The organism is Metabacillus crassostreae, assembly GCF_016908395.1.
GTDB classification, from domain to species: domain Bacteria; phylum Bacillota; class Bacilli; order Bacillales; family Bacillaceae; genus Metabacillus; species Metabacillus crassostreae.
Genome location: NZ_JAFBDU010000003.1, coordinates 1 through 115,343 on the forward strand (window position 1 = coordinate 1; position 115,343 = coordinate 115,343).

The 115,343-nt window shown below is 33.6% G+C and carries 122 protein-coding genes and 1 riboswitch (1 of these 123 running past the window's edge); of the genes, 8 read left to right on the forward strand and 114 right to left on the reverse strand.

Annotated elements, in window-relative coordinates; all coding sequences use genetic code 11:
- Positions 1-132: 132 nt before the first annotated feature.
- The 17 genes from JOC75_RS11610 to JOC75_RS11690 all read right to left on the reverse strand — a co-directional run bounded on the left by JOC75_RS11610 (position 133) and on the right by JOC75_RS11690 (position 16,369).
- Positions 133-657, reverse strand: a complete 525-nt coding sequence (locus JOC75_RS11610; protein WP_204954243.1) for a YpoC family protein — start codon at positions 655-657, stop codon at positions 133-135.
- Positions 647-1,312, reverse strand: a complete 666-nt coding sequence (gene nth, locus JOC75_RS11615) for an endonuclease III (protein WP_204954244.1) — start codon at positions 1,310-1,312, stop codon at positions 647-649. The genes JOC75_RS11610 and nth overlap by 11 nt, the downstream gene beginning before the upstream one ends.
- Positions 1,313-1,409: 97 nt before the next feature.
- On the reverse strand, positions 1,410-2,117 hold the full coding sequence (locus tag JOC75_RS11620) for a DnaD domain-containing protein (protein WP_204954245.1): 708 nt from the start codon (positions 2,115-2,117) through the stop codon (positions 1,410-1,412).
- Positions 2,118-2,392: 275 nt separating this feature from the next.
- Positions 2,393-3,685, reverse strand: coding sequence for an asparagine--tRNA ligase (asnS, locus tag JOC75_RS11625; protein WP_204954246.1), 1,293 nt, complete (start codon positions 3,683-3,685; stop codon positions 2,393-2,395).
- 154 nt (positions 3,686-3,839) lie between these two features.
- Complete coding sequence (locus tag JOC75_RS11630; protein ID WP_204954247.1) at positions 3,840-4,370, reverse strand: cell wall elongation regulator TseB-like domain-containing protein; 531 nt, start codon at positions 4,368-4,370, stop codon at positions 3,840-3,842.
- Between the two features lie 14 nt (positions 4,371-4,384).
- The gene (locus JOC75_RS11635) at positions 4,385-4,555 is read right to left on the reverse strand and encodes a YpmA family protein (protein WP_204954248.1); all 171 of its coding nucleotides are present in this window, start codon (positions 4,553-4,555) and stop codon (positions 4,385-4,387) included.
- A gap of 193 nt (positions 4,556-4,748) precedes the next feature.
- Positions 4,749-7,565 carry an ATP-dependent DNA helicase DinG gene (gene dinG, locus JOC75_RS11640; RefSeq protein ID WP_204954249.1) on the reverse strand — a complete coding sequence of 939 codons (2,817 nt, stop codon included), beginning with the start codon at positions 7,563-7,565 and terminating at the stop codon, positions 4,749-4,751.
- 462 nt (positions 7,566-8,027) lie between these two features.
- Positions 8,028-8,411 carry an aspartate 1-decarboxylase gene (gene panD / locus JOC75_RS11645; protein ID WP_146946117.1) on the reverse strand — a complete coding sequence of 128 codons (384 nt, stop codon included), beginning with the start codon at positions 8,409-8,411 and terminating at the stop codon, positions 8,028-8,030.
- A 94-nt stretch (positions 8,412-8,505) separates the two neighbouring features.
- A complete protein-coding gene (gene panC / locus JOC75_RS11650; protein ID WP_204954250.1) occupies positions 8,506-9,351 on the reverse strand; it encodes a pantoate--beta-alanine ligase in 846 nt (281 codons plus the stop codon).
- Positions 9,348-10,187, reverse strand: coding sequence for a 3-methyl-2-oxobutanoate hydroxymethyltransferase (gene panB, locus JOC75_RS11655; RefSeq protein ID WP_204954251.1), 840 nt, complete (start codon positions 10,185-10,187; stop codon positions 9,348-9,350). Before panB ends, panC begins: the two co-directional genes overlap by 4 nt.
- A 344-nt stretch (positions 10,188-10,531) precedes the next feature.
- Positions 10,532-11,512 (reverse strand): biotin--[acetyl-CoA-carboxylase] ligase, encoded by a 981-nt coding sequence (locus JOC75_RS11660; protein WP_204954252.1) that lies wholly within the window; start codon positions 11,510-11,512, stop codon positions 10,532-10,534.
- The gene (locus JOC75_RS11665; protein WP_204954253.1) at positions 11,482-12,699 is read right to left on the reverse strand and encodes a CCA tRNA nucleotidyltransferase; all 1,218 of its coding nucleotides are present in this window, start codon (positions 12,697-12,699) and stop codon (positions 11,482-11,484) included. The genes JOC75_RS11660 and JOC75_RS11665 overlap by 31 nt, the downstream gene beginning before the upstream one ends.
- A 12-nt stretch (positions 12,700-12,711) precedes the next feature.
- Positions 12,712-13,839: an N-acetyl-alpha-D-glucosaminyl L-malate synthase BshA gene (gene bshA, locus JOC75_RS11670; protein ID WP_204954254.1), complete on the reverse strand. Its 1,128-nt coding sequence runs from the start codon at positions 13,837-13,839 to the stop codon at positions 12,712-12,714.
- Positions 13,836-14,549, reverse strand: coding sequence for a bacillithiol biosynthesis deacetylase BshB1 (gene bshB1 / locus JOC75_RS11675; protein WP_204954255.1), 714 nt, complete (start codon positions 14,547-14,549; stop codon positions 13,836-13,838). The genes bshA and bshB1 overlap by 4 nt, the downstream gene beginning before the upstream one ends.
- Positions 14,550-14,646: 97 nt before the next feature.
- Positions 14,647-15,057 carry a methylglyoxal synthase gene (mgsA, locus tag JOC75_RS11680; protein ID WP_146946123.1) on the reverse strand — a complete coding sequence of 137 codons (411 nt, stop codon included), beginning with the start codon at positions 15,055-15,057 and terminating at the stop codon, positions 14,647-14,649.
- A gap of 15 nt (positions 15,058-15,072) precedes the next feature.
- The gene (dapB, locus tag JOC75_RS11685) at positions 15,073-15,870 is read right to left on the reverse strand and encodes a 4-hydroxy-tetrahydrodipicolinate reductase (RefSeq protein ID WP_204954256.1); all 798 of its coding nucleotides are present in this window, start codon (positions 15,868-15,870) and stop codon (positions 15,073-15,075) included.
- Positions 15,871-16,054: 184 nt separating this feature from the next.
- The gene (locus tag JOC75_RS11690; RefSeq protein WP_204954564.1) at positions 16,055-16,369 is read right to left on the reverse strand and encodes a nucleotide pyrophosphohydrolase; all 315 of its coding nucleotides are present in this window, start codon (positions 16,367-16,369) and stop codon (positions 16,055-16,057) included.
- A gap of 164 nt (positions 16,370-16,533) precedes the next feature.
- On the opposite strand from JOC75_RS11690, the gene JOC75_RS11695 reads away from it, so the two are divergent.
- Positions 16,534-17,406: a YitT family protein gene (locus JOC75_RS11695; protein WP_204954257.1), complete on the forward strand. Its 873-nt coding sequence runs from the start codon at positions 16,534-16,536 to the stop codon at positions 17,404-17,406.
- 92 nt (positions 17,407-17,498) lie between these two features.
- Here JOC75_RS11695 and ypjB read toward each other — a convergent pair whose 3' ends face one another.
- The 37 genes from ypjB to JOC75_RS11880 all read right to left on the reverse strand — a co-directional run bounded on the left by ypjB (position 17,499) and on the right by JOC75_RS11880 (position 53,254).
- Positions 17,499-18,296 carry a sporulation protein YpjB gene (gene ypjB / locus JOC75_RS11700; RefSeq protein WP_204954258.1) on the reverse strand — a complete coding sequence of 266 codons (798 nt, stop codon included), beginning with the start codon at positions 18,294-18,296 and terminating at the stop codon, positions 17,499-17,501.
- Between the two features lie 252 nt (positions 18,297-18,548).
- Positions 18,549-19,142, reverse strand: coding sequence for a lipoprotein heptaprenylglyceryl N-acetyltransferase LhaT (lhaT, locus tag JOC75_RS11705; RefSeq protein ID WP_204954259.1), 594 nt, complete (start codon positions 19,140-19,142; stop codon positions 18,549-18,551).
- Between the two features lie 269 nt (positions 19,143-19,411).
- Positions 19,412-20,179 (reverse strand): menaquinol-cytochrome c reductase cytochrome b/c subunit, encoded by a 768-nt coding sequence (locus JOC75_RS11710; RefSeq protein ID WP_204954260.1) that lies wholly within the window; start codon positions 20,177-20,179, stop codon positions 19,412-19,414.
- A gap of 72 nt (positions 20,180-20,251) precedes the next feature.
- Positions 20,252-20,926 carry a menaquinol-cytochrome c reductase cytochrome b subunit gene (gene qcrB, locus JOC75_RS11715; RefSeq protein ID WP_146946130.1) on the reverse strand — a complete coding sequence of 225 codons (675 nt, stop codon included), beginning with the start codon at positions 20,924-20,926 and terminating at the stop codon, positions 20,252-20,254.
- 4 nt (positions 20,927-20,930) lie between these two features.
- Positions 20,931-21,437 (reverse strand): Rieske (2Fe-2S) protein, encoded by a 507-nt coding sequence (locus JOC75_RS11720; RefSeq protein WP_146946131.1) that lies wholly within the window; start codon positions 21,435-21,437, stop codon positions 20,931-20,933.
- Positions 21,438-21,581: 144 nt separating this feature from the next.
- On the reverse strand, positions 21,582-22,034 hold the full coding sequence (locus JOC75_RS11725) for a YpiF family protein (RefSeq protein WP_204954261.1): 453 nt from the start codon (positions 22,032-22,034) through the stop codon (positions 21,582-21,584).
- 280 nt (positions 22,035-22,314) lie between these two features.
- The gene (locus JOC75_RS11730) at positions 22,315-22,860 is read right to left on the reverse strand and encodes a ReoY family proteolytic degradation factor (RefSeq protein ID WP_146946133.1); all 546 of its coding nucleotides are present in this window, start codon (positions 22,858-22,860) and stop codon (positions 22,315-22,317) included.
- Between the two features lie 78 nt (positions 22,861-22,938).
- Positions 22,939-24,207 (reverse strand): tetratricopeptide repeat protein, encoded by a 1,269-nt coding sequence (locus tag JOC75_RS11735; protein ID WP_239589437.1) that lies wholly within the window; start codon positions 24,205-24,207, stop codon positions 22,939-22,941.
- A gap of 200 nt (positions 24,208-24,407) precedes the next feature.
- Positions 24,408-25,325, reverse strand: a complete 918-nt coding sequence (locus JOC75_RS11740) for a hypothetical protein (protein ID WP_204954262.1) — start codon at positions 25,323-25,325, stop codon at positions 24,408-24,410.
- 374 nt (positions 25,326-25,699) lie between these two features.
- Positions 25,700-26,995, reverse strand: coding sequence for a 3-phosphoshikimate 1-carboxyvinyltransferase (aroA, locus tag JOC75_RS11745; RefSeq protein ID WP_204954263.1), 1,296 nt, complete (start codon positions 26,993-26,995; stop codon positions 25,700-25,702).
- A 90-nt stretch (positions 26,996-27,085) separates the two neighbouring features.
- Positions 27,086-28,192, reverse strand: coding sequence for a prephenate dehydrogenase (locus tag JOC75_RS11750; protein ID WP_204954264.1), 1,107 nt, complete (start codon positions 28,190-28,192; stop codon positions 27,086-27,088).
- 282 nt (positions 28,193-28,474) lie between these two features.
- Positions 28,475-29,557, reverse strand: a complete 1,083-nt coding sequence (hisC, locus tag JOC75_RS11755; protein ID WP_204954265.1) for a histidinol-phosphate transaminase — start codon at positions 29,555-29,557, stop codon at positions 28,475-28,477.
- A 266-nt stretch (positions 29,558-29,823) separates the two neighbouring features.
- The gene (trpA, locus tag JOC75_RS11760; RefSeq protein WP_204954266.1) at positions 29,824-30,615 is read right to left on the reverse strand and encodes a tryptophan synthase subunit alpha; all 792 of its coding nucleotides are present in this window, start codon (positions 30,613-30,615) and stop codon (positions 29,824-29,826) included.
- Positions 30,581-31,807, reverse strand: coding sequence for a tryptophan synthase subunit beta (trpB, locus tag JOC75_RS11765; protein ID WP_204954267.1), 1,227 nt, complete (start codon positions 31,805-31,807; stop codon positions 30,581-30,583). Before trpB ends, trpA begins: the two co-directional genes overlap by 35 nt.
- Entirely contained in the window at positions 31,788-32,447 is a 660-nt protein-coding gene (locus JOC75_RS11770; protein ID WP_204954268.1) for a phosphoribosylanthranilate isomerase, read from the reverse strand. The genes trpB and JOC75_RS11770 overlap by 20 nt, the downstream gene beginning before the upstream one ends.
- Positions 32,440-33,204, reverse strand: coding sequence for an indole-3-glycerol phosphate synthase TrpC (trpC, locus tag JOC75_RS11775; protein ID WP_204954269.1), 765 nt, complete (start codon positions 33,202-33,204; stop codon positions 32,440-32,442). The genes JOC75_RS11770 and trpC overlap by 8 nt, the downstream gene beginning before the upstream one ends.
- Positions 33,197-34,213 carry an anthranilate phosphoribosyltransferase gene (gene trpD, locus JOC75_RS11780; RefSeq protein ID WP_204954270.1) on the reverse strand — a complete coding sequence of 339 codons (1,017 nt, stop codon included), beginning with the start codon at positions 34,211-34,213 and terminating at the stop codon, positions 33,197-33,199. The genes trpC and trpD overlap by 8 nt, the downstream gene beginning before the upstream one ends.
- Complete coding sequence (trpE, locus tag JOC75_RS11785; RefSeq protein WP_239589438.1) at positions 34,185-35,726, reverse strand: anthranilate synthase component I; 1,542 nt, start codon at positions 35,724-35,726, stop codon at positions 34,185-34,187. Before trpE ends, trpD begins: the two co-directional genes overlap by 29 nt.
- Positions 35,727-36,119: 393 nt before the next feature.
- A complete protein-coding gene (gene aroH, locus JOC75_RS11790) occupies positions 36,120-36,482 on the reverse strand; it encodes a chorismate mutase (protein WP_204954271.1) in 363 nt (120 codons plus the stop codon).
- Positions 36,479-37,573: a 3-dehydroquinate synthase gene (gene aroB / locus JOC75_RS11795; RefSeq protein ID WP_204954272.1), complete on the reverse strand. Its 1,095-nt coding sequence runs from the start codon at positions 37,571-37,573 to the stop codon at positions 36,479-36,481. The genes aroH and aroB overlap by 4 nt, the downstream gene beginning before the upstream one ends.
- A complete protein-coding gene (aroC, locus tag JOC75_RS11800) occupies positions 37,574-38,746 on the reverse strand; it encodes a chorismate synthase (RefSeq protein WP_204954273.1) in 1,173 nt (390 codons plus the stop codon).
- Positions 38,747-38,823: 77 nt separating this feature from the next.
- Positions 38,824-39,600 carry a CheR family methyltransferase gene (locus JOC75_RS11805; protein WP_204954274.1) on the reverse strand — a complete coding sequence of 259 codons (777 nt, stop codon included), beginning with the start codon at positions 39,598-39,600 and terminating at the stop codon, positions 38,824-38,826.
- 253 nt (positions 39,601-39,853) lie between these two features.
- On the reverse strand, positions 39,854-40,300 hold the full coding sequence (ndk, locus tag JOC75_RS11810) for a nucleoside-diphosphate kinase (protein WP_204954275.1): 447 nt from the start codon (positions 40,298-40,300) through the stop codon (positions 39,854-39,856).
- A 108-nt stretch (positions 40,301-40,408) separates the two neighbouring features.
- Positions 40,409-41,371: a heptaprenyl diphosphate synthase component II gene (hepT, locus tag JOC75_RS11815; RefSeq protein ID WP_204954276.1), complete on the reverse strand. Its 963-nt coding sequence runs from the start codon at positions 41,369-41,371 to the stop codon at positions 40,409-40,411.
- Between the two features lie 292 nt (positions 41,372-41,663).
- Complete coding sequence (locus JOC75_RS11820; RefSeq protein ID WP_204954277.1) at positions 41,664-42,374, reverse strand: demethylmenaquinone methyltransferase; 711 nt, start codon at positions 42,372-42,374, stop codon at positions 41,664-41,666.
- A 5-nt stretch (positions 42,375-42,379) separates the two neighbouring features.
- Entirely contained in the window at positions 42,380-43,132 is a 753-nt protein-coding gene (locus JOC75_RS11825; protein WP_204954278.1) for a heptaprenyl diphosphate synthase component 1, read from the reverse strand.
- Positions 43,133-43,553: 421 nt separating this feature from the next.
- A complete protein-coding gene (gene mtrB, locus JOC75_RS11830) occupies positions 43,554-43,778 on the reverse strand; it encodes a trp RNA-binding attenuation protein MtrB (protein ID WP_204954279.1) in 225 nt (74 codons plus the stop codon).
- A gap of 92 nt (positions 43,779-43,870) precedes the next feature.
- Positions 43,871-44,437 carry a GTP cyclohydrolase I FolE gene (gene folE, locus JOC75_RS11835; RefSeq protein WP_204954280.1) on the reverse strand — a complete coding sequence of 189 codons (567 nt, stop codon included), beginning with the start codon at positions 44,435-44,437 and terminating at the stop codon, positions 43,871-43,873.
- 163 nt (positions 44,438-44,600) lie between these two features.
- The gene (gene hbs, locus JOC75_RS11840; protein WP_146946154.1) at positions 44,601-44,879 is read right to left on the reverse strand and encodes a non-specific DNA-binding protein Hbs; all 279 of its coding nucleotides are present in this window, start codon (positions 44,877-44,879) and stop codon (positions 44,601-44,603) included.
- A 518-nt stretch (positions 44,880-45,397) separates the two neighbouring features.
- Positions 45,398-46,876, reverse strand: coding sequence for a stage IV sporulation protein A (spoIVA, locus tag JOC75_RS11845; protein WP_204954281.1), 1,479 nt, complete (start codon positions 46,874-46,876; stop codon positions 45,398-45,400).
- A gap of 245 nt (positions 46,877-47,121) precedes the next feature.
- On the reverse strand, positions 47,122-47,841 hold the full coding sequence (locus tag JOC75_RS11850) for a hypothetical protein (RefSeq protein ID WP_204954282.1): 720 nt from the start codon (positions 47,839-47,841) through the stop codon (positions 47,122-47,124).
- Between the two features lie 25 nt (positions 47,842-47,866).
- Positions 47,867-48,067: a DUF2768 domain-containing protein gene (locus JOC75_RS11855; RefSeq protein WP_146946157.1), complete on the reverse strand. Its 201-nt coding sequence runs from the start codon at positions 48,065-48,067 to the stop codon at positions 47,867-47,869.
- 709 nt (positions 48,068-48,776) lie between these two features.
- Positions 48,777-49,808 carry an NAD(P)H-dependent glycerol-3-phosphate dehydrogenase gene (locus tag JOC75_RS11860; RefSeq protein ID WP_204954283.1) on the reverse strand — a complete coding sequence of 344 codons (1,032 nt, stop codon included), beginning with the start codon at positions 49,806-49,808 and terminating at the stop codon, positions 48,777-48,779.
- A 53-nt stretch (positions 49,809-49,861) separates the two neighbouring features.
- Positions 49,862-51,172 carry a ribosome biogenesis GTPase Der gene (gene der / locus JOC75_RS11865; protein WP_146946159.1) on the reverse strand — a complete coding sequence of 437 codons (1,311 nt, stop codon included), beginning with the start codon at positions 51,170-51,172 and terminating at the stop codon, positions 49,862-49,864.
- Positions 51,173-51,556: 384 nt separating this feature from the next.
- Positions 51,557-51,745 (reverse strand): capping complex subunit for YIEGIA, encoded by a 189-nt coding sequence (locus JOC75_RS11870; protein ID WP_146946160.1) that lies wholly within the window; start codon positions 51,743-51,745, stop codon positions 51,557-51,559.
- Positions 51,742-52,635, reverse strand: coding sequence for a YIEGIA family protein (locus tag JOC75_RS11875; protein WP_204954284.1), 894 nt, complete (start codon positions 52,633-52,635; stop codon positions 51,742-51,744). The genes JOC75_RS11870 and JOC75_RS11875 overlap by 4 nt, the downstream gene beginning before the upstream one ends.
- A gap of 1 nt (position 52,636) precedes the next feature.
- Positions 52,637-53,254, reverse strand: coding sequence for a YphA family membrane protein (locus JOC75_RS11880; protein ID WP_204954285.1), 618 nt, complete (start codon positions 53,252-53,254; stop codon positions 52,637-52,639).
- A 136-nt stretch (positions 53,255-53,390) separates the two neighbouring features.
- On the opposite strand from JOC75_RS11880, the gene JOC75_RS11885 reads away from it, so the two are divergent.
- Positions 53,391-53,525, forward strand: coding sequence for a YpzI family protein (locus tag JOC75_RS11885; RefSeq protein ID WP_204954286.1), 135 nt, complete (start codon positions 53,391-53,393; stop codon positions 53,523-53,525).
- A gap of 112 nt (positions 53,526-53,637) precedes the next feature.
- Here JOC75_RS11885 and fni read toward each other — a convergent pair whose 3' ends face one another.
- The 9 genes from fni to prsW all read right to left on the reverse strand — a co-directional run bounded on the left by fni (position 53,638) and on the right by prsW (position 62,383).
- On the reverse strand, positions 53,638-54,693 hold the full coding sequence (fni, locus tag JOC75_RS11890; protein WP_204954287.1) for a type 2 isopentenyl-diphosphate Delta-isomerase: 1,056 nt from the start codon (positions 54,691-54,693) through the stop codon (positions 53,638-53,640).
- Positions 54,694-54,703: 10 nt separating this feature from the next.
- On the reverse strand, positions 54,704-55,852 hold the full coding sequence (gene rpsA / locus JOC75_RS11895; protein WP_204954288.1) for a 30S ribosomal protein S1: 1,149 nt from the start codon (positions 55,850-55,852) through the stop codon (positions 54,704-54,706).
- 243 nt (positions 55,853-56,095) lie between these two features.
- The gene (locus tag JOC75_RS11900; RefSeq protein ID WP_204954289.1) at positions 56,096-56,671 is read right to left on the reverse strand and encodes a 1-acyl-sn-glycerol-3-phosphate acyltransferase; all 576 of its coding nucleotides are present in this window, start codon (positions 56,669-56,671) and stop codon (positions 56,096-56,098) included.
- Positions 56,672-56,675: 4 nt separating this feature from the next.
- On the reverse strand, positions 56,676-57,347 hold the full coding sequence (gene cmk, locus JOC75_RS11905; RefSeq protein ID WP_204954290.1) for a (d)CMP kinase: 672 nt from the start codon (positions 57,345-57,347) through the stop codon (positions 56,676-56,678).
- 267 nt (positions 57,348-57,614) lie between these two features.
- Positions 57,615-57,797 carry a YpfB family protein gene (locus tag JOC75_RS11910; protein ID WP_146946168.1) on the reverse strand — a complete coding sequence of 61 codons (183 nt, stop codon included), beginning with the start codon at positions 57,795-57,797 and terminating at the stop codon, positions 57,615-57,617.
- Positions 57,798-57,849: 52 nt separating this feature from the next.
- Complete coding sequence (locus JOC75_RS11915) at positions 57,850-58,509, reverse strand: flagellar brake domain-containing protein (RefSeq protein ID WP_204954291.1); 660 nt, start codon at positions 58,507-58,509, stop codon at positions 57,850-57,852.
- Positions 58,510-58,895: 386 nt separating this feature from the next.
- A complete protein-coding gene (gene ypeB / locus JOC75_RS11920; RefSeq protein ID WP_204954292.1) occupies positions 58,896-60,242 on the reverse strand; it encodes a germination protein YpeB in 1,347 nt (448 codons plus the stop codon).
- 15 nt (positions 60,243-60,257) lie between these two features.
- Positions 60,258-61,487, reverse strand: a complete 1,230-nt coding sequence (sleB, locus tag JOC75_RS11925; RefSeq protein ID WP_204954293.1) for a spore cortex-lytic enzyme — start codon at positions 61,485-61,487, stop codon at positions 60,258-60,260.
- A 233-nt stretch (positions 61,488-61,720) separates the two neighbouring features.
- On the reverse strand, positions 61,721-62,383 hold the full coding sequence (prsW, locus tag JOC75_RS11930) for a glutamic-type intramembrane protease PrsW (protein WP_204954294.1): 663 nt from the start codon (positions 62,381-62,383) through the stop codon (positions 61,721-61,723).
- Between the two features lie 204 nt (positions 62,384-62,587).
- Between prsW and JOC75_RS11935 the strand changes: the two genes are divergently transcribed.
- Positions 62,588-63,559, forward strand: a complete 972-nt coding sequence (locus JOC75_RS11935; protein WP_204954295.1) for an asparaginase — start codon at positions 62,588-62,590, stop codon at positions 63,557-63,559.
- Positions 63,560-63,667: 108 nt separating this feature from the next.
- On the opposite strand, the gene JOC75_RS11940 is transcribed toward JOC75_RS11935, so the two are convergent.
- The 10 genes from JOC75_RS11940 to JOC75_RS11985 all read right to left on the reverse strand — a co-directional run bounded on the left by JOC75_RS11940 (position 63,668) and on the right by JOC75_RS11985 (position 73,851).
- The gene (locus tag JOC75_RS11940; protein ID WP_204954296.1) at positions 63,668-64,630 is read right to left on the reverse strand and encodes a YpdA family putative bacillithiol disulfide reductase; all 963 of its coding nucleotides are present in this window, start codon (positions 64,628-64,630) and stop codon (positions 63,668-63,670) included.
- 252 nt (positions 64,631-64,882) lie between these two features.
- Entirely contained in the window at positions 64,883-66,154 is a 1,272-nt protein-coding gene (locus tag JOC75_RS11945; protein ID WP_204954297.1) for a Glu/Leu/Phe/Val family dehydrogenase, read from the reverse strand.
- A gap of 431 nt (positions 66,155-66,585) precedes the next feature.
- Entirely contained in the window at positions 66,586-67,170 is a 585-nt protein-coding gene (locus JOC75_RS11950) for a genetic competence negative regulator (protein ID WP_204954298.1), read from the reverse strand.
- Between the two features lie 123 nt (positions 67,171-67,293).
- Positions 67,294-68,217: a MerR family transcriptional regulator gene (locus tag JOC75_RS11955; RefSeq protein WP_204954299.1), complete on the reverse strand. Its 924-nt coding sequence runs from the start codon at positions 68,215-68,217 to the stop codon at positions 67,294-67,296.
- Positions 68,218-68,342: 125 nt separating this feature from the next.
- Positions 68,343-69,110 (reverse strand): metallophosphoesterase, encoded by a 768-nt coding sequence (locus tag JOC75_RS11960; protein WP_204954567.1) that lies wholly within the window; start codon positions 69,108-69,110, stop codon positions 68,343-68,345.
- Positions 69,111-69,402: 292 nt separating this feature from the next.
- On the reverse strand, positions 69,403-69,870 hold the full coding sequence (locus tag JOC75_RS11965; protein WP_204954300.1) for a DUF2663 family protein: 468 nt from the start codon (positions 69,868-69,870) through the stop codon (positions 69,403-69,405).
- A gap of 141 nt (positions 69,871-70,011) precedes the next feature.
- Positions 70,012-70,716 carry a LysM peptidoglycan-binding domain-containing protein gene (locus JOC75_RS11970; RefSeq protein WP_204954301.1) on the reverse strand — a complete coding sequence of 235 codons (705 nt, stop codon included), beginning with the start codon at positions 70,714-70,716 and terminating at the stop codon, positions 70,012-70,014.
- Complete coding sequence (locus JOC75_RS11975; protein ID WP_204954302.1) at positions 70,706-71,302, reverse strand: CPBP family intramembrane glutamic endopeptidase; 597 nt, start codon at positions 71,300-71,302, stop codon at positions 70,706-70,708. The genes JOC75_RS11970 and JOC75_RS11975 overlap by 11 nt, the downstream gene beginning before the upstream one ends.
- A gap of 3 nt (positions 71,303-71,305) precedes the next feature.
- A complete protein-coding gene (locus tag JOC75_RS11980; protein WP_204954303.1) occupies positions 71,306-72,793 on the reverse strand; it encodes a RecQ family ATP-dependent DNA helicase in 1,488 nt (495 codons plus the stop codon).
- Complete coding sequence (locus tag JOC75_RS11985; RefSeq protein WP_204954304.1) at positions 72,790-73,851, reverse strand: YpbB family protein; 1,062 nt, start codon at positions 73,849-73,851, stop codon at positions 72,790-72,792. The genes JOC75_RS11980 and JOC75_RS11985 overlap by 4 nt, the downstream gene beginning before the upstream one ends.
- 420 nt (positions 73,852-74,271) lie before the next feature.
- Between JOC75_RS11985 and JOC75_RS11990 the strand changes: the two genes are divergently transcribed.
- On the forward strand, positions 74,272-74,520 hold the full coding sequence (locus JOC75_RS11990) for a ferredoxin (RefSeq protein ID WP_146946181.1): 249 nt from the start codon (positions 74,272-74,274) through the stop codon (positions 74,518-74,520).
- Between the two features lie 316 nt (positions 74,521-74,836).
- Here the strand turns inward: JOC75_RS11990 and JOC75_RS24265 are convergent, their stop codons facing one another.
- The 16 genes from JOC75_RS24265 to JOC75_RS12070 all read right to left on the reverse strand — a co-directional run bounded on the left by JOC75_RS24265 (position 74,837) and on the right by JOC75_RS12070 (position 90,911).
- Positions 74,837-75,754: a peptidoglycan DD-metalloendopeptidase family protein gene (locus JOC75_RS24265; protein ID WP_204954305.1), complete on the reverse strand. Its 918-nt coding sequence runs from the start codon at positions 75,752-75,754 to the stop codon at positions 74,837-74,839.
- Positions 75,755-76,053: 299 nt separating this feature from the next.
- Positions 76,054-77,241, reverse strand: a complete 1,188-nt coding sequence (locus JOC75_RS12000) for a hypothetical protein (protein WP_204954306.1) — start codon at positions 77,239-77,241, stop codon at positions 76,054-76,056.
- The gene (sigX, locus tag JOC75_RS12005) at positions 77,219-77,770 is read right to left on the reverse strand and encodes an RNA polymerase sigma factor SigX (protein ID WP_204954307.1); all 552 of its coding nucleotides are present in this window, start codon (positions 77,768-77,770) and stop codon (positions 77,219-77,221) included. The genes JOC75_RS12000 and sigX overlap by 23 nt, the downstream gene beginning before the upstream one ends.
- Before the next feature lie 602 nt (positions 77,771-78,372).
- Positions 78,373-78,876, reverse strand: coding sequence for a GNAT family N-acetyltransferase (locus JOC75_RS12010; RefSeq protein WP_204954308.1), 504 nt, complete (start codon positions 78,874-78,876; stop codon positions 78,373-78,375).
- On the reverse strand, positions 78,873-79,460 hold the full coding sequence (locus tag JOC75_RS12015) for a cob(I)yrinic acid a,c-diamide adenosyltransferase (protein WP_204954309.1): 588 nt from the start codon (positions 79,458-79,460) through the stop codon (positions 78,873-78,875). The genes JOC75_RS12010 and JOC75_RS12015 overlap by 4 nt, the downstream gene beginning before the upstream one ends.
- Before the next feature lie 185 nt (positions 79,461-79,645).
- Positions 79,646-81,442, reverse strand: a complete 1,797-nt coding sequence (locus JOC75_RS12020; protein ID WP_239589441.1) for an ATP-binding protein — start codon at positions 81,440-81,442, stop codon at positions 79,646-79,648.
- The gene (locus JOC75_RS12025; protein ID WP_204954310.1) at positions 81,439-82,161 is read right to left on the reverse strand and encodes a response regulator transcription factor; all 723 of its coding nucleotides are present in this window, start codon (positions 82,159-82,161) and stop codon (positions 81,439-81,441) included. Before JOC75_RS12025 ends, JOC75_RS12020 begins: the two co-directional genes overlap by 4 nt.
- A 373-nt stretch (positions 82,162-82,534) precedes the next feature.
- Entirely contained in the window at positions 82,535-83,710 is a 1,176-nt protein-coding gene (gene ccsB, locus JOC75_RS12030; protein WP_204954311.1) for a c-type cytochrome biogenesis protein CcsB, read from the reverse strand.
- Between the two features lie 20 nt (positions 83,711-83,730).
- Positions 83,731-85,353, reverse strand: a complete 1,623-nt coding sequence (gene resB / locus JOC75_RS12035) for a cytochrome c biogenesis protein ResB (protein WP_204954312.1) — start codon at positions 85,351-85,353, stop codon at positions 83,731-83,733.
- Between the two features lie 17 nt (positions 85,354-85,370).
- The gene (resA, locus tag JOC75_RS12040) at positions 85,371-85,892 is read right to left on the reverse strand and encodes a thiol-disulfide oxidoreductase ResA (protein WP_204954313.1); all 522 of its coding nucleotides are present in this window, start codon (positions 85,890-85,892) and stop codon (positions 85,371-85,373) included.
- A 93-nt stretch (positions 85,893-85,985) separates the two neighbouring features.
- Positions 85,986-86,720, reverse strand: coding sequence for a 23S rRNA pseudouridine(2605) synthase RluB (gene rluB, locus JOC75_RS12045; RefSeq protein ID WP_146946192.1), 735 nt, complete (start codon positions 86,718-86,720; stop codon positions 85,986-85,988).
- A 398-nt stretch (positions 86,721-87,118) separates the two neighbouring features.
- Positions 87,119-87,649, reverse strand: coding sequence for a spore maturation protein (locus JOC75_RS12050; protein WP_204954314.1), 531 nt, complete (start codon positions 87,647-87,649; stop codon positions 87,119-87,121).
- A gap of 6 nt (positions 87,650-87,655) precedes the next feature.
- Positions 87,656-88,243 carry a nucleoside recognition domain-containing protein gene (locus JOC75_RS12055; protein WP_146946194.1) on the reverse strand — a complete coding sequence of 196 codons (588 nt, stop codon included), beginning with the start codon at positions 88,241-88,243 and terminating at the stop codon, positions 87,656-87,658.
- 1 nt (position 88,244) lies between these two features.
- Complete coding sequence (locus tag JOC75_RS12060) at positions 88,245-89,387, reverse strand: D-alanyl-D-alanine carboxypeptidase family protein (protein WP_204954315.1); 1,143 nt, start codon at positions 89,385-89,387, stop codon at positions 88,245-88,247.
- Between the two features lie 179 nt (positions 89,388-89,566).
- Entirely contained in the window at positions 89,567-90,163 is a 597-nt protein-coding gene (gene scpB / locus JOC75_RS12065) for an SMC-Scp complex subunit ScpB (protein WP_204954316.1), read from the reverse strand.
- Positions 90,164-90,167: 4 nt separating this feature from the next.
- Complete coding sequence (locus tag JOC75_RS12070) at positions 90,168-90,911, reverse strand: segregation/condensation protein A (RefSeq protein ID WP_204954317.1); 744 nt, start codon at positions 90,909-90,911, stop codon at positions 90,168-90,170.
- A 389-nt stretch (positions 90,912-91,300) separates the two neighbouring features.
- Between JOC75_RS12070 and JOC75_RS12075 the strand changes: the two genes are divergently transcribed.
- Positions 91,301-91,396 carry a YjcZ family sporulation protein gene (locus JOC75_RS12075; RefSeq protein ID WP_146946198.1) on the forward strand — a complete coding sequence of 32 codons (96 nt, stop codon included), beginning with the start codon at positions 91,301-91,303 and terminating at the stop codon, positions 91,394-91,396.
- Between the two features lie 176 nt (positions 91,397-91,572).
- Positions 91,573-92,091: a DUF309 domain-containing protein gene (locus JOC75_RS12080; RefSeq protein WP_204954318.1), complete on the forward strand. Its 519-nt coding sequence runs from the start codon at positions 91,573-91,575 to the stop codon at positions 92,089-92,091.
- 70 nt (positions 92,092-92,161) lie between these two features.
- On the opposite strand, the gene JOC75_RS12085 is transcribed toward JOC75_RS12080, so the two are convergent.
- The 5 genes from JOC75_RS12085 to JOC75_RS12105 form a co-directional block, all read right to left on the reverse strand.
- Entirely contained in the window at positions 92,162-92,530 is a 369-nt protein-coding gene (locus tag JOC75_RS12085) for a GNAT family N-acetyltransferase (protein WP_204954319.1), read from the reverse strand.
- A 258-nt stretch (positions 92,531-92,788) separates the two neighbouring features.
- Positions 92,789-93,253: a 6,7-dimethyl-8-ribityllumazine synthase gene (ribH, locus tag JOC75_RS12090; protein WP_204954320.1), complete on the reverse strand. Its 465-nt coding sequence runs from the start codon at positions 93,251-93,253 to the stop codon at positions 92,789-92,791.
- 122 nt (positions 93,254-93,375) lie between these two features.
- Positions 93,376-94,569, reverse strand: a complete 1,194-nt coding sequence (locus JOC75_RS12095) for a bifunctional 3,4-dihydroxy-2-butanone-4-phosphate synthase/GTP cyclohydrolase II (protein WP_204954321.1) — start codon at positions 94,567-94,569, stop codon at positions 93,376-93,378.
- A 36-nt stretch (positions 94,570-94,605) separates the two neighbouring features.
- The gene (gene ribE, locus JOC75_RS12100; protein WP_204954322.1) at positions 94,606-95,253 is read right to left on the reverse strand and encodes a riboflavin synthase; all 648 of its coding nucleotides are present in this window, start codon (positions 95,251-95,253) and stop codon (positions 94,606-94,608) included.
- A 380-nt stretch (positions 95,254-95,633) separates the two neighbouring features.
- Positions 95,634-95,785: riboswitch (FMN riboswitch) on the reverse strand.
- Between the two features lie 211 nt (positions 95,786-95,996).
- Positions 95,997-96,431 carry a peptidylprolyl isomerase gene (locus JOC75_RS12105; RefSeq protein WP_204954323.1) on the reverse strand — a complete coding sequence of 145 codons (435 nt, stop codon included), beginning with the start codon at positions 96,429-96,431 and terminating at the stop codon, positions 95,997-95,999.
- A 228-nt stretch (positions 96,432-96,659) separates the two neighbouring features.
- Between JOC75_RS12105 and JOC75_RS12110 the strand changes: the two genes are divergently transcribed.
- A complete protein-coding gene (locus tag JOC75_RS12110) occupies positions 96,660-97,547 on the forward strand; it encodes a DUF1002 domain-containing protein (protein ID WP_204954324.1) in 888 nt (295 codons plus the stop codon).
- A gap of 142 nt (positions 97,548-97,689) precedes the next feature.
- Here the strand turns inward: JOC75_RS12110 and lysA are convergent, their stop codons facing one another.
- From lysA to spoIIM, 20 genes are all read right to left on the reverse strand, one after another.
- Complete coding sequence (lysA, locus tag JOC75_RS12115) at positions 97,690-99,012, reverse strand: diaminopimelate decarboxylase (RefSeq protein ID WP_204954325.1); 1,323 nt, start codon at positions 99,010-99,012, stop codon at positions 97,690-97,692.
- 354 nt (positions 99,013-99,366) lie between these two features.
- On the reverse strand, positions 99,367-100,836 hold the full coding sequence (locus JOC75_RS12120; protein WP_204954326.1) for a spore germination protein: 1,470 nt from the start codon (positions 100,834-100,836) through the stop codon (positions 99,367-99,369).
- On the reverse strand, positions 100,820-101,398 hold the full coding sequence (gene spoVAEA / locus JOC75_RS12125; RefSeq protein WP_204954327.1) for a stage V sporulation protein SpoVABEA: 579 nt from the start codon (positions 101,396-101,398) through the stop codon (positions 100,820-100,822). The genes JOC75_RS12120 and spoVAEA overlap by 17 nt, the downstream gene beginning before the upstream one ends.
- An 8-nt stretch (positions 101,399-101,406) precedes the next feature.
- Positions 101,407-101,757: a stage V sporulation protein AE gene (spoVAE, locus tag JOC75_RS12130; protein ID WP_146946208.1), complete on the reverse strand. Its 351-nt coding sequence runs from the start codon at positions 101,755-101,757 to the stop codon at positions 101,407-101,409.
- Positions 101,757-102,779, reverse strand: coding sequence for a stage V sporulation protein AD (spoVAD, locus tag JOC75_RS12135; RefSeq protein WP_204954328.1), 1,023 nt, complete (start codon positions 102,777-102,779; stop codon positions 101,757-101,759). The genes spoVAE and spoVAD overlap by 1 nt, the downstream gene beginning before the upstream one ends.
- Positions 102,780-102,794: 15 nt before the next feature.
- On the reverse strand, positions 102,795-103,235 hold the full coding sequence (gene spoVAC / locus JOC75_RS12140) for a stage V sporulation protein AC (protein WP_420828034.1): 441 nt from the start codon (positions 103,233-103,235) through the stop codon (positions 102,795-102,797).
- 28 nt (positions 103,236-103,263) lie between these two features.
- A complete protein-coding gene (locus JOC75_RS12145) occupies positions 103,264-103,689 on the reverse strand; it encodes a stage V sporulation protein AB (protein ID WP_204954569.1) in 426 nt (141 codons plus the stop codon).
- Positions 103,673-104,299 (reverse strand): stage V sporulation protein AA, encoded by a 627-nt coding sequence (locus JOC75_RS12150; protein WP_146946212.1) that lies wholly within the window; start codon positions 104,297-104,299, stop codon positions 103,673-103,675. Before JOC75_RS12150 ends, JOC75_RS12145 begins: the two co-directional genes overlap by 17 nt.
- A gap of 211 nt (positions 104,300-104,510) precedes the next feature.
- Positions 104,511-105,269, reverse strand: a complete 759-nt coding sequence (sigF, locus tag JOC75_RS12155) for an RNA polymerase sporulation sigma factor SigF (protein ID WP_146946213.1) — start codon at positions 105,267-105,269, stop codon at positions 104,511-104,513.
- A gap of 13 nt (positions 105,270-105,282) precedes the next feature.
- Positions 105,283-105,723 (reverse strand): anti-sigma F factor, encoded by a 441-nt coding sequence (spoIIAB, locus tag JOC75_RS12160; protein ID WP_204954330.1) that lies wholly within the window; start codon positions 105,721-105,723, stop codon positions 105,283-105,285.
- Positions 105,720-106,073 carry an anti-sigma F factor antagonist gene (spoIIAA, locus tag JOC75_RS12165; protein ID WP_204954331.1) on the reverse strand — a complete coding sequence of 118 codons (354 nt, stop codon included), beginning with the start codon at positions 106,071-106,073 and terminating at the stop codon, positions 105,720-105,722. The genes spoIIAB and spoIIAA overlap by 4 nt, the downstream gene beginning before the upstream one ends.
- 95 nt (positions 106,074-106,168) lie before the next feature.
- Positions 106,169-107,335 carry a D-alanyl-D-alanine carboxypeptidase family protein gene (locus JOC75_RS12170; RefSeq protein WP_204954332.1) on the reverse strand — a complete coding sequence of 389 codons (1,167 nt, stop codon included), beginning with the start codon at positions 107,333-107,335 and terminating at the stop codon, positions 106,169-106,171.
- Positions 107,336-107,410: 75 nt separating this feature from the next.
- Positions 107,411-108,385: a nuclease-related domain-containing protein gene (locus JOC75_RS12175; protein ID WP_204954333.1), complete on the reverse strand. Its 975-nt coding sequence runs from the start codon at positions 108,383-108,385 to the stop codon at positions 107,411-107,413.
- 569 nt (positions 108,386-108,954) lie between these two features.
- The gene (locus JOC75_RS12180; protein ID WP_204954334.1) at positions 108,955-110,256 is read right to left on the reverse strand and encodes a pyrimidine-nucleoside phosphorylase; all 1,302 of its coding nucleotides are present in this window, start codon (positions 110,254-110,256) and stop codon (positions 108,955-108,957) included.
- 21 nt (positions 110,257-110,277) lie between these two features.
- Positions 110,278-111,105 carry a purine-nucleoside phosphorylase gene (locus tag JOC75_RS12185; RefSeq protein WP_204954335.1) on the reverse strand — a complete coding sequence of 276 codons (828 nt, stop codon included), beginning with the start codon at positions 111,103-111,105 and terminating at the stop codon, positions 110,278-110,280.
- Between the two features lie 12 nt (positions 111,106-111,117).
- Positions 111,118-112,302: a phosphopentomutase gene (gene deoB / locus JOC75_RS12190; protein WP_204954336.1), complete on the reverse strand. Its 1,185-nt coding sequence runs from the start codon at positions 112,300-112,302 to the stop codon at positions 111,118-111,120.
- Positions 112,303-112,509: 207 nt separating this feature from the next.
- A complete protein-coding gene (gene xerD, locus JOC75_RS12195) occupies positions 112,510-113,403 on the reverse strand; it encodes a site-specific tyrosine recombinase XerD (protein WP_204954337.1) in 894 nt (297 codons plus the stop codon).
- 6 nt (positions 113,404-113,409) lie between these two features.
- The gene (locus JOC75_RS12200) at positions 113,410-113,637 is read right to left on the reverse strand and encodes a YqzK family protein (protein ID WP_146946222.1); all 228 of its coding nucleotides are present in this window, start codon (positions 113,635-113,637) and stop codon (positions 113,410-113,412) included.
- Between the two features lie 186 nt (positions 113,638-113,823).
- Positions 113,824-114,297, reverse strand: coding sequence for a ferric iron uptake transcriptional regulator (fur, locus tag JOC75_RS12205; RefSeq protein ID WP_204954338.1), 474 nt, complete (start codon positions 114,295-114,297; stop codon positions 113,824-113,826).
- Positions 114,298-114,415: 118 nt separating this feature from the next.
- Positions 114,416-115,069, reverse strand: coding sequence for a stage II sporulation protein M (spoIIM, locus tag JOC75_RS12210; RefSeq protein ID WP_204954339.1), 654 nt, complete (start codon positions 115,067-115,069; stop codon positions 114,416-114,418).
- Positions 115,070-115,194: 125 nt separating this feature from the next.
- Between spoIIM and JOC75_RS12215 the strand changes: the two genes are divergently transcribed.
- A protein-coding gene (locus JOC75_RS12215) for a GNAT family N-acetyltransferase (protein WP_204954340.1) crosses the window boundary here: on the forward strand, positions 115,195-115,343 show its start. It continues 415 nt past the right edge of the window; the window shows 149 of its 564 coding nt (coding positions 1-149); its start codon is at positions 115,195-115,197; its stop codon lies beyond the right edge, outside the window.

Genomic DNA, 115,343 nt, shown 5'->3' on the forward strand with positions numbered 1-115,343 from the left:
GAGATCTGTCCACGCTCATTTTAGATAATTTATAAAGAAAATCGCAAAAGGGGTTCGGAATGAAACCATTCCGAACCCCTTTTGTCGACGATCTGGAACCGTGGAATAATCCACGGTTCTTTTTTAAAGATTTTATGATAATTGTTTTAATACTACAGCCTTCGCATAAATCTTCTCTAATTCTATAAATAACTGCTCTAATTGTATAAAAGCATGATATTGTGTTGGTTTTTTTAATATAAAGGTTAATCGTTCTTCACAATTCACTGGTTTTCTCAGAAGCTTATCAATTTCCATACCTTTTATATCTAAGCTTTTCACAGGTTGTTTATTTAGCCAAAATAAACTAATAATAAATAATGAAAGCAGTTTGATTAACAAATCCTTATTAGGTTTTCTAGATCTAAACCCCTCTTTAATTTGATTCATCAAGCTATGTTGCAACTCAAATATCTCTTGTAGTACAAATGTGGGAGTTTTCCATGGTTTATAAGATGAAGCTTGGTTTATATTAAAAAGAATATCATAATAAAATGGTTCACGCTGAAGGACTTCAACTAATTGAGTTGTTTCATTGAAAGTTATAAATCCTCCACAATTCTTATCAAAAGGAGGAAATAAAAACGCAGCAGGTATTTTCTGTAGCTTATTTGGCATTTGCTACTTTCACCTTTTTCATACGTTTTTGACCTTCCCTACATAAGTGAAGTAGTGGGCAGCTATTACAATTAGGTGATTGTGCTTTACAATGATATCTACCAAAAAAGATTAATCGATGATGTGTATCAGACCACTCTTCCTTTGGAATTTTTCTCATAAGTGTTTTCTCAACCTCGAGAACAGAATCCTTCCATTTGCATATGGCTAGACGCTTACTAACTCTTTCAACATGTGTATCAACAGCAATGGCTGGCACGCCAAATGCTACTGACATTACTACATTAGCTGTTTTCCTGCCAACACCAGCTAGTTTTGTAAGCTCTGTGTGATCATTTGGAACCACACCATTATAATGTTCTAACAATGTTTCACACAGTTTTCGAATATTTTTTGCTTTATTTCTAAATAAACCTATTGATTTTATATCATTTTGTAACTCCTCTAATGATACAGCCAAGTAGTCTTCAGGTTTTTTATATTTTAGAAATAAATTCTTAGTTACCTTATTTACTAAAGCATCGGTACATTGTGCAGATAAAGCTACAGCAATAACGAGTTCAAAAGGATTTTCGTGAACTAGTTCACAATGTGCATCTGGAAACATTTCTGTCATTGTGTCTAAGCACTCACGGATTTGTATTTTGGTTAACATTTTTTCACCTGCTTATCTAGTTAGACTAATTAATTTAAATTGTTTAATACATTTACAAATTCATCCTCTTTTGTTCCACATGGAAAAATTGTGTGGTTTAGCTTTCTAACCAGTTATAAAAAGGTACTTTTCGTTGATAATCTTCATTATTATCAGATTGCTTTTGAATGTTACTTCCTTGGTTTTGACGAAACTTTTTTGAATGATTTCTTGCTTGATCAATAGTTCTAATACCATTCTTTTTCCATTCAAATAAAATTCTATCTATATAACGGAAATTTAATTTACCAGACATAACAGCTTCTCGCAACGCTGCTTTAATAATTACTGGATCATAATCATCTTGATCAATCCATATTGCCAATGATTCACATTCGAAAGGAGACAGTGGTCGTCCAAACTCATTTTCGAAGACACTATACAAGCTCATATCTTCTTCATTGTTTTGCTCCTGCTCTTTTTCTATATTTTCTTTCATCAAATAAGTATATAATTTATCCCAAAGTGGTTTTAAAGAATAGTATTCACAAAGTAACCTGTTTTCTTCGCTTTCTTCTATTATTAAAAATCCTTTTTGAATTAAGGTTCTTAAAATGGATGTACATGTAGATGTAGATATTGTCATATGATCGGATATTTCAGTAGGAGTTGGAAATTGATTTCCTGTTTGTTTGAATTTAATTACTTGGAGTATAACCATGAATTCTTCTTCATTAATACCTAATTTTGCATAATAATTAAACAAAATCACTGGAATAGATACATGTCCAGTTTCTTGAAGATAAATAAATTGTTCTTTGTTCATAAAAACACCTCGCTTTTTAGTATACCATGATGAGCTATTTCTTTGTATTAAATAGATTTATGTTGTTATTGCCAATTTAAAGCTTATTTTTGAATTCCATTATTGGCATTTGCTTGTATCCGGGAAGAAATAAGTATCTTTTTACTTATCCCGCATGACTTCCAATTTTATATTAATCAACGTTGATCTTAGCCCTACCATTCGGGAAATAATCGAAAAACAGCCAAATAAAAAACCGACTCTTAAAAATTACAAGAGTCAGTTTTAGCTATAAGTTAAGGATAAAGCCTATTTAATAGACGTGGGAATGGAATTGTTTCTCTTACATGCTCAACGCCGCTTAACCAAGCAACGGTTCGCTCAAGTCCTAAACCAAATCCAGAGTGTGGGACTGAACCAAATTTTCTAAGCTGTAAATACCAATCATAGGCAGCTTCATCTAGCTCATGTTCACTCAAACGTTGCTTAAGTAGTTCAGCATCATGTATACGCTCTGAACCACCTATAATTTCCCCATAACCTTCTGGTGCAATTAAGTCAGCACATAGAACAACATCTTCTCTATTTGCATCGGGCTGCATATAGAAAGGTTTTAGGCTAGTCGGATAATGAGTGATAAATACCGGCATTTCATAGCTTTCTGCAATTGCTGTTTCATGAGGTGCACCGAAATCGTCTCCCCATTTAATTTCATCAAAGCCTTTTTCATGAAGGAATTTTATCGCATCATCATATGTGATACGTGGGAACGGAGCTTGAATTTTCTCCAATTTAGAAAGATCTCTACCTAATGTATTTAATTCTAATTTGCAATTCTCCAAGACACTTTTAATGATATAAGAAACATAATTTTCTTGAACCTGTAAATTATCTTCAAATTCATAAAAAGCCATTTCTGGCTCAATCATCCAAAACTCAATTAAATGACGTCTTGTTTTTGATTTTTCAGCTCTAAATGTTGGTCCAAATGAGAACACTTTCCCAAGTGCCATTGCTGCTGCTTCCATGTAAAGTTGTCCACTTTGAGAAAGATAAGCATCTTCATCAAAATACTTTGTGTGGAATAGCTCTGATGTCCCTTCTGGAGCACTACCAGTTAAAATAGGTGGATCCACCTTTACAAAGCCTTCTTTATTAAAAAATTCATACGTTGAACGAATGATTTCATTTCTAATTTTCATAACGGCATGCTGACGTTTTGAACGTAACCAAAGGTGACGATGATCCATTAAAAATTCTGTACCATGTTCTTTCGGTGTAATAGGATAATCCACTGATTCTGATATAACACGAATATTTGTAATACCTAGCTCATACCCAAAAGGTGAACGCTCATCTTCTTTTACAATACCGGAAACATATATAGAAGTTTCTTGAGTAATTGATTTTGCTTTTAGAAAAATTTCCTCTTCAACTTCAGCTTTAACAACTACACCTTGAATAAAACCCGTTCCATCTCTTAGTTGTAAAAAAGCAATCTTTCCACTTGATCTCTTATTTGCCAACCATGCACCTATTGTTACTTCTTGTCCTACAAACTTACCTACTTCAGCTATCGTTGTTTTCACGTAATAATTCCCTCCAAAAAGCTACGATGTCTATCTAATTTATGTTTTATGTACGTTACATTATCCTATTATACTTATTTTAAAGTTGTGTAGCAATGAAGTGTACTAAAGCATAAAAATGTCAGACTTTTCTAATAGTGACACAGCAGATACATCACTTAAATTTATCATTTTTCACTGCCATATGTTTAATAATTTCTCCGTTACTAAAATGGACATAATCAAATGTATAGCGATCAGATTGGTCCTTGTATTTAACTTCCCATATTGGAATATCTTCATCCATTCCAAGTTTAACATTAATAAGTTTCTTTACATTATATTCACTTTTTACTGCCTGGATTGCTTCTTCCTTTGTAATTCCTGATGATTGCTTTTTAATGACAACCTCATCCAAATCATTTTTGTCCTTTTTTTGTTCTTTAGTTAATAGTGGTATCCAGGCATATACAGGTTCTTTGTTTACATTTTCCCCTGAAATAATATGGTATTTAATATTACCATTGTAAGTATCAATGGTATCTATTGATGTTAGTTTTCCTTTCTCTAATGCAATTTCTTTTGAATGTTGATGACCTTCATTATATTGGCTTCTCGCTGTATTATAAATTGATGCAAATAACCAAATACTAGTAATGATAACAAGCAATATAATGATTAGTGCAATGATTGTTTTTTTCCCCATCTATGTCACTTCCTTTATGTACGATAAATGGTAAATACAGCTTTTGTTTGATCATCTTGGTCAAGTGCTAATCCAAACATTAAATCTTCTCTTTTTAATGTACGATTTAACACATCCACAACCTTGTAGAGATCATCAGAATGATCAATCGTAACAGTTGATAAAATTTCAATTTTACTTTCCATGACAAATTCCTCCTACATCAAACAAATATTGTTACTTATATGTCTGTTCCTACTGGATACAATAACATTACAACAACATATCTATTGTTGTACCATGATCTATTATAACAGTTGAACACACACTTTAGCGCAAAATAAATTTCTCCTAACCCACACCATTTAACGGCCGATTCTGATGAATCGGCCAATTTTTTTAGTTAATCCATTCCTCAATTAAATGGGTGAGTTCGTGCATTGGTTTTTTCTCAATATCTAGATCTGGTAAAGATAGTAAAAACTGTTTTCCGTATTTCGTTGAAACGATACGATTATCTAAAATGAATAGTATTCCTTTGTCATTTTCATTCCTAATTAGCCGTCCAAATCCTTGTTTGAAACGTAATATTGCTTCTGGAAGTGAAAAATCATAAAAAGAATTCTTTCCTTGTTGTTCAAGTAATTTACTTTTCGCAGAAACAGTTGGCTCGTCAGGTGAAGCAAATGGTAATCTGACAATCATCAATGCCTTTAAGTCATCTCCTGGAAAATCTACACCTTCCCAGAAACTATTTGTGCCAAGTAAAATTGCTCGTTCATACTGTCTAAAGTTTTTTGTGATCCGAGAAGGACTTCCACTTCCCGTGCCTTGCCCCATAATTACAAAGTCCACTAAAGTAATATCTTCTTTTAATAGGTAATATGTTTTTCTAAGCATCTCAAACGAGGTAAATAAGACAAGAATCTTACCATCTGTAATTTGAGCCACACTTCCTATATTTGCTGCAATTGCTTCTGAGTACTCATCAGTTGTAACTTCATTTACCATGGGCATATCACTTGGAATAAATAATTTAACTTGTTTCTTATATGGAAAAGAGGACTTAAGTTGAACTTCTTTTGGAAATAAATCATTTAACCCAAGTGTTTCAATCATATATGAAAAAGAATTTTTAATTGTCAAAGTAGCAGATGTTAAAATGACACTTTGTTTCTGAGCAAAAAATTCATCAGCTAAATAATCTGCAACCTGTATAGGTTGTGCATAAACAGAAACTGCATTTTTTGCTCCTTTTGAATCAATTTCAATCCACTTAACAATTGATTCATCTTTCTCAAAAAACAGATATTCAATTGCGTCCTTATATTGTTTAATAAGTAACTGATGTTGATTAAATTCCTCTAGTATAAGATTATTCCTTATCGATAATTCTTCTTTATTAATACTGTCTAGGTGATTAAACCATTTTTGTAGAAGCATTTGATAATCATTCATTAAAAATTGAATTCTTTTTACAAGTTCAAGAAGCGAATTCCAACTACGATTATTTTCTAGATCAGGATCGTATTTATAGGAAGAACGGTTTAAGACAGGATCATTTCGTCTTTTGTATACATATGCATGTAATCCAGAGAAAAATAAATGGCTCTCCTCTTGTAATTGTACAAATACACTATCTAATTTTTGTGGAATTGACATTTTCTCTTTTAAACATTTTTCTTGAAGTTGTTTGAATTTATTTATTAAACCATTTGAAGTCGAAAGTCCTAAACGATTTAACATAGTATGTATATCTAAATAACTTAGTCGTAATCCAAATTGTTCACTTGCTACTCGATGTAAATGATGTGCTTCATCAATTATGATTTCATCGTACTTTGGCAAGGTTTGATCTTTTCTCTGAATGTCAGATAAGACCATTGCATGGTTAGTAATGATTACATTAGCTTCTTGAGCTTTTTTCTTTGCACGCTGGTAAAAGCAATAAGAGTAAAATGGGTTATTTTGAAAAGATGATCGATCAACATGTAGTTGCTCCCATAGCGCTCTACCACCTGAAGGAAGATTTAATTCATCTAAGTCTCCAGTTTCTGTTTCAGTTAACCAAATCAGTAATTGTGCCTTACTCAATATAAAATCATAATTATCCTCTTGTTCATGTAATGATTGCTCAAATTTTTGCAAACAAAGGTAGTGACTTTGACCTTTTAAAATTGCAGCAGATATATGAAAAGGCAGGACCTTTTGTAAAAAAGGAATATCTCTCTCAATCATTTGTGTTTGTAAAGTAGTTGTATACGTACTAACAACCACACTTTTATTTTCTTGCTTAGAAAACAGTAAAGCAGGGACTAAATAACCTATAGTTTTCCCACTACCTGTAGGAGCCTCTATTAAACTGTGCTGATGTGAACAAAGAGCATGATCAACCTCACTCATCATTTTCATTTGTTCAGGACGAACATGATAATCTTCAATAACGTCTGTCATTTGACCATCATGATTCTCAAACAATGTTGCTATTTGTTCAAAGCTATATTCTGATTCTGATTTATCATAATCAACACTAGTTTCTTCTATTTTCTTTATTGCTAAAGATCTTACTGTTTCAAGATCAGATCTTTCAAATCCACTTAACTTAACTAATTTCTCAGCAATTATATCATCTAGTTCTTCCTCAAAATCACTAATAAAAGATCTAGATAATTTAATTAACTGTTTAAGCGTAAGCAAAGGTAAGCATTTTATTTTATTGTATATGCGGATAAATAACAAAGCAGTTGCTTCTGCATCACTATCTGCTCGATGTGGATTTTCATGAATCATATTAAACTTTACACTGAGGTCAGATAATTTATAGCTATTTTCTGTTGGAAACACTAATCTAGCCAATTCAACTGTATCTAAAACTGGCCCTGAAAATTGATATCCACATTTTTTTAGTTCTTCTTGTAAAAAAGACAAATCAAAATATACATTATGAGCTACAAAAAAAGAATCATCCAGTAGCTTTATAATCTCTTCAGCAATCTCTTCAAACGTAGGCGCATTTTCAACCATTAAATTAGTAATTCCGGTTAATTGTTCTATAAAGACAGGGATTTTTTGCAGTGGATTCACAAAGCTCATGTAACGATCAACTATTTGTCCATTTTCAATGACAACGGCAGCGATCTGTATTATTTTATCACCCTTTTTAGGTGCATTTCCTGTTGTTTCTAAATCTAATACAACGTATCGTTGTTCATTCATAAATAACACCTCAATCATTATCTAAAACAATTAATATTGAAGTTATTTTGTACCTCCATGCTTTTTTAGTACATAAACGACCATTCTTTTATATGTTTCGTAAACATATCCTTATCAAGTTAAGGATATGTCACATTATATTGATTTCCATTAAAGGCATTTCATCCTTTAGGAATTATTATTCCCTCAGTCTGAATGCCTACTCGCATGTTACACACCTAATGGGCAGCTAGAAGATGACTGCTTTTTTAGTATGGAGTACAATATCATATTTTTAAATAATTAACATCGTGGAATATTAACATAGAGCTTTAACATAACCTAATAAAAAAAGTTTAAACTATCTTAATTTAACTATATCATATGACACAAAAAAAGGACTGACTATAAGTAAAGTATATCAGTCATGTTTTATAAACAAACATCCCAATATACAATTAAAAGTCAGATCCTAATGTATGATTACATTATAGTTGCTGCTGGTTCGTGTCCAAGCATTTCAACTATATTATTTTTTTCGTCCATTATAGCAATTTTCGGTTTATGATTTGCTAGTTTATCTTCTGAAACTAACGTGTAAGTTAAGATTATGACAACATCATTTTTTTGAACGAGTCGGGCTGCAGCACCATTTAAGCAAACAACTCCACTACCTCTTTCACCAGCTATAATATAAGTTTCAAAACGAGCACCATTATTATTATTAACTATTTGGACCTTTTCATTTGCTACCATTCCAACAGCATCTATTATATTCTCATCTATAGTGATACTTCCAACATAGTCTAGATTTGCTTCTGTTACACGAGCACGATGTATTTTAGCATTTAACATTGTACGAAACAATTTGCTCTCCCCCAAGTTCATTCATCTATTTATACTTATTTAAGGCTTTCTTCCAATCTTTTAGAGGAAAAGCCCTAATTAAAAAGTGATATTCTTAAACTTCAATCGTTATATTATCAATTAGCCTTGCATTTGTAAACTTAACAGCTAGGGCAATAATTACCTTACCAGAAATTACCGATATTTCTTTTAATTCAGGGTAAGAAAGAACCTCAACGTAATCTATTTTACCAGTAGTTTTATTTGTAAGGATTTGTGAAACCATTTCTTTAATAGAACTAACATCTCGTTCTCCATCTCTAATTGCATCTGCTGCACTCAATATACTTTTATATAATGTTGGAGCTTCCTTGCGCTCAACATCATTAAGATAAACGTTTCTTGAACTTTTTGCAAGACCATCTTCTTCTCGAATTGTTGCAACAGGAACAATTTCTAACGGGAAATGAAATTCGCTTATTAAACCTTCAATTACTGCAACCTGCTGAGCATCCTTCATCCCAAAATATGCTTTATCAGGGGTAATTAGATTAAACAGCTTAGTTAACACTGTTGCAACACCATTAAAATGGCCTTCTCTTGATTTGCCACACAGCACGTCAACACGATCACTCACATTAACTGTATAAGAAGGAACACCTGGATACATTTCATCTATATGAGGACTAAAAATCAAATCAACACCAGCTTCTAGTGCAAGCTGTTCATCTCTTTTCATATCTCTAGGATAAGAATCAAAGTCTTCAGTAGGACCAAACTGAAGTGGATTAACAAAGATACTTAGTACAACTATTTGATTTTCTTTTTTTGCTTCTTCAATTAGCTTCAAGTGACCTTCATGGAGAAACCCCATAGTTGGGACAAAACCAATCGTTTTGCTGTTTGTTTTATATTTTTCTATCTCATGTCTTAACTCACATTTTGTTTCAACTATTTTCACTTTACTATCCCTCCATATAGACTATGGAGCTCTTCTTTTTTCATATTAAACGCATGTTTTTCTTCAGGAAATGTTCTTGTTTTCACTTCATTAATATATTCACTAATAGCTTTATCAATTGTTTCTGAGAGAGTAGCATATTTCTTAACAAATTTTGGAACGTGTCCCAAACCATATCCTAATAGATCATGATAGACCAATACTTGACCATCTGTCTGACTACCCGCACCAATCCCGATCGTTGGAATTGTTAATACATTAGTCAATTCCTCTGCTAATTGCTGTGGTACACATTCTAGTACCAAAGCTATTGCACCAGCTTCTTGGCATTTTATTGCATCATCAATTAATTTTTTTGCTGCTTCAGCATTTTTTCCTTGTACTTTATAACCACCCAGAACATTCACCAATTGAGGTGTTAAACCTAGATGTGCTATAACTGGGATACCACCAAAAGTAAGCGCTTCAATAACAGGAGTTACACCATCTGCACCTTCAACTTTTACTGCATCAGCGCCACCCTCTTGCATGATTCTTGCAGCATTTTTCATTGCTTCTTCTTTAGATAGATGATAAGACATAAATGGCATGTCAGTTACAACAAATGTTTCTTTTGCACCGCGTTTGACAGCTTTTGTATGATGGATCATATCATCTACTGTAACAGGTATAGTTGAGTCATAGCCAAGAACAACCATACCTAAAGAGTCACCAACTAAAATCATATCTACACCAGATTTCTCCGCTTGCTTCGCACTAGGGAAATCATAAGCAGTAATCATGCTAATTGGCTCTTTGTCTTTTTTCATTTTTATAAAATCAAGTCTTGTTTTCAAAATATTTCCCCTCCTAAATCTAACTAACCATAGGTTGCCTTTGTAAGAGGAGATGAAACACCAAAGGAAATATATTAAATTAAAAAAACCCTCTTTTCGACAAAGAAAGAAGGATTTGTAGTATACACAAATATTGGTTTTCATCCCTCTGTCCTAGTCCTCCATGGATCAAGGCAGATATAAAATTTCAAGATTGTTTCCTCATATATTACTTCATTGTAAAGACATTAACTCAATGATTCATAAGGTGTAGTTCTTTAAAAGATACTACCCAAGGGAAGTATAGCAGAAATATTTGTTAAATACCATAAGTAGTTATCACAACTTTTATAATCAAACTTTTTTTATTGGATCTCAATATCTGCTGAATAAATTTCTTTGATGGAGCCATCAGACAATTCAATCAACAAAACTCCTTGATCATTGATGCCAATTGCTTTTCCTTGAAAAGATCCATTCATGGTTCTAGCTACTATTTCTTTATTTAGACTTATTGCATAAGATTCCCATAATAACTTAATTGGTTTAAATCCTTGCGTCATATAAAGTAAATATAATTTTTCAAACTTTAAAAGCATTGTTTGAATAAATGAAGCACGTTCCCATTGGATACCAGTTTCGATTTTTAACGAAGTTGCAATATTTTGCAACTCTTCTGGAAAGTCTTCAAGTTTCTGGTTCACATTAATCCCAGTTCCAATAATGACTGAATGAACTTGATCAGCTTCAGCTTGTAATTCAGTTAAAATCCCTACTACTTTTTTTCCATTGATCAAAATATCATTCGGCCACTTAATGTCAGGTTTTAGCTTTGTCTCTTCTTCAATTGCTTGAACAACAGCAACTGCTGTTAAAAGTGTTAATTGAGGTGTAGAATGAATTGGTATATTGGGACGAATGATCATACTCATCCAAACACCTGTCCCACTTGGAGAAAACCATGACCTCGACATTCGACCGCGCCCGCTTGTTTGTTGATCTGCGACAACTATTGTTCCTTCTACTGCACCTTCTGTTGCTAAAGATTGTGCAATTTTTTGTGTTGAACTAACGGTTTGTTCAAAATGAATATTTCTACCCATCATCTTTGTTTTTAATCCTAATTGGATTTCGTTGTCACTAACTTTATCTGGCTTTTTTGCAATTCGATATCCTTGTCTTCTTACCGCTTCAAGTTCGTAACCATCTTTTCTTAACTCTTCTACATGTTTCCATACAGCAGTTCTTGAACAACCAATAAGTTCACTAATTTTTTGACCTGAAATAAACTCTCCATCTGCTTCCGAAAAAGCTTTTAGTAACTTTGTTCGAAGTTCTGATTGCAACTTAACAGCCACTCCTTTATCGCCACCCTATTATTTTCGAGTTCATACTTTAGAATAGCTATTTCTATCGCATTGATTGCTTTTGTAACCCATGGTCCAGGTTGTTTATTCATAACTTCGATAATTTCTTTACCTGATATATTCAAATCCTTTTTATCTTTAATTGGAAGGCTCTTATATAGAGACCTTACATTATTAAGATTGACTTCTAAAGATCCACATTCACCAAGTAACGAATGGATTCGTTCTGCAGATAGTGCGGTATCAATCCTCGCCTCATATATCAACAATTCTGTCCAGTTTTGCCCATTTAATAATAACTGGAGATAATTAAGATTTTTTTCTACCGCTTTAATTAATTTTACAGGTAATTTCCAGCTCCTTAAAAATACTTCTACTGAGATTGGTTTAATAAAGTAAGAAATAGTCGTCCAAAGTTCTTCTCTATTTGTAATAAGTGTAAAATCAAATACTAAAAGATTATTTAACTCGTCTTGTTTGTGTACTAGACCAGGTAAAAAACTATACACTTCACACTCTAGTAATAGCTTTAAAGCTTCTTGAAAGTTATCACCGAAGAGAAGCTTCTCAATTTCAATTACTTTTCTTTCCGTTGAAATAGATTCTAATAAATGAGCATGATCTCTTATGGCTATTTGAGTAGTAATGGACAAAGAAAAACTTAACTGGCTTACAAACCTAACGGCTCTTAACATTCTTAAAGCATCCTCTGTAAATCTTTCAGATGCTTTTCCTACCGTTTGAATATGTTTTTTATATAAGTCTTCTTTGCCATTAAAATAATCTATAATTTCACCATCAATATCCATCGCCATTGCATTTATCGTAAAATCTCTTCTTTTTAGATCTTCTTTAAGTGAAGAAATAAATGAAACTGACTTAGGTCTTCTAAAGTCTTCATACTCTGTTTCAGTGCGAAACGTTGTTACTTCATAAGGTGTTTCATTATGTAATACTATAATCGTCCCATGTTCTGCCCCTACATCAATTGTTTTTCGAAAGAGCTTTTTTATTTCATTTGGTTTTGCAGAAGTAGCAATATCTACATCACCGATCTCTCTTTCAAGAAGAAGATCTCTTACAGATCCCCCCACATAAAATGCTTGATAACCTGAACTTATCAGTTTTTCAAGAATGGGCTTAGCCTCAATAAAGGAAGAATTCATATTAACTCCTTTTTATAACAGATCGTAATAAATTGATTCATATTGAGATACGATTTCGTCTGAGTGGAATGTATGTTTCGCTAGGTATGTTGCATTTTTTGCCATTTCCATATGTAACTCTTTATTCATAAGTATTTCGAGAGCCTTGAAAGCAATTGCTTCTATATCTCCCACTTCACAAATATAACCTGTCTCACCTTCTATTATTACTTCTGGAATACCACCAGCGTTTGTTCCAATACACGGAACACCACATGCCATAGCCTCTAATAAAACTAAACCAAAGCTCTCTTTTTCTGATAATAATAGCATTAAATCACTTAATGAATATAACACCTCTAAATTATCTTGTTTGCCTAAGAAAAGGACAGACTCTGATAAACCCAGCTCTCTTACAAGCTTAGTTACATATGACATCTCAGGTCCATCACCAACTAGTAACAACTTTGATTTTAGTTTTCGCTTAATTTTTTGGAACGTGTAGATAACATCCTGAACTCTTTTTACTTTGCGAAAATTAGAAACATGAATAATAACCTTATCATCTTTGTCAATACCAAACTCTTCTTTAAGATTTACTGTATCTTTTTTATAATAAATACGGTCATCTACAAAGTTATATACGGTTGAAATCTCTTTATTCGGTTGAAATAATTCATTTGTTTGTTGAACTAAGGCATTTGAAACAGCTGTAACTTTATCAGATGATTCAATTCCGAATTTGATCAGTTCTGATAAGGATTCATCATAGCCTAGAACAGTTATGTCTGTACCATGAAGTGTTGTAACTATTTTAAGATCATTCCCTACCATTTGTTTAGCTAAAAATGCACAAATGGCATGAGGAATTGCATAGTGTACATGAAGTAAATCAAGTTCTTCTCTTTTCGCAACCTCTGCCATTTTACTAGCTAAAGCCAAATCATAAGGTGGATACTTAAAAACTGAATACTGATTTACCTCAACTTCATGAAAAGTTATATTACAGTAAACTTTATTTAAACGGAAAGGTAAACTTGATGTGATAAAGTGAATTTCATGTCCTTTTTCAGCTAGTAATTTCCCAAGCTCTGTAGCAACAACCCCTGATCCACCTACAGATGGATAACAAGTTATACCTATTTTTAATTTTTTCTTCATACGTTCTCACCTATTAAGTCCTCTGATAGCAAAATTGGTTTCTTCGTTATAAATCCCTCTGCATACATTACACCAACCTCTTTGCCATAAAGTCGTTCTCTACTTTCCACTGCATCTATATAACCATTTGTTAGCGGTGTTTTGGTAGAGCCTTCTGTCATATCAAATTGACTTTTATATGCTTTTAAGCTATCAATTTTATTTTTGATTTCTTTACTGATATCAACAACAAAATCAGGCTTATGAAAGCCATTGATCATATAATAATGAAGATTCCTTACACGGTGAGCGGAATTGTTTCCTTCATCGTGAAACTTTCTAATACCCGCAGAAAACACAGCTTCTTCTACAAGCCTTGCGCAATTTCCATGGTCAGGGTGCCGATCTTCAAAATAAGGAACAAAAACAATTTTAGGTTGATATTCTCTAATGATTGTGACAACCTCTTTAATCGATGATTCTGATAAGAATAATCCTCTGTCTGGTAAAGATAATTGAACTCTCTGTAAAACACCTAAGATACTTGCTGCTTGCATTGCTTCTTTTTGCCTATTATCAACTGTTCCATTTGAAGATAATTCAGCCATAGTTAAGTCACATATTCCAATTTTTAACCCCTTTTTTGAAAACCTAGAAATTGTTCCTCCCATGCCAATTTCAACATCGTCAGGATGGGCACCAAAAGCTAAAATATCAAGTTGTTTACTCATTTCTCTCTCCCGTATCTATAGGGGAAAAACAGAAAATCTAGTAACAAAATTTTTAATTTTATTACTAGCTTCTCCAATCAACTACCCCTTATCGTTTTTACTTATTATCTTGTTCATGTACGACATCTCGCCAATGTAAATCACCACGGTCTAATCCTCTTACTAAAATTTCAGCTGTTCCCATATTAGTTGCTAAAGGAATAGAATATACATCACAAAGTCGAATAAGAGCCGTGATATCAGGCTCATGTGGTTGAGCTGTTAAGGGATCTCTAAAAAAGAGAACCATATCCATTTTGTTTTGCGCGATTAATGCACCAATTTCCTGATCACCACCAAGTGGACCTGAGCGGAACCTGTGAATACTTAAACCTGTTGCTTCTTGAATTCGTAAGCCTGTTGTACCTGTTGCAAATAATTCGTGATCAGTAAAAATTGGTTGATATGCGGTTACAAATTGTACTAAATCTGTTTTCTTTTTATCATGAGCAATTAAGGCAATTTTCATATTTGAACTTCCCCTTTATTCAATAATATTTTCTAGTCCATAAACGAGCAAATCAATTTTCATTACATTTTCAACAGCCAACTTAACACCAGACATGAAGGAAGCACGATTATACGAATCATGACGTAGTTTCAATGTTTGTCCATCTCCACCAAATAATACCTCTTGATGTGCGATTAATCCTGGCAGACGAACACTATGTAAACGAATACCTTTAAAGTTTGCTCCTCGAGCTCCCTCAAGGGTTTCTGCTTCATTTGGATGTCCCTGTTGCTTTTCTTCTCTAACAGCAGAAATCATTTCAGCTGTTTTCAACCCTGTACCTGAAGGTGCATCAAGTTTTTGGTCATGATGTTGTTCTATAATTTCAACATCTTGAAAATATTTAGCAGCCATTTGCGAGAATTTCATCATTAAGATGGCACCAATAGCAAAGTTAGGAGCTATAATTGCACCAATCCCCTTTTCATTTGTTAACTCTTCAAGTTCAGCTAAATCACTTTCTGAAAAACCAGTTGTACCAACAACAGGTCGCACACCATTTTCTAAAGCTTTTTTCGTATGTATCTTTCCAATTTCAGGGGTTGTTAAGTCTATTAATACATCAGGATTTGTTTCAAAAAAGCATTTGTCAATATCTGAATAAATTGGAACATCAACTTCAAAACCAGAAAGCTCCTTCAGACTCATTCCATCATATTTATGATCAACAACTGCAACGAGAGAGAAATGTTCAGTTTCTTCCACTAACTTTACAGCTTCACTTCCCATTCTTCCTCTCGCACCTGCTATAACGATTTTAATTGTTTCCATTTTATTAACTCCTTTATCTTGACTTGGTTAAATTAGCTTTTAGTTCAGCTAACACATGCACTTTTGGTCATATCTTGTATCTCGTCAACTTACTAGGGTCCTTGTTTATGATGGAGGAGTCTAGTCTATTATTTTCACTAAATTAAGAAAGTAACATAAACTCAACTTAAAGAAATACCATTGTTTATTCTTTAATTCTTGTCCAACGGTCTTTGTCTCTTGTGTTGAATTTATCCATCACTAAATTATGTGATTCCTCGAGATCTATATTTAATGAATTAGCTAAACAAATTAAAACAAACATAACATCACCAAGCTCCTCTTCAATTTTCTTTTCCTTTTCTGAAGATTTCTTTGGTTTTTCACCATATGTATGATTAATTTCTCTAGCTAATTCTCCTACTTCTTCTGAGATTCTAGCCATCATGGCTAGAGGTGAGAAATATCCTTCTTTAAATTGACCTATGTATGTATCCACTTCTTTTTGAAGGTCATTCATGCTTTTACGTTCCAATGGTATCACCTCTTCTACTTTTCTATTTCATGTTAGCTAAAACAAGGTAATTTTACAATTATTTCGTCACGTTTTTATCAAAATTTGCACCTTGACTTTTTATCATCTATAATATTTAAGCTATGATTCAATATATGGGGGTGTTTATTATGTTATCTGAAATTCGTTTTAAAAATATTCTTTTTATATTAATTGGTTCAGGGATCTTTGGGTTTGGTCTTGTTCATTTTAATATACAGAACAATTTAGCAGAAGGTGGCTTCACAGGTATTACACTATTGCTGTACTTTCTTTTTAGTATTGATCCATCAATATCAAATTTAGTACTTAACATTCCATTATTTATAATCGGCTGGCGTGTTTTAGGAAGAACCTCTTTCATCTATACAATCATTGGTACGGTGAGCCTTTCCTTATATTTATGGATATTTCAGCAGTATCAAATAAGTATGCCACTAAAGGATGATCTAACACTTGCTGCCCTTTTTGCAGGTCTTTCGATTGGAATTGGATTAGGTATTATTTTTCGTTATGGAGGCACAACAGGTGGAGTCGATATCATCGCTAGACTATCACATCGTTATTTAGGATGGAGTATGGGGAAAACAATGTTCCTATTTGACTTATGTGTAATAACGGTGTCTTGGATTACCTATTTATCCTACAAGGAAGCCATGTACACACTAGTTGCAGTGTTTGTAGGAGCACGTATAATTGATTTCATGCAAGAAGGAGCATATGCAGCAAAAGGAGCAACGATCATTTCACGACATTCAGAAGATATTTCAAAAAGAATCATGGAAGAAATGGATCGTGGGGTAACCATTTTAAAAGGACAAGGCTCTTTTTCTAAGCAGGATCAAAATGTTTTATATTGTGTTGTTGGCAAAAACGAAATCGTTCGTTTAAAAAATGTCATAACATCTATTGATCCACACGCATTTGTTGCTGTAAGTGATGTACACGATGTATTGGGTGAAGGATTTACATTAGATGAAAATAAGAAGCCATTAACAAAGTAATTAGCAGTATTACATAATTTAAGCTGATTAAATGATTTAAGCAACTCGTCAAATCATTCAATCAGCTTTATTATTTAGGACACTAATTCATTTTATTCTTTTTCCGTTTCTCTCTTCGTTTCTTTTTTCTTTTCCTTTTCTCCTAGGTACTTTTTCCACCCTGAATAAGATAGAGCTAATAATATAACACTTCCTGTCGATATCATTACCCATAATAGAGATGGATCTGCTTCATCCTCTTTTATTCTTTCGAAAATTGCTTTTAATTCTTCTTCCATAACATCCAGTTGCTTTGTACGACTTGTAACAGGGATATCTTCAAACAATTTATCTTCTACAACTGAGATATGAACATCCATTCTCTTAATTCTCTCATTATCTAGATCTACTTGAATACTGGGATATATGACTTCATATAAAGCTAAAAACTCATTAAAGTCATGCTGAAATGATTGTTTATCTCCTTCCTGGATATCACTTTTCATTTGTGAAAAGGTAGCCATAATCGAAGATTCCATTGCTCCCCATAGCGGTTGATGCTCTGAGACCATAGCATCTACTACAAGTCTAAACTTTGTTAATGTACGGACTTTCTCTTCGATGCTAATTTGATTATTTAACACTACTTCTTGTGCATTTTTATATGTACTAGTAATTGTCCGGTAATCATCTAGAGATATAAAATTCCGATCAATTGGTATCTCTTCAAACTTAACGGCAAAATAAGATAATAGTTGGGCAGACTCGCTAAAGCGTTCTTGCTTTGCTAGTTGCAATGCTGTGTCAGAGATCTCATTTAGTGATTCCCAATCATAGTTTTCTTCTGCAAATGCTGGTTTTATATGAATCACCAATATTCCTAATATGAGAGCGAATATTATTTTCTTCATCCTTGTCCCCCCTAGAGCTTCTATTAAAAACGTATGATAATTTGGACAAGGATAGACCATTTTTTTTATTAAATTACGTGATTTATTATTCATGGAAAGATTATTTTCTTCATGTTGAATTTATATTATTCTGAAGTATATAGAAACCTTTAAAGCCTATTAAGTAAAGTCATGTGTAGTTGTTTTAAGGTAGATGGGAAAGGCATATGAAGAAACTTCATAGTAAAAAAAGCCTAGCAATTTTAGCTAGACTTAAGGTAGTTGAAGTTGATTTGTTTTCTGTTTTAACACTAAGAAGTATGCAATCAAAAGTGAAATAATACTTAACCAAAATGTCATATAACCTATTTCACTTATATAGTTCATTAAAAGGCTATATTTAGGCATCATTCCAAAAACATAGTCAATTACATCATTGTGAAGAGTCCAAATAGCTGCAATTAATAAATGCCTTAATTTAAATCGGTAATACGGGGAATATAAAAGTCCTTGAATAGCCATACCAAAGTGAGACGCGATTAACATATACCCTTGCCAAGGTAATGTGCCATTAATTTGTAAAACTAGTAAGTTCATTATTACTGCCCAAATACCATATTTAAATAGGGTAACGATTGCTAATGCTTCGATAAGTGGCAAGTTCTTTTTCATCAGAAAGCCAATTATGACAATTAGAAAAAAAAGACTAGCTGTAGGACTATCTGGTACAAAAATATAAAAATGAGCTGGGGTTTCTTTAAGTTGATCTCCATACCAGTAATATCCATATACAGTTCCAAAGAAATTTATGAATAACATGACAATTAAAATAGGCTTCTGTCCTAATAGATATTGAAACATTTTCATTTTTTCACACACCAGACTTTTCATATGTATTTTATGTAGGTTGATTTAGTGAATCCATTGTAAAACTATCTTTCAAAAAGGCTGTATTCGTAATGTTTTTTGCTTTTAGTCATATAAAAAAACAGCACCGAATAAAGTCTAGTGGCATCTTTTCTTCTTAGAATAGTACTTTTTAATGATAAAACCATGTTACTAACAGGAAATTAGGTTAATTAGCAACAATTCTTCAAAAAAGAGTCTTACAAAAAAAAGCTGACAAATGTCAGCTTTTATTTCGAAGTAACACCAGAAATGAATTCTGATAATACTTTTAACTCTTCATCAGTGCCTTTAAACATACCAGCAGGCATATTCCCCTGCCCATTCTTAGCAATGTCAGCAATTTTATCAGGCTCTAACCCATTATCAACAAGGGCTTTACCAGCTGCTCCACCTTCAAGATTATCACCGTGACAAGAAATACATCCTTGTTCTTGGTAAATTGCATATCCTTCAGACTCTTTATCAATATCAGCTTCTACTTGGATTTTCCCTTGCTCAGCAGCTGCTTCCCAGTCATGTGTAACAACTGATTCCCAAGTTAGATAAAAAGTTGCAGCAACACCTAGTATCATCATACCAACAGCAACAGGACGTTTAGCAGGACGACGTTCAGAACCGCGATCTAAAAATGGTGCAAGCATTAATGCACCGAATGCAAGACCCGGTATAACAATTGCTCCCATAACTGTATAAGAACCAGCAGCAAATTCATACTTTAGTAATTGGTATAAAAATAAGAAATACCAGTCTGGTAGTGGAATATATCCAGCATCAGTAGGATCAGCCACACGCTCTAGTGGTGATGGATGGGCTACTGTTAAACATAAAAATCCGATTAAAAAAACAGCACCTACTAACCATTCCTTTAGAAGGAAGTTTGGCCAGAATGCTTCTGTCTTCCCTGGGAATTCCGAGTAATCTTTCGGAATATTTGGCTTTCTCTCAGCAGGAACACGAGAGTCGCCAACAAATTTCATACCTTTTCCGCGATGCATAATTTCCCCTCCTTACTAAGGTGGTTTACGAAACTAATAATAAGTTCATAAAAATTGATTTTCACTAAACTCTTATAGTGGACCAGAAATACCTTGTTTACGAATCATTACAAAGTGAGCTGCCATTAAACCAAATAATGCAGCAGGTAAGAAAAAGACATGGATTGCAAAGAATCTAGTAAGTGTTTGTGCACCTACGATTTCTGGGTGTCCAGATAACAATGTCTTAATAGTAGGTCCAATGAATGGAACGGATTCCGCAATTTGCAATGTAACTTTTGTAGCAAACAAAGCTTTCATATCCCAAGGTAATAGATAACCTGTTAAACCTAAACCAAGCATGATGAAGAAAATTAGTACTCCAACAACCCAGTTTAACTCACGTGGCTTTTTATAAGCACCTTGGAAGAATACACGCAATGTATGTAAAAACATCATAACGATAACTAAACTAGCTCCCCAGTGGTGCATTCCTCGAACAATTTGACCAAAGGCTACTTCATTTTGCAAATAGAATACTGATTCCCAAGCATTCTTAATATCTGGTACATAGTACATTGTTAAAAACATACCAGAAAGAATTTGTATAACTGTAACAAAGAATGTTAATCCGCCAAAACAATAAACGAAAGCGGAAAAATGGTGTGCAGGGTTAACGTGTTCAGGAACTTCATGGTCAGCAATATCGCGCCACATCGGCGTAATATCTAAACGTTCATCAACCCAATCATAAATTTTGTTTAGCAATAGATTACGCCTCCCCTCGTGGTTTTGCTTTACCTAAGAATAAATAGCCGTCCTTAACTGCATGTTGATATACATCAAGCGGTGCAATTGGAGGTGTTCCTTTAACATTAGTCCCATCTTTTTCGTATCTTCCATAGTGACATGGACAGAAAAATTGGTTCGGGTTAGCCGGGTCATTATTCCAGCCAACTGTACATCCAAGATGTTTACAGACTGGTGATAACGCAGTGATTTTGTCTCCACTTTTAAAAACCCAAGCTGACCTTGTTTCTTCTGATTCATACCAAGCGTCTTTTTGTTTGATTTTAAAGTCAAAGCGTTGAGGTTCTTCTGTTATTTCGTCAACACTAACTACTTGCACTAGGTCTGTTTCCTCTGCTGGTCGGAGCACAGGGTCAAGTGCGAAGCGAACCATAGGCATTAGCATACCTGCAGCCATGAAACCGCCTACACCAGTAAGCGTGTAGTTTAAGAATTGACGTCTAGAAACTCGATGTTTTTTCTCGCTCATCATTTTCCCCCCTCTATCTTAAGCTCAGTCCGTTTAGGACATACGGAAATGATATATAAAACTAGGACATACTCATGATATATCAATCTGGGAGTGAGGTCAATAAAATCCTGATTTTGAATTCTGGAAATGAAAAGGTTTTTATTATTTATTCCAAGATTGTAATAAAATGTTCAAAATTTGTTCGACTTGATCCTGTAAAAGCTTTCGTTTCAATTGTTCGTCCATGTGCTCAAAGGGAACAGTTGGTAACCACATAACGTGATCAGCTATCATATCAGACTTTTTTTCTTTAATCGATTCATCACTAGTAAGGAAAATGATATACTTAAATTCTTTTTGTATCTCATTTTTCCATTCTTCCAACTTATTAATAACTTGATTGTCATTCTTTAAATAAGAAAACTCAGGAAAAAGAAAAACCCTTCCTTTTAATTGTCTTTCTAATTCTGTACTAACAAAATGAATAAACTCTCCTTTAGCAACAGTGCTTTTAAAATTAGAATCTAAAGATATAGGAATTAACGGCACAATAGCTGTATCTACATACTCCTTAGATTGACTATATTTATCTACATCACTTGAAACCCACTTCATTATTTCCACTCCCTATATAATTTAATAATAAATCCATTATATAGGTTGTTTGATTATTTGTTAAATATAACAATGTCTATGCATAACTATACTTACCAAAAGACTATAGATATATTTGATATTTCTTTTACGCGAATTCTCCTTTACAGGAGCAGAAGTCTCCTGAGCTTGTTTGAAGAAGAGCTCAGGAGGTTTTACAATAATTAGCCTTATATATGACAGAAGTCATAATAAAGAGGCTGACATATGAGTCAGCCTCTTTATTAAATAACATTGCATACTAATTATTATTAAGCGTGATTAACTGTTCAGTTAACTTTTTAAAACTTTCTTTATCTTGCTTATCTAGCGCCTCATCGATTAACTGAAGAAGCTTTTCCTTTTGAAAGCTTTGGATGGAATGCTCTAGTACTTTTTCTGCTACTTCACGATCTTTTTCATTTTCATGAAGATGCTCTGGCATAAAAGGATTAGATTCGAGAACTGCTGCATATTGTGGTGATTGATAAGAAGACCTGAAATTTAATTGAATAAAGAGTTCCTCCTCTTTATTTAAACGGATGTCATGAAAAGATTTTTCTGCGTCTGTTGTCATAACATTCTCTTTATAAAAGCGAAACGGCACTTCTTCAACACAATGAGTAGACATAATAATTCCTCTCGGACAGTATTGTGCTTGTTCAACAAAATGAACATTTTCCATCAAGGTATCATGACTCATTAAATAATTTAAGATCCACACACATTCTCTTCTTTTCAGTTGATAATGATTTAAGAACCACCTGATGAAATCTTTCTTTTCATGGACAGATACAGGGGCCACCATACAATTCCCTCCTCTGCAGTTCATTGTTTCTTACTTTGATAATTCCACAAAGTGAAAATGAAATCCTTCTTATATCACTTAAAACTCATCTTCTAATTGTAACAAAATCTCACCTATTTCGACATTCGAAGGATCTTGCTTAATGATTTGTTCAAAGATACTCTTCGCTTCTTGCCTCTTTCCTTCTTCCAACAGGAAATATCCGTATTCATGTAGAAATTCTTGTTGTTCCTTGAAAAAATTATATGCAACATGGTAATGATTTAATGCCTGTGTATAATCTTCTTTTTGATGAAAAGCTCGTGCTAAGTTCCATTCAAACTGAGGATCTTCTTCACCATATTGTTTACTAATACTGATTAAATCAATTACATCATCATATCTTTCTTGTTGTAAAAAGATATGTGTTAGTGTTATTGCCGCCTCAATATGACCTGGATCAATCGCAAGAGATTCCCTAAGTAGACCCTCAGCATCATCCATCTGCCCGAGCTTAATGGCTATTTTACCTCCAAAAAGAAACAACTCTTTATTATATTCATCAACTTTTATTCCTTCTTGTACTGTACCAAGACTCTCTTCTAAAAGGCCTTCATGTTCATATGACTTGGCCAAATACAAGTATAAGGACGAGAATTGAGGATCTGCTTCTTTTAGCTTTATAAATTGTTGAATAGCCGTTTTATAAAAACCACCTTGAAATGCTGTAAAACTGTAGCCAAAAAGACTATGAGCATCTTCATGTTCTGTTATTCCTTGCTCATAATATTCCAAAGCTTCTTCAAATTGACCAACTGCACTTAAACATTCAGCTAGTCTTAACTTAATATGTACACCAGATATCAACTGATGTTCAACCACCGTGTTTTGATAAAAAGGAATTGCATGCATATACTTGCCCTGGTGGAAATAAAATTCACCTAAAGCAAAATCAATAATCCGATCGTCGGGTAGTAAATCCTTTGCCTCTTTTAATTTTTGCTCACTTACCTCAGCCAGTCCTTGCATCTGATATAGATCTGCTAAAAGTAACAGCGCCTGAGGATACGCTTCATGATCTACAGTGATCATATTTAATAGATCTATCGCTTCTTCCTCTTTTTCCATATCTAAATTGATTTCCGCTAAAAACAATGTAATTTGTGTTTCGTCAGGATAAAGAAAGTGTAGTTCTTCAATCATATTATGAGCTTTGTCTATAATTCCCCATTGATAATATTGATCTGCTAAATGCAGTTTTTCTTCATCATGAAGAGTAGGTTCAATATTCTCTAGCAGGTTTAGTCCTGTTTCTGTTTCACCCTTGTTTACAAGATTGATTGCTTCGTTTAGTACTGAGTTCAACATACATAATCCCTTTCTTATACAGAAAAATAGTTTGTTACTAGAACAGAAAATTTTTTATGTAGATTAAAAATCCAAAAAGATACATAAAAGGTGCTATCATGATAGAAAAATGACATTAGACATTATAACGTGCATGATTATCTTAGTAAAAGGTATACACAAAACATTCTATAATGACATTCACTATACTTTATCATACATCAAAGAGAGATTTGATGTGATATAAAACGACCTGAAATCGGTATAAAACATTCTTCACCTATACCTGGATTAAATGTAATTTCTCCATTTATATTTATTAACTTTCCTTGATGAATAGTAAACATAGGAAGTATGCTACTATTCATTATTGGTTGCCCGTCAGTATGGTATTTTATATCATCTAGATTATACAAGTTATAATTAACTTGTCCACCTATTCTAATATCACCCTTTTCAGGATATATACCTATTGTCATTAACTCATCTCTCGTTAATGTTTCTCCTTCTGTTAATTGATATGTCAGAGAAGAAATTCGATTTTCTTTCATATGCTTAACCCAATTTTTCAATATTTTTTGGTTTACATTACTTTTATACAGTCCTTCTTCTATGCTAGGAATCAGTGTAATTGGGTTTGAAAACATCGCATCTCTTATCCACCCCCATGATTTTCCATCTAAACAATCATCCTCACTCAGTTCAACAAATACAACTGATATATTATGCTGTCTTAACTTTCTAAGTAATGAGGGCTTTAAAAGTTTAAAAGGAATCTTTACACCTATATAGTAGTCAATCGGTGAATTAATCATAAGCTGTCTTCTTTGTTTTAGTTTTGGTAGCAGATCTTGTTCTTTTTCTAATGAGGTTACTGTTAATAATGTTGTACATCCTTTTTTAACATATTTCTCGATCATATGTTGTTTGAATTCTTGAAAGTGAAGTAAAGATTGAAGAGAAAAATCAAGCATAACATATCCTGGGGTTAATAAATATGAACTCATGTCCATTCTTATAAAACGGTAATTATTTAAAGATGACTTCATAAACTCTATTTTGTTTTCCTTTATTAATAACGATGTCTTAGTTGTACCATTTGATTTTAACAGTGTTGCATGTTCAATGATATAACTCATTCCTTTTGCCCCCTTTCATCCTCTTAAGACAAGCTATGAAAGAAGGTATTCATTTATGCTTAGTTTAGAACTCACTTAGAATATTTAGATCTTTTAATAGAAGGCTATGTAAAACTTTGTTGTTGATTTTCGTTACAGGCATTCGCTTTCCCGGGAAAAAAGTACCTTTTTTCCTAGGTCCGTGAGCCTCCTCGTAAGCTGCGCGCCTGTGGGGTCTCCCTTTGACACGTTCTCTAAGCAGGAGTCTCATATATTCATCTCCAATCAACAATGTGCTAAAAATCAACATCAACCTTTAACAGAGCCTAATAGAAAAAAGCCTAAGCATTAATCATGGTGATCCCAATGAATAGTGCTTAAGCTGTAAACTAGTATTATTTAGAAAGTAAAGACAGATGTTCAAAGAAATTTGGATATGATACATCAATTGCTCCAGCATCTTCAAGTTGAACAGGTTCATTTGTTATACAAGAAGCTATAGCAAGCATCATCCCTATTCGATGATCTCCATGACTAGATACAACAGCATTACCTACTAATGCAGTCTTACCTGTTATAATCATTCCATCGTCTGTTGCTTTGATAGCTGCTCCTATTTTAGATAATTCTCCTACAACAGTATCAATACGATTTGTTTCTTTCACTTTAAGTTCACTTGCATCTTTGATAATTGTTTGACCTTCTGCTTGAGTTGCAAGTAAAGCAATTACAGGAATTTCATCTATTAGTTTTGGTATTAAATCTCCATCAATAATTGTTCCTTTTAAGGTTGATGTTTTTATAATGATATCTGCAATTGGTTCAAATGACTGTTCTTTATGTGGAATAATCTCAATTGAAGCTCCCATCATTTTTAACACATCAAGAATTCCCGTTCTAGTCGGATTTATTCCTACGTTTTTCAGGACTATTTCACTGTTTGGAACAATAGCTCCAGCAACAAGGAAAAATGCTGCTGATGAAATATCACCTGGTACAAATATATTAGTCGCTTGCAGGCTTTGTCCACCAACTATAGAAGCAGATTTGTCATCCTCTTCTACTTTAACCCCGAAAGCCCTTAGCATTCTCTCTGTATGATCTCTGGACTTATGAGGTTCAGTCACAATTGTTTCTTCACCACTTGTCTGCAAACCGGCTAGTAAGATAGCGGATTTGACTTGTGCACTAGCAACAGGAGAAGAATATTGTATCCCTTTCAAGTCACCACCACGAATTGATAATGGCGTGTATTGTCCATTTTCCCGTCCATCTATGTTAGCACCCATCATCTTTAATGGATTTGTTACCCTAGACATAGGTCTTCTAGCTATAGATTCATCACCAATTACACAGGAATGAAACGATGCCCCTGCTAATATTCCCATCATTAATCTAGTAGTTGTTCCTGAATTACCAACATCTAAAATATCAGTTGGTTCTACTAAACCTGCTAAACCCTTACCATCAACCGAAACTTGTCCTTCTTCAATATTGATTGTTACACCCATTTTTCTAAAACAGGAAACAGTACTTAAACAGTCCGCTCCCATTAAAAAGTTTGATATAAGCGTTTGACCAGTTGCTATTGATCCAAACATCACAGCTCTATGAGAGATTGATTTGTCACCTGGTATATCTATTTCCCCTACTAAACGCTCGACTTTTACTAAATTTTTGACCTCAGACATTTATTCCACCTCATTAATAATTTGGCATTAATATGAATGACTAACAAGCAATAATTTTAATTTTTAAATTCTCCAAGTATTAAGCATTGCTTATATGATAAATGTTTCATATGAAGAATATTTGCTAATACAATTTATAGCGAGCTCACGATCATGCTCTGTTTGGAAGCTTAGTCTCAAAACCCCATAAATTTCTTCACGCGTTTCGATTATTCGTATATTTGTTAAACTAATCTTTTCTTGAGCTAAGAAACCAGTGACCTCAGAAATAATTCCTGGATAATCAGGTACATCTACATATAAGTCATAGAATGAAGGAATTGCTCCTTTTTGCTTTTCAGGAAGACCATCTCGATAATGCTTTGCATGTTCAAAATAATCATACAGATTTTCTGCCTCCTCATTTTCAACAAAGCCCTTTACACGTTCCATTTCTGAAATCCAATCATCAAATAAATGTAATAGTGGACCTTTATTATGAAGAAGGATATCACGCCACATATAGGGATTACTAGACGCGATTCTAGTAATATCTCGAAATCCTCCAGCGGCTAATCTCTTTACTAAAGGAAATTGCTCTTCATGATTTTTTGCTTGATATACTAAACTAGCAGCAACTATATGAGGAAAATGGCTAATAACACCAGTCACTCTATCATGCTCCTGAGGAGACATTTCAATAAAATTGGCTTTTGTTCCTTCTAGAATATATTTTAGTTGCTCTAGATCCTCTGAAGTAACGTATTTTGAAGGAGTTAAAATATAAAATGCATTTTCAAATAAGTGTGGTTTTGCAGCTAAAATACCAGACTTATGTGAACCCGCCATCGGGTGACCTCCAACAAACTTAATTCTACCATTCAAATATTTATTAGCACATTCTACTATTTTCACTTTGGTACTTCCAACATCAGTGATAATGACATTTTTTTTCAATTCTACATCTTTAAGATCTTTTATTATATTTATCGTTTGCTCAACTGGAGTTGAAATGAAAATGATATCTACAGAAGAAATGTCACTCGGGAAAATCTCATAAGAAACTTCGTCTATTGCTCCCAGCTTCTTTGCGAGAGCTGCTTGGTCATTGTTAATATCGAACCCTAATATATGTATTGATGGATCGTTATGCTTAATTGATAACGCAATAGAGCCCCCAATTAACCCAAGACCTATTAAATATATTTTCTTTGCCATATTTTTGATCACCTTTTTTGGCCTTATCTTAGAGGCTTATTCGTCAAAATTTACATAGAAAAATGAATTTTTAGTTTTTTTAAGAGAAAAAGAGAGATTAACCAAGCAAAATCATACCTTTACCTACTAATGAATAGTAGGCGAATGCTTGTATTCATCCCTCTTTTTTATAAGAACTTATTGATTTGCTGCTCATAGAGAGTATATCTTCATACACTTTTTGATTAGACACATGAATCAATATTATTAAATCATTATTTATTTTGATTTATGAATACTAGCTTATTGAACAAAATCCTTTAAGATCTCAATGATTTCATTATTTTGAATCTCAGATCCTACTGTAATACGTAAATGTGTTGGAAAACCTAATGCATTACCTGAACGAACAATATAGCCTTTTTCAAGCAATGCCTGGAATACCTCATCAGAATCGCGGTTAAAATCTATTAAAATAAAATTACCCTCAGATGGATAGTAATCTAAATTTAAGTTTTCACAAAACTCATAAAATTGCTTTAATCCTTTTTTATTCTTTTCACGACAATCTTCTACAAATTCAGGATCATCTAAAGAAGCGATTGCAGCAGCTTGTGCTACCCGACTTGTATTAAAGGGTTCACGGGCTGGTTCAATTTTACGAATAAGCTCTGCATTCGCAACTCCAAACCCGATTCGCAATGAAGCTAATCCGTATGCTTTTGAAAAAGTACGGAGAATCATCAGATTTGAATATTCCTTTAATAATGATACAGTATCAGGATAATCCTCAGCCATAACGTATTCATAATAAGCTTCATCCACAACAACTAAAACGTGCTTTGGCACTTTAGATAAAAAATGAAGTAAGCTATCACTTGTGACATACGTGCCTGTTGGATTATTTGGTGTACACACCCAAACAACCGTGGTGTTTTCATCAATTTCCCCAAGCATTTCATTTAAATTATGATCACCATTAACGAGCGGTACCTCTCGTACTTCAGATCCTTCGATGACTGCATTATGCTTATACTGTGGAAATGTAGGTGTTGCCATAACCGTATTTTTCTCAGGATTTAATAAAGCACGACAAATAATTTGCACAACTTCATCAGAACCATTTCCGAAAATTAATTCCTCTTCATTTACATTTACATGTTTTGCTACTCTTGTACGTAAACTAGCGCTATATCCATCCGGATAAATAGCTAGTTGATCTAATTCATCCATTATGGCTTGTTTCGCTTTTGGGGAACAACCATAAGGATTCTCATTTGAAGCAAGTTTTACAACCTTTGTCAAATTAAATTGTTTTTTTACTTCTTCAATTGGTTTACCTGGTTGATACGGTTTTAGACCTAATAATTGTTTTTTTACTTGCAATTAAAACACCTCTCCTATATGAAAAAGATCATACCTTACCTTTAACATAGCTCTTTCATTATTATGTTTTCTATCATAAATTCAACTTAATCATTTTGCAATTTTATATGATAATCTTTCAAGCTTAATCTTAGTTCATTTAGAAACTGATTAATTGAATTTATCACCTTTTGTTATCTCGTTCATTATGTAGAAGGTATTGTTAAAGCTTTGTAGTTAATACCAACAATAAGCAATAACAAAACCAAAAGATAATACCAATTTGTTTAAGAGGCAAAGTTACTTGCAAAAGCTTTAAATTCATCAAGTGCTTCTTGACGAGTATTCTCATTAACGAGAGATTCTCCAAGGCGTTCGATTTCGCGTACTAATGCACTACCAACAACTACACCATCACAGATGGAAGCAAGTTCCTCTACTTGTTCTTTTGAGGAAACTCCGAAGCCTACAACTACTGGAACTTTACTGTACCTTTTCACTTCATCCAAAAAGTTTACGATGGATTTATCAAAGTTTTTTCTTTCTCCAGTAACACCCAAAGAGGAAACACAATAAACAAAGCCTTCTGCATTTTCCGCTATCATTTTTATTCTATTTGAAGACGTTGGCGCAATAAGAGAAATAAATGAGATAGAATGTTCCTGACATTTTTCTCTAAGCTCTTCACTTTCTTCAAATGGTATATCAGGTATTAGTAGTCCATCTACCGTATTTTCTCGCAGTAAAGCGAAAAAGGATTCTTGATCTAATTGTAACACAGGATTGTAATACGTAAATAATATAATTGGAATTTTTAAACCTTTTTTACGCATTTCAGGTACAAGCTTGATCGCTTTTACGATATTCATCCCACTTTGCAAAGCACGACTTGATGCTCTTTGAATAACTGGTCCGTCTGCAACTGGATCTGAATAGGGGATACCTAATTCTATTGCTGATGCTCCTGCATCTTGAAGAGCAATAGCTAAATCAATCGTACAGTCTGAATATGGATCACCGGCTGTAATAAAAGGAATAAATAAATTATTTTGAATTGATTGTTTGAAGAGAGTTGTCATGATTTTCTACCTCCTGATAATACGACATTAATGTATGAACATCTTTATCTCCTCTACCAGAAAGGCAAATAAGAATAGTATCTGATTTTTTCATTAGCTTCGCATGTTCAAATGCAGATGAAAGAGCATGTGCTGATTCAATTGCAGCTAAAAGACCTTCTTCTTTCGCCAAAAGTTCCAATGCATCTAATGCCTGTTTGTCTGTTACACTCTCATATTTAACACGTCCTGATGAAGCAAGATGTGCATGCTCTGGACCAATTCCAGGATAATCTAAACCAGCTGAAATAGAATACGGTTCAGTGATTTGACCATATTCATCCTGTAATAGATATGTTAATGAACCATGAAGGACACCCTTTGTACCTTTTGTAATTGTAGCAGCATGCATATCTGTATCAACACCCTTACCAGCTGCTTCTGTAGCAACAAGTTCAACATCATCATTTAAGAAAGCTGCAAACATGCCAATTGCATTGCTTCCACCACCAACGCAGGCCATAACTTTTGTAGGCAAACTTCCTTCTAATTGGAGAAATTGAGCTCGTGCTTCGTCACCGATAACTCGTTGAAATTCTCTCACAATGTACGGATATGGATGAGGTCCAACAACTGATCCAATAATGTAAAAATGATCTTCACAATGTTGAACCCAATAACGCATTGCTTCATTAGTAGCATCTTTTAATGTCTTATTTCCACTGGTTACAGGAATAACCTCCGCTCCAAGCAATTGCATACGAAATACATTTAATTCCTGCCTTCTAACATCTTCTTCACCCATAAAGACTTGACATTTCATTCCAAATTTTGCTGCAACAGTAGCAGTAGCTACACCGTGCTGACCTGCCCCAGTTTCTGCTATAATCTTGGTTTTACCCATCCTTTTGGCTAGTAATACTTGACCAATTGCATTATTAATTTTATGTGCACCTGTATGGTTTAAATCTTCACGTTTTAAATAAATCTTTGCTCCACCTAATTTTTCTGTTAAATTACCTGCGAAGGTAACTGTCGTAGGTCTACCTGAATATTCTTTTAGCAAATGATGATATTCTTCCATAAATAAAGGATCATCCATGGCTTCTTTATGCGCTTTTTCAATTTCAGCTAATGGACTCATTAAAGTTTCTGGTACAAACCGTCCACCAAAATCTCCATATCTCCCTTTTTCATCTGGATAAGTTGACATATTGTAACATCCTTTCTTCTATCTGCTGAATTTTGGCCTTATTTTTTTTCTCATCCTCTTCTATACCACTTGAAAGATCGATTCCTTGAGGCTGTAATTCTAGTAATCTACTAATATTTTTTTCATTAATACCACCAGCTATAAAGCAATCTTTGTTTTGTAACATTGCATAATTGATGTATTGGGGAGCTGCTTTCCAATCAAAGCTAACTCCTGTCCCACCCCATGCACCTTTTATTCTAGAATCAATAACAAATCCATCTACAGTATCTATGAATTCTTCCATTTGCTTTAAAGTGTTTTCGTGATGATGAAGAGCTTTCCAAATAACAAGACCTCCAAATTGTTTTTGCACCTTTTTAATTTGCTCTAAAGATTCATTACCATGAAATTGAATAACATCTACTGGAATTTTTTTTATAACCTCTTGTAATTCCTCACTAGTAGGATTAACAACAACAGCAACTAGCATTTTATCCTTTACATCAACATCTTCAAGCCATTTTTTCACTTCAGCTGGTTTAACCTTACGTTTACTTTCAGCAAATATAAATCCTATATAATTCGCTTGAGACTGTGAAACAAGTTTTAAGTCATCAATATTTCTAACTCCACAGTATTTTAATTTTGGATTATCCATGAATGATTTCTCCAAACAATTGTTTAATTGCAAGTGTTTGATCTTCTTTTCTCATCAACGATTCTCCAACTAAAACTACATTCGCTCCATATCGTTGTACAAGCTGCAAATCCTTGTTCGTATGAATACCGCTCTCACTCACAAGTATAGTATCTTTTGGAACAGTTTCAGCCATTGCTTCTAGTTGGTGTATATTCGTTTCAAACGTTTTCAAATTACGATTGTTCACTCCTAATATTTTTGGAGTAATTACTTTTAATACACGATCTAATGTATCTTGATCATGTACCTCAACTAGAACATCTAACGAAAGCTCTGTTGCATACTGATACAGCTCACTTAATAAGGTTGGCTCAAGTGCTTCCCCTATTAAGAGAATCGCATCTGCTCCGATTCTTTGGGCTTCATCTATTTGTATTGTATCGATAATAAAATCCTTCCTTAAAATTGGAAGATTAACCGCTTTTTTAACCTGTATTAAATATTCTCGTTTTCCTTGAAAATAAGGAGAATCAGTTAGAACAGATAAACAATCTGCTCCACCTCTCTCATAAGCCTTTGCAATCTCAACAGGATGGAATTCTTCTTTTATTAACCCTTTAGATGGTGATGCCTTTTTCACTTCAGCAATAAGTGCTACGTCTCTTTGTGGATTTAATAAAGCGTTTAGAAACGAAACTCGAGGTAGTTTTTCATCTTCAGGTAATATAAGATTTTTTATTTCTTCTTTTTTTGTTTCTATGATTTGATCAAGCATAATTTTCCTCCCGTTGATGCCTTAACATTTGTAATTGCTTTAGAGCTACTCCATTACGAATTGCTTCTTTTGCTAAAATCACACCTAAATCCAATGTTTTCACATGGTTCGCTACATAAAGAGCAGCACCTGCATTAATTGCTACTATATTTTCTGCACTGACAGGTCCTTCGCCTCTAAATATTTGTTCAATGAGTTTAGCACTTTCCTCTGCATTACTGACCTTAAGCTCATCATTATTACCTACGATTAGACCTACATCTTTAGGATGAAGAACATACCGAGAAATCTCACCGTTCTTTAGCTCAACAACATCAGTTTCAGTTGAGATAGAAATCTCATCCAAACCATCTCTACCAGTTACTAGTAATACATGCTCTGCTCCAAGTCTCTTTAATGCCTTTGCCATTTTTTCAGCATAATCAGTTGAGAAAACACCAATTATTTGTCTTTTTGCATTTGCTGGATTAGACAATGGACCTAACAAATTAAAAACTGTTCTAAAGCCAATCTCTTTACGTGGATTTACAGCATGTTTCATTGAGGAATGAAACATAGGTGCAAACAAAAAGCTCATGTTTTGTTCATTTAAGCTTTCCACCGCTTCTTCAAGTGATGTTTGTATATTTACCCCTAATTTCTCTAGAACATCAGCACTTCCACTTTTAGAGGAAATAGCTCTATTTCCATGCTTTGCTACCTTTACTTTTAGAGATGATACAACAATTGCAGCAGCTGTTGATATATTAAAGGTTGAGGTACCATCTCCTCCAGTTCCACAAGTATCAACAACATCACTATCATATTGTATTGACGTCATATGCTGCTTCATCGATTTTGTAAACCCTACTAGTTCATCTACTGTTTCTCCTCTAAGACGCATGATTGAAACAAGACTAGCAATTTGACTAGGTGTTGCATTGCCAGTCATGATTGAGTTCATTACCTGTTCAGCTTGCTCCTCTGAAAGAGTGTTACCTTCAATACAGTGTGCTAGAAGTTTTTTCATCTTTGTGTACCTCCTCAGAAAAGACTTTTTCTGCTAATTGAATGGCTTTTAACATTGCGCTTGCTTTATTACATGTTTCTTTCCACTCAAGCTCAGGTACACTATCCACAACAATACCTGCACCTGCCTGAACGTATGCAGTATTATTTTTAACTGTAATAGTTCTTATTGTTATACAAGAATCAATATTTCCATCAAAACCAACGTAAGCTACACATCCTGCATAACTCCCTCTAGCATTTGGTTCTAACTCATTGATAATTTGCATTGCACGAATTTTTGGTGCTCCTGAGACAGTACCTGCAGGGAAGGATGATAAAAGTGCGTCCATTGGGTGAACTTCTTCTTTTAATTTCGCAGTCACCTTTGAAATAAGATGCATAACATGTGAAAAACGGCCAACTTCCATCAATGTAGGAGTTGTAACAGAGCCATATTCTGCTACTCTTCCTAAGTCATTTCTTGCTAAGTCAACAAGCATATAATGTTCTGCTTTTTCCTTTTCATCATGCTTTAATTCTTCTTCAAAATATTGATCTTCTTCAACCGTTTTTCCTCGTCTTCTTGTACCGGCAATTGGATGAATTTCTAGATGCTTATTTTGAATATAAATTAATCTCTCTGGAGAGCTACCGACTAGTTCGGTATCATTTATCCTTATATAAAATAAATATGGTGATGGATTGATAATTCGTAAGATTCTATATAAAGAAAAACCGTCTGTTTTTAATGGAATCTCAAATCGTTGCGATAATACACCTTGGAATATATCTCCTGCTCGGATATACTCTTTCACCTTTTCCACATCTTCTAAAAATTTACTTTTCTCATAATTAGACTTAATATGATCAAAATTAACATCAAAGGAGTTCGATATAGCTAATGGCAATTGTTCTGGTTGTGTTTTCTGATTTAACATACTCACATATTTATTTAGTTTAGCTTCTGCAAGCATATAGGTCGCTTTTAGATTTCCTTCTTCTTCATCACCGTTCACACGAACATAATGGATGAAATAAAGCTGTTTTTCGTGATGATCAAATGCAATGATTGTTTCACAAACGAAAAACATACAATTTTGTTGATTCAGATCATTGGTTTTATGTTTTTCAACTTTTTCGAAAATTGAAACTGCATCATATCCAATATAACCAACAGCTCCACCAACAAAAGGTATATCGATATCTGGTAATTTTATAGCCAAATGATTTTGTAACTGCTTAAACGTACTCGTTATTGAATTTGATTTTGATAAGGTTTTTCTTTGCTCATTTAAAATCGAAAATTCACCAAAACTTTCTTCTATAAACAAGAATGGATTAAGGCCAATAAATGAGTATCTTGACCAATTTGATTCAGCATCTTTACTTTCCAATAGATAAACAGCTTCATCTTTAAAAAGTTGAAACAATTGAATTGGTGTAATGGTATCTACCATATACTTTTCTACAATGGGGATTGTTCGATAATGTTTGCTATCTTCACTAAAAGTGGTAAAAGAAGAAAAATTCAAAATAACTCACTCCTCCAATATTTTTTGGAGAATGAGATTTTAGGAGGTTATAAAATTATTGAAGATTATTGTTAACACAATTAATTAAACGGACATTAGGGCTATGTACAATATTGTTTCTAATTCTTAATATATTGTACATTATAAACCCTATATGCTATAAAATTAAAACCCAAAAACACGTTTGTTTTTGGGTAGATTTGTGCCATCATAATATACCTCAGCTAAACTCACTCATTCTCGGCTACCCTATACTCTTATACTCTACTCAACTATTATTTAATCTTCTTTATCATGGTAATATAATTCACTAAAAAATGTCAAGAATACATCCACTGTTTCAATAATCATCATTTTATTAGATCTTAACACCTTTTTTTCTTAGGTTATCATCTATTTTATTAAATCTGGTCTAAGAACTACAGCATTTCTTGCGTAAACATGTTGAATTTGATTTTGTTCAATTTTTGTCTGAACTGTCATCATTATTCTAATACATTTCTCTAAACTTCCTGGAACAGGTATTTCTTGCATACACATAACAGGAACATAAGTCCAGCCTTCTATTTCTCTTAGTGCTTTTGCCGGAAAAGCAGCATCAAGATCTTCTGTTACTGTAATGATAACATGTGCCACATCCGCTGCTTCTATGTTATTCTTTACTATCAGTTCTTTAAGAAGCTCACCTGTTGCTATAACAATCTCATAAGCATCATTGTCATCAACTGTAATAGCGCCTCGAATCCCCCTAATCAAATTTTCTCCCCCCGATCTATACCTCGCCACTCTTCAAGTAAAGAATGAAGTTCATCCTTAGTAAATGTGTCAGAAGTTGTAGCACCAATTTCTTTCAGCAAAATCATTTTAATTTGATTAGACTTTGTTTTCTTATCTTTTGTCATTTTATTAACTAGTTCCTCTGTACTTTGTTCCGCTGGTATAGACGTTGGAAAACCGATTTTTTCAAACCATATCTTGATTTCTTCATATGATAATTTATTAACTTGAAATTTATTACTTAACCATATTGCAAAAAGCATACCTATTGCAACACAATCACCGTGTGATATTTTCCCATAACCAGCTTCTGCTTCTATTGCATGTCCTAACGTATGACCAAAATTCAAAATTTCACGAAGTCCCAATTCTCTTTCATCTTGTGAAACAACATCCGCTTTAATTTTAATTCCTTCTAGGATCATTGTTTCTAGCTTTTCAGATGAAAGATCTCTTAAGTCAGAAACTTCATTATAAAGAAAATGATAAAAAGGCTCACTACGAATGAGGGAGTGCTTAATAACCTCAGCAAATCCTGAACGTAACTCTTCATGCGGTAAACTATTTAAGAATTCACTATCATAAACGACAGCTTTGGGTTGATAAAAAGCACCAATCATATTCTTACCTTCTGGATGATTAATTGCTACTTTTCCACCAACAGCACTATCATGCGCAAGTAATGTTGTCGGTATTTGTATGTAAGGGACACCTCTCATAAAGGTTGCAGCTACAAAGCCTGTTAAGTCACCTACAACTCCACCACCAAAAGCAAGGATAACTGACTTCCTATCTAACCCCTGCTGAAGTGCAAATGATTGTAATTCATAAAACAATTCAAATGACTTTGAAGACTCACCATTCTTCACAACAAACTTACATGTTGGAAATTGTTTACTAACTATTTTAACCAAATCACTACCATAACGTTCATTTACATTATTATCTGTTACAATAAGCACTTTAGAAGGATTTAGTTCTAATAATAATGGAGATAATTCTTGTATAGCATTGTCCCCAACATAAACTGGATAGATCGAGTCAGTCGTTTCCACCAAAATTGATTTCATTTAAAATTCCCTCGAGTAAGTATGCATCTTCTGAATATTTTCTTTAATTAAATCCATTCGATCTAATCCAAATTGCTCCACAATAGCATTTGCTATTTCCCAAGCAACAACTGACTCTGCCACAACACTTGCTGCAGGAACTGCACAACTATCTGATCGCTCAATACTTGCACTAAACGGTTCTTTTGAATCTATGTCAACACTTTGTAATGGTTTATATAATGTTGGAATTGGCTTCATTACACCTCTAACAACAACGGGCATACCAGTTGTCATTCCACCTTCAAATCCTCCCAGACGATTTGATTTACGAGTATAACCATCCTCAGATGACCATTGGATCTCATCATGTACTTGGCTACCAAATTTTCTAGCAGCTTCAAAGCCTATACCAAATTCCACGCCTTTAAATGCATTAATACTAACAATTGCACCTGCGATTTTACTATCTAATTTACGGTCGTAGTGTACATAACTACCAATTCCAGCAGGTAAACCTTCCACAACTACTTCAACAATTCCACCGATAGAATCACCATTTTCTTTTGCTTGATCAATGGCTTCCATCATTTTCACTTCTGCATTACGATCATAACATCTTACAGGTGATTCCTCTGTAACTGCTAATAAGTCATCAATGTTTTTGTAATTAGTATTTTCTGCTCTTACTCCACCGATTTCTAGTACATGACCAACTACCTTAATGTTTAATTCTGCTAATATTTGTTTTGCTAATGCACCTACAGCTACACGAACAGTCGTTTCACGTGCCGATGAACGCTCAAGCACATTCCTCATATCACGATGTCCATATTTCATTGCACCAACCAAATCAGCGTGTCCTGGGCGAGGACGTGTGATTTGGCGCTTCACTTCTTGTTCTTCTTCATCTGTAATAGGTTCAATACCCATTATTTTAGTCCAGTGCTTCCAATCTCTATTTTCAACAACAAGTGATATTGGTGAGCCTAATGCTTTACCATGTCTTACTCCACCAAGAATTTGTACTTGGTCTTTCTCTATTTGCATTCTTCTACCACGACCATATCCCTTTTGTCTTCTTGCTAAATCAGAATTTATTGTTTCTGCTGTTAAATTAAGTCCAGATGGTACACCTTCAACAATTGCAGTTAATTGAGGCCCATGTGATTCACCAGCTGTTAAATACCTCATTCTACTCTCTCCCTTCAACGCACTAACGCTTTTAAGTAAAAATATAACATAACTTTTTCTAAAAAAATAGAAAATTCTTATCTCTTTTGATAAAAAAATGTATCTACAGATGAAAGATCGAAACGTTCAGCATTAAAAATTTGCTCTGTACTGCCCACAAAAAATACACCTTGCCTTTTTAAAGCACCACTAAACTTACTATATAATACCTCTTTAGCTTCCTCGGTAAAGTATATTAATACATTTCGACACACAATCAAATCAAATTGTGAATCAAAGGGATCTGATAATAAGTTTTGCTTTTTAAATGTAACAGTTTTCATGATTTCATCACTGACTTTGTAATTTGTACCTTCTTTTTTAAAGTATTTCTTTTTCATATCATCAGGTACTTCATTTAGAGATCTTTCTGGATAAAGACCTAATTTAGCACGGGCAATGACATTATCATCTATATCTGTTGCTAAAACCTTTACTTTTGACAACGGCATCAGCTTTGAGAGAATCATGGCAATAGTGTATGGTTCTTCACCTGTAGAGCAAGCAGCACTCCACACTTTCAAATTGCTATTTTTCTCAAGTAAACTTGGTAATATCTTTTCTTCAAGCACTTCCCACCTCTTATAGTTACGATAAAATTCAGATACATTAATTGTCATACGATCTAAAAATTCATAATAAAGCTCTCTTTGTTTATTCAAGCCAGAATAAAATTCTGTGAAGTTTGAAAATCCTCTTTTTTCATATAAAGAAGTTAGTCTTCTTTTCATTTGTGCTTCTTTGTAAAGTGATAAGTCAATACCGGTTTTAGATTTTATATTTTTTATAAAATGTTCATAATCTTGATCTATCATGACAGCTCTCCTATTGCATTCTCATGTAGTAATTTATATTTATCGAATGTCTGCGACTTAAATAATTCCCTAAGGAATAATTAATTTATAGTATATCTTATATCTGTAGAAATTTGCGATATTTTTGAAGAAAATAACGAATCTTCTGAATCTGATTTTACCACTTATTTTATGAATTCATTGATAATTGTTGTTATCAAGAGCAATAATTATTCTAATCAAATAAAAAAAGCTAGCAAAAAGCTAGCTATTTTTAATATATCCAATTATTTATTAACTTTTCATATTCAACAATTTCATTTTCATTAAAAAACAATCCAATTTCTCGAGCTGCACTTTCGGGTGAGTCAGAGCCATGGATGATATTCTTACTAACATACATGCTATAATCTCCACGAATAGTTCCTGGTTCAGCATCTTTTGGATTTGTCTTCCCCATCATTTTACGAGTTAGTTCAATGACATTTTCACCTTGCCAAACCATCGCAAAAACAGGTCCTGAAGTAATAAAACCGACTAGCGAGTCATAAAATGGTTTACCCTTATGCTCTCCATAATGTTTCTCAGCCAACTCTGCTGGGATTAACATTAGTTTAGCCCCAACTAATTGTAAGCCCTTACTTTCGAATCTACTAACAATCTCCCCAATTAGTTGACGCTGTACCCCATCAGGTTTAACCATTAAAAATGTTTTTTCCATAATATTCTCCACCCCGTAAAAAATTATGTATAGGCTTTACCCCATGAAAATAATACCATGATTTGGGATACATTTGCAATCTAAGGTGTGGAGAAATTCTGGAAATAATTAAAATTTTCTTTTTCCAATATATTTTGCAATACTATGCAACGTAGATCTTGCACGATTTCTTGGAAGAGTTTCTAAAATATCAAATGCTTTCTTAAGATATTGATCACTTACTTTAGCAGATTGTTCTATAACATCTGAAGCTAAAATCATCTCTAACACCGGCTCTATTTCATTAGGTGTTGTTTCATTTGTAATTTTTACAATTTCTCTTTTAATCTCCGGTATTTCCAGAGCAAATAAAACAGGCAAAGTGATATTGCCTTGTAGAAGGTCACTACCTACTGGCTTACCTAAGTCTTTCTCAGTAGAAGTAAAATCTAATATATCATCAGTAATTTGAAATGACATCCCTACAAAATAGCCAAACCAGTATAATTTTTGATGTATCTCTTTTGACGCTCCAGATGAGACCGCACCTAACTGACAGCTTACAGCTATTAAAAGAGCTGTTTTTCTTTTTATTCGTTTTAAATATGTACGAAATGATTGATCAAAACGATACTTATCTTTTATTTGCTCTATTTCACCTAAACATACTTCTACAATTGCCTTAGATAAAATCTTATGGGCAAGTGGATCATCTATGTTAGTCATCACCTCTAGTGAACGAGCAAGTAAGTAATCTCCTGTATACATGGCAATCCGATTATCCCATCTGGATTTAACAGTTGGCTTTCCTCTTCGCATTTCTGCGTCATCAATTACATCATCATGAACCAATGATGCCATGTGAATAGTTTCTAATGCTACAGCAACGTATTTAACTTTATTGATGTTATATTCTCCAAACATAGATGACAGTAAGACGAATACTGGACGAATTCGTTTCCCACCTGCTTGAAGTAATTCTAAGTTAGCTTCCTTAAGTAAGGAATACTCTGAAACTGATGTTTTTTCTAGTTCTTGTTCAATAATAGAAAGATCACTATTTAAAAAAGAATACAATGCTTTATATTTCATATAAATTCACCTTAATACATCTTTTTGTGGTACTAGTATATTCTATATATTACCTATAAGCTTTTAAAATTAGGTTTTGTTCGGGAGCCGTAAGTTACAACACCTATGTGGTCTTCTATTTACAAGCTTCCCTTAGCAGGAGCCTCATTTATCCACTCCGAATCGACATGTAAAAAAATGCATCAACTTACTTTAACATAGCCTAAAATTAAAAAACCACCGTTGTAAGAAGCAAGCTTTTTCAGAATTCTTTACCTTCTTATAACAAAGTGGTCTGAGTAAAACCTCATCATTATACTTTTTCTTTTACTCCTAGATGCATAGCTGCAACTCCACCTGTATATGGCTTAATTTCAACTTTGTCAAATCCTGCATCTTTAAACATAGAAGCTAATTCTTTCATACCTGGAAAATCGCGAGCAGATTCCTGCAACCAAGAATATTCCTTATAGCTTTTAGCAAACACCTTACCAAAAAGAGGCATTACATAACGAAAATAGAGTGAGAAGAATTGTTTAAAAACAGGTAGTGTTGGTTGAGATGTTTCTAGGCAAACTGCTTTTCCACCTGGTTTTAGCACTCTATGCATTTCTTTAAGAACCTGTAGATAATCTGGAACATTTCTTAACCCAAACCCTATTGTTACGAAATCAAATGATTGGTCTTCGAATGGTAACTTCATTGCATTACCATGAATAAGCTCTAAATTATTTATTTTCAATTGTTTAACTTTTTCATGACCAATTTGCAGCATATTCTGGCTAAAATCTAAACCTATTACTTTTCCAGTTGGACCAACTGCATCAGCAAGGGCAATACTCCAATCAGCCGTTCCACAGCATACATCAAGTGCCTTTTGACCCGGCTGTACATTCATACGCTTCATCGTGTCTTTACGCCAAGCTTTATGTCTCTGAAAGCTAATGACTGAATTCATTTGATCATAATTTTTATATATTTTTTCAAAAACACCATGGACTCTTTCTTCCTTAGACTGATCCATTTTTATTAACCTTCTTCCACTATCTTATTATCATGTAATGCTCCATTAAAATGAGAGGATTGAATACGCGAAAGTAGCATCTCTTTTAACATAGATTTATGAGAGAAACCTTTGTTTATTAACGATACTGTTTCTTCGAATAAATGATTACATGCTTTAGTTAAATTCAGTATAGACAATTTACTTTCAGTATTTGTATGAAATTTTTCATGAGAGAGTCTCTTATAGGTAAGATATTTAGTTGTAACTAATTTAAGGAAATCAAGGTTATAATGCTCAGTTATTTTCTGAAACAGTGCTGTTTCTACAACAATAACACTATCCAAAGTTTGTGTCTCACTTGCTTCACTATCGTGATATAGCCTGATTTTATGTTCATTAATTTCCCTAATAGCAACAGCCAATGTACGGACCATGTTTATATCCTTCACATTAGAAAGCAACAAATAATATAAACCGCTAAAATAGTCCCCGGCAAGAACTGTTAATTGTCTTTGAACAAATTGCTCAGAGCTTATCGTATTTGTTGTTGTAACATCGTCATGTGTATCAAGGGCAATTTGAACCAGCATTGCTGTTAGGATATAATTTGTTTTTAGTTCAACTGCAAGATCTATCTCATCAAAAATTGCATATAGGAGAAGCAGCTTGTCTTCATCTATAACAGGAGAAGGTAAATGTTTTACCAAAAATGGATGTGTTAGTTTTTCTATTAGAGCCTCTTTAATTTCCGCTAACTGTACATCTATGTACTGCAAATAAATCACCCTTGTCCCCAAATTAACATTTTATCTCTCTTTTTTTACTAGTTTGTTAAAGAGAAATTACTTACTAGCAAAAAGGTAATGTTTATTGTGAAAAAAGGGGACGGAATTCCACTAGCTAAAGTGTTCTCGTATTCCTTTACTCCACATAATAATTAACCTATCCTAAAAGGATATACATTTTTCTTTAGGCAGTGTTCCCAAACATTGTTAATTGCCATACCTTGTATTGATATCCTTTACTAACAAAAAATACTTATTTTCACTGGGTATTTAAGTTTATTTAGAAACATCTCTTCAGAAAAGACTTTTTATCAGACAAAATTAATTATAACATATCTGAGTTCTATTTTCTGTTCATAATGCCTATAACCTGATAAATGAGAACAAAAGTAAATAAAGCAGGACAACCTGCTTATTTTCTAGAATCACTTTCTAGTTCACCAATACCTGTTTGGATCTGTGCTTTTCCTCTGATTTTAATTGCAGAAGTATGCTCTGTAAATTGAGCAATCATTACTTCACCTTTGTCCAATTTTTCAGAGTGATGAAACCTTGTATCTGTACCTCTAGTAAGTCCAATTACATTTACACCATCTTCAATAGCTTTTATTACAACAAAGTCATTTTTTTGACTCATGTCAGCACCTGCCTGTAAAGTTTATCTTTCTATTTTATCACTATCATACCATTTAGTAGATGATAACACTCACATATATCTTTAAAAAAGTTTTAACCTTTTATTAATGACAATACCTCAGATCTAGAAGCTTCATCCTTACGAAATATCCCTCTTACTGCAGATGTGATTGTTTTAGAACCAGGTTTCTTGATACCTCTCATCGTCATACACATATGTTCTGCTTCAACTACTACCATTACACCGTGTGGCTCTAGTGATTTATTTATACTATCAGCTATTGTTGAAGTAATTCTCTCTTGCAATTGTGGTCTTTTAGCAACCGCATCAACCGCACGAGCTAATTTACTTAATCCAGTCACCTTACCACCTTTTGGTATATAAGCAACATGCGCTTTACCATAGAACGGCACAAGATGATGCTCACACATTGAGTAAAACGGAATATCTTTTACTAATACTAACTCCTCATGATCTTCTCCAAATATGGTTTGGAAATGCTCTGAAGGGTCTTCATTTAATCCACTAAATACTTCAGCATACATTTTCGCAACTCTTTTTGGAGTATCAAGGAGACCTTCACGTGTTGGATCCTCACCAATTGCTTCTAGTATTAACTTAATCGCTTCTTCAATTTTTTTATGATTTACTTGTGCCATGTCCGTCCTCCAGATCGTATTTGATTCAGATTCTAGCATAAGACTGGGGATAAAAGCAAAATATAGTATGTAATTTATGTGGATTATAAACAAATGAAAAGCCCCTTTAAAAGGGGCTTTGTGAAGAAGCTTGTATGTAATGGTTATTACATGACATATTAACTTATTTACCTGCTACTGCATCTTTAAGTGCTTTACCTGGTTTGAAAGCAGGCACCTTGCTAGCAGCAATTTCAATTTCTTCACCAGTTTGTGGGTTACGACCTTTACGAGCCGCACGTTCACGAACTTCAAAGTTACCAAAACCGATAAGTTGTACTTTATCACCATTTTTTAGTGCATCTAAAATTGTATCGAAAACAGCATCAACTGCTTTAGTTGCATCTTTTTTAGATAATTCACTAGCTTCTGCTACTGCATTGATTAGTTCTGTTTTATTCATGCCTTTCACCTCCTCCCAAAGGGGATGGATTCTTATTAGTCTTCATTTCTTCACAATTTTGATCAATACTATACATGTGAATGTGATATTACTATCAACACGCTTATCTTATATGATTTTTCTACATATTTCAATGTTTTTCATCATTAATATTGGTTTTTTAGGAAGAATCGACCAATAAAGAAAAGAAATTCTTTAAAAAGATTAACATAATAAAACGGTTGAAGCAAGGCATATCCTAATAAAAGTCTAATAATATCAAGGTTTCACACTATATATAAGAACATACGCTCTTTTTTTGTAACTATTAAGGAGCATTTAACGATTATCGGCTGAAAACTACCACGTCTTAAGGTAATAAATAAAAAGCTATTTATACAAAGAAATTTTTTTCAATGAACTCCCAACTTGCTAGCTAACATGTTTTTCACTCTAAATTTATACGATATATCTTTGAAACAAAACACATAGCTAAAAATAACCAAAGAAAAAGACCTCTAATTTAGAGGTCAAAAAAATTATAAAATGATAGCTATTAATCCACCGGAGCCTTCGTTAATTATTCTCTCCAATGTTTCTTTTAGCTTATAGCGTGCATTTTCAGGCATAAGAGATAGTTTGGCTTGGATACCCTCGCGAACAATTGAACTTAGGCTTCTTCCAAAAATATCTGAATTCCAAATTGATAATGGATTATCCTCAAAGTCCTGCATTAAATAACGTACAAGTTCTTCAGATTGCTTCTCCGTCCCAATAATAGGAGCGAATTCAGATTCAACGTCTACCTTGATCATATGGATTGAAGGAGCAACTGCCTTGAGTCTTACACCAAATCTTGAACCTTGACGAATAATTTCAGGCTCATCTAAGCTCATATCTGCTAAAGCTGGCGCGGCAATACCATAACCAGTTTGTTTTACCATTTTTATTGCATCTGCTACTTGATCATATTCAGTTTTTGCATAGGCAAAATCTTGCATTAATTGTAGTAAGTGGTCTTTGCCACGTATTTCTACTCCTACAACTTCTTTTAAGATCTGATCGTATAGATCATCTGGAGCATATAAATCAATTTCAGCAATTCCCTGACCCATTTCAATACCTGCAAGACTCGCTTTATTAATGAAATCATATTCACTAAATTGACCCACTACACGGTCAACATCACGTAGTCTTTTGATATCCTTTACAGTATCCTTTACAGCTTCTTGATAGCTTTGTCTTAACCAATGATTCTCTCTTAACACCATCACCCAGCTTGGCAGGTTTACATTAACCTCTAAGACTGGAAATTCATATAATGACTCTCTTAAAACATTCATTACATCTGATTCTCTCATACTCTCAACACTCATAGCTAAAACTGGAATATCATATTTCTCATTTAACTGCTGACGAAGGGCTTCTGTTTCAGGGTGGTGTGGATGAACCGTATTAATAATCATAATAAACGGTTTACCAACCTCTTTTAATTCATCAATTACTCTAGCTTCTGCCTCTAGGTAATCATGACGAGGTATATCGCCAATTGATCCATCTGTCGTAATTACACAGCCTAATGTTGAATGCTCTTGAATAACCTTACGTGTTCCAATTTCTGCCGCTTCATGAAATGGTATTGGCTCTTCATACCAAGGAGTGTTAATCATGCGAGGGCCATTTTCATCTTCATAGCCTTTCGCACCAGGTACAGTGTAACCTACACAGTCTACTAATCTAATATTGACATCAAGTCCCTCATCAACATGGATGGAAACTGCTTGATTCGGAACAAATTTCGGCTCAGTTGTCATAATTGTTTTACCAGCTGCACTTTGTGGTAATTCATCTTGAGCTCTAGCTTTGTCAGATTCATTGTCAATGTTAGGTAATACGACTAGTTCCATAAACTTTTTAATAAAAGTAGATTTACCTGTTCTTACTGCACCAACTACTCCTAAATATATATCGCCACCAGTTCGTTCAGCGATATCCTTGAAAATATCTACTTTTTCCAAGTGATCCCCTCCCGATCATACAATATTGGGATAATGCTTATCCGTCTTCTTATAGGACATTATATATGTATGACGTTGTCCTACTTATTTATGACTTAGTTTCTAAATTTTTTTCATTATCGCTCAAATCTTTGTTCATTCTCGTAAAAAAGCGAAAAAGAAAACCCTTCTTTTAGAGTTTATTCTCTAATGAAGGGTTCATGACATATTTTTTAAATTTTTTTTTAAATATAACGCTTAGTAATTTACTTTTCTGATTTAAAGATCGGTTCACCTTTATCATCTATTGTATAAGGAAGTGAATAGGCTGGTACAAAGGGATTATCCTTCACTAGTAAATCGAGTATATCGTCTCCTTGTTTATAGGAGTGTTCTTTTTCTTGTAAAGCCATATTAAGGTCGATTCGATAATCCACATACACCACAGCTTCTTTATCAATAACAAGAGGTAAATATTCTCCAGTAAAAGGACTCTGAACCGTAGGTGGTTCTTTATAGCCCAGCTTTTCATAATCTAACGTAAAAACATCGCTCGTAATAAGATCTTTGAATGGTGGATAACCATTTGCCTGACGATAAATATTAAGCTTAATTGAAAGCTCATGAATTTCTTCAGCTATTCTTAAATCAAGTAGCTTTACTGTAGGATCTTTCTCTACATCAACTAAAACATATTGATATACCCCTCCACTTTCATAAGCTGTACCAGGTGGTTCAGCCATATACCTTGGTGTTAGCATAGAAAAGTCTATAGGGTATTTTTGATAAATAGGTGTTGTCATATCTCTAGTTTTTATCGGCAATAGTCCTGTTGAATCTTTTTGATACTGATCTACTGAGCTTTGAACTGCAGCAATTTGATCATTATAAGGGATTGAATTTTTCTGAAGTTTTTCTTCAGGATACAAACATCCACTTAAAAGAATACAACCAAGTACAATAAAAAAAATCTTATAAAGTTTCATTCTTAATGACTTCCTTTTAAAGTATTTATTCTGAAACTGGTCCACTTAAAACAACAAATAAAATAATAATTCCTGCTAGAATCATAAAAATATAGGCTAAAATGGTCACAATGACTTTTAAAATACCCTTTAATTTAAATCGGCTAAGATAGATAAAAATAATTGAAATAAACATAAATCCCATGGATGCAAAAGAAATCCACATTTTCATAAGGGCTGTACTCATCAATCATTCCTCCTTTTAAAAGAAGAACATACGCTTCTTGTATAAAGTTTTTTATGTTAAGTATAAAAAAATGGTTAGAACTCCATGAACGATTATAATACAGTTTATAAAGCTTGTCCAAATAAGTTTATTTTCAAAGAGAAGACGGTGATTAGCATCTTCATTTAAATATTGTGTTTGAATAGAGATATATTAACATTTAGAAAAGAGGGTGCTACATAGGTTAAAGGTACCTATCAATGGTGATCTTTTTGAAGTACAAGCTCTGACTCCTAATAGCTTAGCACGTCAAGAGAGAAATACCATGCAGGTGTTAAGGTGATAAGAATTACCGGGAAGGCTTTCAGGTATAGCAGAAATTGCTGTTTGGTGGAGATCACAACGAAGTTTTACTGAACAAAAAAAACTGAAGTAAAGAGGGGACGAACTTTACTTCAGCAAATTAAGCGACTAAATATTACCCAACTATAGAAACAACTCTTATTTTACTTTCGTTGCATATTATGCGGAAGTAAATGTTTTTGTATCCTCTAATGCCTATATACGCCAAGTATTATTCGTATAAGTTATTGTACTGACGATTTAGCAAGGTTGAAGATTAATGACATAAGATTCCGCTGCTGCAAAATGTAAACCCTTATAGGATATTGTTCCCTTTGATTTAATTCTTGTTATAATATGCAATAAATTCACGTTTGTCACCTGATCACTAACGTTTCTCCATAATATTTACCAAGTCTTCCATCTCATGTGTTTTCACACGGGCCATTAATGAGTCCACAGCTTCTTTCGGAGCTTTATTATTAAATAATACATCATATAAAGCTTCTGTTATTGGCATCTTCACCTCATATTTTTGTGCTAGCTGATAAGCAGCCTTTGTTGTTCGGACACCTTCAACCACCATTCCCATATTCGCAAGAACTTCATCTAGATTTTGTCCTTTTCCGAGTAAATTACCAGCTCTCCAGTTCCTAGAATGAATACTCGTACATGTCACAATTAAGTCACCTATTCCAGTTAAACCAGAAAAAGTTAATGGATTGCCGCCCATTTTGCTTCCTAGTCTTGCAATTTCTGCTAAACCACGAGTAATCAGTGCAGCTTTTGCATTATCTCCATATCCTAATCCATCAGTGATACCAGCAGCTAGTGCAATAATATTCTTTAAAGCCCCACCAATTTCCACACCTATTATATCTGGATTTGTATAAACTCTAAAATGCTGATTGATAAATAAGTCTTGTATATACTCAGCAGCACTCATCGTTTTCGACGACGATGTTACAGTTGTAATATGTCTTTGACTCACTTCCTCGGCATGGCTAGGCCCTGATAAAACAACAACATCTTTTAGTAAATGTGCTGGCATTTCTACTTCAATAATTTCAGAAATTCGTAATAATGTATCAGGCTCAATTCCCTTACTTACATGAACAATTGTAAGCTGATTCTTAACAATTTTTTTCACTTCACTTAAGACATCCCGAATTGCTTTTGTTGGAACAGCTAGAATAATTGTATGTACACCTTCTAAACTGTCTCCTAGACTTGATGTACCTATAATATTTTCTGGAAGTTCCACTCCAGGTAGGTATTTTTTGTTTTGCTTAGTTGTATTAATTTCATCTATTAAGGATTGGCGATGTCCCCAAAGCTTGACTTTATGTCCATTGTCAGCAAGAACAATCGCTAAAGCTGTACCCCAGCTCCCTGCACCTAATACTGTAATTTGTTCCATCTAAACACATCCTTCACAATAAACAAATCAAAACACATTTATGGTCAAATTTTTTACTTTCTCTCTCTTGTGAAAATCTTAATAGGAGTTCCTTCGAATTCAAATGCTGCTCTTATTTTATTTTCTAAAAATCGCTCATATGAAAAGTGCATTAACTCTGGATCATTTACAAAAACAACAAAAGTTGGAGGTTTTACAGCAACTTGTGAAGTATAGAATATTTTTAAACGTTTCCCTTTATGTGTTGGTGTTGGATTCATCGCAACCGCATCCATAATTACATCATTAAGTACGTTTGTCTGAACTCTTCTAGAATGATTCTCACTAGCTAAAAGAATTCTAGGCATAAGGGTATGAATTCTCTTTTTCGTTATAGCCGATAGAAATGCGATTGGTGCATAATCTAAAAACTTAAAGTGATCACGTATATTCTCTTCAAATTCTTTCATGGTTTTTTCATCTTTATCAACTGCATCCCATTTATTCACAACAATAACAACAGCTTTTCCAGCTTCATGAGCATAACCAGCTATATGTTTATCTTGTTCAATAATACCTTCTTCAGCATTGATAACAACTAAAATAACATCAGAACGGTCGATTGCCTTTAACGCTCGAAGTACACTATACTTTTCTGTTGTTTCATATACTTTACCTTTTTTCCTCATACCTGCTGTATCAATAATTACAAATTCTTGACCTTCATATTTATAAACAGTATCAATTGCATCACGAGTCGTACCTGCAACATCACTTACGATAACACGGTCTTCACCTAAAATCGCATTCACAAGAGAAGATTTCCCTACATTTGGTCTGCCAATTAGCGAGAATTTTATCGTAGATTCATCATAATCTTCTGTTCCAATATTTTTAAAATGCTTAGCCACTTCATCTAACAAGTCTCCTAGTCCAAGACCATGCGATCCTGAGATAGGAAATGGCTCACCAAAACCTAAAGAATAAAAGTCATAAATAGATGCTCTCATTTCAGGGTTGTCTACCTTATTTACCGCTAGCACAACAGGTTTATTCGAGCGGAATAGAATTTTAGCAACTTCTTCATCTGCAGCTGTAACACCTTCTCGTGAATTTGTTAGAAAAATAATAACATCAGCTTCATCTATTGCAATCTCTGCTTGATGACGAATTTGAGCTAAAAACGGCTCGTCTCCAATATCTATACCACCTGTATCAATGATATTAAAGTTATAAGTTAACCATTCACCAGAACTATAAATACGATCTCTCGTAACTCCAGGGATATCTTCTACTATTGATACACGCTCTCCTACAATTCTGTTAAAGATTGTAGATTTACCAACATTAGGCCTTCCAACTATTGCTATTACTGGTTTTGCCATTTTTTACACCCTTCCTAAACAAAAAAATTTTACTAAATCCTCATTTTTTAAAGTTGAAAAATAGTAAGTGAGTTACAGCCGTACTTTTTTCAGACTATAAAAAGAATGTTAGATTTACATTTATTTTTCTATACATCACTTCATTCAATCGCAAACAAATATGTAATTTATTAAAATTAATGTAGAATAAGTTTTATTCCTTAAATACCTAACATTCTCATATAAAAATAGGCTGACTCATATAAACGGGTCTACCCCTCAATAAAACAACAAAAACATCCTAGCTATAGGACTTTTCATCGTAGAATCACGGGTGGGGTCAGACCCCCATGAGTCAACCTCCATAACTTTTATATATTAGCAGAGATTTTATAAATTCACAACTTAGTGTTTGACAATAACATACATGTCATCTCCAATTCCATGAGCTATTCCATCCAAAATAGCTTCAAGGTTTCTAGCGTAAAAATGCATTTCCTCTTGTGTTTTACAAACAAAAATAGCAGTGCCACCTGCTGCTTTTGTTTGATCAGTTGTAATAATAGCGAGAATATATTTTTCTAATGCGCTCATTTTACCCCTCCTCGACGATTTGCTTTTGCTTCAGTTGGCATTCTGATTGCATTTTCAAGTGTTGGTACTTCACCTATTACACGGATTGCTCGTTCCACATCACGCTCTTGTGGTAATACAAATACACCAAGTCGACCATCATCTAGATCTCGTTTTGCAAGAGGGACAAGAGCTGGTTCTCCAGAATCTCGAAATACACCTAATGCTGTTGAAACATCATGAAGAATTGCTTGTCGTTGACCAAGATTTGCAATGGTCATTTTTGAATTTGAATTCTTAGGTGTTAAAATAAACCCCATCCCATAATTTAAAATAGCTTTTTGTTTTTCTGGAATACCTATATTCATAATATAAATATTATCTACGTATAACCCAGCACCCTCAAATCTTATTTCAGCATGCTCAATCTCAACAAGATCTTTAATTCTGCTTCCAGACATTAACTTTCTTGAAATAAGATAACAAATTACCCCAACAACTAGGGCAACATATATATTTACTACTAAGTAAGCAAAGGTAGTAAATAGGGATGTGAAAATAACTAAATAATTCCTACTTTCAAATGCAATAGCTATACCCTCTATATATGTTTTACCTCTTGGAACAAGTTCGTAATCATCTAATACAGTTAGTGTATTTCTCTCCATATTTCGAACATCACGAAATTGAGAGGCAGCTAGAGTTAAAAAAGTAATTGCTGTAAAATCTTCTTCCATTATAGACGGAACAGCTACTGTGCCTAGCCCCGCTGCTATAAATCCTAATGCAACATGAATTATTTTCCCGTGAAGATATGTTGGATATTGACGATAGTCAGTTTTAAGCATATGAAGCCTTGTGAGAACACCTACGATGACACCAAATAGCACTGGCATTGTATATTCATTCATATTATCCCTGCTTCTCCTTTGCTGTTTTTTGTAACTTTTGTAGCTTTTGTACATTATGTTCAAAAAAGATAATGAATTGATGAAACATTGACCATATGTAAATAGAGAAGCAGCCAATTACGACCATATCTAAAAATGCTGGATTTCCAATACTAATCCCATTATGAAATTTAGACATAACCAACCAGTACAAAAATTCACCATGACAAGTTGACATAATAAATAATGCATATCTTTGGACATTACTTTTCCCTAAGAAAATTGCAATTATACTAACAATCAAACTCACGATAAGTCGATAGTCTATAATAAACCAAACAGGATCATAAATACTGAATAACATGATACCTGCGTAGGCAAACGTTATTGTTGTAGATGAAAAATAAAATAGTATTATATTTGTCTTTTTTTGTTTTACTGTAAGATAGTAACTAAACATCATCATTAATAAAAAAGGAAAAGATAGTTGATAATGATCTATAGTCACGGCACCTTTACTTGAAAATATGGTTAACAAAATAAGAACAGATAGTTTATCTCTGTGATGATTTTTCTCCATTATAAATGTTGTATAAATCCAAGCTATCCACATAAACCAATAAAAGATAATTCCTTCCACTAAATCAACCCCTCCTACTATTCCCATTATGTCTGTTTCCAATTAGCTTTAATCGAAAATAAACAAAAAATAGTACTAATGATTTTTAACTACTTAGCAAAAAATGAATATATCGACAAATAAGGAGGTATGACAAATGGGTAAAGACCGTCAAGAGAAGAAGCTGAGAGAAAGCGGACGAGTTGAATCTGATCGAGATCAATCACTTGATTATCCAGGTGCTACAAGGATGGAAGGTCCTGAAGCTGCTAGGGAACGTAATAAAAAATAAATAGTACGCATGAAAGACACAATTCCTCAAAAATAAATTTCACATTTGGTTCTAAAAAACCCCCAAAGGCCAGTTGAATTAAATCAACTGGCCTTTGGGGGTTATTAAATCTTTATGATCTAGTACTAAAACTCTTTGTGTTAATTCCTCTTTCAGTTAACCAATGATGTGTTGAACCACTAATTACTAAAGGCGCCTTCTGGAGATCACTTATAGTTCTTGCTCCTAAAGCCGTCATAATAAAAGTTAGATCCTCTAACATGTTTTTTATTTCCAAAACTAGCTCATCATAGCCATTTTCTATGAATATTTTCAATAAGTAACCTGCTACACCTGCAGCAGAAGCACCAAGAGCAATCGATTTAGCGAGATCAAGTGAACTTTGTATTCCACCTGAACCAATTATGGAAACCTTATTTCCAATGCTACTTACCTCAGCAATAGAAGCCGCTGTTGTTATGCCCCATTGATCGAAATAACCTAACACCTGATTACGCCTTTTATTTTCTATTTTTGAAAAGTTGGTACCACCAAAGCCTCCAACATCTATTGCACTAACACCAATATCCATTAGTTGCCTAGCTACCTCACGATTCATACCAAATCCAACTTCTTTAACAATCACAGGTACTTGTACACCTTTTACAACTCTTTCAATTCTTGTTAATGCATCGGTAAAATCTCTATCACCTTCTGGCATAACAAGCTCTTGTACTACATTTAAATGTATTTGAATGGCATTTGCTTCAATCATATCAATCGCAGTATTTGCTTGATCCACCGTTGCTTCACTACCTAAATTAGCAAAGATTACTCCATTTTTATTAACTTTTCTCATCACTTCATATGAAGGACGTTCTTTATTATCTTTTATAGCTGACATTTGTGATCCAACCGCTACAGCAATGTTTGTTTCACTAGCCGCGTTAGATAAAGCTTCATTAATAATTACCGTATCTTCACCGCCGCCACCTGTCATTGCATTTATAAAAAGAGGCGAACTTAATGTAAGTTCGCCAACTTTAGTTGATAAATCTATATTCGAAATAGACAGATTAGGTAAGCTTTGGTGAACAAAGGTTACGTCACTAAATCCATTTGTGCGCTGTTGTCCTGTAGACAATGCGTGTTGGATATGTTCTATTTTTCTTTCTGCTCTTTTGTTCACACTATCACCATTACTTTAGTTTTTTTAATTGATCACCAATCATTTCGCCTAATTGGAAGCCAGAAGAAGATTCTTCTTGCGCTTGGTAGTTACTTACATCCTCTGCAGTGGCATTTGGTGATTCCTCTAATTCACGGATACTTAATGATATTCTTTGTTCAGATTCATTCACATCTAAAACCTTAACTTTCACTGTTTGATTCACATCAAGTACTTCCTGCGGAGTAGCTATATGTTTATGAGAAATTTGCGAAATATGCACAAGACCTTCAACACCAGGGAAAATCTCTACAAAAGCACCGAAAGAAACTAAACGTTTAACAGCACCTTCTAATACATCACCAGGTTTTACTTTATCAGTAATATTTGCCCATGGTCCTGGTAAAGTTTCTTTAATAGATAAAGATATTCTTTCATTGTCACGATCAACAGCTAAGACCTTGACTGAAACTTTTTGTCCTTCTTCAACAACATCTGATGGTTTCTCAATATGATTATGTGATAATTGAGAGATATGAACTAATCCATCAATACCGCCTATATCAACAAAAGCACCGAAATCCGTTAACCTTTGAACAGTTCCTTCAATCGTTGTACCAACTTTAACAGATTCTAGCAAAACCGATTTTTTTTGAGTTTGTTGTTGTTCAATAACAGCACGATGCGAAAGAATAACTCTATTTTTCTCACGATCTAACTCTACAACAATAAGAGAAAGAGTTTTGTTCATATAATCTGAGAAATCTTCAACATAATGTGCTTCTACCAAAGATGCAGGAATAAATCCTCTAACACCTAAATCTACAACAAGTCCGCCTTTTACAACGTCCTTGACTTCGGCATCAAATACTTCTTTTGATTCGAATTTTTTCTCTAAAGCATCCCATGCCTTTTCAGCATCAACAGCTCTTTTTGAAAGAACTAATGCTTCATCTTCAACTTTAAGTACTTTTAATTCTAGTTGATCATTTTCACTTGTCACATCAGAAGCTTTTTCAACATGAAGGCTTGAAAGCTCACTAATCGGTATTATACCAGTATGCTTACAGTTCTCGATCTCGACAATAACCTGTTTCTCTTCCACCTTTGTAACAATTCCCTTTAAAATATCTCCTACTTCAGGTGTTTCAACATGAACATTATTTAATTCTTCTACCATCTCAATTACCTCCTTGTCAAAACCTGCGCGACTTTTGATTAACTATATGTATGATTTCATTTTATCACAGATATGGAACAGCATAAATAAAATGAAAAATACCTCTATTATTAAACTTCTAATAAATGGGTCAATTTGTCAAGTAAATACTCTCCAATTTAATATTTCATTGCTCTGCTTCTTCCAAGGTTTTTTTATATCTTTTAGCACTCAGTAAAGTCTATAAATAGTCCTTACTATCACCTATTTTTTTATAAGATTTCCTATTTCACTCATGATAATATTCGTCATTTCTTCAGGAGTAATTTTCTCTTGACGATATTTTTCCATATTTATTGGTTTCCCGTATACAACTCTTAATGTTTTTAATGACTTGTAAGGCCCAATAATTGCACAAGGCACAACCGCTGCATCTGATCGAAGTGCAAAAAAACCGGCGCCTGGCAAACCCTTGCCTAGCTCACCATTTTTACTTCTTGTACCTTCAGGGAACAATCCTAAAACATTCCCTTCCTTTAAAACCTTTAAACCAGCTCTAAGTGCTTCACGATCACCACCGCCACGTTTGACAGGGAATGTTCCGAAGTTCTTAAGAAGACCGTTTAAAACCGGGACATTGAATAGCTCTGCTTTAGCCATAAAAAGAACTTTTCTTGGTGAAGTAACTCCTACAACAGGAGGATCTAGGTTGCTAATATGATTGGTACAAAGTAAAACAGCACCTTCTTTTGGAAAATGCTCTAATCCTTCAACCTTAATTCGATAGGTAGGTTTAAGCAGACCTGCAACAACAGATCTAGCAAATGGGTATAATGACACGTTATCAAAGCCTTTCTTCTATATATTCTTCGATTTTTGCAACAACGTCTTGTATTGACAAAGCAGTTGTGTCTAATTCAATTGCATCATCTGCTTTTTTAAGTGGGGCAATCTCTCTTTCTGAATCTAATTTATCTCGATTTGCTATTTCTATTTTTAATTTCTCTAAATCTGCTGTAAATCCTTTTTTTATATTTTCTTCATAACGTCTTTTTGCTCTCTCTTCTACAGATGCTTTTAAAAATATTTTCACTTCGGCATTAGGCAGTACATGCGTTCCAATATCTCTTCCATCCATAACAACTCCACCGTCTATAGCTAAGTCTCGTTGTCTACGTAACATTTCTTCTCTAACCTTTGAATGCATTGCTACGAATGATACATTATTTGTTACTTCGTCCGTTCTAATCAATTCTGCTACATCTTCTTTATTAACCAATACAATTTGACCTTTTTCTGACGGATTAAGATCTATTCTAATCGACGATAAAACATCTGCTACTTTATCCTCATCTTTTAGATCCACTTTAGCATCTAATGCTTTATAAGTTAGTGCTCTATACATAGCACCTGTATCTATATATATGTATGAATAATGCTCAGCAATTATTTTAGCAACTGTACTTTTGCCTGCAGCTGCTGGTCCATCTATTGCTATTGATAATTTTTGTTTCATTGTTTCCTCCAAATAGGTTTTTAGTCTAGTAGATTTTCATATAAGTAAATAAATGTGATAGGATAACTATTTGGACTTTTTTAAAGGCTTTTTTCTAAAAAGTGGATTAATTATCCTAAAAAAACGGTGCTGTATCATAAAAAGTTCTATTCTGTAAAAACAATAAATATTATTCAGAACAGAACTATAATAATATAGATGTACACCACAGAAATCACTAATTAGATATAACTTTCTAACATGCAAAATTCATCCTCTAATAGCATCTCATTCACTTTGACTGAACGTCTCTAACCATTCTGTTATCGTAATTTTGTTAACACCTTCATATTGAACAACTCTAGAAAGATATGGTTGAATGTTGTTTTGTTGAACTAAAATTTGTGCACATATTAATATAATAAATTGTATGACAATTAGCTTTATTAAAATACGATCAAGTCTTTTCATTACAACGTCATCTCCGGTATTTTTTTACTAGTATGCTTAAAAATACCTAATTTTATTCTGTAATGAGTCCTTTTCTACGCATAAGTATTTGCTGTTCAAAGCAAAAACGAATAATTGTTTGGCGTTTAAATTCATCAAACTCAATAAATTGTATCGGTGCTTTCACAAAATTCTCATGCTCTACATCTATAAAACGAATAATCTTAGCTTTCATCTTAAGATATTCAATTTTTTCAGTTTGAAAAGGTAAGGAAAACCAAATAAATATTTCTTGATTAGGCCTTAATTTTGTAGACTTAGGCACTATAATTGCTGCACCACCTGCACTAATATCCGAAGTAACAGCAGTGAAAGGTTGAAACTCCTTATTAATAGGGTGAATTGCAATATCCAATGTCGTATCTATTCTTACATATTCTCTTCTTTGAATCCGAGTTAAATGCTCATCTCCTGGATAAGTAACAGAAATCATTGGTATATTCTCTTTAACTCTTCCAGTAACCTCAGTATGGAAGCGATAGACACTCTCATTATTTACAAAGGAAGCAATTAGTTCTGTACCCAGCATTAAATAAGCGGTTCTACCTGTTTCACTGTTTACTGGATAGTCAAAATATAATATGTTTCCCTTTCGCTCAACTAGTTTGCATTTTAATCTTTCTAATACTGATCCCTTTGTCTCTAAGTTAATGACATCCCCAATTTTTATCACATTATCACTCTCTCTAATTGCTCTCTTTCTTATTAAAGCATGGACGAATCCGATGTGCAAGAGAACATTCAATGTATACATATTACCTATTACATAATAATCATTTTAAATAATTCCCTTTCAATTACCTTGCAATATAAAACAATCATTTATCATTAATAAAACACGAACAACCCATAAAAGGAGGATACCCAATAAATATATTGAGATATCCTCCTTAGATAAATATAAAGGCTAATTTCGCAAACTTTGTTGCTTATAAATACCAGAAGAAATCAGCATTGTATATAGTATAGAGGCATCTTTTCTTCATAATATAGTCACCTTTATGCGAAAATACACTGTTCCTACATAGCAACAATCTTTCAGAAAAGAGCCAATATAAATTATACTTCCTGAAAAATCGGCTCAGGATTCTTTAATTTTTCAATCTTTTCTTCTGTACCATTTTCAGCATCGATGAATATTCTGTAAGTATCATTGTCAATTGTCCCTAAAAACTCATAACACAGTATTTCTTCACCAAATTCATTCATTATAATCGACAATCTTTCTTCTTGAACCTCTAATCTAGGATTTAACATTTTAGCTGCTTCATCACGGGACACTTTCGGCTTCGGAATATCTCGTTTTTTGTGTGCAGCTAAATAATCTCTTGCGGTAAAACCAATTACCTTTCCATCATCTAGTGCAACTTTCATTCGAAGTGCGTCTGGATAGATTCTAACACCATTTTCTATAGTGACAAATGAAAACACACCGATATTATCATATTGCGCACTTTCAAAAAGATCTAAATTTTCAAAGCCGTGATCTTTAAGAAATTTTCTTGCATTTTCTGTCGCTTCATTTAGTCCAATCTTTTTTTCTTTAATATCCCTATTTTGTACTAAGAAAATTGGATATCCGCCTTTTTTTGTTATATCCATGTTGATATCAGCACTGCTTTTTTTATCATGCATGGAGATGCTATAAAAACCATAGTTTGCACCATCACCATTTTCTGTCACTTTTATATCGGACACTTCATTCTCAACAAATTCTTTTGCAACTTTCCGTGCTTCTTCCTCACTTATTTTATTACCCTTTAAGTTTTCAAAACCTTCACCCATATTCTTCTTCATTGATGTAAGGCTTGCACCAAATTCTGTTTCTGAATATGACTTTACATTTTCCTCAACAGTTTCAAAGCCATCGATGATCGTATTATCCATTTGTTTTTGACCAGATGCGAGTGCAAGCTCTACGTCCATCCATCTTAAGTTATTTTCAAGAACCAGATTTTGCACTTTTCTTAGCTCTTGTTGAATATCTGCAGCTTGAGTGTACATTGATTTTAGTGTTTCATATTCCTTTTCTGTTAAAGGATCCTTTTCTAAATCACGAACAGCAGTACGATAACTAAAGTCACTTATACCTGCTAAAAATTCCTCTGTTTTATTAAAAGGAAGTAGAGTTAAAGGTAATTGACCAACATCAGATTGTGCTTCAGATGTAATTCTCCAAACATCTGCTAACGCTGGTGACAATGATTTTCTCGTATTCATTGCAAGCGTACTTCCAATTTGATCATGTAATTGATCTACTCGGTATGTTAAATCATGAAAAGCACGTTGGTAATTATTTTCAGCTTGAACTAAAATCGCATTTTTTTCTTGATGTTCCTTATAACCCCAAAAGCTTGTTCCAATAACCGCAATCGATAAGATTCCAATAAATATTCCACGTATCATGCGTTATCACCCTTTCTATTCACAGAAAATATGCTTTCCGATACGTTTTATTTGTGGTCTTCCCCAAATCCAAGAGCTTGTAGCAGTATCTGGGTTAAAATAATATAATGCTTCTCCAGTAGGATCAAAGCCATTTAAAGCATCTAAAACAGCTTTTTTCGCAGAATCATTAGGTGTAAGCCAAATTTGCCCATCAGCAACTGCTGTAAAAGCACGTGGCTCAAAGATCACACCGGAAACTGTATTAGGAAAAGTTGCGCTATTTAAGCGGTTGACTATAACTGCCGCTACAGCAACTTGTCCAATATAAGGCTCACCGCGCGCTTCTCCGTATACTGCATTTGCCATAAGCTTTATGTCATTTTGTGAAAACCCTGCAGGAATGTTCACTGCTGTTGAATCTTTTTGGTTATTTTCATTTTGTTCATTTTGATTTTGTTGTTCTTGGTTTTGCTGCTCCTGCTGTTGTTGTTGATTTTGTTGTTCTTGGTTTTGCTGCTCCTGTTGCTGTTGTTGATTTTGTTGTTTTTGGTTTTGCTGCTCCTGTTGCTGTTGTTGATTTTGTTGTTTTTGGTTTTGCTGCTCCTGTTGTTGTTGCTGATTTTGTTGCTCTTGATTTTGCTGCTCCTGTTGCTGTTGTTGATTTTGTTGTTTTTGGTTTTGCTGCTCCTGTTGCTGTTTGTTTTGTTGTGCTTGTTTTTGCTGCTCCTGCTGTTTATTTTGTTGTGCTTGTTTTTGTTGTGCTTGCTGTTGTTGATTTCCTTGTGCTTTATAGTTTTTTTCTTGTTGTTGCTTTCTTTGTTCAGCTGCTTGTCTTGCTTTTTGAATTTGTTGTTCTGAAGGTGCTGATTGGATACTAAGTGGCACACCTCCATAGTGGGTGAATCTTCTTCCTTTATTTATTTGTTCATACACAAAATCTTTATAAAATTTAGTAGACTTTACGAGCATATCCTTCGTTTTCTGACCAACTAAACCATCAACCTCTTCTAACCCGAACATGTTTTGAAAATTTCTAACCGCCCAATAGGTGCTCCATCCGTAGACACCATCAATTGTCCCGTGGTAATAGCCGTTATATTGAAGCCTTGCTTGTAATTCAATAACATCACTACCCGTCGCACCTCTTTGGATAGTTTGTTGTGAAAAAGCATGTGCTTCAGGTACATTTTGTGAAAGAAATTGAAATGTGAAGGATGTTATCGTCAATACTGCAACCATCAACATTATGCGCATCTTTTTCATGTTGCTGCCTCCTCAAGTAGATGTAATTGCTTAAACGTATTTTTTGTAGTCTTTGGTATTTTATTCATAACAAATTAAAAGACATCCAAATTAAACAATTCATGGTAGCACGAATGTTTGTTTTGAATGTCTTTTTTAGATGATATTTTATTTTTATAGTTCTACTAATCCTTACAGACGATTTCACAGAAAATAGATCAGGCGAAGTAATATATAGTATCGAAACAAATTTTTTAAGGCAATTTTGTATCAAAAATTTTAATTCTAGCTTTTTTTGCTTTATGTAAAGCAAACCACCATAGTAATAACATAAATGGAACCATTATATATTTCCAATTCATATAACTTAATAAAATAGTATCGTAAACTGAATGTAACAATATTGGAACAGACCAAGAAACTAGAATCCATTTCTTACGATTACTACCTTCAGAGAATTTACCCTTTCCTAAATAGTATCCCATGATAACCCCAAATAACGCATGACTTGATACAGGTAATATCGCACGACCTAATGCATATTCAACACCATTTGCAAATAAATACAATATATTTTCCAATGTAGCAAAACCTAAAGAAACCGCAACACCATAAACAATTCCATCATAATGTTCATTAAATTCTACATGTTGATAAATAGTAAAAAACAACACAAACCACTTAAAAAATTCCTCTAGAAATCCAACTGCAACAAAAGTATATAATGTTTCTGATGTAAAAACACCTTCAACTTCTAAAACATATTGGACAAACATAATAGGGAAAACAAGCAAAGCACCAAATATAAAAGATCTCAGCACTAAAATAACTGGTTCGGATTCGTACTGATCTCTTAAATAGAAATAACTTAATAAAGCAAGACCTGGGGCAATGCCCGCAGAAATAATCGCAATCATTCACAGGCCTCTTTTCTTATTGTATCTATCCCCCCCCTAGTTCCTCACTAGAAGGCGTTTCTTCCGTTTACCATCCCTACTCTTAGATTTCTATATCTAAAAATGGAAGTTTTTCTTTCATTATCGTATCATGTTATCGTAAAATTGAAAATGTCTACTGTCGTAATTTCGTAGATTTTAGCAGAAACAAGGAGGTTCAAAAAAATGAAGGCAAAAAATATTCTTTTAATCCACACAGGTGGAACAATCTCAATGCAAGAAAATGAATCAGGTGAAGTGAAACCAGGAGATAAAAACCCCCTTGTTGATCATATTAAAGAGATTCCAAATATTAACCTTATAACATCGGAGTTATTTCATTTACCGTCACCTCATATTACTCCATTAAATATGTTAGACATAAAAAATCATATAGAAGCAACACTAACATCTCAACAGTTAAATGGTGTTGTTATCACACATGGAACAGATACGTTAGAGGAAACAGCTTATTTCCTGGATGTTACCTTATCACTTGATATTCCAGTTGTATTAACAGGAGCAATGAGGTCAAGTAATGAATTAGGTTCAGATGGTCTTTATAATTTACTATCAGCTATAAAAGTCGCATCATCAGAGCATGCAAAGTCTATGGGAGTTTTAGTTGTAATGAATGATGAAATTCATACAGCAAAAAATGTAACTAAAACACATACAAGTAATGTAGCAACTTTTCAAAGTCCACAGTATGGTCCAATTGGAATTGTCAATAAAGGTGGAGTATCTTTCCATCATAAACCTGTTTTACATCGTTCTTTAAAAGTTAAAAACTTAAATAAAAATGTATTCCTTATAAAAGCATATGCAGGAATGGATGACCAAATTATAAATGCATTAGATCAATTAAATTTAAATGGGCTTGTTATTGAGGCATTAGGACAAGGTAATTTACCACCTATGATGCTCCCTAGCTTACGAAAGATTGTTAAAAAGGGTATACCAATTGTCCTCGTATCCCGTTGCTTTAATGGAATTGTTCAAGATGTTTACGGATATGAAGGTGGAGGAAGACATTTAAAAGAACTAGGGTTCATTTTTAGCAATGGCTTAAATGGTCAAAAAGCACGAATTAAATTAATGATTGCCTTGGAAACAACAACAGCTCTTGATGAAATTGAAGAAATATTTGCTCTGTAGAATTCAGGTTAGTGGATTTTAAAACTTTTTTTAGCATTAAACAAAATAAAAAAAGTAACGTTTAAATCTTTGGAGGATACAGCATTGAGCTGTATCCTCTTTTTGGCTTTATCTATTTTTTATGATTTCATCACAAATTAACTGACCATGAAAACGACCATTTTCAATAAATATTTCATTTGCATTGTTTCCTGCTGCAATGACTCCGGCAATAAAGATTCCCTTGATGTTTGTCTCCATCGTATCAGGGTTATAGATCGGTCGACCAGTTTCAGCGTCAATTTCAACTCCCATTTTCCTCAGAAAACTATGATCAGGATGGTAACCTGTCATGGCAAAAACAAAATCATTTTTAATTTCTATTATTTCATTTTTCACTTTATATCGAACTGTTTCTGTATCAATTTTAAGCAAATGTGAATTAAATTCCATTGAGATTGTACCATTTCGAACAAGTGCTTCAAACTCTGGTAATATCCAAGGCTTTATACTTTGAGAATACTCTTCCCCTCTATAAATAACTGTTACTCTTGCTCCGGAATTCACAAGTTCTAACGCTGCATCAACACTTGAGTTCTTCCCTCCAACAACTAATACATCTTTATCAAAATACGGATGACCTTCCTTAAAATAATGAAAAACTTTTGGTAATTCCTCACCAGGAATATTCATGTAGTTTGGATGATCATAGTAACCTGTTGCTATAACAACATTATTGGCTTCATATTTTTGTTTATTTGAATATACAATAAATTTCATGTCTCGTTTTTCGATTTTTTCTACTTTCTCAAAGGCATTAACACGGATCTCTTTCCTTTTCACTACTTCACGATAATAGGCCAAAGCTTGAATACGGTATGGTTTTCGATTTTCAGTGATAAAAGGTACTTCTCCGATTTCTAATTTTTCACTTGAACTAAAAAAAGTTTGATGTGTTGGATAATGATAAATCGCATTTACGATATTACCTTTTTCAATGACTAGTGGTCTTTTACCTGTCTTTTCTAAAGCAATAGCTGTTGATAATCCGCAAGGACCACCACCAACAATAATTGTATCCTCTTTTATCACGGTCTCCAACTCCTGTTGATTTTTTATTATAAAATGTTGTTTATCACTTATATAGGGTTCAATTTTGAAATGCTGTATATTTGATACTTCTATTTCTTATAGATGTTTATTTAAAAATCTATTTAAGTATAGCCTCTAAGCCTCTAAATAGTATGCCTATTTGTTTAAGTGAAAAAATATGTTTTACAAGAAACACAAAAATCCCCTATCACAAATGATAGGAGATTTTCAATTTGTTTGCAAACAATAAACTTAAATCCATCCTCTAAATCTAGATGCTTCAGCCATTTTACGTACACCAACCATATAAGCAGCTAGACGCATATCCACACGTCGGTTTTGACTTGTTTCATAAATATTATTAAATGATTTAACCATTACTTTTTCAAGTTTTTCTTCGACTTCTTCTTCTGTCCAATAGTATCCCTGGTTATTTTGAACCCATTCAAAATAAGATACAGTTACTCCACCTGCGCTCGCTAATACATCTGGAACTAATAAGATTCCTCTTTCAGAGAGGATTCTTGTTGCTTCAAGTGTAGTAGGACCATTTGCTGCTTCTACTACAATACTAGCACGAATTTTATCCGCATTTTGCTCAGTAATTTGATTTTCAATTGCTGCAGGAACTAAAATGTCACAGTCTAATTCAAGAAGCTCTTGATTTGTAATTGTATCATTGAATAATTTCGTAACAGTGCCAAAACTATCACGACGATCTAATAAATAATCTATATCTAATCCTTCAGGATCATAAAGGCCACCGTAAGCATCTGAAATACCTACAATAATTGCTCCTGCATCATGCATAAACTTCGAAAGAAAACTCCCTGCGTTCCCAAATCCCTGCACAACGACTCTTGCACCTTCAAGCTTAATTCCTTTTTTCATAGCTGCTTCACGAATACAAATGGTTACACCTTTTGCTGTCGCAGATTCTCGCCCATGTGAACCACCTAAAACTAATGGTTTACCTGTAATAAAGCCTGGAGAATTAAATTCATCAATACGACTGTACTCATCCATCATCCAAGCCATTATTTGAGAATTTGTAAAAACATCAGGTGCTGGAATGTCTTTTGTCGGTCCAACAATCTGGCTGATCGCTCTCACATATCCTCGGCTGAGGCGCTCTAGTTCTCTAAAAGACATGTCTCTTGGATCACAAACAATGCCACCTTTACCCCCACCATACGGTAAATCAACAATTCCACATTTTAAACTCATCCAAATCGAAAGTGCTTTCACTTCTTTTTCAGTAACATTAGGATGAAATCTAATTCCACCTTTAGTTGGACCAACTGCGTCATTATGTTGAGCGCGGTAACCAGTAAATATCTTTACTGAGCCATCGTCCATCCTAACAGGAATTTTAACAGTCATCAATCTAATTGGTTCTTTCAATAATTCATATACTTCTTCAGGATACCCTAGCTTATCAAGGGCATTATGTATCACCGTTTGTGTTGATTTTAACACATCTAATTTATCATTTTGTGCATCGGTGTTTTTCTCGGCTACCATTAAAAGTTAACCTCCTAAATCTAATCAGTGAATGAAAGAATGTCCACCTTTCAGACATTAGTATACACTTTCATATGAGTTATGCAAAGAAGAAAAAGCATCTTTTTAAAGTTTTTTACATCGCATTCACGATCATTTATTTCTTATCATCCTTCTATAACACCACGAAAATACCTTTTTTCAATATTACTAAAACATACTTTGGAGAATCCATAAAAACATTAAACACGTTTAGTAAACCTAGCTAACTAAGATTCCTTTTACATTTTTGAGGAATGTCTAAAACGGCTGTGAAGAAAATATCTTTTACAGAAGATACAACTTGTAAATTTTTATGTAAGAAAAGCAATCGATTACTTCGATTGCTTCGTATATAGTATCTCTTATCAATCGTGAAAATATGAATATAAGTGATAAAAGCAAAAAGAAGTTTACCAAAAATGATGATGAATTTCTTCAATTGCTTTCTGTTCAATAATCACTTTTCCATATTCTTTTAATCTATGGACAGTTAGTGTTGATGGATTGCCATACTCAGCTAAAATTGCTACTAAATCATCAATATCGAATGGTTGGTCATCGGTTAAAAGTAAATAATACTTTTCTGAATAGAAAATGATCATTCCATCTTGGACTTTTTTTCTAAAAAGATAGTTTGACACCTGAATGATATCTTCAAACGAACTAAATTCGTATATAATATCAAAGTTCTCATCTAGTTTAACTTGCATTTCAATATATTCGTCAGAAAAATCATCATCTAATTCTGTTGCTTCTTCACTATGAGAAACAATAATAACCATCCCTTGAGCATGAAGTGAATATACTTCAACAGCTATCGGTCCATGCGCCTCAAAGCCCAATTCAACACTTGCTTCATCCATCATATCTCTAAATAGTTGTTGAACCTTTAATGAATCTTTCCAGAGGTCTTCTTTTGTTAATCCTCTATCTCTTAAATCATCTGTGGTTAAGAATATTTTAATTTTATCATAGTTAAGTCGCTCTAGCCGCATCCCATACCCTCCTGCCGTGAGACCGCTCTATATATAATCATAGTATGATTTTTATACGAGATGGTTCTAATATTTTTTACAGTTTACACTTTAGGACAAATTTAGACAAGTTAAAAGCATTAATTATTCCATTCCTATTTTTCCCTTAAGCCATTCTCCCCATTGATCTTTATTTCCACCTAAAATATGTGCTTCGTAAGGTAAAAGGCTTTCTTCTGATATCTTAGAAAAACCTTTACCACCAAGACCTATTTTAAGTCGCTCGTATTTAGATGAGAGATGATCAACAAGTTCAAATGTTTTCTTTACATTCTTCACTAACGTACACGATAAAAAGAGAAATTCTGGTTTTACTTCTTCAATAACAATATCAATATCGCCCTCTGCAATACTTGCACCTAAATAAATGACTTCAAACCCTTTACGTCTTAAGAATAGAGTAAATATTAATAAACCTAACTCATGAGTTTCATCTGGTCCACAAACTGCAATAACTTTTGGCAATAACCCATCCACTGGTAATGTATGCAAAATCATCCCAATGCGCGAGCGTAAAAAAGAAGAAGCAAAATGTTCATGCGCAGAAGTAATTTTTCCTACTTCCCACATATCACCGATCTTAACCAGTAACGTCCCGAGGATCTCGATGACTACTTTATCAACAGAATAAAGGCTAAAAGCTCTATTTAATAATTCATGTGCTGAATTCTCATCAAAGGTTAGAAGTGAATGTAATAGCTCGTCCATTAAATCAAGTGAGTGGTCTTGTTCAGTAGGCTTTATTTTCAATTCGGATTGCTCATTTAACGACAACGGATTCGTTTCAAGTAAGTTAACAGCTTGACTGATTGTAAATCCTTTATTAACTTTATGAATAAGCCACCTTAAAATTTTTATGTGATTTTCTGAATATAATCTGTGCCCTGATTCATTTCTTACCGGTGCGATCATATTATATCTACGTTCCCAAGCTCTTAAGGTTCCTGCTTGAATTCCTAGCATCTTGGAAACTGCTTTTATATTATATTTGCCTTCTTGAATCGACATTAAAAATCCCCCATTAGAAAAACTCTGTAAGAAAATTATATCTAATTGTTACCCTTGTGTAAACTTTGTATAACAAATGAATAACCATGCTTAACAAAAGCATGGCCTACCTTCATGATAATTCCTTATTTAGTTCCTTTTATTTTAATATAGTGTGCTTCAGCTGGCGCACCTAATCGTAACGGAATTAAGGTTGTTCCATATCCATTACTTATTAACATTGTTGCCTTTTCCAAGTAGTGTAAACAGCCTTTTTGATACATACCCAGACCAAAAATTCGAATTTGTCCACCATGAGTATGACCACTTAAGATAAGTGATATTTGGTCATCACTTGAAATTTTATCGTATATATCTGGGTTATGACTCACTAATATTTTAAATCCTTCAGAACTCTGACCTAATGCACGCTCCAACCTATCTCTTTCTTCACTTAGGTCTTCGACTCCGAGTAAAATAATATGATCTCCTTTATGAGAAGTGAATGTTGTAGCAGTATTATTGAGGAGGAAAACTCCACTTTCATTCAGCACCTTCTCAAGGTTTTCTTTTCCTACTTCATAATCATTGTTACCGAATACAAAATAAATAGGTGCGATATCACGCAATGCTTTAATATTTTGTCTAACTCTTGTTAAAGGAACTCCAGATTCCACTAAATCTCCGCCAATAATTATTACATCAACTTTACCAGGTATTTTTCCGATTAATTTATTTGATATAATTCTTCTATGAATATCTGAAATAAAAAAAACATGCAAGTCATCAAAACTATCTGGATATGATTCAAACTCCATTACATTTGTTGTTAAATTATTTTCATTACCCTTTATAAACATAAACAAAATAATAAGTCCACTAACTAATATAAAAATAAGACCGCTCCATATAATCAAAAAATCACCTCAAATTAGAAATCAGTAACACTAGGAAGTTAAAGGTAAAAAGCTTATGTTATTATATAACAAAAAAGCCAATCATTTCTATAAAGATGAAATGATTGGCTTTTTTCATATAAAAATAAGCTTTATTGCTTTTAGACGTCATTAACTGTTGGAACCAATATGTTATCGCATAAAAAAGTGCGATTTTTAGAAGAAAAAATGCTACTAGTCTTTATACAGAGTTTTTTCATCAGATTCTAAAACAACAAATTTAACGGAAAGGCCCTTTTATAAGAAGAATTTATTTACTTTCATGAAATAAGTTAATATCATATTCATGCTTCATCATTGTAAAAACTTCATGACGATTTTTCCATGGAGTTGGTTGTGGCCATAATTCTGCACTTTTTCTAATAACTTCACATCTCAGATTATGGTATTCCTTCTCAGCTTTATCTTCCTTCTTTTTGTAAAATTGGGCAGTTGCATACCCACTAACAATCAATAATATAACAAAAACATGAAATTCCTCATCAAAAATCGAACGAAGAATAACTTCAATTTGTCCTCCTGCTGGCTTTATTAAAAAAGCATATAAATAAACGACAAACCCCATCAGTAAGAGGAAAGTGATAAATTGAGCTTTAAAGCATTTCTTTTTATAAGCATCAAATTTCCTTTTTCGATCTACTAAATTTTCCAACATTTTTTTCGTAGGAGCATCCGTATGATCCTTTAATAACTGAATTCTTGTTTCAATCTCAATCACTTCCCTTCATACCACTTTCAATATTACTTGTTACATTGTATGAAGTTGTCCTATTAGATATGATGTTCTTTTTTCTTTTAGAACAAATAAAAAAACTCCCACTGTTTGAGGTTTTATACACAGTGGAAGTTATGATTCTCATTATTTTAATGGAATCTTAAGGATTTGTCCTTCGTAAATGTCGTTTCCATTTAGATTATTATACTGACGAATAATGTCCTCGCCAGTTCGACTATTATAGTATTTTATAGCAATTTTAAAAAGTGTTTCACCAGCACCTACTTTGTGCGTGATTATATCTCGATATTCCTGCTCATTTGAATTTGTTGATGTAGATTCAGTGTCAGTTTCCGTTGTATTAGGTATCTCACTTTTCTCAGGCTGGTTTTCAGCTTTTTCTTGTTTTTCATCTATCTTTTCTACTTCTTCAGTAGTTACTTGTTCTTCAGCTTGAGATTCAGCTTCTATAGATTCATCAGGTTCATTTGAAACAGCTTCTTCTGCCTCGATCGTCGTTTCATCAGTTAATGTTGAATCATTATTATTATTTTTTTTCGGGATATAGATCGTATCGTTGCCAACTGTTTCTTCATTATCTTTAGAAGTTCTGCTATCGTCATTATAATAGAGATAAAATGAAAAAATCAAAACAGGAACTAAGCAAAAAAACAAAGCTAGTAAACTAATAATCGGATATTTCAATTTTAGTTTTGACTTTTTTTCCTTGTTTTTGTGAACTTCACCACGTGGTGGATAATCACCATGCTGCTCTTTATAATCATCAATCATCTTTGTACGTAAATTTTCTGCTTGATCGGTTCGTTGCTTTCCCGTCTCACTCATCATGTTTCACCTCATTTACATATTGAAGTCTAATTTGTATAGCAAAAACTAAATCGATTAAAAAGTGAGCGATTATTGTTGTATATAAGCTATCTGTAATGTCGTACACAACACCTAATAAGAAACTGATCGTCACAACCATAATAAACAATAACCATTTAGAGAGATAGCGAAAATGTAATATAGCAAAGATAATACTAGCTATCCAAATCCCTAAATTGGTTTGAAGAACACCTCTAAACAACAGTTCTTCTGAAAATGCTATAAGTGCAGTTAAAAAAATGATGTGAAGAATAGATCTTTTACTAAAAATCTTTTCATTAATTCCTCCATCATCAACTAAATCACTTGGAGATACCTTAAAAATAATAAAATCTACAATAATGACAAGTAACGCAACTCCTATTCCATAATAGATAAATGTAAGGTTTTTGTACTCAAATAGCTCAAAAAAACTTTGCGGACTATTAAAGAGAAAAACACTTAATACTAAAGAAAGAACTAGTAATAACAATTGCGTAAAGTAAAGATTTTGAACGATTTGTTTGTCTGTTAAATGTTTAATGATTTCATTCTGCTTTTTAAACAAATTTTACTCACTCACCCTACGAAAAATCTCATCCAGCTCTGCTACCCAATTTATAACAGTGGCTTGGTAAGAGTTTTTTTCACTACTTATGAACAAATCGTAGGAAACCCCACAACAATCACAGCAATTATCTTGAACAGCTTCTAAATTTTCGTCAAAATAAGCTAATAACTGTTTTCTTCTACAGTCCGTTGTGGAAATCCATTTGGTCATTGTATTTAATTTATCATGTTTAATTAGCACTCTTTTTTCAATTTCATTCCATATAAACGAAATCATTTTTTCTGGGTCAAGCGAATAATTATGATAAATATTTTCGATATATCTGCATTGGGTTTCAGATAAACCACACATTTCAATAATCCTATCACTAGTAAGAGATATATGTTTATTTTCTTCTAAAAAGTAAACTGTTTGATACAATTTTTCGTAAGAAGGAAATTCTGATTCAACAAGCAATTTTGGAATTTCATAATCATTATCAGTTACTAATGTAATAGCAATACTTGGTAATCCATCACGACCAGCTCTACCTATCTCTTGCATATAAGATTCAATTTGTGATGGAAAATGAAAATGGATAACATATCTTATATTTTGCTTATTAACGCCCATTCCAAATGCATTTGTACAACAAACAATTTTCAATTGATTATATAGAAACTGCTGCTGAATCAAAATACGCTGTTCTTGATCCATTCCTCCGTGATAATACCCTACATCTCCAACACCAGAATCCATTAGGATTTGTGCTAATTTCTCCGTCCATAATCTACTTGAGCAATATATAATTCCAGGTCCTTTTAGGTTTTGAACTAACTCCACGATTCGTGTTATTTTCTCATTCATAGTAGAAAGCTTTTCAACGGATAAAGAAATATTTGACCTATTTATTGAATATATATATTCCCTATGTTCACTGCTGAATTGTAAAATTTCTTTTATATCTAGAATTACCTCTTTTGTTGCTGTAGCAGTTAATGCCAAGCAGGGAGGGTTTTTCAATTCAACTCTTAGTTCGCCCAATTTAGCGTAATCTGGACGAAAATCATGTCCCCATTGTGAAATACAATGTGCTTCATCTACAACGAATAAAGAGATATTAGCTTCTTTCAACGCATGTCTCACATAATCGATTTGAAGTATTTCTGGTGATGCATAGATGTAACGATATTGTTGAATGCTTTCAAGATGCAATCTTCTTTTATAAATAGGGGTTGTACTGTTCAGTGCGATAACACTTTTTTCGCCTCTTTGTTTTATTTGTTCAACCTGATCTTCCATTAATGATAAAAGTGGGGAAACAATTAATATTGGTCCTTCTAAAAAATACCCTGGCAACTGATAACATAATGATTTACCACCTCCAGTAGGAAGCATAGCAATGACATCTTTTCTAGCTAAAATATTCTCAATAATTTCTAACTGACCATTCCTAAATTCTGTTAGATTGAAATTTGTTTGCAGAGCTTTTTCTAACAAATGTCTCATTCTTTCCTCCCCATCAGTGCAAATACAAGCCTTATTTGAAAATAACTAAAGTTGCTACCTAAAGCTTCTCTAACCCTTTTCAATTGATGAGTATTTAATTTAGCAATCGTTTGCTTTATAACAAGATAGTCTTTTTCACTTAAAAAATCCCAAGGCAGAAAATGTTTATCATGAAGTGTGATTTCGACTATATGGTCTTCTATTGTACTTTCTTTTAATCTACGTATACTCGATATTTCAGAAATACTTTTACCTTGTAACAGATAGTTTTTGGTTTTTTTGCTTGAAGAAGTTAAAAACTCCGTTTGAAATTTATCTTTTATGATTTCATTAAACAAAGGGAATTGATCCACTTTTAATTGTTGAAGCTCAATGCACGAATGAATAATACCCCAAAACAAAAGATAAATGTATTGTGAATCCTCTTTTTCCTTTACTGCAATCTGTTCAAAAGTCAGACCGATTTTTTTACTGGCCGTTAGTTTTTGTACAAAGATTACTGCTCCCTTTTCAGATTGCTCTTGAAGAGCTTTATAGATCTCGTTATAGAGGCTTTTATTTAATTCTGTTTTCGACATCTTCATATGTCTTAAGAACATTTTTACCCAATCCAAATCTTCTTGATTTTTTGTAACAGGTAAATAATCCTTTCTTTCATAAGCAACATTTGAAACAACTTGAACAAGTAAAGAAAGCCTTCTCCAGAAAAGTCTCCCAATATCACCATAATTCCAGCCATGTATATTATTAGGAAAAGGACATTGCTCTAATCTTGTTTCCAACTCTAGCCTTCCCTTTTCGGTTACAATCAATTGGTTCTCAGGTATTCGTACGATTAACCCTTCCTGAACCATATCTTGCCAAGCAGCATTTGTTTGCACACGTGAAAGCCAAGGAAATATACTAAACATATGAGAAACATTAAAAAGTTTCCCATCTTGAATTGTTTGTGAAGATTTTTTCCCTTTAAGTAAATGATAAATAGCGGAGGCAGATCTTTCTCCATTAAATTGATTTAAGCAATAGAGCAAAACGATATGGAAATAACTTAGTTTCATTATACCACCCTACAATGTTTGACAATATTCGATCATTTATTATATTTTAACAAATTTATGGACAACGATATATAATTAATCCGTTTTATCCATTGTTTTCTTCACTCTTTGTAAAAAGTGATATTTCGAAAGGATCTTTGGTAATTAGAATTGATTAATACAGCTATAAATGTAATTTTTTCTAGAACATCTTTTGACCAATTATCAATAACTTACCTGCAAAAAACTTTCACAAACATTACAAACCCAGGTGTGATAAGGATTCTCAATAGAGTTTTTTATTGAAATGTCCTAAAAACCGATTTACAATACTAAATAGGAGACAATATTAGTGAATGATATCTTTTAGGTAAGGAATCACTCAATTAACCATTTCTACCATATAATGATATGGTATTATACATTCAGGAGGTTTGTTTAATGGCAAAATATACAATAGTAGACAAGGACACGTGCATAGCTTGTGGCGCTTGTGGAGCAGCTGCACCTGATATCTATGATTATGATGATGAGGGTATCGCATTTGTAACTCTAGATGACAACCAAGGAATTGTTGAAATTCCTGATGCACTTGAAGAAGATATGATGGATGCATTTGAAGGCTGTCCAACAGACTCAATAAAAATTGCAGACGAAAAATTTGACGGTGACGCACTAAAGTTTGAATAGTCTCTAATAAAACCCCCTCTTTTATAGAGGGGGTTTATTATTTGAGGCTAAGACATATTTAAAGAAGTCATATAATAAGACGAATAAACCTAATTTCATTTAAGCTGAAAGAAACAAGTTCGTTCCATTGCCCTCCGAGACACTCGTGTTCCACAGGTCCTAAAAAAATAGTATGCAAAATAAAAATAATTATTGAAGTCAGCAAAGACCCCGAACTATTAAGCGAATGATTAATTGAATCACCTAAAAATTCGGGTCTATTATTAGCTTAAATTCTTATGTCCCAGCCTCTTATCATTTCTGATTGAATATCTTCTTAATTACTCTCATTAATAATTAAAACTTGTTCAGGATAAATTGTCTCATTATTCAATTGATTAACTGTTTTTATTGATTCTGGGCTTACACTAAATTCCTCTGCAATAGAAAAGATTGTATCTCCTGATTGAACGACATAGCTTTGGTCATTAGTTATGTGCACAGTGAGTTGTTGTTCAGGATAGATTGTATTACTATTTAAATTGTTCCATTTCTTCAAAGAATTAATAGGTATATTATGAGCAAGAGATATAGCCCATAATGTGTCACCTCTTTCAACTGTTATCAATTTTGTTTCGTTTTCATCATGAAGATGGCTAACAGGCTTTTCTGGAGCAAAAGTTGGAATTTGCTCTTCTGCTTTATTTACAAGTGAATCATTCGCTGATTCTCCTTTTGACTGAACAACTGTATCACTTTGCAATCCAAATACAAACAATGGATCTAACGCATGTTCCTTGTCATATGTCCATTCACCTTTATGTAGTTCAAAATGCAAGTGAGTTCCTGTTGAAATCCCTGTATTGCCGATAATGCCTATTATTTGACCTTTTTTTACTTGGTCTCCTTCTTCTACCAAACGCTTATGTAAATGAGCATATACTGTCTCATATCCTTCAGGGTGATTAATAAAAACAACATGACCATATGTATCTGAATAATAGGATTTTGTTACTTTTCCTTCTGAAACAGACACAATTTCCTCTCCTTCAGGAGCAGCAATGTCAATTCCTTTATGCTTCCCTTTACGAGTACCAAATGTGTCAGTAATCTTACCATCTACTGGCATAACCCATTGATCTTCTAGTTCTTCTATGTATGTTTGTGCACTTGCACTTTGCGTGCTTAATAAAATGACTCCAGTAAAGAGTCCTAATATAAAAATCCCTATTATTTGTATGATTTTAGCTTGCATTTTTCTCCCCCTACTTCATTTTTGGACTATTTTCTAGTTAACCCTGCCTATACAATACTTTAAGATTAAGGTTATAACGTACTATCCATCTTGTACAAAAACCTCTCATTGTATGCTTAATTCAGGCAAATCTATACGACAGTTCTGCTAAACATGCTAAAGATAGGTGATACATAAGCAAGTCTTTCTTTTTACCACATCGTCAGTCTATGTATGTCTCTCTTAAAAAAGAACAACAATAGTTTAGTACATTATCTTCCAAACTATACACAAAAAGAGACTCAACAATTGAGTCTCTTTTAGTTTATATGAATTGGATTAGGTGAAAATGGGACTTCTACTGGTTTGGTTACATCCATATTTCCAATCTTATTTATGCCAATGCCATTGAACTTGACTTCCTTAAACCCAAATTCTTTTGCTGTTAATAAAATTGCTTCAAGCATTAGTATATATTGCTCATTATTTTGAAAAGAATCACCATTACTAAATTCTATTTGTATTTGTGTATCATTTTCGGTGATCAAGATATTTGACAGTTGTTCCACAACAGAAGGATATAGTTTCTTGTCAGGTATACCTGTCATCATGATCTCTATTGCGTCATCTATCGTTAAAAAAGATTCTGGTGAAGGAACAAGTAATTTGGATGTGTTTTCACTATATTGATATATTAAATAAGCCTTTTGTCGTTTTTCTTGAATAGTCATTTCATACTGTTTTCCTGAATTACCAAATTCTATTCCTGCATTACTATTTGTCTGAAATTTGACTGTATTAACTCCTATCCAGCGAAATGTTTCTTGGATTGCTTCTATATAAATAGTTTCTGACATCGAACTTGACAGTATTGGTTTCCCAGTATAATCAAGAATAATTTCTTCTGGATTTTCCTGTGGTAAAATCTCTGTGTTTTGTAGTTCGAAGCTAACAGGTCCAATCTTTTCAATTAAATTCTCTACTAAAATCTGCTGTATTTGTTGTGGCTGATTAAGATGTTCTTTACTCACACTTATTGGAATAATGTAATCTGCATTTGCTGCTGTTAAACCGATCGTTATTGTCTGACTTCCATCTTCGAAGGGAGTGACAAATGTTTCTTGTATATTATTTTCAAGGTCCGCAAGCTTTACCTCAGCATTGTCATTTTCTTGCACCATAATACTTGACTCTCGCTTTGACTCATCTTCTTGATTATTAAGTGAAATTTCCTCTTCTCCACTTGAGCTTGATGTTGCTTTATCCATACTACTTTCTTGATTAGAAGAAGTAATTTCTTGAAACAAATATGGAGAAAACAAAATGAAAATAAACATTGCTGCCACAGTTGCGAAAGTTGGAGCAATCCATGTTTTTAACTTTTTACGGTTTTGCTGTTTAGTTAAAATTCTTTGATAAATATCTTCGGAACTCCTTTTATCTTGAACTTGGGGTAACTGTCTTAAGATCTGTTCGAGCTTTTCATCATTCCACTCCTGTCTTTTCAATAGGAAACCCCTCCTTTTCAGAAATACTCACTATATGTTTTTGTAGCTGCTTTATAGCACGATGCTGAGTTGTTTTCACTTTACTTACTGACCAACCAAGAACATCTGCTGTTTCAGAAATAGATAATTCTTGAACATAGCGCAATATAATGACAGTCCGCTGATCTATTGTACAACCATTAAGTGCTTTATAAATCCATTGAACCTGTTCATTTTGGAGCAAGACTTCATCAGGAAGTGGTTGATGGTCATCTTCAATTTGTTGTTTTTCCCAATCAAATTTTTCGAAAATTCTTTGTCTAACTGTTTTTTGTTTACGAAACCAGTCTATTGCCACATGTCTTGCAATAGAAATTAACCACGTTTTTTCACTGCTGCGACCTTCGAATTTATCATAGGATTTTAATACTCGTATATAAACCTCTTGCACTAGGTCTTCTGCCTGTTCACGACTTTTGACCATATAGAACAAAAATTGAAAAAGATCTTGATGATATTTTTCATATATTCTTTGAAAGGTATCCTCCATGAATGCCCCTCCATTCTCTTATTTAGTCGTACAATGAAAAGTAAGGTTACATTAATTAAGCTCTTTTCTGAAACAATGTGGCTTTGTAACCAAAATATGAAGTAGAAACAGTGTATCTTCACATAAAGGCTCCTATTTTATAAAGAAAAGATGCCACTAGACTATTACAATGCTGAATTCTTCAGGTTTTTATAAACAACAAAGTTTTCGAAAACAGCTTTAAGTAATAAAGAAATGAATCTGTAACAACTATGTAATAATATGTAATATCCTATTTTACTTTACCATATAAACTACTAAACTCGTACACCTATTTTATTCAATACCTAATACTGTTTTGCATTAATCAGTTAAGTTTTAAAAAACAAGTTCGTTGCGCTCCAGACCAGGGTTCGCTGGGAAGAAAGCTAAACCTAGGACTCAAGTAACATCCGCTTTCATTCCATTAACTATTAAAAATAAAATTCTACTGAATACAACAAAAAGACCCGTACAATTAGGGAGATATTAACCTGAAATATCACCTAATCATTCGGGGTTATCAAACGCTTCAATACTTTATTTCATTGTGTTATCTCTTAAAATATACATGTAACAATTGTTCAGGTAATAAAACACACCATATGTTCTTCATCATAATAGTGATCATTTATTTTTAATGCTTTTCTTTCTAAAGCATATACTTGAAATCCTAATAATTCATATAAACTTTTAGCAGTGTGGTTTTCTGTTACGACTGTTAAATAAATTTGTTCAATTGTCTTTAAATTTCTTGCTTTTTCTAACGCATTTACCATTAATGACTTACCGATACCTTTTTGTCTACTTTCTTGGGAAACATACATTGCAAAAATTGTGGCACGATGCTGAAGTTTTCGTTTACTTTCTTTAACTAATGTAACTGTACCAACAAGTCTATTATCTGAAAATGCTCCAAATATATAGGTCTCAGTAGATTGAAGACGTTTTTCATAAACAGAAAGAGGCAGAACAACTTCTTCTTCATAGCTTGATGAAAAAGCCTCTGGATTATTTTTTAAAGCTTCAAGCCTTAATGAGCGATATATGTCGGCATGTTCAATCGTTAAAATTTTTATTTCACTCACTTTTCACCTTCTGCTTTTGAGGATTTGTTTTTAAAAACTAATGCACTTCGCTCATACTCAACATCATTTACTCCTAATCGATAATTAATAACACGTGACACTGCAAAGAAATAATCAGATAATCGATTTAAATAAGTGAGAACAATGTTATTAATTTCAGCTTCTTTTTGTAATGTAACTGTACACCTTTCTGCTCTTCGTGTAACAGTTCTTGCAAGATGGATGGCTGCTGCTGCTGGACTTCCTCCTGGCAAAATAAAACGTTCAAGTGTAGGAGCTTCTTTTACATAATGATCTATTCTCTCCTCAAGGAAAGCAACCATATTTTCTGTTGTTTTATACGGATATTTTTCTTTAACAACTGCAAGATCTCCACCACAATCAAATAATTCATGTTGAATTCTTTCAAGCTCATTATAAATATCTTCAAACTTAGAATCTGTAAGTAATGTCATTGCCTGGCCAACAAAGCTGTTTGCTTCGTCAATTGTTCCATAAGCTTCAACTCGTAAATGATCTTTATCAACTCTCCCACCAATAATACTTGTTTTTCCGCTATCACCAGTTCTTGTATATAAATTCAATCTATTCACACTCCTTCTTTACTATCTTTATTAAACCATGACGACCAAAAGAGGTAAAACATTTAATGTTACTTTGCTTGAAATTAAAAATCATTAAAAAAAGCTTATAGAGCGAAATTCCTTAAAGGTAAGATCGTCTATAAGCTTAACAATGTTTCTTATGAAACAAGATTGTTCGGCAAATTCTATTCGGATGTTGGCATATTTCGGGGTAAAAAGAAACTAAATGTCGTACCTTCATCTATTTTGCTATGAACCTGGATTTTCCCTTTATGTGCTTCAATAATATTTTTTACAATTGCCAGTCCAAGTCCTGTACCAGCTCTTCCTCTTGTTCTTGCTTTATCTGCCTTATAAAAACGCTCAAATACAAAAGGTAAGTCTTCTTGAGGAATTCCACTTCCAGAATCTTGTACACTTATTGTAAGACCATTATCAAGCTCCTCAACTTCAATCGTTACTGTTCCATCTTCAGTTGTATGTCTTATAGCATTATCAATTAAATTCGTTAATACTTGTTCTATTCGATCTGGATCAAGTAAAACATTAGGTTTACTTATACTCACATCTGCAGCTAACTTAATTTTTTTATCTTTAGCAAGACCTTGAAATTTCCGATTAATCTTATCTATAAATTCTGTTATCGAAATATCCTCTAGATTTAGAGAAATATGACCTGCTTCCATTCTCGCTAAGTCTAATAAGTCATTCACTAATCGTCCCATTCTAAGTGACTCATCATGAATAACCTGAGCTATTTCTTTCTTTTCATCATCTGTGCTTGCAATATCATCTACAATGGCCTCACTATAGCCTTGAAGCATTGATATAGGTGTACGCAATTCATGGCTTACATTCGCAATAAAGTCTTTACGAAGCTTATCTAGACGTCTTTCCTCTGTCATATCTCTTAGAACGGCAACTGCACCTCGAACATGAGACTGATTATACAAAGGACTCATTAATATAACCCAACTTCTACCTTGAATCATAATCTCAATTACTTGCTCTTTCTCTGTATTTACAACTCTTTGAAAAAGCTCTTGTGCTTCTGGTGGTAGTTCCTTGCCAAGTTCAATCTTCATTTCCTGCTCATAATACCATGCTTGTAAAAACCTCTCTGCTGGAGGATTCGTTACTAGTATAGTTCCATCAATATTTAAAGTAATAACACCATCTGCCATACTACTTAATATATTGGTCAAATGCTCTTTTTCTTGTCTTAGAGCATTAATATGAAATTTTAATTGTTTCCCCATTTGATTAAAGGCGATTCCAAGCTCTCCAATTTCATCGTTTGACATGATTGGTACCTTCGTATCAAATTTCCCTTTTGCTAGCTCCTGCGCTACCTCTCTCATCTTTCTAAGAGGGTATGTAATCCTTGTGGATAAGAAAAACGCAAATATCGTTGTTAAAATAATTGCAATTCCTGCTGCTAATATTATAAATTTTGTTGTATGTTTAGTTGTATCATGAACAGCAAGTAAAGACTGAGAAATGAAAACAGCACCATTTTTTGTATCTGAAACTTTGTATGGCACTCCAACTATAAGAACCTCATCTTCACCATTTACATACTGCTCACCAGAATCTAGATTTGTCCGTTTACTTACCTTTTTCTGATTTTCTAATATTTTATAAAGATCTGGATCATTTTTGATGTCTTTAAAATCGAGATGTGCTATTTCATCTGTTTTAATTGGAGATTTCCAGTAATTTGTATCATCTTCAATAATTATAATATCAGTCAATTCATCAGTTAATTCCCATGATATTGACATGGCAAGATCTTGATCTTCATGACTCTCTATTATTGCCGAAACTTTAGTAGCAAGCTGTGTTAATTCTCGTTCAGCTTCATCAACATGATAATTCTCAATAAACTCCAGCATTAATATTGTAAGTACAAACAAAACAAAGGAAACGAGTAAAAGAATCGTTCCCCAAAGTTTACCAACTACACTTCTCCACAGAATCATGTATTGCTTACCTCAAATTTATAGCCTACTCCCCAAACAGTAACAATCATTTTGGCTGCTTCAGGTGAAACCTTACTTAATTTTTCTCTCAATCTTTTAACATGTGTATCAACTGTTCGCAAATCTCCAAAAAATTCGTATTGCCATACTTCTTTAAGTAATTTCTCTCGATCATATACTTTATCCGGAGTTTTTGCTAAAAAGTAAAGTAACTCATATTCCTTCGGTGTTAAACTTACTTCAGTACCATCTGCTGTTACACGATGAGCATCATGGTCAATAGAAAGATGAGGGAACACAATAATATTCTTTGTTTTAGTATCAGTTTTTAAATAAGATGTTTGGGATGATCTACGAAGCAATGCCTTTACTCTTAACACTACTTCTCTTGGACTAAAAGGCTTTACAATATAATCATCTGTTCCTACTTCAAAACCTTGTACACGATTTGTTTCCTCACCTTTTGCAGTAAGCATAATAATTGGAGTTGCCTTTTTTTCACGTAGTTGACGACAAACTTCAATCCCATCTATACCAGGCATCATTACATCTAACATAATCAAATCATATTCATTATTTAAAGCCATTTCTAATGCTTGATGACCATCCTCAGCTTCCTCAATTTCATAATTTTCTCGTTCAAGGTACATTTTTATAAGACGTCTGATCCGATCTTCATCATCAACCACTAAAATTTTTGCATATTGGTTCTCTTCCATTAAGAACACTCCTTATGTATGGGATAAATAATATCTTTCTCTTTTTACCCTACTATTTCTCGCTATTACACCTATCTTATCAAATTAATAAGGTTCATATAAATAAAGGCTCTTTTCACAAACTTTATTGCTTATAGATACCAGAAGAAATCAGCATTTTATTAAGAATAGTGGCATCTTTTCTTCATAAAATAGTAGCCTTTATGCTAAAACACACTGTTTCTATTGCATATTTTGGTTATATAGCAACAATCTTTCAGAAAAGAGCCTAAATAAAAGCCTTCACTGCAAGAGTGAAGGCTTTTATAGCAGTGTTATTACTATTAATATGCTACTTACAGAAATATTCAACTAGTTCTATTATTACAACTTATTATGCATAAGAATGCAAGCCAGCAATAACTAAGTTTACAAATATAAAATTAAACATAATTATAGCAAAACCAATAACTGCAAGCCAAGCTGATTTCTCGCCATGCCAACCTTTAGAAAGACGAAGGTGTAAATATGCTGCATAAAACAAGAACGTGATGAGTGCCCATACCTCTTTAGGATCCCAGCCCCAAAAACGTGTCCATGCGATTTGCGCCCAAATCATAGCAAATATTAACGCTCCTAGAGTAAAAATAGGGAAACCAATTGCAACTGAACGATACCCAATTTCATCAACAAGCTCCAAATTTACATTTTTGGTAAGAGGTTGAATTAATGCAGAAATACGCTTTCTAAAAATCAGTCTAAATAATCCATAAAGAATTGTACCAACTGCTACTGACCATAAAACCGTGTTTAATTTGACAGCTGAAATAATTGCAGGAAGCTCAATGATTGGTTGGAATCTACCTTCTGTTATTAATTCCCCTTCATTAGGACCGACTAAAGCAGGCATATTGAAGATCATAACAGATTCCTGATCTTTCTTATCAATCCAATTAAATTCAGCGGAATAATCAAGTCCTTTGAATGTACTTGTTACAAGAATGAAACCTAGTGTAATAACAAGAACATACATAATAGCTTCAAGCCAGAAAGTCTTTTTTGATGACTTTTTTTGATCTACTACTGTTACAAGATGAATAATACCTGCTACAGCACTAATTGATAGTATTGCTTGTCCCAACGCAGCAGTTGTCACATGAATGTATAGCCAATGACTTTGCAACGATGGAATAAGTGGACTTATATCAGTAGGAAACATACTTCCATAAGCAATAATTAAAACAACAATTGGTAATGTGAATAGTCCTAATATAGCAACTTTGTATATAAAGAATAAGATAATGAAAGCAAGAACAAGCATCATTCCAAATGCTGTCGCAAATTCAAATAAATTACTCACTGGTGCATGTCCTGATGCAATCCATCTAGTAATAAAATAACCTAATTGTGAAACAAAGCCAAGAATAGTAGTTGCAACCGCAATAATCGTCCATTTGCTCATTTTATCTGATTTAGAACGTTTATCACGGATCGAACCACCAAATAAAAAGATTGCTACTAAATATATGACAAAAGCAATCTCTAAAAAGTTACTACTAAGCGAAGCCATGTTTTCCCCTCCCTAAAACATTATTGTTTTTCATTTTGATCTTGTGGGATGTTTAATGGCGAGTCGTCCAATATTTTCTTCAATTCCTGTGACAAGCCATACCAATTTTTATTTGTATGTCCTGCTACAAGCACATGACCATCTTGGTTTTTTATCCATATACGACGATGATTCCAGTACATACCTTGAATAACGCCAATCATAAAGATTGCCCCACCAATACCTAAGAACCACAATGTCATATCTTTTCTAACAGTTAATGCCGTTAAATCCTTAGTTTCTACACCTTGAAAGATCATCTTATATTGGTTTTGCCCTGAAGGCTCTATGTTTTGTTGAATAGCAACAAAACTTGATTCTCCTTCTGGTGTTTCAGGTGTAAACATTTTAAAAACAAAGGCAGGATTATTAGGTATTCTGGTTTTTGTATCTGGGACACCATCTTCATCAAAATAAAAATCAGGAAGATATGTTGCGAGTTGTACTCTATACCCATTCCCAAGATCATATTCCTTTGCTGGGTCTAATAAATCTACTGTTAAATCACCAAAGCTTTCTTCAGTTTCTTTATCTATTAAACTGAATTTCATTTTGTTTAACTCATTAAGCTTATAATCTACTTGGTAAAGTGAAAATGCGTCAAACTTCAATGGCTCATTAACTCTAATTTCTTCTTTTTTTACTTCTTTTAATTCAGGTTCAGCTCCATGAACAATTTCACCTGTTCTTTTGTATAACACTACATTAGATTGGAAGTTTTTTACAACAGAACCATCTCCAACCCTGTTAATTGCATCCTCAAACACTTCGTTTTCTTTATCTTTCTCGTAAACTTCCATAATGAATTCTTTATTTTCTAAGTAATACTGACCTTCAGTCCCTGGAATAACAGCTGTTTCCCCTTCTCTTACCCAGAGAACTTCGTCAACATACATACCAGGAACGAAACGAAGCATTGCACCAAATAAAAAGATAATTAGTCCACAATGATTAACATATGGACCCCATCTTGAAAATCGTCCTTTTTCTGCTAAGAGGTTACCATTTTCTTCTCTTACACGATAACGACGAGCTTCAAGCTGTTCTTTTATTTTTAGTGAATCATATTCGTTCGTTTGTGTAGAGCTATAAAGTCTTTGACGCTTCATAAACGATTCATGTCTAGTTACACCTTGTTTTTTTAAAGCACGATAAAGTGGAATAAAGCGGTCTAGACTTGCAATCACAAGTGATATACCAATTGAAGCTACTAGTATCATATACCACCAAGAGCCATATAAATTATGAAAACCTAATTCATAATAAAGCTGACCTAAGAACCCATATTCATCTTTATAAAATTGTGATGCTGTAGATGTTGGTGGAATATACATCTCTTGTGGAAACACTGTTCCTAAAGCTGACGCCAAAAGTGTTAGAACAATTAACCAGACCCCAACTTTAACCGATGAAAAAAAGTTCCATATCTTATCAACCATCGTTTTTTTGTAAGTTTGCGAGCGTCTAGCAGATCCTTCATACTTCATATCAAGTAATTTTTTAGGTTCATTTATCTCTTTCTCACCTATTGGATTCCCACATGATTCACATATAAGAGTTCCTTCTGGATTTGCATGACCACACTCACACATAACATTGTTCATGCTGAAAACTCCCCATTTTAAGGTTTAATCTGTTCCATATAATCTCTAATCATTCGTTCAGATAAAGTTCCTGAGGTAATATCAACTACTTTTCCTTCAGGATTAATTAAGAAGGTTGTTGGTAAAGGGCCAACACCATATGCATTTAGTACTTGTCTATCTTTATCTAGAATAACTGGAAATGATAGATGGTGTTTATCGATAAATGTCTGTACAGCTATATTTGACTCAGCAATATTAACAGCTAGCACTTCAACACCTTGATCTTTATAATAAGAATATTGATTATCCATATAAGGCATTTCACGCTCACATGGCTCACACCAAGTACCCCAGAAATTGAGAAAAACTCCCTTTCCTTTGTAATCTGATAATTGATGTTCATTTCCATCTAAATCCTTTAACACAAAGTCAGGTGCTTCACTTCCTACCTTAACTCTTTCCTTACTAACAAAAAAGTTTGAATATAATGTGTATCCTAATGCACCAATTAATATAATTAATATAACAGAGCGCATGAGTAAGCGGTTTTTTTTCATTTCTTCATACTCTCCTACTCCTTAGACATTCTAAGTAATTATACCATTAACGTTCAATTTGCTTGTCTAGATTTTTTGAAGTTTATGTGAAAATTACTTTAGCTTATTTCCATGCTGAGCAAGAGATCGTAATTGTTTCACTTCATGTGGAGTTAACTCTCTAGAATCACCAGTAGTAAGTCCATGTAAATTAAGAAACGCAAACTTCTCACGTTTTAATTTTTGTACAGGATGTTCTATTGCTTCAAACATACGTCTCACTTGTCGATTACGTCCCTCATGAATAACAATTTCAATAATACTTGTATTTTTCTTTTTATCTACCGACAATACCTTCACATGTGCAGGTGCTGTCTTTCCATCCTCTAGCATAACGCCTCTTTCAAGCTGTTTAATTTTTTCACGAGTAGGAATTCCCTTTACTTTAGCAACATAAGACTTATCAACCTCATAGCGGGGATGCATAAGAATATTAGCAAAGTCACCATCATTTGTTAATAAAAGAATACCTGATGTGTCATAATCTAATCTTCCAACAGGATATATTCGTTGTTTTATGTATGGGAAAAAGTCTGTAACAACCTTCCTGCCTTTATCATCCTTAACAGCAGAAATCACACCGCTTGGTTTATATAAAATAACATAGATAGGCTCTTCACGTTCTAATGGAATTCCTTCTACCTCAACGCGATCATTGTCTGATACCTTTGTACCCAACTCTTTAATAACTTTTCCATTTACTTTTACTTTGCCTTCTAGTATTAATTCCTCAGCTTTTCTTCTTGATGCAACACCAGCATGAGCAATTACTTTTTGTAAGCGTTCCATATCTTTCACCTCGATAATATATTACTGTTTTCATTTTATTTTCACAAGTTTCGACAATTTAGTATAGAAAACAGTTTTATTAGCTCTATATCAAAAAGACACATATCTCTTATGTACCTGTCCTGTTTTCTAAAATATCTTATATCAATTTTTAAAAGAAGCTGAAGTTGTCAAAATGTGCTTTCCTATCATAACATAATTAATCATTAAAGTACTATCTCTCGTAATAGTTAGTGATACTAAACAGTTCAACTCTAGTCAATTTATTTCCTTAACTCTTTGACAGCATTTCACTACACAACAAAAAACTTGGCTAAAGTACCAGCCAAGTTTTTAATTTATTTATTCATTTATTTTATAGACATTTATTTAGAAAAGGCAGCTGTCAAAAGTCTGACTTATGAAAACATTAATGTGACAACAACAATAGCAGCAATAATTCCTACAATATCTGCTAACAATCCAACTTTTAACGCGTCACCCATTCTTCTTATTCCTACAGCTCCAAAATAAACTGTTAGTACATATAAAGTCGTATCTGTACTTCCTTGCATTGTTGCAGCTAACATACCAATAAATGAATCTGGGCCATACGTTGATATGATATCAGAAGTTAAGCCTAATGCTGCTGTACCTGAGATTGGCCGAATGAAAGCTAAAGGAACAATTTCAGCAGGAATATTTAAAACCTCAAGAGCTGGTTTCATAAAATTCATTAAAAATTCTAATGCACCAGAGGCTCTAAAAACTGAAATAGCCACAAGCATTCCAACTAAATAAGGAATAATGGAAAATGAGATATTTATCCCTTCTTTTCCACCTTCAACAAATGACTCATATGTTGGTACTTTTTTTAGTGTTCCATAAATCAATATAAATCCAATTATAACAGGTATGATCCATAAAGATATTACACCAATGACACCCATGTTCTATCACCCTTTTCTCTTTCTCCTATAATAAAAGTAACGATCGATCATAATAGCCCCTGTTGTAGATAGTAGTGTTGCAATTAATGTTGGTCCAACAATACTAGTAGGTGAGGAAGAGCCATAGGTCATCATAATTGCAATTACTGTAGTAGGAATAAGTGTTAAGCTTGATGTATTAATTGCTAAAAATGTAATCATTGACCTGCTAGCTTTATCTGAATTTCCATTTAACACTTTTAATTGTTCCATTGCTTTTATTCCTAGTGGAGTTGCAGCATTTCCTAATCCAAATAAATTTGCCATCATATTTGAAAGCATATAACCCATTGCCGGGTGCTCAGGTGGAACTTCTGGAAAAAGTCTTGTTACAATCGGCTTAAATAAATTACCTAATTTCTCTAGTAAACCTGCATTCTCTGCAACTTTCATTAATCCAAGCCAAAAAACTAATACACTGATAAACCCAATTGAAATGGTAACTGCTTCTTTGCCACCTTTAAAAATAGCTTCATTTACTTCTTCCATTGTTCCATTAAACATCGCAAACACTATTCCAATAACAGTTAACATCACCCAAATAATATTAACCATTTTACTTCACACCTGAAACAGCAAAAAACAGATTTCTAAACATCTCCCAAAATGAGCCTTTAGGCTTTTCAACCTTGCCATTATCAAAATAAATAGGTACTTCTGCTATTTTTCTTTCATCTATTTTAACTAGGAGATTTCCTACAACATTTGGTACTACTTCCTCCCTTTCCCACTCTTCATCTGGCTTTTGTAATTTCACATTAATATTCACTTTGTCCTGCTCTTCTTTTGTTAGAGGATAGATAACATCTCTTTCAAGAAAAATTTTATTATGATAAAAATCCTCTTCTATTCCTTTAAGAGTACCTTTATCTTTTAATTTCACTAACTCAAAATGGCTGTAAGCATAGTTATGAAGATTCATATGATCCTTCCAGTCGTTAGGATCATTTAATGTAACAACAATGGTATCAAAACCATCTTTAGTAGCCGTTGATACTAAAGTTCTTTTTGCCCGAACAGTATAACCGGTCTTTCCACCAGTACTGTATTCATATAGCTGTGTTAATAATTTGTTTTTGTTATGCCATACTCTGTCCCACTTTTCATTTGGGTTTGGCGCACGGTGTGTTTCAGTACCAGATATCTTTTGGTACGTTTCGTTTTTCATAGCGTATTGTGTCAAAATCGCCATATCATAGGCTGTTGAAAAATGATTTTCATGATCATCAAGTCCATGTGGATTTGCAAATTCAGTGTTCGTCATACCAATTTCTGCAGCTTTTTGATTCATCATGATGACAAACCCTTCTAAACTCCCACCAACATGCTCAGCAATTGCCACTGCCGAATCATTTCCTGAGCGTAGCATTAAGCCATAAACTAAATCTTCTAATTTAATTTTCTCACCTTTTTGTAAGTAAATAGAAGACCCTTCAGCTTTAAGAACTCTATCACTTACAGTAACCATTTCTTCTAGTTTTCCTGATTCAATAGCTAAAATCGCAGTCATAATTTTCGTTATACTAGCAATCCTCATTTTTTTGTGAGCATCTTTTTCAAACAAAACTCTACCAGATTCCTGATCTATTAAAATGGCAGTTTGAGCACTTACGCCAACAGCTGAAGTCTGGTGTGGGAGTAATGTGATTAGAAGTAAAATGATGATTATTCCTGTTGTCATTTTCTTAATTTGCAACATAATGCATCCACGTCCCCTTACTTGTTTTGTACAAGTTTATGCAGTGGGACAAAGCTTATGATAAAAACTTCAACTTCTGTAAATTGTTTTTCATTATAAGTATCTTAAAAAATAATAAAAAAAGACTGTTAAGAATAATGGTTTTAAAAACCATAACCTTACCAGTCTTTAACTAGGGATTATTTTAACTCTTCTAATGTTTCATTAAACTTTTCAAAAAATAAATCTGCTTCTTCCTGTTCAAATTCATCGTCCGTTTTCTCTGGAAGTGGAGGTAATTCTTTAATTGATTTTAACCCAAAATATTCAAGGAATTCTCTTGTCGTTCCATATAAAATAGCACGACCTGTTCCTTCTGCTCTTCCAACTTCTTTAATTAAAACTTTTGATACAAGAGTTTGAAGTGGTCTTTCTGTTTTTACACCGCGAACTTCTTCAATCTCTGCCCTTGTTATAGGCTGCCTATATGCTACAATAGCTAACGTTTCTAGTGCTGCTTGTGACAGAGAACTATTAACAGGAGATTCAACCAATTTTTTAATATATGAAGAATGAATTTTCTTAGTTGTCAGTTGATAGTGTCCCGCAACTTCCACCAATTCAATTCCTCGTTTTTTCTCTTTATAACTTGAAGACACTTCACTTAAAATATCCATTACTTCTTGCTCTTCTAATTCTAATACTGTCATTAATTGTTTGAGAGAAAGCCCTTCATCTCCCGAAGCAAATAAAAGAGCCTCAACAATTGAATTCCACTCAATAACACCTAAGGACATGATCCTACTCACTCCCCATTATAAAAATATCTGCAAAATTGTTTTCTTGTTCAATAAGGATTGAATGTGTTTTCATTAGCTCTAATATAGCCAAAAAAGTTACAACTAAATGATCTTTATGATCAGATGTAAATAAGTCTGTGAATTTGCGTCTACCTGGATTTGTTCTAAGGTCCAATAAAATTTCTTCCATTCTTCTCTCAATCGGTATTTCTTGTCTTGAGATAGTTGTTTGCATCGGTTTTTTAATTTTTTTCCGACGAAGCATTTTTTGGAAAGCACCTAACATATCATAAATTGAAACATTTAAAGAGTCCATTTGATTCGATGATTCGATTATATATTCGCTTAAATCACTTGGAGCCTTTGTATAGACCTGCAAACGATCTTCTTCAAGAGTTCGTAAATCCTCTGCTGCTTCTTTATATTTACGATACTCAATAAGTCTTTGCATTAACTCATCACGAGGATCCTCTTCTGGTTCATTACCAAATTCATCCTCAAAAAGATCTTCCTCTTGTTTTGGTAATAACATTCTACTTTTTATTGACAATAAAGTCGCTGCCATCACTAAGTATTCTGAAGCTATATCAAGATGCATCTCCTGCATTGTGTGAATATATAGCATATATTGCTCCGTTATCTCAGACACAGGTATATCATATATATCAATTTCTAAACGATTGATTAAATGTAGTAAAAGATCTAAGGGTCCTTCAAATGCATCTATTTTCACATGATATTTCATTCTTTATCCCACCATTCTTACAACTAGCCAACATATAGTATAGAGGAAAACTTACTCATGTCCAATATTTATTTAAAAACAAGTTGCTCGAAGGTTACTTGTTGATCATATTGGAGATTATTTTTGGATTATCGACTTAAAGTATTTTTAGATGAAGGATTACATTGGTGTAACCCATACTCTACGTAACATTTAACGCTTTCACCATATTAATCCTTTTCAGAGTCAAGTTTAAGAATTTATTTTCACATTTCTTCAGACTTATCCTCGATTAGACATCTTGCAAAACTCTAAAAAAATAAGTGAAAATAGTCACTTGCCTATACAACTCAGCTTTTTCCTCATATATTACCAATGTAACAGCTAAACAAAAGGGAGGTATTTTAAAAATGGGTGAAGCAGTAGTTGGTTACGGCGGAGGATTTGCGTTAATTGTTGTATTGTTTATTTTATTAATTATCGTTGGTGCTGCTTGGGTATATTAATCAATATAGCTGCTGAGGTATCAGCAGCTCTTTATACTTACGTGGAATTTCATTTTAATTACATATTGTTCAGTTAGCTATTGGGTTGCATTAAAAATTGGTTATTTCACTAACTTGAAAATAATATGATACACTTATTTTAAATAGCTTTTTATCAAGGGGGACATGCTATAAATATGTTTGATCAAGCTTATATTGATTATCTTATTTACTTTCATTGTGAACGAGATTATTTTGAATGTCATGAGGTGCTTGAGGAGCATTGGAAAAAAGACCCACCAAAGGAACGAAAAAAATATTGGGTTGGTCTTATACAAATTGCTGTAGGTCTTTATCATCAAAGGAGAGGTAACTATCCTGGTGCTTACAGAATGATATCTAATGCAATCAACCTACTAGTACACGAGAAAGACATACTCAACCTACTAGGGTTACATAGTGATGAATTATTAAATCAACTAAAATATAGAAAACTAGAAATCTTCAACAAGCAACCTTATCATAGTTTTAACCTTCCAATTGTTGATAAAAAGTTAAAATCGATATGTAATAACCGATGTTTACATGAAAATCTTACTTGGGGGAAACATAGTGACTTAAGTAATGAATACTTATTACATAAACATATAAAACGTGACCGATCAGAGGTTATTACAGAACGAGAGCTTCAACTCAAAAAGCGGCACTCTAAATAAATGAATGTCCAAACCTTTTCATTTCCATAAAAAAACAAGCCAGAATTCAGCGAATAACTGGCTTGTTTTTTTATTCACAATCTTGAGTTGAATCATTCGAACATTTTTCAAAGAATGCCTTAGTATCTTCATTTGGTACTACGGCTTTATTTTTATAAAGATCTGTAACTGCATTGAGCATAGATTTCCCAACACCTTGATGGCGGTGAGAGGGATTAACAGTGATATGCTGTACTTCTACAGTATCTTCTCCTTTGAAAATAACACCAATTGCACCAATTATATCTTCCTCATGCTTCCATAAAAACAGCTGCCAGTTATCGTCAACTTCATACTGCTTTATTGTTTGCTGCAATTGCTTTATTTCCTTTTCAGCCGGCATAAATGACAATAAACCCATGGCAATCTTTTCAAAGCTTTTTTTATAACGAATTAACATATATACCCCTCATTAACGAAATAGCTTCCTTTTATCAGAAAGCAAAGTACTACCAAAAAAGCACAAATTAAGTCCAGTTAAGTTCCTACTAGTATCTAATGTTATGCTTTTTTGGTTTTTGACTGACGCATATTCCTTGCCATTAACCGCTGTTGAATATGCGGGTAAACTAAAGTGGCATTGAGTATCTGTTATTATATAGTTCTTCTCAAGATATTATATACAGTTTTCTACCTTTTTTAAACACTTTTACGTAAATTATTCAAAAGTGTTAAGTAAATTAGCCATTTCAATTGCAGTTACTGCAGCTTCATAGCCTTTATTTCCTGCTTTTGTACCAGCTCTTTCTACTGCCTGTTCAATTGTCTCTGTTGTTAAAACTCCAAAAATAACTGGCACTCCAGTTGTTAATGATGCTTGTGAAACACCTTTCGCTGCTTCGTTACAAACATAATCATAGTGAGTAGTAGCTCCACGAATAACAGTACCTAAAGTGATAACTGCATCGTATTTACCTGATTCCGCTAATTTTTTCGCTACTAATGGTAATTCAAATGCACCTGGTACCCACGCAACTGTTACATTTTCATTTTCAACTCCATGTCTTCTTAAGCCATCCTCAGCTCCACCAAGAAGCTTAGATGTAATAAATTCATTAAAACGAGCTACCACTATTGCAACTTTTAAACCACTACCAATTAAATGTCCTTCATATGTTTTCATATTTATTCCTCCAAATTTTATTAGAAATTTATAAGTATAAACTACTGTATTAAGGTTGAATGACATCTTTTCTTTATCAAAATGCCATCCTTTGTACGAGATGTCTCCATATTGAAGATATTTTAGAAATGTAAGAAATGACCTAGCTTTTCATACTTTGTACGTAAGTATTGTTTGTTTTCTTCTCGTTCTGGCATTTGAATAGGAACACGATCAACAACTGTTAATCCATATCCTTCTAACCCAGCAATTTTACGAGGGTTATTAGTCAATAACTTCATTTTTTGTATACCTAGATCTCTGATTATTTGAGCACCAATTCCATAATCTCTAAGATCAGGAGCAAAGCCTAGCTTTTCATTTGCTGCAACTGTGTCATATCCTTCTTCTTGAAGCTTATAGGCTCTCATTTTATTAAGTAAACCTATACCTCTTCCTTCTTGACGCATATAAAGCAGTACACCTTTACCTGCTTTTTCAATTTGTGTTAATGCAGCATGAAGCTGAGGACCACAATCACATCTAAAAGAACCAAACACATCTCCAGTTAAACATTCGGAATGAACTCGTACTATAATGTCTTCACTAGAATCAATATCACCTTTTACAAAAGCAACATGCTCTTTATCATCTAAAGTGTTTGAATATCCAATTGCTTTAAAAGATCCAAACTCTGTTGGTAGGTCTATTTCTACTTCGCGTTTCACTAGTTTTTCGGTTGTGTTTCGATACTTAATTAAATCTTTTATAGTGATAATCTTTAAATTTAATTTCTCTGAAAGTACTAATAAATCCGGTACTCTCGCCATTGTGCCATCTTCTTTAATAATTTCACAAATAACTCCACCTGGTTTAGCTCCACTTAGCAAAGATAAATCAACTGCAGCTTCAGTATGACCTGCACGTCTTAGAACACCACCTGTTTTTGCAATTAAAGGAAAGGTATGTCCTGGTCGTTTAAAGTCAGCTGACTTCACATCCTCTGATAAAAGAGCTTTAACAGTGTCCGCACGTTCAAAAGCACTGATCCCTGTTGTGTTAGTTTTGTAATCTACACTCACTGTAAAAGCTGTACCATGCGGATCAGTATTTTGAGATACCATTGGTGTTAAATCTAATTTTTCAGCTTGTTCTTCTGTTATAGGAACACAAACTAGTCCTCTACCATGCTTAATCATAAAGTTGATTGTTTCAGGTGTAACTCGATCAGCTAATGATACAAAATCACCTTCATTTTCACGATCCTCATCATCCACCACTATGACAACTTTACCTTCCTTTAGATCTTCTATCGCTTCGTCTATTGTATGAAACATCTAAAAACCCCCTATCAAATTAAGTCTACATTCTAATTAAGCATATCCATTTTCTTCTAAAAACGATTTGCTTAGTGAAGAGTTTTTTGGAGTTATTTGTTGGTTGACGAACTTCCTAATATACTTACCCACCATATCACACTCAATATTTACAATATCCCCTACATCCTTTGATCCTAATATTGTTTCACTCAATGTATGTGGGATAATTGAAATCGTCACTTTTTCTTTTTCTAGCCCAAAGATTGTTAAGCTAATTCCATCGATTGTAATAGATCCTTTATGAATAAGTGTATCTGTTAAATGCTCCGAAATTTTCAAATCGTAATAAACAGCATTTGAGAACCTCTGTTTTTTTATAATTTGAGCTGTTCCATCAACATGTCCTGATACAAAATGACCACCAAATCTACCATTAGCTGCCATTGCTCTTTCTAAATTCACTTTAGAGCCTTGCTTTAATTGTGACAAAGAAGTACTTTTAACTGTTTCCGGCATCACATCAACTGAAAATGAAGATTCATTATATTCAGTTACTGTTAAACAAACACCATTAACCGCAATACTGTCACCTAAATTTATATCATGTAAAATTTTTGTCGCTTCAATTGAAAATACAATCGCTTCTCTAGAGCTTTGTAGTTTTTTTATTGATCCTATTTCTTCAATAATTCCTGTAAACAAATAAATCCCTCACTTTACAATATGCTTGGTCCTAATTATACCTCCCCTGGATTTTGCCATATTATCGTTTACATAAAGTATTTAGGACTATTCATGGGTGGTAAACATGTAAAGTATGCATATAAACCACTTATATTTTACCTGCTTAAAAAGACACAAAGTAAAAAGCCCAAAGTCATAGACTTAGGGCTTAAATAGTTAAGTAATTGATATTTGAGTATGTCAAATAAGAGTATTGTAATCCTTTTTTTAAAAGTGTTGTAAACTTGTTATATTTAAGTTAAAGGTATTATCAACTTCTCCCTATGGAGCGCATACCCCTGTACATAATGAACATAGTTAAACACAAAAAGAAATTCAATACACCGCAAAAAAATTGCGCAATTCTTCTCCCATCCAGACTTTAACTGTCGGCCCTAGAGTTTCACTAGATCCACCGCTAACATGTTGTTAACGGGTCACGGACTTAGAAGTTACTATATTGTAACTCATCACCGCCGGTAGGGAATTTCACCCTGCCCCGAAGAATGTATAAAACGAAATATGAAATTGTAAGTTACTTGTAAAACAACAAATAATTTATTGCCTTAGAGAATAACTATAATTTATTTTATCTGTATAATGACCTACATGCAATAAATAAGAACTTATTATTTAAATATTTTTTCAAACTGCTTTGTTTTTCATAGAATTTCTACATAAATATTAAAAAGCTGTACCTAATAAGGCACAGCTTTTCACGATCATTCTTCTGTGATTTTTACTTCTTTCATAACATCATTTGGTTTGATGTTATAAATGGCATCTAAATTATCTGTTACTTTTCCAAAAACAGTGTGAACACCATTTAAATGTGGTTGCGGCTCATGTACGATGAAGAATTGACTACCACCTGTGTCTTTTCCTGCATGTGCCATTGAAAGTGATCCAGCCTCATGTTTATGAGGATTTCCTTGTGTTTCACATTTGATTGTATATCCTGGTCCACCTGTACCTGTTCCGTTAGGACATCCACCTTGAGCTACAAAGCCAGGGATAACACGGTGAAACGTTAAACCGTTGTAATATCCTTCATTTGCTAATTTCTCAAAATTTGCAACAGTTCCAGGTGCTTCGTTTGGATATAACTCAATACCAATTGTATCTCCATTTTCCATTGTAATTTGCGCTTTTTTCATATGTATGAAACCTCCAGTAAGTATTATACGTCTAATAGACATGAACACCTATCTATTCTACTATAACTAAGATGCAAACACCAAATAGATCAGCCTATAAAAACATAAAAAGATTTAAAAATCATGTTCATTTACACTTCTTAACAAAAATAGGGTATTGACTATTGATAAAAAGCACTATAATAGATGTGATAGAATTAGTTTTGCAAAAACACGGAGGTATTTCACTTGAAAAAAATTATTCTAACCTTAATGGCTATTCTTTTGTTTGCTTTTCCAACTTTAAGTTTTGCTGATGCAGTTGTCGGAGATATGATTATTACACTTGGAGAAAATTTATCTGAACAGCAAAAACAAGCTCTTTTAAACGAAATGAATGCAACTGGAGAAGATGAAATCATCACGGTTTCTAATAAAGAAGAGCATCAATATTTAGGAGCTTATATTCCTAAAGCTACGATAGGAACAAAAGCAATTTCTTCAACTAGTATCACAATTGAAAAAGCTGGATCTGGTTTAGAGGTCTCTACTAAAAATATAAACTGGGTAACTGATGAAATGTATTTAAATGCTCTCATGACTGCTGGTTTAAAGGATGCATCAATCTATGTAACAGCACCTTTTGAAGTGTCTGGAACCGCTGCATTAACAGGTTTAATTAAGGCCTATGAAATTTCATCAGATAAAGTGATTCCAGAAGATGTAAAACAAGTAGCAAATGAAGAGTTAGTAACGACAGCTAAACTTGGTGATGAAGTTGGAGCGGAAAATGCAGCAGCATTAATGGCCAAGATCAAAGACGAAATCGCAAAGAATGGTGTACCTGAAACAGAGGCAGACTTGCGAGCTCTTATTGAAAATGCAGCAAATGAACTTGGTATCACATTAACTGAAGAAGATATAAACAATTTAATTAATTTATTTAATAAAATGAAAGAACTAAATATTGACTGGAATCAAGTTGGTCAACAGCTTGAACAAGCAAAAGATCAGATTTCAAATTTCTTAAATTCTGAGGAAGGTCAATCATTTTTACAGCAAGTGCAAGAATTCTTTATCGCATTATGGGATGCTATCATTTCAATCTTTACAAACAGTGAACAAAATGCGGCTTAAGAGTTAAATATTCTACAAACTCATCTACTAACTTCAATTCTAACAAAGTAAACACAAAAGAACCTGCAGATTCGTCTACAGGTTCTTTTGCATTGAGTTAAAAGAGTATTCTTTTAAACGAGCTACTTTTATAGTTAATTCCTTAATTTTGAATAACTTTTGATTTAAGCGGCAAGTCATTTACTATAAGATCTTCAAAGCTTTCCCTTTTGATGACAAGCTGTTCTTCTCCATTTTCAACGAATACAACTGCAGGGCGAGGAATTCTATTATAATTATTTGCCATCGAGTAGCCATATGCTCCCGTACAAAATACAGCAAGGATGTCACTAGGGTTCACTTCTGGTAAAGGTAGGTCCCAAATTAACATATCTCCACTTTCACAGCACTTACCCGCTATTGAAACAGGCTGTTCATGTTTTTCATTTACGCGGTTTGCTAGTACGGCCTCGTATTTTGCTTGATATAGTGCAGGACGAATATTATCACTCATTCCTCCATCGATTGCAACATATTCTCTTATATTAGGTACTGTTTTTTGTGAGCCGATAGTATACAGAGTAGTTCCTGCATCTCCTACTAGTGAACGCCCTGGTTCAATCCAGATTTCCGGCATTTTTATACCCATTTCATTTACTTGTTTCTTTACTGCTTCTACAATTTGTTCAACATAATATGTTGCTGGAAGTGGTTCATCTTCCTCGGTATATCTAATCCCAAAGCCTCCGCCTAAATTGACAACCTCTGGAACGAATGAAAATTCACTTTTCCATTCTTCAATTTTTGCAAAAACGCGTTCTGCAGCAAGCACAAAACCTGCTGTATCAAATATTTGAGAGCCAATATGACAGTGTATACCTAATAAATGAATTCCCTCAATTTTCAATACACGATCAATCGCTTGCTCTATTTGTCCATTTAACAAACCAAAACCAAATTTCGAGTCTTCTTGACCAGTTGTAATATAATCATGTGTATGTGCTTCAACACCTGGTGTGACTCGAAGTAGAACTGGGACTTTTGTTGAATACTCTTGTGTAAGCTCTGCTAATAGTTCGATTTCATAGAAGTTATCAACAACAATACACCCGACTTTTTGCTCTAAAGCCATTTTTAATTCTGCTCTACTTTTGTTATTACCGTGTAAATGGATTCTTGATGCCGGAAAGCCAGAAGCAATCGCTGTATATAGCTCCCCACCAGAAACAACATCTAATGATAAACCTTCCTCATCAATTAACTGAAACATAGCAATTGAAGAGAAGGCTTTACTTGCATATGCCACCTGTGCGCGGACATTCATTTTTTCAAAGGCTTCTTTAAAACTACGGGCACGTTCTCTTATTAAAGCAACATCATAAATATAAAGTGGTGTTCCATATTTACTTGCTAGATTTACAGTATCTACTCCACCTATCTCCAAATGACCTTTTTCATTAATTCTACTAGTACCATGTAAGAACAACTTGCTTCCCCTCTTTCTACAGCTAGGCTCTTTAAAAGATCTAAAGTTACATGTGAATTCATCTCGTCAATTCTTAACATCTATCAAACAAGCTTCGTTTCTATTTGTAAGGACTCTTTTCTGAAGGATGGTTGTTAATAATTTAGCTAATAACATGTTAAAAGTGCTATTAACGAATAATAAGGTTCTATTATCATAAGAAAAGACGCCACTATACGTATACATTGCTGTTTACTAACCTTAAGAAAAAAGACAGTTAACACCAGTGGCATTAACTGTCTGTTATAAAAGCGAATCAACATTAAATTAAAGCTACAATATCATAAAAGAGGGGTTCTTTCAATGTCACTTTACCTAATTCGACTGTTTTTTTATATTTTGGGGATGTACAATACTAGGTCTTAGCTTTGCACCTGGTACAGATGTACGGATGATGATCTGCCACAATGCCTTAGCATTAAAAGGTAGAAATGGCCATAAGTAAGGAGTGTTTAATGATCTGATACTCGCAAGTAGTAAAACAAAAACTGTACTACCAACTACAAATCCTTCTAATTGAAACATTGCAACAGAAGTTAATAGCAGTAATCTAGCTATTTTATTTGCTCCACTAAGCTCATAGCTTGGTGTCGCAAATGTTCCGATTGCAGCAACTGCTACATATAAGATAACTTCAGGTACGAAAAGACCAACATCAATAGCTATTTGACCAATTAATGCAGCAGCAATTAGTCCCATTGCAGTTGATAATGAGGTTGGTGTGTGTATGGCTGCCATTCTTAAAAATTCAATACCAAAATCGGCGAGAAATATTTGAATAACAATTGGTATATTCTTCTCCTCATTTGGTCCTATAAACGCTATTTCTTTTGGTAGCAAAGATGGCTCAGATACATATAAAAACCATAACGGCAGTAGAAATATGGATGCGATAATGCCTAAAAAACGTACCCATCTTAGCAATGTTCCAACAGCTGGTGCTTGGCGATATTCCTCAGCATGCTGCACGTGATGAAACATTGTTGTTGGTGTTATAATCACACTCGGTGATGTATCAACCATAATTAAAACATGACCTTCTAATAAATGATTTGCAGCTACATCTGGTCTCTCCGTATAACGTACTAGAGGGTATGGATTAAAACCCTGCTTCACTAAAAACTCTTCGACAGATTTATCCGCCATTGTTATCCCATCAATTTCAATAGCTTCTAATTCTTTTTTTATAATTTTAATTAATTCAGGATTCGCAACATCTTTTACATACGCAACACAAACATCTGTTTTCGAACGTTCTCCTACTTTTAACATTTCATATCGCAATCGTTCATCTCTTATTCTTCGTCTAATAAGCCCTGTGTTTACGATAATATTTTCAACAAACCCATCTCTAGCACCACGAACGATTTTTTCTGTATCAGGTTCCTGTGGCTGTCTTCCTGGATAGCTTCTAACATCCACTACTATTCCATAATCACTGCCTTCAATCAAAAACACTATTAAACCAGATAGTAATTGATCAACTACTTCATCCAATGTTCTAATTTTCTCAACTGATTGATTGACAATACGATTTTCTAAGATTTCCTTGAACTTGACATGATCAACTTCATCATCACTTATAGCGGTAATTTTGTTTAAAATTTGCACAATGTAAGCTGTATCACATAAACCGTTTAAAAAATACATATTTACTTGATAGTCCATAATATATAATTTTCTTATACCCAAATCAAAACTAGTGTTTAATCCAACATGTTCTTTAAAAAATTTCTCATTCTCTGCTAAATTACCTGAAATGGGGTATTTATTTTTGGTTGTCATGATATCCGCTCCTTTCTAAAATTAATTCAACAGCTTTTAAGGTGATTGGACATCCATTTTTCACACTATCTTTTCTTGCCATTTTTCCGATATCACCTATTCCGACAATAATAGGAACATCCAGTTGATCAAGACAATAAACCGTGTCACCGCTTATCCTTCCTAATTCAAGGTCCTTTAATCCACTTTTATCTACTCCGTACTCCGTTAATTCTCCAAAGCGATCGATACTAACATCTACTTTAGCCCACTCTGTTTGGTGAGTCTTTGATGCAACTGCAATAATTCCTAAAACCTCAATCTCAGCGTGCTCTGCAACATATTTTAAAGCAATCTCTCCAGCTCCTTCACCAAGTAAGCCACAATCATCAAACATTACAAAAACAGGATCATTTTTGGCTTTGAGGATGAGCTGAACAATTTGTGATCCTGTTAATGTAGTTGGATTTCCCTGTGATTGTGAAATAGCTCTTCCACCTATATTAGCCGCTACATATTGAATTGTTCGGGCAGCATACTCATCACCATCTGTTACTAGAATGACCCTTCTTTTTTTTGTCAATGTTTATCCTATCCTTTCGGCTTAAATATAATAGCCATAATAAAAGCGAATAAAATTGCTGATGAAATTCCCGCAGAAGTTAATTCAAATATCCCAATACCAATACCTATAAAACCATGTTCATTTGCTTGTTCCATTGCTCCATGCAAAAGAGAATGACCAAAACTTGTTATTGGAACTGTTGCTCCTGCACCAGCAAATTCAATCAATTTATCATAAAGGCCAAAGCCATCTAAAATAGCTCCAGTTACAACAAAGGAACTCATAACATGTGCAGGAGTTAGCTTAAATATATCTAAGAGCAATTGACCTATTACACAAATTGCTCCTCCAACTACAAAAGCTAATAAATATTCCATCAGCTATCAGCTCCTCTATCTGTTCTTTCAAATACAACTCCATGAGCAATAGTAGGAATTGTTTCTTTCTGCTGTATCATTGTTGGACTTAGAAGAGCACCTGTTGCAACAACTAACACTCTTGTAAGATTACCGCTTTTTAGCTCATTAAAGATATGAGAGTAAGTGACAACAGCCGAACATGCACAGCCACTTCCTCCAGCAAATACCTTTTGATCTGGTCGGTAAATCATTAATCCACAATCATTATGTTTGTTATGAACATCGTATCCTTCTTGCTTCAATAATTCCTTAACAATCGGACTACCAACACCTGACAAATCTCCTGTTATGATCATGTCATAATCATCTGGAGTCCGATTTAAATCCTTAAAATGCTGTGTGATCGTATCAGCTGCAGCAGGAGCCATTGCAGAACCCATATCAAATGGATCTGAAATACCTAAATCTGCTACTTGACCTATTGTTGCAGATGTAATTTTTATATTACTTACTTCTTTGTTAATAAGAACCGCACCTGAACCGGAAACTGTAAAGGTTGCTGTATCTGGCTTTTGACCTCCATATTCAGTAGGAAAACGAAACTGTCTTTCAGCTGTAGCATTATGGCTACTTGTTGATGCTAATACAGTATTTGCAAATCCACCGTCTACTAATGCAGATCCAAGGGCAACGGTTTCCATTGAAGTTGAACAAGCACCAAACATGCATAAAAATGGAACTTGTAAGTGTCTTGCAACATAGTTGGATGTTACATTTTGATTTAAGAGATCTCCTGCAAGAAAAAGGTCTATATCATCTGACGTCTTGTTCCCCTTTTTCAAGCATTGCTCAATAGCTTGTTCCATTAATCTTCTTTCAGCTAATTCCCAACTATCCTCACCACAATGTAATTCTTTATGTTTTATATCAAAAAACTGGCCCAAGGGTCCTTCCGCTTCTTTTGGTCCAACAGCCGTACCACTAGAATGAACGAACAACGGATTTTCAAATTTCCACGTTTGTTTGCCTGTTAATTTCATGTTGATTCCTCCTTACTAAAATGCTAGTCCATATAAATAGCGAATAATTCCTACAACATAAGCTGCTACAACCCCAAATACAATTACACTTCCTGCAAGTTTAAACATATTTGTAGCAACTCCAAGAACAATCCCTTCACTTCTATGTTCCATTGCTGCACTTGTCATTGAATTAGCAAATCCAGTAATAGGAACCGCTGAACCTGCACCTGCAAATTGACCTAATTTATCGTAAATCCCAAATCCGGTCAGTATAGCTGATAGAAGTATTAATGTAGCAGCAGTTGGATTACCAGCATCTTTTTCCGAGAAGTTGAATACTTCAATATAAAAGTTTTGTACACCTTGACCGACCATACAAATAAACCCACCAATCAAAAATGCCTTAAGGCAATTCAAGAGATACGGTGGTTTTGGTTGAAAATCTTTGATTTGATTTTTGTAATCATCCTTCATCTTTGACTTCGCCATTTGATTACCTCCCTTACTGATTTACAAAATAAATCCAATGGAATAAAGATCCAGATATTTTCCCGAGCACAATAGCCATTAGTAATATGACGATTTTTTCACCGAACCCTATACGTTTAGCTAGGATCGGAAAAACATTCAATACTTCTGTAAGTGCTGCAGCCAGCATTCCAATAAAAACACCACATAATAGTCCAATTGGAATAAGCCATAAATCTGATTGGAAAAGCTCTGTGTTTCTTAAACTCATCCAACCTACGATAACTGCACCTAAAATGATTGCCCATTCATACACGTGGATAAAACGATATGTTTTTGTCAGTTGAGTGAGCCTTGGGATAATCCCTAACACAGCTAAAAATGCAACAAATCCAGAACCTACAACAAGTCCCCCTGATAGGCCGACAATCATTAAAATAATGCTACTTAAGATCGTCATCAACACTATTTAAATTCTCCTTGTTTTCATTCATTGCAACATATTGATCTAAATCTAACTGATAATTAAAGATTTCAACTTCTAAGGGACTTGGTTCTTCGTTGATACGCTTTTTGAATAAATGATTAAAAAATAAAACCATACCTAATCCCAAGCCTATAGAGTATGGAATTTGCAAAATTAGTGGTTGATCATTTTTCTTACCCGTGACAATTTTATAAATACGTTGATGAACTTCCTGCATGCTTACATCTTCATGAAAATTCATGATTGCAAGACCAGCTCCAATAAAGAGTAAAAGCCATACCGCTCCAAATAACAGTGGTGAAACCTTCTTTTTTTCATATAAAATTTCTACGATTGTTTGAGTTGACCCAATTATTTGAACATCTAGTTGGTGGTCAAACTTATGTATTGCTTTAAGTACATGCATCACATCTATTACCACCATATTTTTATCATTCGGATGAATTTGGTGTAACTTAATTTCTCTAAGCTTTTCGGTCAACTCCTTTTCACCGACAATAAGAGCAATCTTGTCAATTGAAATAACATCGTTAGGATGTACTTGAATGCGATGACGAAGTCTTAAATAAACCGTCTTTTCCACCAAGAATCACTTCCTATCGATTAAATTAGAAGCACAAAAATAACAATATAAAGCAGTCTAAATTAATTTGTTTGTACCTGTAGTATGCATTGGCTTAATTTCAATCATACAAAGCTTTAAGTAAGTCCATTAATTACCATTGATCTAGAAGCAAAAAAGAGGCTAACTTACAAGTGTATGATACACATTGTAAGTTAGCCTCTCTTTGGTTTTATTGATTCATTCTATCTTTCATTTGCTGCAAAATCTTTTTCTCGAGTCTTGATACTTGAACTTGAGAAATTCCTAAACGATCTGCAACCTCAGATTGAGTCTGATCTTTATAATATCTGAGAAAAACGATAAGCCTTTCTCGTTCATCTAAATCACGGATTGCATCCTTTAATACGATTTTATCAAACCACTTTGTTTCTGTATTATCTGCAATTTGATCTAATAATGTAATAGGATCTCCGTCATTTTCATATACTGTTTCATGAATAGATGATGGAGCTCTAATCGCTTCTTGTGCGAGAACAACTTCCTCTGGGGAAATTTCTAAGTAATTTGCAATTTCTGCAACTGTTGGTACTTTCCCCATTGTTTTTGATAACTCATCTCTTGCACGACGAATTTTATTACCTAACTCTTTTAATGATCTACTTACTTTCACTGTGCCATCATCACGAATAAACCTTTGAATTTCCCCAATTATCATTGGTACTGCATAAGTTGAAAATCTTACATCATAAGATAAATCAAATTTATCTACAGATTTTAACAAACCAATACTTCCAATTTGGAACAAGTCATCCGGTTCGTAGCCGCGGTTCAAGAAACGCTGAACAACAGACCAAACTAGTCTCATATTTCTTTGGATAATTAAATCACGAGCATCTTGGTCCCCTTCTTGACTACGACGAATCAATTCCTTGACTTCATGATCTTTTAACTGCGTATTTGTCTGATCGTTCTTGACCTCCACATCCATAGCAAGTCTCCCTTTAATTGCATAAAGCTTTACTTTTAGATAAGTGTTTAGTTAACTTAACTGTTGTACCGCTTGTAGCCGTTGAGTCTACTGTAATTTCATCCATAAAGTTTTCCATAATTGTAAAGCCCATTCCTGATCTTTCGAGCTCTGGTTTTGTCGTATATAGAGGCTGTCTAGCTTCCTCTATATCAAATATACCAATGCCTTCATCCCGAATTGTCATATGGATCACTTCATTCTCTAGTGTGACCGAAATATAAACAATGCCATTGGGATCATTTTCATATCCGTGAATAATTGCATTAGTAACAGCTTCAGATACGACTGTTTTTATTTCAGTTAATTCATCCATTGTTGGATCTAATTGTGCAATAAAAGATGCAACAGTAACCCTAGCAAAGGATTCATTTTGACTTAATGCAGAAAATTGTAGGTTCATTTCATTTCTCATGATGCCACCCCCAATGTCTGGAGTGCTTTCATTTCGTTTTCTTCTAAACGAATGATTTTAAATAAACCTGACATATCAAATAAACGTTTAACAGCTGGTGAAATAGCACAAACGACCATTTCCCCACCCATTGCTTTAATTTGTTTATATCTACCTAGAATTACGCCCAAACCAGAACTATCCATGAACGCTAAATTTTCTAGATTTAATACAATATGCTTGGATTGATTTGCAGCTAACACTTCCGTAACCTTCGTACGTAGTTCTTCAGCCGCATGATGATCAAGCTCACCTGAGAGTCGGATACATAATACAGATTTTTTTACATCAAGTTCAATTGCAAGACTCAAGGTTTTACCCCTCCTTAATTTCTGGATAAAGAGTCTTTCTTGATTGAACTTTTAATTTCCTGCATGATGACAAAACTAGTGTAAATTCGTCAACATTAGCTAGACTTTGTGAAGCTTCCCATGACACGTTTAAATAATTGCCACCAGCTAGCTTCTTCTACATCTTTTTCAGCAACAATCTTACTTTCTGCAATGACCTTGTCTTCTTTAACTAATTGAAGAGAACCTAATTCGTCTCCTTTTTTCACAGGAGCCTGTATATCCTCTTTTAATACAATCTCTTGCTTTACATCATCAACCTTTTCACCTTTTTTCGTTAAAACTGAAATTGGTTCTGATGTCATGAGGTTTACTTCTTTTTCACTACCTTTACTCACCTTTGTCTTTGTTAATACTTCATCCTTTTTAAATAGAGGGTGAGTTTGATATTGACTAAAAGCATAATCTAACATTTTCGTGACCTGTGCATTTCGATCCTTCGGAGATTCTGCACCAAACACAACTGCAATAACACGCATATTATCTTTTTTAGCCGTAGCAGTTAAACAATATTTTGCTTCATTCGTAAATCCAGTTTTCACTCCGTCTACACCAGGGTAAAATTTAACTAATCGATTTGTATTCACTAGCCAGAATTTTTCCTCTGTACCTTCTCTTAAGTAATCTTCATATTTACCTGTGAAGTTTGTAATTTCTTCATACTTTAATAATTCTTTTGCCATTAATGCCATATCATGGGCAGAGCTATAGTGATCTGACTCTGGTAGCCCTGTCGGATTTTTGAATTGAGTATTTTTTAACCCCAATTCCTCAACCTTTTTATTCATCATGTTGACAAACTCTTCAGCAGATCCTGCGATTTTTTCAGCCATAGCAACAGATGCATCATTACCAGATCCAATTGCAATTCCTTTGAGCATTTCCTCAACTGTCATCTCTTCGCCAGGCTCTAAAAATATCTGCGATCCGCCCATTGAAGCAGCATATTCACTTGTTCTAACTTTTTCATCCCACTTGATTTGATTTTTATCTAGTGCCTCCATAATAAGCAGCATTGTCATTATCTTTGTCATACTTGCTGGAGGAAGCTTTTCATCACTATTTTTATCGTACAAGATCGTACCTGTATCTCGTTCAATTAAAACAGCAGACTTTGCTTTATCTGCAAGCTCAACAGTTTTTGTATCTTCTTTGGCTAAAGCCATTGGTGTAACAGAGACAAGCATTGCTATAAGTGTTAAACACGAAATTATTCGTTTCATTTCATAAGCCCTCCATTCTTTATACATCCCATTTTTTCCAGAAGGAGGGAAAATATACTATGCTTGGAAAGATTTTTATATATTTCGTTTTAATAAATTGTAAGAAGTAGATTTACCATGACCAATTTGAGGTAATTTCATTGAGGTTAATATTTTATAAGTTGTGGAGGGTGAGGTAATTTGTAGAAAATCTCTAGTTTGTTTATTCGTTATAGTAGTACCGAATAATAATTTATAATCATTAAGTGCATCTAAATGGGCAGTTTTAGAGGAAAAGGAGCATACACTACAATACCATGTCCCTCTTTTTCTTTGTAATGGATAACAATCACACTTTGTGCAAAACACTCCTTTACATATTTCATTTGGATCTAGTTCAAACATATGAATAACATCATATTCAGAGTGTGTATGATCCTTCAGCAAACTCTTGGCTAATTTACGTAGATCCTTCATCGTAAAAATTGGAGCTTTATACTTTTGTTTATAATACTCAACCTTAGTTATAAGCTCACTACTTCTCATAATGGTATCTAAGTATTTCCTACAATTATTTTGATTTTGTAATAGTGCTGAATTGTTCGTCATAACTACATGTGCTTCAATTGGTATATTTGCGATTTTATTTTTTTTCAAATATCTTATTAATTGGTATTTTTGATGATTAACTTGAAGGACAGGGTCAGGAAATACTTCTTCAACATCATTGATTTGTCTAATTAGCTGATGAAACGTTTCATCAAATGTAATTTTCCCAGAAATGTTTTTAACTTCTAAAATCAAAATAAAGTACTGAGATAAAATTAGTATATCTATTTGGAAGTAATTTCTGTTGTCTAGTGTTAATCGTAAATCGTGTAATATCATATATTCTTCTTCAGGAAGAAAACTCAAATAATATAAAAGAGATTTTTCACCTTTATATCCTGCTATATTTTTAGCTAATTCTTTCTCAATTTCTTTCATCTTCACATGGGTTGGGAATAGACGTTTCTTTAGTACTTCAAGCTTTTGTATCTTTATCGGTTCCTCTAGTGGTTTTATGATCAAGTATTTTCTCTCCTCTATTATTTAGTCTAGATAGTTTTCTCCCATATTTAGTGCTATTCCTTTTTTGGCACTTTGTAAAGCTAACTGTAAAACTTTAATGTAAAGAGCGTAAAATGAGTTTCTTCTAAGTATAATTTTTAATTATGTGGTGTTATCCAAGTTAAGATAGCTTCGAAATATCTATTTTACATTTCTTTAATATATCTTTAGTTTGCACATCGATGTTCATGATTTTCTGCAGTCATTAAATGCATTATATCGATCATCAAACACAATTTCTCGGCTATCCTCCTGCACTTGTCGATTATCTTTTCACTTTTGCACGCCAACCATATTTTTCTCGACCACCCTCCTTCACTTGTCGATCATCTTTGCACTTTTGCACGCCAACCGCTTTTTCCCGACCACCACCTCTCAACTTAAGCCGTTACAAGATGCTAGTCATGTCCACGTCCAACCAAACTAGATTTCAACCTTTCTAGATCGGCCGTCCCTTTTGCACAAGCCCTCACACATAAAACATCTAAAAAAACCACAGTCCAAAGACTGTGGTTTTTTCAAGCTATACATTATTCAACTGTAGCGTAAATTAATGTAGGTTCTTCTACTTCACTATTCTTAATAAAAATACTACTATATAGCTTGTTCTTTACGTTTTCTATATCTTCCTGGTTACTATGAATTGTAACTAATGACTCACCTTTATTTACTTTATCACCAATTTTTTTATTTAAAACTAATCCGACAGCTAAATCAATGACTGAATCTTTTGTTGCACGACCTGCTCCTAATAGCATGGCAGCTGTTCCAACAGAGTCCGCAATAATTTCTGATACATAGCCATCTTCTTTTGCTTCTAGTTCAAATTGATATTTTGCTTGAGGAAGGGTTTCAGGATGATCAACAACTGAGCCATCTCCACCTTGTGCCTCAAGAAAAACTTTCAATGTTTGCAGTGCTTGACCATTTTTTATAACATCCTCTAACATTGAGCGTGCTTCTTCAAGTGAAGCTGCTTTTTCAGCTAAAAGAACCATATAGCTTCCTAATACTAGACAAAGCTCTTCTAAATCTTTTGGCCCTTTGCCACTTAATGTATCAATTGCTTCTTTTACCTCAAGAGCATTACCAATGGCATATCCTAATGGTTGACTCATATCTGAGATAACAGCCATTGTTCTTCGACCAACAAGATTACCGATATCTACCATGGCTTTAGCTAGTTTCTTTGATTCGTCTAAATCCTTCATAAAGGCACCAGCACCTGTTTTTACATCTAAAACGATTGCATCTGCACCTGCAGCTATCTTTTTACTCATAATTGAACTTGCGATAAGCGGAATGCTGTTTACAGTCGCTGTAACATCTCTTAATCCATATAAGCTTTTATCTGCTGGGGTAAGGTTTCCACTTTGTCCTATTACAGCAATCTTATTTTTATTAACAAGTTCGATAAATTGCTTATTTTCTATTTCAACATGAAAGCCTGGAACAGCTTCTAATTTATCGATTGTTCCACCTGTATGTCCCAAACCACGGCCTGACATTTTCGCAACTGGTACACCAACTGCAGCTACTAATGGACCCAGCACAAGAGTCGTTGTATCACCTACACCACCAGTGCTATGTTTATCAACCTTTATACCTTCAATTTCACTTAAGTCAATTGTATCTCCAGAATGAACCATAGCCATTGTCAATTCAGCGCGCTCTTGATCAGCCATTCCTTGAAAATAAATGGCCATTGTTAAAGCACTCATTTGATAATCTGGAATATCACCTTTTGTATATCCATCAACAATAAAATGAATCTCTTCTTTTGTTAATTCATGACCGTCTCTTTTTTTCTCTATTAAATCAACCATTCTCATCGTGTATCTCACCTTTTTTCTTTATTTTGACGAATGTAAGTTCTCAACAATATTTTTAACTAAATTCAAGAAGTTTGTTTTTACCTTTTCAGTTGTTTCGATTACTTCATCATGTGACAATGGTTGGTCTAGAATTCCTGCAGCCATATTTGAGATACAAGAAATCCCTAATACTCCTAAACCAGCATGCTTGGCAACAATAACTTCAGGAACTGTTGACATACCTACCGCATCTCCGCCCATTACTCGAAGCATACGTATTTCAGACGGTGTTTCATATGATGGACCTGTGTTACCAACATAAACACCTTCTTGAAGCTTTATATTCAACTTTGATGCAACATCCTTCGCTAATTGTCTAAACTTTTTATCGTAGCTTTCAGACATATCAGGAAAACGGACGCCAATTTCTGAATCATTAGGACCAATTAACGGATTAGTTCCCATATTATTTATATGATCAGTAATTAACATTAAATCGCCAGCTTCAAATGACTCGTTAATTCCACCTGCAGCATTTGTTACAATCAATGTTTCAACACCAATTTCTTTCATAACACGAACAGGCGCTGTTACTTTATCCATGCTATATCCTTCATAAAAATGAAAACGCCCTTGCATAGCAACAACTTGTGCTCCTTTTAATGTTCCAAAAACAAGCTGACCTGCATGACCCTCAACTGTTGAAACAGGAAAATTAGGTATTTCACTATATGGTATTTTCACAGGATTTTCAATTTCTTCAGCTAAAACTCCAAGACCTGATCCTAGTATTAAACCGATCTTTGGAATTTCTTGATATTTTTCTTTTAGATAATGAGCTGCTTCTTTAATTTTTTCGTAATTCATTATGTAATCCTCCTATTTTAAATCAGATAAAAAGCTTTTTCCGTTAGCTGGCATTTTCACATTAAAATTATCGGCAATCGTTGCCCCTACATCAGCAAAAGTATTTCTAATGTCTAGCTCACTTCCTGCACCTAATCGTGGGCTATAAACTAGGAGCGGAACATATTCTCTTGTGTGATCTGTTCCATGGTGTATCGGATCATTACCATGATCAGCTGTAATAATTAATAAATCTTGTTCAGTTAATGTTTCAAGAACCTGTGTTAATCTAACATCATATTCTTCTAAAGCTTTTCCATATCCAGCAGGATCTCGTCGATGACCAAATAACGCATCAAAATCTACTAGATTAAGAAAACTCATACCAGTGAAATCCATTGTGATGGTTTCATTTAATTTATCCATACCATCCATATTAGAGACTGTTCGTAAAGATTTTGTAATTCCTTCACCGTCAAAAATATCTGATATTTTACCAATTGAAATAACATCATAGCCACTGTCTTGCAGCTCGTTCATAACTGTTCGTTCAAAAGGCTTTAATGCATAATCATGACGATTAGATGTTCTAGTAAAGTTTCCAGCTGTACCTAGGAATGGTCGTGCAATAACACGCCCAACCATATACTTTTCATCTAAGGTCATTTCACGAGCGATTTCACAAATTTTATATAGCTCCTCTATTGGAACAATTTCTTCATGTGCTGCAATTTGCAAAACAGAATCTGCTGATGTATAGACGATTAAAGCACCTGTATTCAAGTGTTCTTCTCCTAGTTCGTCTAGTATTTCTGTTCCTGAAGCTGGTTTGTTTCCAATCACTTTACGACCTGTCTTTTCTTCTAGAGCGTTAATTAATTCCGGTGGAAAGCCATCTGGAAATACTCGAAACGGCTGTTCAATATGCAACCCCATAATCTCCCAATGTCCCGTCATTGTATCTTTTCCATTTGAAGCTTCTTGCATTTTTGTATAGTATGCTAACGGTTTTTCTTGAACCGGTATTCCTTTAATTTCATTTATATTACTTAAACCTAGTTTAGCCATATTAGGCATTTTAAGACCACCCATATGATCTGCTATATGACCTAACGTATTTGAACCAATATCATTGAATTTGTCAGCATCAGGTGCTTCACCAATACCAACTGAATCAAGAACAACTAGAAACACACGTTTATATGTATAATTTGACATTAATATCCTCCTTTTTTATTACCTTCACTTAATGTTCCATAAAGTATTATATTCCATTCGAAACATCAAACTTGTCGGAAGTCTGACAACTACTTCCTACCTCCATTATAAACCCCTTTCAAGCTCATTTACAACTTTAAATAAAACTATTTATACTAATGTCTTGATCACGCTAAAAAAGCATCTCCACAATTTTGTGTGATGCTTTTAGGCTCTTGGATGAAACTGATTATACACATCTTTCAATCTAGCTTTTGTCACATGTGTATAGATTTGTGTTGTTGATATGTCTGCATGTCCTAGCATTTCTTGTACCGCTCTTAAGTCTGCACCATTTTCAAGTAAATGAGTAGCAAAGGAATGCCTTAAAGTATGTGGTGTTAATTCATTTTGTATATTCGCTTCTATAGCGACTTGCTTTAAGTTCTTCCAAAAACCCTGCCTTGAGATCCGTTTACCATGGTGATTAACAAATAATGCTTCTGTTGGCTCTTTGCTATTAAGCAGCTTCGGTCTAGCTTTTTCTATATAATTCATTAACGCTTCTGCTGCAGTCTTTCCTATAGGTACAATTCGCTCTTTATTTCCTTTACCATAACAACGAATGAATCCCATTGTTAAGTGAGCATCTGTTAAATTTAAGTCAATCATTTCACTTACTCTAATGCCTGTTGCATATAACAGCTCAAGCATTGCTTTATCTCGGTATCCAAATGGTGTTGTAAGCTTTGGAGTTTCTAATAATTTCTCTACCTCTTGTAAAGATAGGATTTTTGGAAGACTTCTCTCCAATTGTGGCGATTCAATTAATACTGAAGGATCCTGGTCAGCTTGTTTTTCTCTTAATAAAAACTGGTGAAGACTTCGTATTGAGGCTGTATGTCTTGCTAATGTTTTACTTGATTTTCCAGACTCTTTAAGAAACTTTAAAAATTGAATAATATGAAAACGTGTGACATCATTAAAAGAAACAATTTGTTGCTTTTCAACTAAATGCTTTTGATAGCTTTTCAAATCACGTTCATAAGAGATAATTGTATTATTTGATAGACCTCTTTCTACGATTAAGTAGTGTATAAAATCTTTAATTTGATCTTTCAAGTTTTTCTACTCCCCATTGTCAATAAAAAAAATAAACCTGTTTAACCAGCTATCATCTTCATTATTGACCATATTGGTTACCTTTAAAGCAGCACCTTCTGGTTGGTCATAACGATGAATTTCTTGGTACTCTAAGTTCACCCAAATGATAGCATAATAGAATAAAATCGTAAATCCAGTGAATAAAATAAACACCTTCATCATATCTCTAAATGTTCTAAACCATCTAATCATTAAGTAACCTCCAAAATCAAGTTATATCATATATTGGATAAAGGGATGATTATTAGAAGATATGCCAAAAAGGACAAACTTTATACATGGTTTTTAATGAATTTTCGTATTTATTTCTACAGGGGAACCTAGATTGTCAAATAGCCCAAAAGCAAAAAGCCTAACCTTTATAAGCTAGACTTCGTTTTATCCGTTATCATCATTATTTGATTCATCTTCAACCTTATCTTGACATTTCGTACATATACCATGAAATGTTAGACGGTGATCTTTAATTTTAAATTTAAAGTCTCTTTCGACGATCTCTTCTACATCTTCAAGTAGATCATCCTCTATTTCAGCGACAGATCCACATTCGATACATACTAGATGATGATGAAAATGAGCTGCTCCTTCTTTACGAAGATCGTATCTAGAAACCCCATCTCCAAAATTTATCTTATCAACAACTTTTAATTCAGTTAAAAGTTCTAGCGTTCTATAAACTGTTGCAAGTCCAATTTCAGGTGCTTTTTCCTTGACAAGAAGATAAACATCTTCTGCACTTAAATGGTCTTCCTCATTTTCCAATAGCACTCGAACAGTTGCTTCACGCTGTGGTGTTAACTTATAGCTAGCAGAATGCAACTGCTTCTTAATCCGATCAATGCGGTTTTCCATAACTACTTTTCCTCCCTCGCCGCGTTCCCAAAACTATTATATATCAAATAAGAGGAAAGTGTCCAACTAAAATGATTATAATCTAATAAAGATAAAGGTTATTATTTAATAATTATTATTATTTACTAACAAACTCAACAACATTTTTCATTAAGAAAGGTGATGCATATGCCTCAAACCCAGAAGCAACAATAGCAAGAACACCAATAAATAAAAATACTGAAGCATATCTCATAAATAATGAGAAAGGAGCTTCCATATTATTGGTTTTCTTCACAAACAGCTGCCTAATTATTTTTAGTGTAAACGATATTGCAACAGCTGACATTAATATAAATGCTGGTATAAGTAAGATATTTTGTGGCAGAACAGTAACAAAAGATAATAAAAACCCTTTGAGTCCTAATTGGTTAACTAAAAAACCTACCGTAAATCCTACTACCATACCTTTAATAAATAACATAACTAATATTACGGGTAATCCTATGATCGAAATTCCTAATATCCACATAAGTCCTAAATATTTCAAATTATGAAAGAAGCTCTGTTGAAACATATCTGCTGAGCTTGCTACCTTTCCTTCGGCTACTTGTCCAAAAAATCTGTTTAAATAGTAATATAAATCCTCTTTCTGACTCAAATTCATACTATTTACAATTATGGCTCCAAAAATAACCCCCATTAAAAATAACACAAATACAAATAAATATATGGACGAATGCTCCTTAAGGTGCTGCTTCATCATTGCACTTAATGGCAGTTGTTTACGCATAATCATTTCCTCCCGTCATTCACTTACTAGAGTATATGAGAGGACTAGCATTCTATGACTCAAAATTGGTTTTCTTTTCTAGTTACCCTAGTTTATACTAATTAAAAATGTAAGGGTGTGATTTGATGAATCCTATATTACTAGATTTCCCTTCAGAGTTTACAACTAAACGACTTTTCCTTAGAGCTCCACAATATGGAGATGGTATAGCAGTGAATGCTGCTATTTGTGCATCAATTAAAGAATTAAAACCATGGATGCCATTTGCGCAACA

Bases quoted from the DNA above. Each gene is read 5' to 3' on its own strand.
- hbs (WP_146946154.1), bottom strand. From the start codon at position 44,879: ATGAATAAAACAGAACTAATCAATGCAGTAGCAGAAGCTAGTGAATTA.
- JOC75_RS11710 (WP_204954260.1), bottom strand. From the start codon at position 20,179: ATGCATCGCGGAAAAGGTATGAAATTTGTTGGCGACTCTCGTGTTCCT.
- resB (WP_204954312.1), bottom strand. From the start codon at position 85,353: ATGAACAATGTTATGTGTGAGTGTGGTCATGCAAATCCAGAAGGAACT.
- JOC75_RS11720 (WP_146946131.1), bottom strand. From the start codon at position 21,437: ATGAGCGAGAAAAAACATCGAGTTTCTAGACGTCAATTCTTAAACTAC.
- der (WP_146946159.1), bottom strand. From the start codon at position 51,172: ATGGCAAAACCAGTAATAGCAATAGTTGGAAGGCCTAATGTTGGTAAA.
- JOC75_RS11740 (WP_204954262.1), bottom strand. From the start codon at position 25,325: ATGAGTTATATCATTGAACATGCAACACTGTTAAAATCAAATGGTACA.
- JOC75_RS11805 (WP_204954274.1), bottom strand. From the start codon at position 39,600: ATGATAGATCAAGATTATGAACATTTTATAAAAAATATAAAATCTAAA.
- JOC75_RS11665 (WP_204954253.1), bottom strand. From the start codon at position 12,699: ATGAATTCTTCCTTTATTGAGGCTAAGCCCATTCTTGAAAAACTGATA.
- JOC75_RS12145 (WP_204954569.1), bottom strand. From the start codon at position 103,689: ATGACGATCTTAAGTAGCATTATTTTAATGATTGTCGGCCTATCAGGG.
- rpsA (WP_204954288.1), bottom strand. From the start codon at position 55,852: ATGGTAGAAGAATTAAATAATGTTCATGTTGAAACACCTGAAGTAGGA.
- trpB (WP_204954267.1), bottom strand. From the start codon at position 31,807: ATGTCAACTTATCCAGATGAAAAAGGGAGATATGGAGATTTTGGTGGA.
- JOC75_RS12200 (WP_146946222.1), bottom strand. From the start codon at position 113,637: ATGATTAGATGGTTTAGAACATTTAGAGATATGATGAAGGTGTTTATT.
- resA (WP_204954313.1), bottom strand. From the start codon at position 85,892: ATGAAAAAAAACCGCTTACTCATGCGCTCTGTTATATTAATTATATTA.
- ypeB (WP_204954292.1), bottom strand. From the start codon at position 60,242: ATGATACGTGGAATATTTATTGGAATCTTATCGATTGCGGTTATTGGA.
- spoIIM (WP_204954339.1), bottom strand. From the start codon at position 115,069: ATGCGTAAACAACTGCCATTAAGTGCAATGATGAAGCAGCACCTTAAG.
- prsW (WP_204954294.1), bottom strand. From the start codon at position 62,383: ATGATTGCGATTATTTCTGCGGGCATTGCCCCAGGTCTTGCTTTATTA.
- spoIIAB (WP_204954330.1), bottom strand. From the start codon at position 105,723: ATGAGAAATGAAATGAACCTACAATTTTCTGCATTAAGTCAAAATGAA.
- JOC75_RS11970 (WP_204954301.1), bottom strand. From the start codon at position 70,716: ATGATGAGTGAGACGGGAAAGCAACGAACCGATCAAGCAGAAAATTTA.
- aroB (WP_204954272.1), bottom strand. From the start codon at position 37,573: ATGAAATCAATTTTGGTGGAAACGACTGACTCGATCTATCCAGTTTAT.
- fur (WP_204954338.1), bottom strand. From the start codon at position 114,297: ATGGAAAACCGCATTGATCGGATTAAGAAGCAGTTGCATTCTGCTAGC.
- JOC75_RS11820 (WP_204954277.1), bottom strand. From the start codon at position 42,374: ATGGATCAGTCTAAGGAAGAAAGAGTCCATGGTGTTTTTGAAAAAATA.
- JOC75_RS12085 (WP_204954319.1), bottom strand. From the start codon at position 92,530: ATGTTAATTCGTTATAAAAAAAGCTTTGAAAAGATTGCCATGGGTTTA.
- JOC75_RS12060 (WP_204954315.1), bottom strand. From the start codon at position 89,387: ATGTTGCAAATTAAGAAAATGACAACAGGAATAATCATCATTTTACTT.
- nth (WP_204954244.1), bottom strand. From the start codon at position 1,312: ATGTTAACCAAAATACAAATCCGTGAGTGCTTAGACACAATGACAGAA.
- JOC75_RS12050 (WP_204954314.1), bottom strand. From the start codon at position 87,649: ATGGGTGTCATTGGTGTAATATCTTTATGGATCATACCTGTTATAATT.
- deoB (WP_204954336.1), bottom strand. From the start codon at position 112,302: ATGTCAAATTATACATATAAACGTGTGTTTCTAGTTGTTCTTGATTCA.
- JOC75_RS11885 (WP_204954286.1), top strand. From the start codon at position 53,391: ATGGGTAAAGACCGTCAAGAGAAGAAGCTGAGAGAAAGCGGACGAGTT.
- JOC75_RS11850 (WP_204954282.1), bottom strand. From the start codon at position 47,841: ATGAAACTTTATAAGATTTTTTTTATTGTACTTGGTTGTATTCTTTTA.
- JOC75_RS12185 (WP_204954335.1), bottom strand. From the start codon at position 111,105: ATGAATTACGAAAAAATTAAAGAAGCAGCTCATTATCTAAAAGAAAAA.
- JOC75_RS12170 (WP_204954332.1), bottom strand. From the start codon at position 107,335: ATGAAACGAATAATTTCGTGTTTAACACTTATAGCAATGCTTGTCTCT.
- JOC75_RS11630 (WP_204954247.1), bottom strand. From the start codon at position 4,370: ATGGGGAAAAAAACAATCATTGCACTAATCATTATATTGCTTGTTATC.
- spoVAD (WP_204954328.1), bottom strand. From the start codon at position 102,779: ATGAAATTAACAGGCAAACAAACGTGGAAATTTGAAAATCCGTTGTTC.
- JOC75_RS11910 (WP_146946168.1), bottom strand. From the start codon at position 57,797: ATGAAAAGACTTGATCGTATTTTAATAAAGCTAATTGTCATACAATTT.
- spoVAC (WP_420828034.1), bottom strand. From the start codon at position 103,235: ATGAAGGATGATTACAAAAATCAAATCAAAGATTTTCAACCAAAACCA.
- ypjB (WP_204954258.1), bottom strand. From the start codon at position 18,296: ATGAAGAAAATAATATTCGCTCTCATATTAGGAATATTGGTGATTCAT.
- JOC75_RS12025 (WP_204954310.1), bottom strand. From the start codon at position 82,161: ATGGAAGAGAACCAATATGCAAAAATTTTAGTGGTTGATGATGAAGAT.
- JOC75_RS12075 (WP_146946198.1), top strand. From the start codon at position 91,301: ATGGGTGAAGCAGTAGTTGGTTACGGCGGAGGATTTGCGTTAATTGTT.
- JOC75_RS11770 (WP_204954268.1), bottom strand. From the start codon at position 32,447: ATGGATAATCCAAAATTAAAATACTGTGGAGTTAGAAATATTGATGAC.
- JOC75_RS12070 (WP_204954317.1), bottom strand. From the start codon at position 90,911: ATGAAATATCATGTGAAAATAGATGCATTTGAAGGACCCTTAGATCTT.
- JOC75_RS12105 (WP_204954323.1), bottom strand. From the start codon at position 96,431: ATGAAAAAAGCGCAAATTACAATGGAAAATGGAGATACAATTGGTATT.
- JOC75_RS11935 (WP_204954295.1), top strand. From the start codon at position 62,588: ATGAAGGCAAAAAATATTCTTTTAATCCACACAGGTGGAACAATCTCA.
- JOC75_RS11870 (WP_146946160.1), bottom strand. From the start codon at position 51,745: ATGAGCGCATTAGAAAAATATATTCTCGCTATTATTACAACTGATCAA.
- JOC75_RS12095 (WP_204954321.1), bottom strand. From the start codon at position 94,569: ATGTTTCATACAATAGACGAAGCGATAGAAGATCTAAAGGAAGGTAAA.
- lhaT (WP_204954259.1), bottom strand. From the start codon at position 19,142: ATGAAAATGTTTCAATATCTATTAGGACAGAAGCCTATTTTAATTGTC.
- cmk (WP_204954290.1), bottom strand. From the start codon at position 57,347: ATGAAACAAAAATTATCAATAGCAATAGATGGACCAGCAGCTGCAGGC.
- JOC75_RS12080 (WP_204954318.1), top strand. From the start codon at position 91,573: ATGTTTGATCAAGCTTATATTGATTATCTTATTTACTTTCATTGTGAA.
- JOC75_RS11860 (WP_204954283.1), bottom strand. From the start codon at position 49,808: ATGGAACAAATTACAGTATTAGGTGCAGGGAGCTGGGGTACAGCTTTA.
- JOC75_RS24265 (WP_204954305.1), bottom strand. From the start codon at position 75,754: ATGCAAGCTAAAATCATACAAATAATAGGGATTTTTATATTAGGACTC.
- JOC75_RS11955 (WP_204954299.1), bottom strand. From the start codon at position 68,217: ATGTCGATTCAAGAAGGCAAATATAATATAAAAGCAGTTTCCAAGATG.
- JOC75_RS12120 (WP_204954326.1), bottom strand. From the start codon at position 100,836: ATGACAACCAAAAATAAATACCCCATTTCAGGTAATTTAGCAGAGAAT.
- bshB1 (WP_204954255.1), bottom strand. From the start codon at position 14,549: ATGAGTAAACAACTTGATATTTTAGCTTTTGGTGCCCATCCTGACGAT.
- JOC75_RS11980 (WP_204954303.1), bottom strand. From the start codon at position 72,793: ATGAGACATTTGTTAGAAAAAGCTCTGCAAACAAATTTCAATCTAACA.
- JOC75_RS11990 (WP_146946181.1), top strand. From the start codon at position 74,272: ATGGCAAAATATACAATAGTAGACAAGGACACGTGCATAGCTTGTGGC.
- ccsB (WP_204954311.1), bottom strand. From the start codon at position 83,710: ATGGCTTCGCTTAGTAGTAACTTTTTAGAGATTGCTTTTGTCATATAT.
- JOC75_RS12180 (WP_204954334.1), bottom strand. From the start codon at position 110,256: ATGAGAATGGTTGATTTAATAGAGAAAAAAAGAGACGGTCATGAATTA.
- aroA (WP_204954263.1), bottom strand. From the start codon at position 26,995: ATGTCTGAGGTCAAAAATTTAGTAAAAGTCGAGCGTTTAGTAGGGGAA.
- dapB (WP_204954256.1), bottom strand. From the start codon at position 15,870: ATGGAAACAATTAAAATCGTTATAGCAGGTGCGAGAGGAAGAATGGGA.
- mgsA (WP_146946123.1), bottom strand. From the start codon at position 15,057: ATGAAAATTGCCTTAATTGCTCATGATAAAAAGAAAACAGATTTAGTA.
- trpD (WP_204954270.1), bottom strand. From the start codon at position 34,213: ATGAAAAAACTTCTAGCACACTGTATTGAAGGTAACACTCTTTCAGAG.
- dinG (WP_204954249.1), bottom strand. From the start codon at position 7,565: ATGAATGAACAACGATACGTTGTATTAGATTTAGAAACAACAGGAAAT.
- hepT (WP_204954276.1), bottom strand. From the start codon at position 41,371: ATGAAATATAAAGCATTGTATTCTTTTTTAAATAGTGATCTTTCTATT.
- JOC75_RS11695 (WP_204954257.1), top strand. From the start codon at position 16,534: ATGTTATCTGAAATTCGTTTTAAAAATATTCTTTTTATATTAATTGGT.
- mtrB (WP_204954279.1), bottom strand. From the start codon at position 43,778: ATGAGTCAAAAAAATGACTTTGTTGTAATAAAAGCTATTGAAGATGGT.
- JOC75_RS12020 (WP_239589441.1), bottom strand. From the start codon at position 81,442: ATGATTCTGTGGAGAAGTGTAGTTGGTAAACTTTGGGGAACGATTCTT.
- JOC75_RS11985 (WP_204954304.1), bottom strand. From the start codon at position 73,851: ATGAAACTAAGTTATTTCCATATCGTTTTGCTCTATTGCTTAAATCAA.
- JOC75_RS11610 (WP_204954243.1), bottom strand. From the start codon at position 657: ATGCCAAATAAGCTACAGAAAATACCTGCTGCGTTTTTATTTCCTCCT.
- JOC75_RS11855 (WP_146946157.1), bottom strand. From the start codon at position 48,067: ATGAGTACAGCCCTTATGAAAATGTGGATTTCTTTTGCATCCATGGGA.
- folE (WP_204954280.1), bottom strand. From the start codon at position 44,437: ATGGCACAAGTAAATCATAAAAAAATTGAAGAAGCGATTAAGTTAATA.
- JOC75_RS11690 (WP_204954564.1), bottom strand. From the start codon at position 16,369: ATGAATGACCTTCAAAAAGAAGTGGATACATACATAGGTCAATTTAAA.
- ribH (WP_204954320.1), bottom strand. From the start codon at position 93,253: ATGAAAACATATGAAGGACATTTAATTGGTAGTGGTTTAAAAGTTGCA.
- JOC75_RS11730 (WP_146946133.1), bottom strand. From the start codon at position 22,860: ATGGTGGCCCCTGTATCTGTCCATGAAAAGAAAGATTTCATCAGGTGG.
- JOC75_RS11620 (WP_204954245.1), bottom strand. From the start codon at position 2,117: ATGAACAAAGAACAATTTATTTATCTTCAAGAAACTGGACATGTATCT.
- JOC75_RS11735 (WP_239589437.1), bottom strand. From the start codon at position 24,207: ATGTTGAACTCAGTACTAAACGAAGCAATCAATCTTGTAAACAAGGGT.
- JOC75_RS11725 (WP_204954261.1), bottom strand. From the start codon at position 22,034: ATGAAGTGGGTTTCAAGTGATGTAGATAAATATAGTCAATCTAAGGAG.
- JOC75_RS12055 (WP_146946194.1), bottom strand. From the start codon at position 88,243: ATGGTTAATATTATTTGGGTGATGTTAACTGTTATTGGAATAGTGTTT.
- JOC75_RS11950 (WP_204954298.1), bottom strand. From the start codon at position 67,170: ATGCGGCTAGAGCGACTTAACTATGATAAAATTAAAATATTCTTAACC.
- trpA (WP_204954266.1), bottom strand. From the start codon at position 30,615: ATGACAACTCTCTTCAAACAATCAATTCAAAATAATTTATTTATTCCT.
- rluB (WP_146946192.1), bottom strand. From the start codon at position 86,720: ATGGAACGCTTACAAAAAGTAATTGCTCATGCTGGTGTTGCATCAAGA.
- spoVAE (WP_146946208.1), bottom strand. From the start codon at position 101,757: ATGGAATATTTATTAGCTTTTGTAGTTGGAGGAGCAATTTGTGTAATA.
- JOC75_RS11945 (WP_204954297.1), bottom strand. From the start codon at position 66,154: ATGGTAGCCGAGAAAAACACCGATGCACAAAATGATAAATTAGATGTG.
- bshA (WP_204954254.1), bottom strand. From the start codon at position 13,839: ATGAAGAAAAAATTAAAAATAGGTATAACTTGTTATCCATCTGTAGGT.
- ndk (WP_204954275.1), bottom strand. From the start codon at position 40,300: ATGGAAAAAACATTTTTAATGGTTAAACCTGATGGGGTACAGCGTCAA.
- sigF (WP_146946213.1), bottom strand. From the start codon at position 105,269: ATGGATGTGGAGGTCAAGAACGATCAGACAAATACGCAGTTAAAAGAT.
- scpB (WP_204954316.1), bottom strand. From the start codon at position 90,163: ATGTCCTTAGGTGTTATTGAGTGGAATTCAATTGTTGAGGCTCTTTTA.
- sigX (WP_204954307.1), bottom strand. From the start codon at position 77,770: ATGGAGGATACCTTTCAAAGAATATATGAAAAATATCATCAAGATCTT.
- JOC75_RS11750 (WP_204954264.1), bottom strand. From the start codon at position 28,192: ATGGCAAAGAAAATATATTTAATAGGTCTTGGGTTAATTGGGGGCTCT.
- trpC (WP_204954269.1), bottom strand. From the start codon at position 33,204: ATGCTTGATCAAATCATAGAAACAAAAAAAGAAGAAATAAAAAATCTT.
- sleB (WP_204954293.1), bottom strand. From the start codon at position 61,487: ATGAAAAAGATGCGCATAATGTTGATGGTTGCAGTATTGACGATAACA.
- JOC75_RS11635 (WP_204954248.1), bottom strand. From the start codon at position 4,555: ATGGAAAGTAAAATTGAAATTTTATCAACTGTTACGATTGATCATTCT.
- aroC (WP_204954273.1), bottom strand. From the start codon at position 38,746: ATGAGGTATTTAACAGCTGGTGAATCACATGGGCCTCAATTAACTGCA.
- JOC75_RS11875 (WP_204954284.1), bottom strand. From the start codon at position 52,635: ATGAATGAATATACAATGCCAGTGCTATTTGGTGTCATCGTAGGTGTT.